Source organism: Psychrobacter sp. H8-1 (genome assembly GCF_904846575.1).
GTDB lineage: Bacteria > Pseudomonadota > Gammaproteobacteria > Pseudomonadales > Moraxellaceae > Psychrobacter > Psychrobacter fulvigenes.
This window is the reverse complement of record NZ_CAJHBG010000001.1, coordinates 1,326,447-1,441,789: the sequence shown is the minus strand read 5'-3', so window position 1 is coordinate 1,441,789 and position 115,343 is coordinate 1,326,447. Positions and strand designations below refer to the sequence as shown.

83 protein-coding genes and 2 pseudogenes (2 of these 85 cut by a window edge) are annotated in these 115,343 nt (G+C 43.9%); 36 read left to right on the top strand and 49 right to left on the bottom strand.

Annotation, left to right across the window (positions count from 1 at the left end; all coding sequences use genetic code 11):
- A protein-coding gene (locus JMY01_RS05990; RefSeq protein WP_201574720.1) for an SDR family NAD(P)-dependent oxidoreductase crosses the window boundary here: on the bottom strand, nt 1-191 show its beginning. 658 nt of this gene lie to the left of the window's left edge; only the first 191 of its 849 coding nucleotides appear in the window; the start codon lies at nt 189-191; its stop codon lies beyond the left edge, outside the window.
- Nucleotides 192-470: 279 nt separating this feature from the next.
- Here JMY01_RS05990 and JMY01_RS05985 point away from each other — a divergent pair, with 279 nt between their 5' ends.
- Nucleotides 471-1,367, top strand: coding sequence for a LysR family transcriptional regulator (locus JMY01_RS05985; RefSeq protein WP_201574719.1), 897 nt, complete (start codon nt 471-473; stop codon nt 1,365-1,367).
- Between the two features lie 121 nt (nt 1,368-1,488).
- Here JMY01_RS05985 and JMY01_RS05980 read toward each other — a convergent pair whose 3' ends face one another.
- The 4 genes from JMY01_RS05980 to JMY01_RS05965 all read right to left on the bottom strand — a co-directional run bounded on the left by JMY01_RS05980 (nt 1,489) and on the right by JMY01_RS05965 (nt 5,543).
- The gene (locus JMY01_RS05980; protein WP_201574718.1) at nt 1,489-2,346 is read right to left on the bottom strand and encodes an ABC transporter ATP-binding protein; all 858 of its coding nucleotides are present in this window, start codon (nt 2,344-2,346) and stop codon (nt 1,489-1,491) included.
- 15 nt (nt 2,347-2,361) lie between these two features.
- Complete coding sequence (locus JMY01_RS05975) at nt 2,362-3,348, bottom strand: iron ABC transporter permease (RefSeq protein ID WP_201574717.1); 987 nt, start codon at nt 3,346-3,348, stop codon at nt 2,362-2,364.
- Between the two features lie 48 nt (nt 3,349-3,396).
- Nucleotides 3,397-4,257: a hemin ABC transporter substrate-binding protein gene (locus JMY01_RS05970; RefSeq protein ID WP_265089847.1), complete on the bottom strand. Its 861-nt coding sequence runs from the start codon at nt 4,255-4,257 to the stop codon at nt 3,397-3,399.
- A gap of 152 nt (nt 4,258-4,409) precedes the next feature.
- On the bottom strand, nt 4,410-5,543 hold the full coding sequence (locus JMY01_RS05965) for a ChuX/HutX family heme-like substrate-binding protein (protein ID WP_227677718.1): 1,134 nt from the start codon (nt 5,541-5,543) through the stop codon (nt 4,410-4,412).
- Between the two features lie 448 nt (nt 5,544-5,991).
- Here JMY01_RS05965 and JMY01_RS05960 point away from each other — a divergent pair, with 448 nt between their 5' ends.
- Nucleotides 5,992-6,747 (top strand): TonB-dependent siderophore receptor, encoded by a 756-nt coding sequence (locus JMY01_RS05960; protein WP_227677716.1) that lies wholly within the window; start codon nt 5,992-5,994, stop codon nt 6,745-6,747.
- Here JMY01_RS05960 and JMY01_RS05955 read toward each other — a convergent pair.
- A pseudogene (locus tag JMY01_RS05955) lies at nt 6,676-7,378 on the bottom strand (IS1 family transposase). The gene JMY01_RS05960 and the pseudogene JMY01_RS05955 overlap by 72 nt on opposite strands.
- Here JMY01_RS05955 and JMY01_RS05950 point away from each other — a divergent pair.
- Together JMY01_RS05950 and JMY01_RS05945 are read left to right on the top strand one after the other, a co-directional pair.
- Nucleotides 7,340-8,986, top strand: coding sequence for a TonB-dependent siderophore receptor (locus tag JMY01_RS05950; RefSeq protein WP_227677714.1), 1,647 nt, complete (start codon nt 7,340-7,342; stop codon nt 8,984-8,986). The pseudogene JMY01_RS05955 and the gene JMY01_RS05950 sit on opposite strands and share 39 nt — an antisense overlap.
- 93 nt (nt 8,987-9,079) lie before the next feature.
- Nucleotides 9,080-10,333: an HmuY family protein gene (locus tag JMY01_RS05945; RefSeq protein ID WP_201574716.1), complete on the top strand. Its 1,254-nt coding sequence runs from the start codon at nt 9,080-9,082 to the stop codon at nt 10,331-10,333.
- Between the two features lie 290 nt (nt 10,334-10,623).
- Here JMY01_RS05945 and truC read toward each other — a convergent pair whose 3' ends face one another.
- From truC to JMY01_RS05930, 3 genes are all read right to left on the bottom strand, one after another.
- A complete protein-coding gene (gene truC, locus JMY01_RS05940; protein ID WP_201574715.1) occupies nt 10,624-11,382 on the bottom strand; it encodes a tRNA pseudouridine(65) synthase TruC in 759 nt (252 codons plus the stop codon).
- Between the two features lie 129 nt (nt 11,383-11,511).
- Entirely contained in the window at nt 11,512-11,790 is a 279-nt protein-coding gene (locus tag JMY01_RS05935; RefSeq protein ID WP_201574714.1) for a peptidylprolyl isomerase, read from the bottom strand.
- Nucleotides 11,791-12,068: 278 nt separating this feature from the next.
- Nucleotides 12,069-15,329: a hypothetical protein gene (locus tag JMY01_RS05930; protein WP_201574713.1), complete on the bottom strand. Its 3,261-nt coding sequence runs from the start codon at nt 15,327-15,329 to the stop codon at nt 12,069-12,071.
- A 514-nt stretch (nt 15,330-15,843) separates the two neighbouring features.
- Between JMY01_RS05930 and JMY01_RS05925 the strand changes: the two genes are divergently transcribed.
- Nucleotides 15,844-16,146: an IS630 transposase-related protein gene (locus JMY01_RS05925; RefSeq protein ID WP_201574712.1), complete on the top strand. Its 303-nt coding sequence runs from the start codon at nt 15,844-15,846 to the stop codon at nt 16,144-16,146.
- A 20-nt stretch (nt 16,147-16,166) separates the two neighbouring features.
- Nucleotides 16,167-16,691: an IS630 family transposase gene (locus tag JMY01_RS05920; RefSeq protein ID WP_201577285.1), complete on the top strand. Its 525-nt coding sequence runs from the start codon at nt 16,167-16,169 to the stop codon at nt 16,689-16,691.
- Here the strand turns inward: JMY01_RS05920 and JMY01_RS05915 are convergent.
- The 10 genes and pseudogenes from JMY01_RS05915 to JMY01_RS05870 form a co-directional block, all read right to left on the bottom strand.
- A complete protein-coding gene (locus JMY01_RS05915) occupies nt 16,678-22,401 on the bottom strand; it encodes a ribosomal protein L7/L12 (protein WP_227677712.1) in 5,724 nt (1,907 codons plus the stop codon). The genes JMY01_RS05920 and JMY01_RS05915 overlap by 14 nt on opposite strands.
- Nucleotides 22,402-22,755: 354 nt before the next feature.
- The gene (locus tag JMY01_RS05910) at nt 22,756-30,000 is read right to left on the bottom strand and encodes a SpvB/TcaC N-terminal domain-containing protein (RefSeq protein WP_201574711.1); all 7,245 of its coding nucleotides are present in this window, start codon (nt 29,998-30,000) and stop codon (nt 22,756-22,758) included.
- A gap of 584 nt (nt 30,001-30,584) precedes the next feature.
- Nucleotides 30,585-31,880: a gephyrin-like molybdotransferase Glp gene (gene glp / locus JMY01_RS05905; RefSeq protein ID WP_201574710.1), complete on the bottom strand. Its 1,296-nt coding sequence runs from the start codon at nt 31,878-31,880 to the stop codon at nt 30,585-30,587.
- Between the two features lie 67 nt (nt 31,881-31,947).
- A complete protein-coding gene (locus JMY01_RS05900) occupies nt 31,948-32,985 on the bottom strand; it encodes a peptidylprolyl isomerase (protein ID WP_201574709.1) in 1,038 nt (345 codons plus the stop codon).
- Between the two features lie 271 nt (nt 32,986-33,256).
- Nucleotides 33,257-34,405 (bottom strand): globin domain-containing protein, encoded by a 1,149-nt coding sequence (locus JMY01_RS05895; protein WP_227677709.1) that lies wholly within the window; start codon nt 34,403-34,405, stop codon nt 33,257-33,259.
- Nucleotides 34,406-34,668: 263 nt separating this feature from the next.
- A complete protein-coding gene (narI, locus tag JMY01_RS05890; RefSeq protein ID WP_201572866.1) occupies nt 34,669-35,394 on the bottom strand; it encodes a respiratory nitrate reductase subunit gamma in 726 nt (241 codons plus the stop codon).
- 11 nt (nt 35,395-35,405) lie between these two features.
- A complete protein-coding gene (gene narJ / locus JMY01_RS05885; protein ID WP_227677989.1) occupies nt 35,406-36,239 on the bottom strand; it encodes a nitrate reductase molybdenum cofactor assembly chaperone in 834 nt (277 codons plus the stop codon).
- 34 nt (nt 36,240-36,273) lie between these two features.
- Nucleotides 36,274-37,812 carry a nitrate reductase subunit beta gene (gene narH / locus JMY01_RS05880; RefSeq protein ID WP_201574707.1) on the bottom strand — a complete coding sequence of 513 codons (1,539 nt, stop codon included), beginning with the start codon at nt 37,810-37,812 and terminating at the stop codon, nt 36,274-36,276.
- 36 nt (nt 37,813-37,848) lie between these two features.
- A pseudogene (locus tag JMY01_RS05875) lies at nt 37,849-41,606 on the bottom strand (nitrate reductase subunit alpha).
- Between the two features lie 406 nt (nt 41,607-42,012).
- Nucleotides 42,013-43,392: a NarK family nitrate/nitrite MFS transporter gene (locus tag JMY01_RS05870; protein ID WP_201574706.1), complete on the bottom strand. Its 1,380-nt coding sequence runs from the start codon at nt 43,390-43,392 to the stop codon at nt 42,013-42,015.
- A 351-nt stretch (nt 43,393-43,743) separates the two neighbouring features.
- On the opposite strand from JMY01_RS05870, the gene JMY01_RS05865 reads away from it, so the two are divergent.
- Nucleotides 43,744-45,804, top strand: a complete 2,061-nt coding sequence (locus JMY01_RS05865; protein ID WP_201574705.1) for a histidine kinase — start codon at nt 43,744-43,746, stop codon at nt 45,802-45,804.
- A gap of 55 nt (nt 45,805-45,859) precedes the next feature.
- Nucleotides 45,860-46,519 carry a two-component system response regulator NarL gene (gene narL / locus JMY01_RS05860; protein ID WP_201574704.1) on the top strand — a complete coding sequence of 220 codons (660 nt, stop codon included), beginning with the start codon at nt 45,860-45,862 and terminating at the stop codon, nt 46,517-46,519.
- Nucleotides 46,520-46,945: 426 nt separating this feature from the next.
- On the opposite strand, the gene JMY01_RS05855 is transcribed toward narL, so the two are convergent.
- The gene (locus JMY01_RS05855; protein WP_201574703.1) at nt 46,946-48,427 is read right to left on the bottom strand and encodes an MFS transporter; all 1,482 of its coding nucleotides are present in this window, start codon (nt 48,425-48,427) and stop codon (nt 46,946-46,948) included.
- Nucleotides 48,428-48,738: 311 nt separating this feature from the next.
- Here JMY01_RS05855 and JMY01_RS05850 point away from each other — a divergent pair, with 311 nt between their 5' ends.
- From JMY01_RS05850 to JMY01_RS05825, 7 genes are all read left to right on the top strand, one after another.
- On the top strand, nt 48,739-49,125 hold the full coding sequence (locus tag JMY01_RS05850; RefSeq protein WP_201574702.1) for a DUF1971 domain-containing protein: 387 nt from the start codon (nt 48,739-48,741) through the stop codon (nt 49,123-49,125).
- Nucleotides 49,126-49,234: 109 nt separating this feature from the next.
- On the top strand, nt 49,235-50,005 hold the full coding sequence (locus JMY01_RS05845) for a YggS family pyridoxal phosphate-dependent enzyme (RefSeq protein ID WP_201574701.1): 771 nt from the start codon (nt 49,235-49,237) through the stop codon (nt 50,003-50,005).
- Nucleotides 50,006-50,241: 236 nt separating this feature from the next.
- Nucleotides 50,242-50,850 carry a TetR/AcrR family transcriptional regulator gene (locus JMY01_RS05840; RefSeq protein WP_201574700.1) on the top strand — a complete coding sequence of 203 codons (609 nt, stop codon included), beginning with the start codon at nt 50,242-50,244 and terminating at the stop codon, nt 50,848-50,850.
- Nucleotides 50,847-51,794: an efflux RND transporter periplasmic adaptor subunit gene (locus JMY01_RS05835; protein WP_265089846.1), complete on the top strand. Its 948-nt coding sequence runs from the start codon at nt 50,847-50,849 to the stop codon at nt 51,792-51,794. Before JMY01_RS05840 ends, JMY01_RS05835 begins: the two co-directional genes overlap by 4 nt.
- Nucleotides 51,784-51,999, top strand: coding sequence for a hypothetical protein (locus tag JMY01_RS14265; protein WP_265089845.1), 216 nt, complete (start codon nt 51,784-51,786; stop codon nt 51,997-51,999). The genes JMY01_RS05835 and JMY01_RS14265 overlap by 11 nt, the downstream gene beginning before the upstream one ends.
- The gene (locus tag JMY01_RS05830; RefSeq protein ID WP_201574699.1) at nt 51,996-53,210 is read left to right on the top strand and encodes an ABC transporter permease; all 1,215 of its coding nucleotides are present in this window, start codon (nt 51,996-51,998) and stop codon (nt 53,208-53,210) included. The genes JMY01_RS14265 and JMY01_RS05830 overlap by 4 nt, the downstream gene beginning before the upstream one ends.
- Nucleotides 53,129-53,722: a thiamine pyrophosphate-dependent enzyme gene (locus JMY01_RS05825; RefSeq protein WP_201574698.1), complete on the top strand. Its 594-nt coding sequence runs from the start codon at nt 53,129-53,131 to the stop codon at nt 53,720-53,722. Before JMY01_RS05830 ends, JMY01_RS05825 begins: the two co-directional genes overlap by 82 nt.
- A gap of 312 nt (nt 53,723-54,034) precedes the next feature.
- On the opposite strand, the gene tnpB is transcribed toward JMY01_RS05825, so the two are convergent.
- On the bottom strand, nt 54,035-55,183 hold the full coding sequence (gene tnpB, locus JMY01_RS05820; protein WP_201574697.1) for an IS200/IS605 family element RNA-guided endonuclease TnpB: 1,149 nt from the start codon (nt 55,181-55,183) through the stop codon (nt 54,035-54,037).
- A gap of 383 nt (nt 55,184-55,566) precedes the next feature.
- Here tnpB and JMY01_RS05815 point away from each other — a divergent pair, with 383 nt between their 5' ends.
- The 3 genes from JMY01_RS05815 to JMY01_RS05805 are packed head-to-tail and all read left to right on the top strand — an operon-like array spanning nt 55,567 to nt 58,045.
- Entirely contained in the window at nt 55,567-56,610 is a 1,044-nt protein-coding gene (locus tag JMY01_RS05815) for a cupin domain-containing protein (protein ID WP_201574696.1), read from the top strand.
- Nucleotides 56,611-56,662: 52 nt separating this feature from the next.
- Entirely contained in the window at nt 56,663-57,301 is a 639-nt protein-coding gene (gene maiA, locus JMY01_RS05810) for a maleylacetoacetate isomerase (protein ID WP_201574695.1), read from the top strand.
- Nucleotides 57,302-57,340: 39 nt separating this feature from the next.
- Nucleotides 57,341-58,045: a fumarylacetoacetate hydrolase family protein gene (locus tag JMY01_RS05805; RefSeq protein ID WP_201574694.1), complete on the top strand. Its 705-nt coding sequence runs from the start codon at nt 57,341-57,343 to the stop codon at nt 58,043-58,045.
- Between the two features lie 244 nt (nt 58,046-58,289).
- Here the strand turns inward: JMY01_RS05805 and JMY01_RS05800 are convergent, their stop codons facing one another.
- Nucleotides 58,290-59,147 carry an IclR family transcriptional regulator gene (locus JMY01_RS05800; RefSeq protein ID WP_227677708.1) on the bottom strand — a complete coding sequence of 286 codons (858 nt, stop codon included), beginning with the start codon at nt 59,145-59,147 and terminating at the stop codon, nt 58,290-58,292.
- Between the two features lie 338 nt (nt 59,148-59,485).
- On the opposite strand from JMY01_RS05800, the gene JMY01_RS05795 reads away from it, so the two are divergent.
- Both JMY01_RS05795 and JMY01_RS05790 read left to right on the top strand, forming a co-directional pair.
- Complete coding sequence (locus JMY01_RS05795) at nt 59,486-60,538, top strand: TRAP transporter substrate-binding protein (RefSeq protein ID WP_227677706.1); 1,053 nt, start codon at nt 59,486-59,488, stop codon at nt 60,536-60,538.
- Nucleotides 60,539-60,696: 158 nt separating this feature from the next.
- Nucleotides 60,697-61,563 (top strand): IclR family transcriptional regulator, encoded by an 867-nt coding sequence (locus JMY01_RS05790; protein WP_201574693.1) that lies wholly within the window; start codon nt 60,697-60,699, stop codon nt 61,561-61,563.
- Between the two features lie 24 nt (nt 61,564-61,587).
- Here JMY01_RS05790 and JMY01_RS05785 read toward each other — a convergent pair whose 3' ends face one another.
- From JMY01_RS05785 to JMY01_RS05730, 14 genes are all read right to left on the bottom strand, one after another.
- Nucleotides 61,588-62,907 carry an anaerobic sulfatase maturase gene (locus JMY01_RS05785; protein WP_201574692.1) on the bottom strand — a complete coding sequence of 440 codons (1,320 nt, stop codon included), beginning with the start codon at nt 62,905-62,907 and terminating at the stop codon, nt 61,588-61,590.
- Nucleotides 62,908-63,008: 101 nt separating this feature from the next.
- On the bottom strand, nt 63,009-64,691 hold the full coding sequence (locus tag JMY01_RS05780) for an arylsulfatase (protein ID WP_201574691.1): 1,683 nt from the start codon (nt 64,689-64,691) through the stop codon (nt 63,009-63,011).
- 92 nt (nt 64,692-64,783) lie between these two features.
- Complete coding sequence (locus JMY01_RS05775; protein ID WP_201573378.1) at nt 64,784-66,076, bottom strand: TRAP transporter large permease; 1,293 nt, start codon at nt 66,074-66,076, stop codon at nt 64,784-64,786.
- Nucleotides 66,073-66,195 carry a hypothetical protein gene (locus tag JMY01_RS14260; protein WP_265089827.1) on the bottom strand — a complete coding sequence of 41 codons (123 nt, stop codon included), beginning with the start codon at nt 66,193-66,195 and terminating at the stop codon, nt 66,073-66,075. Before JMY01_RS14260 ends, JMY01_RS05775 begins: the two co-directional genes overlap by 4 nt.
- A gap of 55 nt (nt 66,196-66,250) precedes the next feature.
- Nucleotides 66,251-66,601, bottom strand: a complete 351-nt coding sequence (locus JMY01_RS05770; protein ID WP_227677606.1) for a hypothetical protein — start codon at nt 66,599-66,601, stop codon at nt 66,251-66,253.
- 21 nt (nt 66,602-66,622) lie between these two features.
- Nucleotides 66,623-67,156 carry a TRAP transporter substrate-binding protein DctP gene (gene dctP, locus JMY01_RS14380; RefSeq protein ID WP_307781395.1) on the bottom strand — a complete coding sequence of 178 codons (534 nt, stop codon included), beginning with the start codon at nt 67,154-67,156 and terminating at the stop codon, nt 66,623-66,625.
- Complete coding sequence (locus JMY01_RS14375) at nt 67,153-67,707, bottom strand: hypothetical protein (RefSeq protein WP_307781394.1); 555 nt, start codon at nt 67,705-67,707, stop codon at nt 67,153-67,155. The genes dctP and JMY01_RS14375 overlap by 4 nt, the downstream gene beginning before the upstream one ends.
- Before the next feature lie 96 nt (nt 67,708-67,803).
- Complete coding sequence (locus JMY01_RS05760; protein WP_201574690.1) at nt 67,804-68,871, bottom strand: TRAP transporter substrate-binding protein; 1,068 nt, start codon at nt 68,869-68,871, stop codon at nt 67,804-67,806.
- A 54-nt stretch (nt 68,872-68,925) separates the two neighbouring features.
- Nucleotides 68,926-69,132 carry a hypothetical protein gene (locus JMY01_RS05755; RefSeq protein ID WP_201574689.1) on the bottom strand — a complete coding sequence of 69 codons (207 nt, stop codon included), beginning with the start codon at nt 69,130-69,132 and terminating at the stop codon, nt 68,926-68,928.
- Nucleotide 69,133: 1 nt separating this feature from the next.
- Entirely contained in the window at nt 69,134-70,873 is a 1,740-nt protein-coding gene (locus tag JMY01_RS05750) for an FAD-dependent monooxygenase (RefSeq protein WP_201574688.1), read from the bottom strand.
- Nucleotides 70,874-71,029: 156 nt separating this feature from the next.
- On the bottom strand, nt 71,030-71,605 hold the full coding sequence (locus JMY01_RS05745) for a VOC family protein (RefSeq protein ID WP_201574687.1): 576 nt from the start codon (nt 71,603-71,605) through the stop codon (nt 71,030-71,032).
- A gap of 138 nt (nt 71,606-71,743) precedes the next feature.
- Nucleotides 71,744-73,036: a fumarylacetoacetase gene (gene fahA, locus JMY01_RS05740; protein ID WP_201574686.1), complete on the bottom strand. Its 1,293-nt coding sequence runs from the start codon at nt 73,034-73,036 to the stop codon at nt 71,744-71,746.
- Nucleotides 73,037-73,386: 350 nt separating this feature from the next.
- A complete protein-coding gene (locus tag JMY01_RS05735) occupies nt 73,387-74,523 on the bottom strand; it encodes a M14-type cytosolic carboxypeptidase (RefSeq protein ID WP_201574685.1) in 1,137 nt (378 codons plus the stop codon).
- A 113-nt stretch (nt 74,524-74,636) separates the two neighbouring features.
- On the bottom strand, nt 74,637-75,989 hold the full coding sequence (locus tag JMY01_RS05730) for a rhodanese-like domain-containing protein (RefSeq protein WP_201574684.1): 1,353 nt from the start codon (nt 75,987-75,989) through the stop codon (nt 74,637-74,639).
- Nucleotides 75,990-76,516: 527 nt separating this feature from the next.
- On the opposite strand from JMY01_RS05730, the gene JMY01_RS05725 reads away from it, so the two are divergent.
- Both JMY01_RS05725 and JMY01_RS05720 read left to right on the top strand, forming a co-directional pair.
- A complete protein-coding gene (locus tag JMY01_RS05725; RefSeq protein WP_227677704.1) occupies nt 76,517-77,191 on the top strand; it encodes a hydrolase in 675 nt (224 codons plus the stop codon).
- Nucleotides 77,192-77,883: 692 nt separating this feature from the next.
- The gene (locus JMY01_RS05720) at nt 77,884-79,074 is read left to right on the top strand and encodes a hypothetical protein (RefSeq protein WP_201574683.1); all 1,191 of its coding nucleotides are present in this window, start codon (nt 77,884-77,886) and stop codon (nt 79,072-79,074) included.
- 133 nt (nt 79,075-79,207) lie between these two features.
- On the opposite strand, the gene JMY01_RS05715 is transcribed toward JMY01_RS05720, so the two are convergent.
- Nucleotides 79,208-80,722 (bottom strand): cell wall metabolism sensor histidine kinase WalK, encoded by a 1,515-nt coding sequence (locus JMY01_RS05715; protein ID WP_227677702.1) that lies wholly within the window; start codon nt 80,720-80,722, stop codon nt 79,208-79,210.
- A gap of 14 nt (nt 80,723-80,736) precedes the next feature.
- The gene (locus JMY01_RS05710) at nt 80,737-81,432 is read right to left on the bottom strand and encodes a response regulator transcription factor (RefSeq protein WP_201574681.1); all 696 of its coding nucleotides are present in this window, start codon (nt 81,430-81,432) and stop codon (nt 80,737-80,739) included.
- A 272-nt stretch (nt 81,433-81,704) separates the two neighbouring features.
- Between JMY01_RS05710 and JMY01_RS05705 the strand changes: the two genes are divergently transcribed.
- On the top strand, nt 81,705-82,286 hold the full coding sequence (locus JMY01_RS05705) for a Spy/CpxP family protein refolding chaperone (protein ID WP_201574680.1): 582 nt from the start codon (nt 81,705-81,707) through the stop codon (nt 82,284-82,286).
- Between the two features lie 151 nt (nt 82,287-82,437).
- Here JMY01_RS05705 and JMY01_RS05700 read toward each other — a convergent pair whose 3' ends face one another.
- Nucleotides 82,438-84,261, bottom strand: a complete 1,824-nt coding sequence (locus tag JMY01_RS05700; protein WP_201574679.1) for a hypothetical protein — start codon at nt 84,259-84,261, stop codon at nt 82,438-82,440.
- Between the two features lie 73 nt (nt 84,262-84,334).
- A complete protein-coding gene (locus JMY01_RS05695) occupies nt 84,335-86,404 on the bottom strand; it encodes a hypothetical protein (protein ID WP_201574678.1) in 2,070 nt (689 codons plus the stop codon).
- 178 nt (nt 86,405-86,582) lie between these two features.
- Here JMY01_RS05695 and JMY01_RS05690 point away from each other — a divergent pair, with 178 nt between their 5' ends.
- From JMY01_RS05690 to JMY01_RS05650, 9 genes are all read left to right on the top strand, one after another.
- A complete protein-coding gene (locus JMY01_RS05690) occupies nt 86,583-89,438 on the top strand; it encodes an alpha/beta fold hydrolase (protein WP_201574677.1) in 2,856 nt (951 codons plus the stop codon).
- A gap of 4 nt (nt 89,439-89,442) precedes the next feature.
- Nucleotides 89,443-90,645: a patatin-like phospholipase family protein gene (locus tag JMY01_RS05685; protein WP_201574676.1), complete on the top strand. Its 1,203-nt coding sequence runs from the start codon at nt 89,443-89,445 to the stop codon at nt 90,643-90,645.
- A 283-nt stretch (nt 90,646-90,928) separates the two neighbouring features.
- Nucleotides 90,929-92,794, top strand: coding sequence for a gamma-glutamyltransferase (ggt, locus tag JMY01_RS05680; RefSeq protein ID WP_201577280.1), 1,866 nt, complete (start codon nt 90,929-90,931; stop codon nt 92,792-92,794).
- A gap of 319 nt (nt 92,795-93,113) precedes the next feature.
- Nucleotides 93,114-96,794, top strand: a complete 3,681-nt coding sequence (gene dnaE, locus JMY01_RS05675) for a DNA polymerase III subunit alpha (protein WP_201574675.1) — start codon at nt 93,114-93,116, stop codon at nt 96,792-96,794.
- Between the two features lie 255 nt (nt 96,795-97,049).
- On the top strand, nt 97,050-97,454 hold the full coding sequence (locus tag JMY01_RS05670; protein ID WP_201574674.1) for an Hpt domain-containing protein: 405 nt from the start codon (nt 97,050-97,052) through the stop codon (nt 97,452-97,454).
- Entirely contained in the window at nt 97,454-98,308 is an 855-nt protein-coding gene (locus JMY01_RS05665) for an RNA methyltransferase (protein WP_201574673.1), read from the top strand. The genes JMY01_RS05670 and JMY01_RS05665 overlap by 1 nt, the downstream gene beginning before the upstream one ends.
- Before the next feature lie 218 nt (nt 98,309-98,526).
- Complete coding sequence (gene cysE, locus JMY01_RS05660; RefSeq protein WP_201574672.1) at nt 98,527-99,417, top strand: serine O-acetyltransferase; 891 nt, start codon at nt 98,527-98,529, stop codon at nt 99,415-99,417.
- Nucleotides 99,418-99,587: 170 nt separating this feature from the next.
- Nucleotides 99,588-100,034 (top strand): PACE efflux transporter, encoded by a 447-nt coding sequence (locus tag JMY01_RS05655; protein ID WP_201574671.1) that lies wholly within the window; start codon nt 99,588-99,590, stop codon nt 100,032-100,034.
- 166 nt (nt 100,035-100,200) lie between these two features.
- Complete coding sequence (locus JMY01_RS05650; protein WP_201574670.1) at nt 100,201-100,935, top strand: glucose 1-dehydrogenase; 735 nt, start codon at nt 100,201-100,203, stop codon at nt 100,933-100,935.
- A gap of 129 nt (nt 100,936-101,064) precedes the next feature.
- Here the strand turns inward: JMY01_RS05650 and JMY01_RS05645 are convergent, their stop codons facing one another.
- The 6 genes from JMY01_RS05645 to pheA form a co-directional block, all read right to left on the bottom strand.
- Nucleotides 101,065-101,631, bottom strand: coding sequence for a 2-amino-4-hydroxy-6-hydroxymethyldihydropteridine diphosphokinase (locus tag JMY01_RS05645; protein WP_201574669.1), 567 nt, complete (start codon nt 101,629-101,631; stop codon nt 101,065-101,067).
- Nucleotides 101,621-102,031 carry a dihydroneopterin aldolase gene (gene folB, locus JMY01_RS05640; RefSeq protein WP_201574668.1) on the bottom strand — a complete coding sequence of 137 codons (411 nt, stop codon included), beginning with the start codon at nt 102,029-102,031 and terminating at the stop codon, nt 101,621-101,623. The genes JMY01_RS05645 and folB overlap by 11 nt, the downstream gene beginning before the upstream one ends.
- Nucleotides 102,032-102,081: 50 nt before the next feature.
- Nucleotides 102,082-103,044: an EamA family transporter RarD gene (rarD, locus tag JMY01_RS05635; RefSeq protein ID WP_201574667.1), complete on the bottom strand. Its 963-nt coding sequence runs from the start codon at nt 103,042-103,044 to the stop codon at nt 102,082-102,084.
- Between the two features lie 250 nt (nt 103,045-103,294).
- Nucleotides 103,295-105,574 (bottom strand): bifunctional prephenate dehydrogenase/3-phosphoshikimate 1-carboxyvinyltransferase, encoded by a 2,280-nt coding sequence (locus JMY01_RS05630; RefSeq protein WP_227677987.1) that lies wholly within the window; start codon nt 105,572-105,574, stop codon nt 103,295-103,297.
- Between the two features lie 254 nt (nt 105,575-105,828).
- Nucleotides 105,829-106,977 carry a histidinol-phosphate transaminase gene (gene hisC / locus JMY01_RS05625; RefSeq protein ID WP_201574665.1) on the bottom strand — a complete coding sequence of 383 codons (1,149 nt, stop codon included), beginning with the start codon at nt 106,975-106,977 and terminating at the stop codon, nt 105,829-105,831.
- A gap of 189 nt (nt 106,978-107,166) precedes the next feature.
- The gene (pheA, locus tag JMY01_RS05620; protein WP_265089883.1) at nt 107,167-108,321 is read right to left on the bottom strand and encodes a prephenate dehydratase; all 1,155 of its coding nucleotides are present in this window, start codon (nt 108,319-108,321) and stop codon (nt 107,167-107,169) included.
- A 342-nt stretch (nt 108,322-108,663) separates the two neighbouring features.
- On the opposite strand from pheA, the gene JMY01_RS05615 reads away from it, so the two are divergent.
- Nucleotides 108,664-109,602: a transaldolase gene (locus JMY01_RS05615; protein ID WP_201574663.1), complete on the top strand. Its 939-nt coding sequence runs from the start codon at nt 108,664-108,666 to the stop codon at nt 109,600-109,602.
- Between the two features lie 121 nt (nt 109,603-109,723).
- On the opposite strand, the gene JMY01_RS05610 is transcribed toward JMY01_RS05615, so the two are convergent.
- Nucleotides 109,724-110,245, bottom strand: a complete 522-nt coding sequence (locus JMY01_RS05610) for an adenine phosphoribosyltransferase (RefSeq protein ID WP_374220363.1) — start codon at nt 110,243-110,245, stop codon at nt 109,724-109,726.
- Nucleotides 110,246-110,600: 355 nt separating this feature from the next.
- Here JMY01_RS05610 and JMY01_RS05605 point away from each other — a divergent pair, with 355 nt between their 5' ends.
- The gene (locus tag JMY01_RS05605) at nt 110,601-110,765 is read left to right on the top strand and encodes a rubredoxin (protein WP_201574662.1); all 165 of its coding nucleotides are present in this window, start codon (nt 110,601-110,603) and stop codon (nt 110,763-110,765) included.
- 13 nt (nt 110,766-110,778) lie between these two features.
- Nucleotides 110,779-111,828: an alpha/beta fold hydrolase gene (locus JMY01_RS05600; protein ID WP_374220346.1), complete on the top strand. Its 1,050-nt coding sequence runs from the start codon at nt 110,779-110,781 to the stop codon at nt 111,826-111,828.
- A 137-nt stretch (nt 111,829-111,965) separates the two neighbouring features.
- Here JMY01_RS05600 and JMY01_RS05595 read toward each other — a convergent pair whose 3' ends face one another.
- Nucleotides 111,966-112,994 (bottom strand): WG repeat-containing protein, encoded by a 1,029-nt coding sequence (locus JMY01_RS05595; RefSeq protein ID WP_201574661.1) that lies wholly within the window; start codon nt 112,992-112,994, stop codon nt 111,966-111,968.
- Nucleotides 112,995-113,252: 258 nt separating this feature from the next.
- On the opposite strand from JMY01_RS05595, the gene JMY01_RS05590 reads away from it, so the two are divergent.
- Entirely contained in the window at nt 113,253-114,185 is a 933-nt protein-coding gene (locus tag JMY01_RS05590; protein ID WP_201574660.1) for a DMT family transporter, read from the top strand.
- An 81-nt stretch (nt 114,186-114,266) separates the two neighbouring features.
- Here the strand turns inward: JMY01_RS05590 and JMY01_RS05585 are convergent, their stop codons facing one another.
- Nucleotides 114,267-115,343: the 3' portion of a solute carrier family 23 protein gene (locus JMY01_RS05585; protein ID WP_374220362.1), read on the bottom strand. The gene runs 243 nt beyond the window's last position; only the last 1,077 of its 1,320 coding nucleotides appear in the window; its start codon lies off the right edge, out of view — the gene reads right to left on this strand; its stop codon occupies nt 114,267-114,269.

Here is a 115,343-nt window from a genome sequence, read left to right as displayed (position 1 = left end):
TCAGCCACAAACCCGTCGATATTATCTACTGCTGCGCCTGTCGCTACCGCTTTGACTTCTGCAATGACACTGGCAAGTTTGTCGGCATTTCTACCATGCACATACACTTGATGCCCAGCTTCTGCCAGTTTTAAAGCCGTCAATTTGCCAATGCCATCAGTGCTGCCAGTAATTAAAATAGTCTTAGTCATGAGCTGTCCTTATTGTTTGAGTTGTTAGTTAAGCGACTGTTTAAATTTTGGATGTGTGTTCTATTTTATCCATCGTAATAGCGCCCATTGTAATGAAAGTGTTGTGATTCAAACAGTGGCTATACCCGAAAACACTTTCAATATTATTTTGAAAGTGGCTGATTTTTAAGCGGTTACTTAAGCTATTATTTGTTATATTTAAGACAATAAAATAACCAACCAAACCATTCTATTTAGTTTTAGATATTCCCATTTTAAATATCTCAACAAGATGAAATCATGAAAAATCTACAAGATTTACGTATTTTTATAGAGACAGCACGGATGGGCAGCTTGTCTGCATGTGCGCGTCATATGGACCTCTCGCCAGCAGTAGTAAGTGCCTCTATTAAACGCTTAGAAAATGATATCGATACCGTATTATTTATCCGCTCGACGCGCAAGCTACGCTTAACCAGCAAGGGTGAACAGTTTTTGCAACACTGTAAGGATGCACTGGGAATTTTGGATAATGCTTATGCGGGACTGCATGATAATGATGCTGAGCTAACCGGTACGATAAGGTTGTCAGCGCCTTCAGATTTAGGGCGCAACTGGGTGCTACCTTGGCTTGATACGTTTATGGATACTCATCCCAAAGTGAGTTTGCAGTTGCATGTCTCTGATGGTCATGTGGATTTATATGGACAGCAGATTGACTTGGCACTGCGTTATGGAATCCCGAAAGATTCTTCATTGGTAGCATTGCCCATCGTTTTGGACAATCGTCCCGTGCTTTGTGCCGCGCCAGAAAATTTAGCACAATATGGCGAACCAAAGACACCAAAAGATTTGACTGAGCATAATTGTCTCTGTGTTGGGCACAATGATAAATACTTTAGCCATTGGACGTTTGAGCGAGAAAGTAAGCAAATCAATGTCGCAGTATCGGGCAATCGACGTAGCAAAGATGGTGATGTAGTCAGACGCTGGGCAATATTGGGGCACGGCATAGCGCTAAAGTCACGTCTAGATGTCGCAGCTGATATAAAAACAGGCCGACTGCTTGAGATTGACTTAGATGGCTGGCAAGTTGCCCCCTATCTGCTCTATTTGATTTGTCCTGAAAGACGGTTAATTGATCCACTATTTAACGCAGTAAAGGAATATTTAATCGAATGTGTACAGCATATTTAGAGCGAGAAGCTGAAGCTAGCATTGAATACACCGCAAAATAAAGCTTATAAAGCTCAATTCTTACTCCTCAGGTAGGACAAAGAGCCTTTATAGAAAAACAATTTCGATCTCGTTATAAAATCTATACAAATACTGAACCATCCTCAGTTTGATGTACTTTGATATCAACACCATAAACATCACTTAATTGTGAACGTGTCATTACCTCAACTGGTGTTCCTTGCGCAACAATTTGTCCATCATTTAACAAAATTACCTCATCAGTATAGCGATGTGCATGGGTCAAATCGTGGAGGACAACCAATATACTTTTGCGCTGCTGTCGCACCAGATTGTGCAAGTAATGAAGTAAGAAGCGCTGATGGCGGATATCGAGATGATTGGTCGGTTCATCAAACATCATAATATCAGTATCTTGCATCAGCGCACGCACGATAGCCAAACGCTGTTTCTCACCACCTGATAAGGTTTGCACGCGAGCACTGGCCAAACTTAATAATTCAAAATCCTGTAGTAAGTGTTGCGCGCGCTCAACATGATTGCTATTTGGGCGCTGATACCAAGCAAGATTTGGTGAGACCCCTAATAGCGCATAATCCAGTACCGTAAGCGGCAGCTCAAAACGCTCATGTTGTCCAACCCAAGCGATATGGCCATGATTCATGACTTCGTTGATCGGCTGGCCGTAAATCAGAATATGGCCATCTGTTTTAAGCGCGGTTCCCGTATGCTGACCCAAGACCGTATGCAGCAACGTGCTTTTACCCGCGCCATTGGGTCCGATAAAGGCGACCAGTTTTTGGCTTGGCACGGTTAGTTTGTCTACCTTCAACAATGTTTTATGACCGTGCGAGATATGAATATCTTGCATCGATAGCAATTCGCCTGCATCACTACCCTTGATATTACTACTATTCATACGATTGTCTCGATTCACTGGCGATGTCTTTGATGTAGCGGTAAAAAATGAATGAAACATAAATACCTTCTTTGATTAACGGCGGCTACTACGCACAAACAGCCAAATAAAGAATGGACCGCCAAGTAACGCTAAAACGATGCCAACGGGAACATCCACTGGATAAGCAACATGCCGAGCTGTGCCATCAATGACGAGTAATAATATCGCCCCAAGCCAGCCAGACCAAACCATGAGGCGCATACGTCCGCCACCAAACAGAATAGCCAGCAGGTTTGGCACCATCATACCAATAAAACCAATGACACCTGCTAAAGACACCGCTGCCCCTGTCAATAACGCCGAAGCAATCACGACCAAACAACGAACCACACCCACCTTGATACCCAAGGACTTAGCAGCTGCCTCACCTAACATCAATCCATCTAACTGACGACCTAATGGCAACAAAATAGCCAGCCCCAAGACCATAGAAATAATTGAATAACGCAGTGGCACAAAGCCCGCTTCTGCCATACTTCCTGACAGCCAATTGGTCGCCGAGCGCAGCACCATGTCATCAGACATGAATAAAATCAGGCTAACCACAGCTGCACAAAAAGCGCTGATCACAAATCCCAATATCAGCAAGCCCATCTGACCGCCACCCAAAAACCGATGACAAGCAAGAATAAACAAGCATACCAATACGCTTCCGGTAAACGCAGCAAGCGGTATCCCAATGCCCCCAAACCCCAGTGCCAGAACCAAAACAACACCAAGCGCTGCGCCACCTGATGTACCAATTAAACTTGGGTCAGCTAAAGGGTTTTCAAATAAAGCCTGTAATGCTGCACCACTAACTGACAATGCCATACCAACCAACAATGCCGTCACCACACGCGGATAGCGTAGCTGCCAGATAGTATCGTCAAGATGGCTAGGGCTTGACCATTCGCCAAAGCCAATACCAAGCGCCAACCAAATTAGCAGCACAGATGCGACAGTAGCGGCAACATAATAGATGCTATGTTTGTATTTTCCAGTTTGTATAGGGATAGAAGCGGAAATCGTATTTGCCATGTGAGATATCGTTTTATTGAATATAAGGGAGGTTATTGCTTACTTAGGCTATCTTGCTACAGCGTTCAGCTTTTTTAAGACTTGCGGTGAGTTCAGACCATATCGTAAAAAGTCATCGGCTGGCCAAAAGTGTACGCCTCCATTTTTACCAGCAGCACTGGCCGCAACCTCTGGACGTTTACTAAATTGACTGACACCGCCAACCACTGCCTGATTGTGATCAGCAATAATGATGACATCAGGCTTGGCTGCCAGCCAGCCTTCACGCGACATAGGTTTCAACCCCGAAACGTTTGCCGCATTAATTCCACCAGCACGACGAATCAACTCATCGCCTACCGTGCCCTTACCTGCAACGATACGACCATCGTAACTTAGCAGATAGCGCTTACCAGTTTTTGCCATAGGGCTCATCTCTGCCTGCCAACGATTTGCAAGCTGCGACCCGGCAGATTTTTTATCAACGTAACTGCCGATAGATTTAATACTGCTTGCAAAGGTGCTGATTTCTTCTTTGGGCGCGACATTGACAGCTTTAACCTTTAAGCCGTTTAGCCGCTGATAAATACTTGCCGGCTGTACCATATAACTGCCGAGTACCAGATCTGGCTTAACGGCTAACACTGACTCGGCGGTGATATTACGATGCAGACCCACGGTTGGTACATTCTTTAACGCTGGATTGTTATTGGTCGCATCTTTGCCCACCAGCTTATTGGTCGCTCCTAGCGCCACAACCACATCGGCGACATCGGGACTCATAGCGACGATACGCTCATAAGCTTGAGCAGAAAGCGATGGCACTGCCAATGACCCAATGATGACAGCACTGCTGATCGTACGAGTGGCAAATTTTGTATTTATAACCAAGTTGTTCGTTAATATTATTTTTGATAATACAGAAGACATAATTATTCCTAATTTGCTAACCTAAAAGATGACACTATTGAAAGGAGCACTAACGTTCATTAAGGACTCAAAATAGCTCACATAACAGCTGTGGCTTAGCTGTTATGTAAATGTCAGTATCCTAAAAATTTTCTGATGTTTTTATGACGGTCTTACGTATTCTCGGCTTCAGCCAGTACCGCTGACGCTAGGGCTTCTGTATATGAATGCTCTTGTACCGTATTAGCAACGATCTGCTGCCATTCTTCAAGCTCAGGCGTACCTTCAATACGTTGCCCAAACACGCTAAAGATACTAACGCCGTGACGATCAAACCCTTCAATGCAAGTGACGATACCGTCTTTGGTTGGACGCTTAACGCTCCACACTTGCGCCAATGCCTTATCTTTGAGATGCAGTGTAAAATTATTATGGTCTTTGTCTAAAATATTAAACCAATCCCCTATGCGCTTCAGCGTCTGTACGGTGCCAGTCTGAATCTGTACGAGTCCTCTATTACCGACAAATATCATGATTGGGCATTTGGCATCACGCGCTTGCTCAAAAACCGATTCGATAGCGCTAATATCAAGCTGCTGCGTCATCTGTTCTGGTGCTTGACGGTAGCTACTAGCACGATCTATATCGAGATTTTTTAATAATGAATGAAACTGATGTACATCTGTCATTGCCAGCCAGCCTTGTTGTAGCTGTGTGCGCCCCGCCTCGCTCAGCGCCTTGTAACGCCAGTCATTTACCGGCTGTTGTGCCTCTAACGTTAGCGTCACATTACTCACCTTTTGCTGCTGCTCCTCAATCATCGCTTGCCATCGATTGATAGTTTCATCGCTTAACTCTCGCAGATAGACTTTATCGATAGCAGCACCCTGGCCGTTATAAAACTGAATACTATAAGATGGCTTACCCGTGCGACTGGTATCAGTTACCGCCAATATATGCTGCCACTGCCACATAAAGAATCGTAAATCTAGACCACCCACATTGAGTGCAAGACCCATTTTTTCGCCAAGCTTAAGGTTGTGATAAGGCGCGGTTTTTTCATGCACGGCCAGCTCATTTCTGACGATGCTTTCCATTTCACCAAACGTCTCAAACTGCTTTAAAACGGCTCTGCACTGATCACCAATATACTGGCTATAAGGTGATGCCAACATCAGCTCAAATTCGCTGACCCCCAATACAGCCGCCCCTTCTGTTGGAAACAGCATCGGCGTTTTTGCTTTTAACACTTGGTACTGTTTCCACAACTCAGTATTTTTTTTGCTTAAAGATAACGGGTGACTCATAGTGCGCTCCATAAAATAGTTGGTAATAAAAAACCAATCAGCATAGCTTCATTAATTTAAAAGATGAATATATTGAAATAGCGGTGATAGCTCATACAACAGGTACCTGAAACAGCATTTCTTATTGAAACTTCACTAAGAGACTGGCTATCAATACAATATTTTTCATAACTGCCGCTTACTGTTTCTGCTAAGCGATCTTGAACGGAAATTATTATGGCAATATTTTTCCATTTTGTAAACGATAATAATTATCATTTATATCTTGATAATCATTATCTTTTGAAATATTATAGCTAGGCTTTGTTACTTAAAGGAATGAATCAAGCAACAAAACCTTTAAGCATTAAAACGATAACTCGGTCGCTTCAGATTGCTTTTTTTGAAGCACAAAGTCTTTTGGCAGTGCGACTCTCTTACTTTTTACTTTTACGATGGTTGTTTATTTATGTCGATTTTAGCGTCTCAACTTCCTTTGATTCATACAAGATTACACCACACCCATCCGCCACAGTTGCGTCGTAGCAAATTAGCCATAAGTGTGACGTTAGCATTGTGTACTTTGGCGCCAGTTTCAGTCCAAGCAGCGCTGCCTCTTACAGAATCTAATATTAATATTGCAAGCGTTGCAGCCATGCCAAGCATACGTTTAGATCCTATCGTGGTAACGGCCACACGCTCTGAGCGTGCATTGAGTGATGCACCAGTTTCCCTACAAGTGCTCAGCCGCCAACAACTCGAGGACAACCATGCTCATACTTTAAAAGAAGCGCTGGCCCTCTTACCCAACGTTTACTTACGCGAAGTCCATGGCAAAACAGGTTACGAGGTCAGCATGCAAGGCTTTAGCGGTGATCAAGTATTAGTATTGATTGATGGTTTACCCATCACTGCCAGCACTGGCTCGACGGTAAACTTGAATCAATACATGAATATGGATATCGAGCAAATAGAAGTGGTGCAAGGAGCGGCGTCAGCGCAGTTTGGGAGCGCGGCCATGGGCGGTGTCATTAATATCATCACCAAACCCATTGGCACAGCGACAGGACATATCACCACCGAGATTGCCAGCAATGGTCAGCAAAACCCATCAGGTAAAAAATTAGGTGGTGTTCTAAAAAGTATGCTGGCATCAGACGTAGCCATAATTGACATAAAAGAACACCAGATCGAATACTTTAAAGTGATTATCAAGCTTTTTTGAGAAGCAACAAGTCTTTCTAACCGCCCGACGCAATCGGTGTCTAAGACGACAGTTATTGCCTTCAATCCCTATCGTATGCTGTTTACCAATTCGTTTGTTATCACTTTTAAAGGCGGTTATAAAACTGTCCCAGTTGTCCATACTGATAGAGCCATAGCTGACTGTAAGCTGCTTTAAACGTGCTCTTAACTTCTTAGCCGTTTTTAGGGGTCACGTTTGCCCCAGACATAAGCGACAATCTCATTAGTAGCACGGTCATAAGCGTAGATGAGCCACACTTTACGTTTCTTGCGATATACGTAAGTCCAGAACTCATCAACCTCTAAGCGTTCATAGTAGCGCTTCTAGGTACAATCTTGTAAATGGATGAGCCTATGGTGCTAAGCACTTTTCCAATACTAACCTTGGCTATAACTGCTATGTCTCTAACACCACAACCTCGGACAGTCATCAGTCGTATGATGTCTTCTATTCTAGAGTGACAGCCGTTATAGGTTATCGCATGATCGCCAATAAATTGGCGTTTACAGTCCTTACATTGATAGTTCTGCTTACCATAGCTTTTTATACCATTTTTCTTTAGACTAAGACTGTGACAGTCGGGGCAATTGATCTGTATTTGTGTCTTCATAACCTCAAATATATCATCTTGCTTCGGCTGTCACCCTCCTTTATTCCCTCAGCATACTTTTTAGAACACCACCAAAAATTAGATGCCAATAAGCGCTATGTAGAAGCCAGCGTGGAAGGCGGTTTAGATAAAAACCAGCGTTTTCATGCGCGTTTATCAGGCTCGTATCTGGATAATGATGGCTTGAGCTTAGACCATGAAGCATGGCCGAGATTAAAAGACGCCAGCGAGCAGTCACAAATCAGTGCCCGACTTAGCTACCGCCCGGACGGTAAAGGCATATCAAACAACAACAATAGTGATAACGATAGCCGAATGGTCAAAAACGCTCAATATTGGCTAGAAGCCAGCTACTATAAAGAAGACGATATTAGCCGTTTCAATTACTATGTCGCGCCGCGTTATTTGGCCCAGCAAAGAGATGAACACATTACTAAGCAGCGTTTTAGTGTTGGTGCGCGCGCTGATATCACGCCACATGCGGATAATCGCAGCAAAACTTATCGGTTGTCCGCACAAGCCCTGCATGAGGAATATCAAAGCGAATCCAATACTAAAACGCAGCAAACCATCACTAGCGCCCGTGATACAGACATCAGTACCACGCTGGCGCAAGCGCAGCTCGACCTACCTGAGCTATTGCTATCCGATAAGCACATTCACCTTATTCAAATTGGCGGTCAGGTTCAGCAAGACAAGTTAAGCCAAACGAAAAATAAATTTAGCGAGCTTATCAGCGATGACGTCAGCCGTGATGTCGGCGAGCTATATATACAAGATGATTGGCTGATTGGTGATAACTGGGAGGTGTTGAGCGGTATTCGCTATCAAAACGATGAAGACTTTGGTGGCCATATGGCGCCAAAGGTATCACTCAAATACAACCATTTGGATGCGAGCGGTCGCGACCATGTCTTTCGTAGCAGTATTGGCGGTGGTTATCGCGTGCCCAACCTAAAAGAACGCTACTACGTCTTTGACCATAGCAATTTGGGTTATAAAGTCATGGGTAATCCCGACTTGCAGCCTGAAACCTCAACCAGTTACCAAATCGGCTATCAAGGTCAGCTGAGCGATAGTGTTAATTTGACGGTTAATGGTTTTTATAATGAAGTGAACGATCTGATCCAAACCGACGAGGACAACGCTACCTTCGATGGTAACATCGCCATTTATAAATATATGAACGTTGATAGCGCTAAAACTTATGGTGGCGATATTGGTATTGACTGGCAAGTGGACGAGCGCGCGAAACTACAAGCCAGCTACGCTTACCTCAAGACGCATAACAATGTGACGGATACCGAACTGACCTATAAGCCCAATCACAAAGCCATGCTGGCACTAGACTATCAAATCAATGACAAATTACAGCTGATCCCACGCCTCAACTACGAATCCAAGCAGCTCGTCAGCACCAACGCACAGACGTACTCGCCGTCTTGGTGGACGCTCGATAGCAAGCTCAATTATGACGCCACCACAAACTTAAGCTTGTACGCGGCGATTAATAACATCTTTGATGTGCAGCGAGATGTCACCGATGCCAGCGACTATCGTCCCATTGATAATCGTGAGTGGTTACTTGGCGCCAGTTACCATTGGTAAGAAACCTTGTACTGACAATCACCCTAAAGCAGTTGTATTTACACTGCTATTTTTCACCTTTTATATAAAACGACAACCATCAAGGAAGCTGATATGACCCCAATTATCCCATTAGTGAATACCAAGCCGACCAAATTGGCATTATTTTTCAGTAGCAGCATTTTAGCACTCAGCATGACTGGTTGCGGGGGCGGCAGTGATGACTCGAATAGTAATGGCAGCGAAAATAGTGATAGTACACCGCCTACTAGCACAGCCAGCTTTAGCGAAACGGCAACTTGGCAAGTCACCAATCTAGCACCTAATACCGCGACCTGTTATGACTTTGATGCCAAAGCTGAAAGCTCGTGTGACGAAGATAAATGGGATATCAAGTTTGATAACCAAGCGCGTTCGGTCAAGCTTTGGTCAAATAGCGGTGATTCTGGCGCAGGTTTGGGTGGCGTCTTTGGCTTAATTGATTGGTCAGATCTGAGTCTTTATAACAATGCAACTCAAGACCCTGATACCAGTCGTGACATCACCATGCACTACAATGAAGACCGTAGTGGCGGTATATTTGATGCACAGCCTTGGTTTGAATACAACTTAAAAAGCAACCATCAGCTCTACCCGAACAATCGCGTCTATCTTGTCACTACAGACAATAGTAGCGCCATGACAGACAGCAGCGTCCAGCAGCCTATTTATGCCCTGCAAATCACCAACTACTATAATAATACAGGCGCCTCTGGCTACCCTACTCTTCGCTGGATTGATACGGCGCTACCGAATAAGGTACAGACGACAACCATCGATGCCTCGGACAATGATAGCTGGGTCTATTTTGATTTAAGCACAGGAAAAAGTAGCTCCGATAAAAACAGCGCTTGGCAAATTGGCTTTAAGCGTAATGATGTGATTTTAAACGGTGGGGATTCAGGCAGTGGTAAGATTGGCGGTTATCTTGCCGCCACACCAGCAGGATATTATGATGCAAAAGACAAGCCTATTGTCAGTCAATTTATCACCGATGGTAGTGCAGCGACCTTAGCCGACCTTACCAGCACAGCAGACTACGACAAGCCGCTAAGCGCCAGAAGCTGGGTCATTGACAGTAAAGGCTCGGATCTCAACCCTGCGTATACTGGCAACTATCCGAACCTAGATTTTGGTTGGTACACCTACAATGGCATGACCCATCAGCTAAACGCCAAACCGGTTGATAGTGCTCAAGGCGCGCTCATTAGATCTGCCGAAGGTAACAGCTATGCGCGTGTGCGTCTGGATAAGATCAATTATCCTGATAGTACGGCGACGACGGCGACCTCGTGGGAATTTAAACTAGACATTCAACCAGCGCCTTAATCTGGTGTTTTTACTGAAATCACAGATGATGATATTAATCCTGACTCAGTTGGTAATTGTCTTTACAGCTACAAAATATTAAGACGCCCCAGAAAACCCTTGTAAGCCGTATGCTACAGGGGCTTTTTACTGGGCGTCTATTGAGATAGCTACTGATATATTTTATATGCGTGCGAAAGATAGTTGGTTTTTCGTATTATGTGAACATGCTATTTAGAGAAATAGTCTCGCGAGTAAGTGAATGTTCAAATGATATGACCGTCTCAGATAACCCATAAATCTGACACTGCCTAACCTTCAACGCTATCTACCCAAGAAAACGCTTCCAAAATGCGCATCCACTGATCGTCTAATCCTGCTTTTAGCAATAATGGCTCACCAGTGACCGGATGACTAAACGCTAAACTCTGAGCATGCAGCAGCATACGCGTGCAACCATACTGACTACGAAAAAACCGATTGTGCTGTCCGTCTCCGTAGCTTGTATCACCCACGATGTGATGGAATACATGTCTCATGTGCCGACGCAGCTGATGCTTGCGCCCAGTCTTAGGTGTTAAGCGCACCAGACTATAGCGGCTGGTATCATGCTTTTTTGACACTGCAAATGGCAGCTCAACTTGTGCTAAGCTCTGCCAATGAGTCACTGCCTCTTTAGCGGGTTTGTCCAAGTCAGCAAACTTATCGGCGATAGCATCGGGCTTAAAGCTCAACGCATAATCAACGACTCCTTGCTCTGCCATATAGCCGCGCACCACGGCTAGATACTGCTTGGTAACCTTGTGTTCCGCAAAAGCCTCGGTAAGGCTGCGCGCCACAGCTGAGCTCTTGGCAAACAACAACACGCCCGATGTCGGCCTGTCTAACCTATGCACTGGAAATACATGGCACCCGACCGCATCACGGGTGAGTTGCAAAGCAAAGCGCGTCTCGCCTTTATCCAGCCAACTGCGATGCACCAAGAGACCGGCTTCTTTGTTAATCGCCACCAGAAACTCATCTTCATAGATAATGTCTATTTGGTTAGCGGTGCCACTTTCAATATCCATGTATTTTTTGCCCTTACTTTAGATAGTGTTGCTTTAAGCCCTATAACTATATATCTACTATCTTTTATATAAAACTTTTATCGTATCGTGCCAAGACACCGACAATAGCTCCGATTTCGATTTCAATGCTTACATTCTGTAAAGCACCTTAACCACATGCCAGCCAAATTTGGTTTTTACTAAATGTGGCGTGAATAGCTCGCCGTTAAAGCAGACTTTATCAAATGCCGGTACCATCTGACCTTTTGTAAACTCACCTAAGCTGCCGCCCTTTTTACCTGATGGGCAGGTTGAGTGCTTCTTGGCCAACACATCAAACTGCGCGCCTTTTTTGAGCTTGCCAATAATATCTTCAGCCACCTCTTTGTCTTTTACTAAAATGTGTAATGCGCTAGCGGTACGAGCCATAATGTAAACCTTTCATAAATTATCAATTATCGCGGCATTATATCACTACTTACTTTGGTTGCTGACCTAACTTGTATGCGCTACTTATTCAAAAGTCATTTTGGATACTGTCGTTATCAAGAAATACAGATAGAAGTAATATCTTTATAATCAATACATCCCTGTTTTCATAGTAGAGCAACCACCGCACCATAACGACATAGAAATTTAAAATTGATGAAAACCTTTATTTCACAGACTATCGTCTATTCTTGGTGAGCTTCAAATGAAAACGATACCTAAATAATGGAATACCCAGGTAGCTCACCCTCACAAGTTAAAACCAGCAAAATATCAATAATTTTCTCATCTTCAAATAGCTGCTTAACAATGGATTCATTAGGAAGTTCCAATAGCCACTTCCCTTCTGGTACTCTCCCACCTATGGCAGCCCAGTTTGTTCCATTAGCATTCGATCGAATCACTCCATCAGTCGGTAATGCAGCTACACCTCCTGAGGTATTGCCATCTTGGATGAAATCGAGCTTAGCTTTATCGAATTTAGCGGGTAGGTCATCTTCAGCAATAATATACATCAATACATTAGTAATACTTAACTCTTTAACGTTAGAGGGAAAGTCAGCCAATGTGGTTTCAAAACTCACGCTCATAGGAGTGTCCGTCTGCTCTGGGTTATGCAAGTCATACCACGCATCAGAGAACTCTTGGCTGAAGCTGAAAGCTCTATCGAAGCTAGTATATGTGTCCAGCTCTTGCTGTACTTGCTGCTGGTAATTCCTATCATACAAAGCCGTATATTCAATGGTAAGTAACACATCAGCAATGGTATTAAAGTCCATTGGATTTGAGGCTTTTGGTAAGCGGAATTCCCATCTAGTATCCACACCGTTGCCTTCAAAGGGAAATAGCATTTCAGGATTGGGATTTAATTCAAAGACACCTGATGCACCAATAGGGTTGGTAAAGGCTATCGACTCAGGATCACGGCGAATAGCAACAGTCTGGAATACATCACCTGCTATCACTACGCGAGATATACCACTAGAAGTCAATGTAGCACTGATACCCTGCACAGGTGGAACAAGCGCAATTACTGAGATTCTAACTTGTTTAATTAAGCGCAGATATTGCCCTGGAAAACGTCGGTCAAACACTTTGCCTGATGTATCGAAGTTTAAAATACCCGTTCGTTTAAATTGCTGGAAGGCAAAGGGATCAAGTTGTGATAATGAAAAACTAATACTGAGTTGTTGTTTGCGCTGGTCTGTGGTGAAAGCATATTGATCGAGCTTAGTGATATCTCTTAACAATCTCGCTGAGCCAGTTAATCCTCGTCTGTCTATACTAGAAGAGTCACCGCTTGCCGAATCATTACTATCATAATTGGGCAATTCATAATAGTCATCTTTAATGACACCGAATAAAGGCTCTTGCCGCTCAAACGCCAACTGTATTTCAGCCAATTTTGACATGGAAGCAGCCTGCTGCAGATAGTAGCGGAAGATACTCTGTAATACACCGCTCATCCAGTTATAAAGTTCTACATTAGCGAATTTCTCTTGTAAGAAAACAACGGTATCGCTGGCTTGTTCCGACTGAATTTCGGCTATAGCTTGTTCTTGCTCGGTAATCTGAACACGGTCATTGGCTAGTTTTATTTGTTGATTACCTATCTCCAAATCTTGTTCAGCCAGTTGATACTGTAGCTCGTATTCGCGATTACGTAGCGCAATGCTAATATTTAACGAAAGTTTTTGAATAGAAAGTTGTTTTGTAATCGCAAATTGATCTAAGACACCTTCAGCTATTGTCGTAAGAAGAGCTGAACTATAGAGTGCCGTTGTTGTCCCAAAATCTTCCCAACTAGCAGCAACTGATGCACCAATTTGAAAACCTTGTGTTGCATAACGTAAGGCACTAGCTGCACGCTGAATGTTAGATGCGCTCTCGTAGGCAGTAAGCAAATCTTCCTCTAAGGTAAGTTTATCTTCACTTGACCATTCAGCATACGTCTCAGCTAAAACAGAAGTTCGCTCTAGCTGCAACTCAGCTAAGCCGACGCCATTTTCTGACTCACGCACACGCAATTTTTGTAATTTTACGCTTTCTTTTGATATCTCAACATCCTGCCGCGCATCAAATAAACTATATTTTTCTTGGTCTAGCGACTGCAGAGTACTAAAGAATGAAGCTTCCGTTTGCTGTGCCAAGTTAGTTAATTGCTTCGCACGATCAACCAATACTGGATAACGGTATTGTGTTGGTCTGATTCTCGTCACGCCTGCCAGATTTATCTGCCCTCCAGCCCCCATACTTGGCAATGCACTCTCTACGTCTATCGGCGCTGAGTATGGCTCAAGCTCACGCTGCATTCCCGCAATATTCATACAATTACGGATTTTAAATAAATTAAGCTCTGCTCTTAGCAAGAGAAATTTAACTGTTGGGTTATTAGGGATACAAAACTCGTAAGACAAGCTCGGAGTATAACCAATTTCAATTTCGTTAAATTCAGCTATGTCAACCGTTTCAATTTCAACGCTAGTGTTGATAGTGGCGAGCGTGGGTACCAGTGTCATCGTGTTAGCTAGCGTCATTGATAAACTGGCATTAGATAATAATGATCGACTTATTATCTGTTTTTTCTCAGCCGATCTTTTCATTATGTCAATCAACGTATGTATAGCTGTACGTTCACCCAATGCTTTTTGTATTTTCTTTAACGCACTCAATAAACGCTCTTGTTCAGAAATATTGGAAGCTTTGAGAGCAGCTACTACCTGCTCAAGAGTAGTCTTTAATAAGTCTGTGTGATTGATTTCAGCCAGCTTTAACTTAAGATAATCATAATAAGGCTGTAAGGTAATATCTTCGGCTGTATACTTGTGTGATTCAATTAAAGCTAAGCATTTATTTTCAGGTTGAATAGGTAATTCTGATTGAATAAGATCAAGTGCTGATTGATAAAGCGATCTGGCTTTAGCAATACTTTCGCTAGTATCAAAAGTAAATTCAGCATCTGCATAATCAAGCAAACAACGAATAATTGATTGTACTGTGAAGTGGGTATAGGTATTTTTTCTGCTTTGAGCAAATGCATGAGGATTTAACTGTACTGGCCACCCACTATTCCTATTATAATTATGCCCAAACCGTTCTTCTTGCTGAAGAACCCATGAAATTTTACGATTGGTAGTAGACGTATAGTCAAATACCAGCCTATACCAATCTAGTGCTTCTTTATAGTGACCAGAGCGAGATAGTTGTTCCGCGATCCAAACAGGCAAGTAATAATACGCTTCATTCAAATATTTAACATTTGAATGATCATTAAGGATACTGTTTTCATGTATCCAGTCTCGTCTATACCCTTGATACTCAGTATTTACTTTAGTGCTAATTTGAATGGGCTTAGACTGCATTTTAGGAGCCATATTACGAATAAGTAATTGATATAATTGGCCGTCATCAAAGTCACTATATATAACGGCAAGTATTGGCGTAAAGTTATTTGTATCTATTGCAATGTTGTACACCATATTATAACTACTATTATGTCCTGAACTACCATTTTGTGTAGCTAACGAAATCTCCGTATAGTATTGAGAAAAAGTTAAGTAATTATTGTTTAGAGGAGAAGTAAGGTTTGACGCAAATTCATTTAGCTCTTCATCTGAGCTAGGAAGATCCTTAGCTTCGTAACCAGTTAACCAATTATTAAAGATATGAAGCTTAGTTAAATTAAATCTACTAGGAGCTAGACGTAACGCACCTATATTATCGTTTAGGTAATTATCATCACTTCTCCCTACCCCTTCCGACCACTCTTTATAATTTGTAAATAGGAGTCCTGTCTTTTCCTCCAGAGAGGATATTTCAAGCTGTAATTGCCAAGTCTTTCCAATATGTTCAAATACGTCTATATGGTTTACTTTTTTTGACGAATGAGAAAGTAGATATATATTTAAAGATTTCAGTGTTAGGTAAATATAGTCAATCCCACCTAAAAGTGTTATAAACTAACTATCAAATTCAATTGTTATTATAAAGACCATGACTTACTCACTAGATTTTCGCAAACAAGTACTAAAAAGCTTAGACGAGGGTATGACCTTTGCCGAGGCAGCTAAATTCTATAACCTCAGCCCAACCACCATACAAAACTGGAAGAGACGTGTTCATAGCAAAACAACCAGGCAAACCAAACCCTATAAAATACCAGATGATGTGCTACTTAATGATGTTCAAGAACATCCCGATGATTACCAGTATGAGCGAGCTCGTCGTCTAAACTGTAGTAAAACAGGCATTTATCATGCCCTAAAGCGACTTGGCACAGTCAAAAAAAGACCTTAGAACACCCAAAAGCCTGTCCGATCAAAAGAGCGATATACCACAGTAAGCTTGATAACTTTAAACAACAAGGCTATCCCATCGTCTATATGGATGAAAGCGGCTTTGAGCACGAGACCATTCGCTCTCATGGTTATGCACCGATTGGTAAACCCTGTATCGATAGTTACAACTGGCAAGGTAAAAAGCGAACCAACGTTATCGGTGCTCTATATGAAAAGATGCTGTTTGCCCTAGATTACTTTAAGCACAACATTAACAGCAGCATATTCTACGACTGGTGCAAACACAAGCTAATCCCAAGTCTTAAAACCAAATGCGTGATTGTCATGGATAATGCCAGATTTCATAAGAATAAACGCATTCAAAAGCTACTGAACAGGCACGGTCATCGTATTCTTTGGCTACCGCCGTACAGCCCTGATCTGAACCCTATCGAGAAAAAATGGGCTCAGGTAAAGTTTCTACGCCAAGGCTGGTTGGAAAATGACTTATCCAAGTTGTTTTATGATGTTTGTCCTAACCATAACAATTTTATTTTGAACTGACTATATCTAAATCTTCTATTTGATTTGGGAATATGCTTAAACCCATTGCTAAACTTGACGCATTTACACCATATACATACCCTAAAAGAAAATTAGGATCTTTATTAGATGGATCAACTATTTCAATATCTACCGAAATTAATAAACCATTTTTATATCGTAAAGCGGAAGTAATTTTTGATTTCTTCCCATTAAAACGATTTTTCCAGTAATTATAACCCTCAATAGGAGTAATTATTGTCCATTTTTCATTTACCCAAGTATTTTCATCTCCTAGAGTGTTTGAATATAGTACAGATGAGTAGACGGTATCGACCTCAGTTGCTTTTTCAGAAAAGAACACCTTAGGATCAGTTAAAGCCAAGCAACAAATAGTAGGTGGTTGAGGGTCATTATTTATACTGTCTTGTTGTACAAGAGCAAACGAAACGCTCCTAGTAGGAACATCTAATTCAACCAACTCACTCCATGTGCCTTTCTCAAGGTCATACAGTAGGGAACCCAGTTTGTCTTTTTCATTAACTACTATTCGTAAAACTACATATACTTTATTCTTATAAGCTGTTGCGCCTACTATATCAGTCACAGTAGCATCACCAACAGGTAATGCCTGCCATGACGACTGATATATTTGTGTTTTTGCATTACCTTCAGCTATAGCAATGATTCGGGCCTTTAAGTCCAAGTCAAATGTCGACCAGTAACAACGTTTAGTCTCATTATTAATACCAAAAAGATACTGTAGATTTTTATCTCTTTTTTTCGAAATACTGTGTGTAAAACATTTCTGTTTACTTTCTATCGAAGTATTGCCCCAACAAGTTGCCTTAACTTCTAGAGAGCTAATATCTTTAAGGTACTCATAATAAGCTTCGCTTATTTTACAAGCCTCTTCAGGAGAGAGTTGATTCGAGGTATCACTTGTTAACCGTCTAAATTCAGACGTTTGATCTTCTCGTAACGACGGATATAAAATCTGCTCAGGATAAAGAAATACGCCCATCGCCGCTTTCCAAGTGGCATAAGAGCTCATCCATTGCCATTCTTGTTCAAACTGCTTTGAGCTTAGTTTCAGCTCAACATCCGTGATATCAATCTTGCCTGACCTAATTGAGAATACTAAGGTTTGCAAGACTTCGAGTGCCATGCTGACACGTGTCGTCATCTGGCAGCCACTTTGTTGCAAGTCTATAAGAAAGCGCTTGGTGAGCTTTTCTGCTTTAATATTAAATGCATCATTGGTGTCATCAACAATCTCAATTAAGGCATCTCTTAATTCAGGAAGCGTTTGCTCTTCTACCTCAGAAACCATAGACTTAAGACTAGATGCAAGCACCTCTTGTTGATCAATTCTTGCTTTTAGCGTTCTATACCACTCGCGTTGTCTACGTGTATCAATACGCCATTTTTGTGCCTCTTGTTGCGTTGTGAATGTAGGACGCTGGGTAGGATATTTAAAAAACTCAGGGCTAAGTGAAAGCCTGCTCTTCTCTTCTTTTCTCCATGTGGCAAACTGTTTTATTTTCCAGATTTGCAAAAGAATGGCATACATATTTTCACGTGTACCAGCTAATACCTTCGATCCTTTTTCTATGCGCTTAGCGACATCCAACAAAAATAAATAGGCCTCTCTTACCAGCGATATTTGCTGTAGCCGGCTTGTGATAGAAACTCCTTTTTCTTCGAGTTGACTAAGTGCTATCAGGTCTTGATGAGAGATACCTAGATATTTTTCTTCACTAAATAAATCTTCTATAGCATCTGGCTTAATGACATCATCGGTAACATTGCCGCCTTGTTCTATACTGTCACGGATAGTATTTAGTTCTATATCAATTAGCTTTGTACGTGAGCGCCAAGTATCATAAGCAAAATTGCCAATGACAGGCTTAAGTAACACATCACCAGAGATCACATCAGGATCAATTAACGGTGGCGTACTCGCTTGCTTTAACGCTTGCTGCCATTGTTGTCTCTGTGATTGACTCGCTCGCCATTTTGGTAGACGCGCTTTGAGCAATTGCCAATATGGCAAGCTGGCTTCTTCTAGCAGCCAATCACTATATAAGAAATTAAACTTATAGGCGGAAACTAGAGCGGCAGATAAATTGTTTTGAATCGTATCTGACAATGTTTGATCTGCATCATTCAAAATCAAACTTGCGGATACTAATGATACAAAGCTTTCTTGATTTAGATTTAATGCTAATATTTGCGCTTTTGCCTCTGCCTGTTCAGTTTGATCTAGACTGTTCAGTTTGGTATTGATGTCTTCAATATCAGGTACTGAACCAAAAGCATCACTCATCACAGTATCTAATCGATCTACCATTTTTGATTTTAAAATATCAGCGTATTCTTTTTGTTTCTCATTTAACTGTATTCGGCGCTCGTCCCATAAGGTGCGTGCAGTAAGACCAAACTTACCGTCTGGTAACTCTTTAGGTTCAATATTTTCAGGATCAAGTAGTGGCTTTTCGCTTTCTAAAAATAGTGACCACTCACCCTGTTCCGGTTCTGTCAAAGAAGGCCAGAACGTAGTCATATTCAAGTTAATATTGGCTTCTTCTAATAGCCAGCTATCATAAGTAGCTCTTTTTACACTATTGACAAGTATGTTAGTGGCATTGTTTGTGTAGGCTTGCCATTCTTCCTCGTTATATTCTTTTCCTACTTTTACATCACTTGCGAACCTTGCGAGTTCAGCTAACGCCTCAACGCTTAACTGTCTTGCGCTAAGCCATTGAGTAAACGCTGCATCCTCGATAATCTTTGCATCGTTTGTCAATAGCGCTTGCTGAGCAATCAAATCATCAAGCGTCGTGGGCATAGCAATTTCTTCAATAGCAGTCGCTAGACCATTGGGTTTATTGGAATCAGAAATAACCTTGTCATGAATACGGGCAATCTGTTCATCAACCCACTCACGCCTCGTTTTCCAAATCTCAAAAGCAGTATTTAGCTCGTCAGGATGACGAAAATCATCAGGCCCAATCACATCAGGATCAATAATCGGTGTATTTTGTGACAACTGACTTTCAGGAAAATCCATTTCTTTCCATTGTTTTTTTAGATGCTCTAATCGCCAGTCATAAAGCTCGGGGCGTTTTTGCTCGGCTTTTAAAAATCTTAATGGATCAAGTAAGCGTACCCGTGGAATATCTATATCAATGTATGTTTCCATATAAGCTGGCAAACCAAAAATCCGCTCTAAATTATGCTCTGATAACGCATTAGCTAAAATTTGGTGGGCACCCGATTGCAGCTGTAATTCTTGCACATACTTAGAGTCAATACCTAGACGATTGGCAATGGCTTCGATATCGGCATCTGATGATGCTCTATCAAGGTCAAACTGGGAAGTGCCTATAGCTCTAAGCAGCGACTGGTAGGCTGCTTGACGATATCTGGCAACGCGTTCGTCTGTAATCACAAAATTCAATTGAGAGGTATCTATAGCAGCAAGGAGTACTTCGCAAGCAATTCTAACTTGTCTTAACTGGGTTTTTGTTGCTGCACAATTGATTGGCAGTTTGGATAGAGGTTGATGGAATGTATCTACTAGAAAGTCAAGATCAATGTTTTTGGTTCGGTTGTTGCTATCCGTAGTCTCTACATGCCTAATGACGTAGCCAAGCAAATCTGTTAGGTATGCACCTGGGCTTAGAGCCGATACACAGTCTTCACATTGGCAGCTTAAGGCTGAGTCTTGTTCAAGCTCTTCTGTTTCATCAGCATTACCTGTTATTCGATCAAGGTAAGCATTATTCAATTGAAAATCTAGATAGCGCGCTTGTGCGTGCTGTACTGTTGGTGCAACAATACCATTGTCACCTATTACTGATGCAAATTGTTCTACAGACATATCAGCAATAGCAGAAAAACTAGTAAAGCCTTTGTCTATTAACAATTGATTTTGCTTAATCTGTTCTGCAGGCTTTAAGTCAGTAGAGAGTAAAGACAAATCAACCTGTGCTTGTAACTGTTTTAGCTCATCACTTGCACGCAGTGTTTCTGGTAATTCTTTAATATTTTCAAGAGTGCCAAGCTTACGAAGCTCAGCAATATTAGTCAGTTTATTTTTTTCCAAAAAGGTAGTTAAGTCATCAGAAAAAGATATGGGCAATGCTGCTAGTTGTAACGCTTCTCCTGGCTCTACTGGAATAGGGACAGTTGTCTTTATTGTGACAGCTTCTTTTTGCTCTACTGGCAATTTTAATTCATGTTTATCAAGCTCATCACCATTAGGGGTTTTAATATTCAAAACCAATGAGAGCTTTGAAAGTGTTGACTCTGGAGGTAATGTATAAGTGAGTATAAATTCACCTCGAACATTAGTAGCACTACCCTCTATATCTATCACGCCATCTTGATCAATAATTTCAGCATGTACAAAGTAACCTACCAGTGGTTCAGCGCTTGCCTCATCTATTAGTATTCCTTTTGCTTGATGTGGTAGCCAATGGTTTTTTTCTTGTTGTACTTTTTCGTCACGTAAACGTTGCAGTTGACTTAATATTAAGTCAATTTGCTCTGCTAACCATGCTGGAATAATAATTTCTGCTATTGCCTGCTCTAGTGCGCCTTTTAGCTTTTTATCAGATTCTTCCAGCAAGGTGTTTAGATGCAAAGTAAGTCGTTCGGTATGGTCATCAGGTACTAATCCCAGTCCTATGCGCGCCCAACCATAAAAGGCTTCTGCTGGTATACTCGTTTCGCGGAAGAGTTTTGCACTTTGGGCTATAAAGTGAATGCTATTAGCACCAGCAGGAAACTCATCAGAGAATTCATTTATTTCAGTTTCATTTATCAGGAAGCTGATATCTTGAAGAGATAACTCAGCTAGTGTTGCACCATCCAATGTAGGTCTTAGTAATACTTCTAGACGCTCATATTCTGAGGCTTTAACAGCTGCCGATTTTTCTAGTTGCAGGTTAATTTCCATCTTTTTAGGACTGTTAAAAAATATGTCTGGCTCGCCTTCAATTTTTGCTTTTGAAGCCAGCTCGACACCCACTTCGTTAAACACTCGTAACAATAGATCGGCATTGTTTTTTTCACTACGAGAAAACTGCTCTTGTTTATAAGATATGGCATATTCGCCCGCTTTTGATGTCGATGCCCCCCCTAGATATTGCTCACTGCGCAAGTCCTTATCGTAAGCTCGAACTAGCACGCCGCTGGCAGGTTCTCCATTAGCAAGATTGACCTGACCTTTTACCAAGTAGTTATCATTTTTAGGGTCTTTTGACTTTAAGGATTCCAAGTTTACTTTGGCACCAACTGCTTCTAGAGTTTTTTTGTAGCGAGAAGCTTTTTCTAAAGTCAACTTATCGCCAATAACTCCAAGTTCATCCGTGATATTTTTAGACTCTTTCAACCCCAGCTTAGTAAGCTCTCTAATAGCTTTGATTACTTGAATTTTGTTGGTACCAGCGGATGTTAAAATAACACGAAATAATTCCTCGGTGGTTTCAGTTTCTATTTCTTCAACTTCGACTACTGCTCCCGCATTGCGGAGTTGTTTGGCATAGTCGTTTGCCGTTTCTTTGGAATATCTTTCACCAACCACACCACCAAAGTTAATTAAATTATTTATTTTTTCTAGATGATTATAGCCAACCATTTTTTCTAAAACATGCTTGATTGCAGCTTTAGTATCAGGAGTATCAAGCTGTGCGCTTTTGATAGTTATCTTATACGTTTTCATATTATGTATTCCTCTGAGTTCTTGGCGTTATATAGATATATTTTCGCTATGACTTCATTTGTACGAATACACCTATATGATATTTAATCTGTTTAATTGCTGATTTTCTAAATCCTTTTTCTATTATTACCTTATATTGGACTGGATAGAGTTTTTCATCTTGTTGCTTCTTATCATCGTATTGATTTCTTGACGAATAGGCGTTATAAGATTATTTTTTGGTTCGAGGATTTCCCAGCATTTCTTTTAAAATATCAGCAACAGAATTTTGTACCAATAATAGTATTTATTTGACAGTTATCTCCAATCAATTAGCTATGTTCCCATTCTTTTAGTTGTTTTTAATGACACTGATTAATTTTTCTTATTACTGAGACTATTAAATACTTTACTTTCCTGAGATTTAAGATTATTTATATTCTTTTCCAGTTTTGAAATTTCTGAAAAAGCCATTTCAAGAAGTGTGTCATCAAGTTCTCTTAAAAGCTTTTCTCGTCTATTTTCTTGCTCGGGAGAGATAAAATAAATCCTGCCTATGTACTCTTCTTTACGATCATTGAGGTCAGACAGGACTTCCATATTTTTCTGTATTTCTACGCTAATTCCAATTGCTTGCACCAAAGCCTTATGAGTCGAGGAAACCCCCTTCTCTTCTTTAGTGATAGATGTCTCACTTACAGGTCTATAAAAAGCAGGATCTCTGCTTTTGCCACTTAGTTTCTTTAGAGTGTGTTTGTTTATCAAAACACCACTTCTTGTACTTTCCGCATGAGCAAGCATTACGCTTTTCCCATCGTCCAAAATCTCTGTCACTATGGCTACATGCTTTCCCTTTCGAAGAAAAATGTCTCCTATTTGTGGCACCTCACTCTCACTTGCCTTAATTCTTGTCCATTTATCTTTCTCTGTAATAGTAAAAAGATTATACATTCCACCAGTTGCTAGGTTTCCTGTAATTAACCCTTCTGCTCTTAAAACTCGAGACACAAATTCTGAACAATCCATATATTTCATAGCCCAGCTTTCTGTACTTTCCTTCAAATCTTTAGCAGTAATCTCCTTCCCTTGCTCTTTTGCTACTTTTTTTGCGTGCGCATCGGTTTCTTGCAGATATCCACCATCTAAATCATTCACTATTTTTACAAGCTCAAGAGCCTTATTAACACGATCTTTCGGTCCTTTACCATCTGGATCTGTATATCTAAGAGGAGAGCTCTTTGTTAGAACGTATGGACTTATGTTTAAGTAGTTTTGATATTCTGGGTCTACACTTAAAAAGCTCATTAGACTGGCAGCATAATATCTAGCTCCATAGTATCCCAAGCCACTCTCCTCATCCCGCTCTTTGCCTGTAAACCGATATCTTTTCCGAGCGAAACTACCAAAACTCGTTTCTCCATAAGGATAATGCTCTTCCCGATTTATCAATTCTCCAGCATCATCCAGTACCAGATTGCTGCTTCCCAAATGATCGCCAAGATGAAACTGCACGGCTGGCCCAGCGTCGTTTTGATGTGCCTCACCTCTCCTTACTAATGCAATCCGCTGTTGATCATCCATCACATGCAAGACATTGTTTTCTTTTGGACTAGTGCTTGCATTATCCCAACGGAAATGTTCAAACAGCTCGCCAATGTAAACTCGGCTTTCCCAGCTACCGCCTTGTTTGCGTACTAGCTTCATAACACGCAGCCCTGAGGCATTATATAAATACTGAGCATGAACACTAGGCTCACTATTGCCTGTTTGTGTTCTAAATACCCTCATCTGATCACTGTGATTCCATTCAAAATGACGTGCGAAACCTTCAGTTAGCATGTTGCCATTATCATCATAAATATAAGAAAAATCGGTTCCGCTAAAGCTAACTTGCGTAAGTCGGTTATTATTTTCTTCAACTGTAAAGCCTCTGTTACTTACTACATGTCCTCTGTTTGTGACATGGGTATGCTTGAGCCATTGCATATTGCCCATTTTGTCGTACTGATAGGTTTGGGTGTAAGCACGGGTTTTTGTTACGTCGTTATGGTGAGGTAATTCAGGGCCGTCCGGGGTAGATTGCGACCTGTCACTTTCTCTCCCCGTTGCATAGGTTAGCCTTGATAAAGGATCATATTTAAACAGTCGATCTAGCGCATCCATGTCTTGTGGTGCATTAGGAATACCACATTCAGGGGAGCGATCTGCTATTTTAAGAATATTGCCGTTGAGATCATATTGATAGGCAAAGTCTTGCAATACTTTACCTGTTGGTTGATAACTTAAGCGATTGATGGCATGAGCATTTAAGTCAAACCGCACAGTACGTAAACGATTAAGACGGAAGGTATTATCATCATAGCTATAACGGGTTAGAACGCCATTACCATAGGCGATTAAGATACGTTGCCCTTTGGCATTGTAAGCAATGCGCTCTACATAAGTCTCATTATCCAGTGCCACACTTTCTAATGCGCCTGAGCGATTATAATGTGGAATTAGTTTGGCGCGTTTGCCTGTTACATCTTCTGGGTAGATGACTTCTATGGCACGGTTTAGTGCATCAAAGCGAGAACTACTAGTATATTGAAAAGGATTTAATAGATTGTTTGCGTGATCTTCTTCACTAATGCCTGCTGGTGCTTGCCAATTTACCTGAAAAGCTTTTATGTCCCAGTTATTATTGACAGCAACATCATAAGCGCTTAACAGATGCTGTTCAGCAATGACTTGTCGGGTGCTATCTAGTGGATTACCTTTAAAATCAAAACCTGACGTACTCACGCTACCAGCTTCATCATAGTGTTTGATTAATTGTCCTAAAGTATTATTTATCTTAGCGATATCAAAATCAGCTACATTATCATCCCCATAGTGGTTACGCTGCCGTAGGGTGACGTTTTCGTTTATACCATTACGCGCCCAAAAGTATTTAGGCCGTAGCAGTACATCATAGTTTTGTAAAGTCAGTGCGCCTTTGCTATCTCTGCGCTCCACTTGCAGCCCCATAACATCAGTAATTATTATACGCCTACCAGCGTCTATGCTGTCGATGCGTAACGGCGATGATTCTGGTATCAGTGAATAACTGTATTTAAAGGCAAGTCGACCTAGCGCATCGGTGACCTCTAATAAATTACCCAAGATGTCGTAACGCGTTTTTGTAATAAGTAAGTCATTTGGATCATTACTGCTTTTTAGTCGTTCTACGGCTTTGATCGTTCTACCCAGCGGATCAATTTCAATATGGGCTGGTGTATCCCAATGATCTTGATAGCTTTGACTGTCGTTGAAATGGGTTCGCCCTGCATTATCATTGGCATCATAGGTGTAAGCTTGCCAAGGTGTTGGTTTAAATACTTCAGGGTCATTAATGTCTTTAGGAATACCGTAAATAACCCGTTGTTCAGAGCCATCTGGATTTTGGGTGCGAATAACTTGACCTCTGGGGTCGTAAAACATTTTAGCAGCTTTGCCGTGTTTGTCATTTTGAGCTTGATTTTCATCTCTATCTAAATAATCCCAGCCAGTGTGATAAAACGGTTCGTATTGCTCAACAACTGCACCTTTATTATTGAAGGTTTGCCAGCCATTAACGATGACATTGGGTTGTTGTTTGTCGCTGTTCTCTATGCCTGTTATTGTTTTTCTTGTTAGTTGTTCATCGGCTTGGTCTGCAGGCAAACTACTATGACCAAAATGTTCATCGCCAAAACGAGTCTCAGCAGCCTGTATACGAGTCTGTATTTGCCGACCTAAACCATCACTGTATTCACGCGTCTGGATAAAACGTTCAGGGTATTGTTCTTCTTCGTTATCGAAAAAATCAGTAATTTCTGATTCTGTCATTTCTGCTAGATTTGCTGACGCTCTTTTGTGGTTCTCTTCATCAATTAACTGCCATGCATGCTCTATACGCTGAAGGGTATGAACATAAATAGGTTGTGGGTTTTCACCCTGTTTTTGACTATTGATAATCGCATTAAAATCGTAGCGATAAAGCATGCTGGGTTGTTCTGGTCTATCGCCGATATTTTCCCCTGCTTTGCCATTGATCTGGGTGCTTTGCAACATTCCCAAAGGCGAGTAACTCGCACTACTTTGGTTGCCGTTAGCATCGGTCATTTTTGCGACTTGTAGGGTACGATAGTTATATTCAGCAGTGACTTGTAGCCCGATAGGATTTACCGCTATTTCGGGCAGGAAGGCGTATTTGTCATAGCTTATCGTGGATTCGCTGCCATAGGGATCTATGCTTGATATCGCCATACCCCTATTATTGACGGCCTGACGATTACCTGTTGCATAGTAACCTTGGATATAGGGTGCAGTTAATTCATCAGCGAAGCCATATCCTAGTGGTGTAATAATTAGATTTGGGCGTGTGTCATCACTAGCGCTTTTTATAAGTAGGGTATTAATAAACTCTTGAGGATATTCATCATTCCAATTGGGTTGCCCATCTTTGGTAAAGTATTTAGGAATTTCATTATTGTAAATTTTATTAAGGATTTCTTCGGTTAAGACTAATGTTTCGTTCCGCGCAGGAACACCATGATCACCAATTTTGCCTAGTGGTAAACCTGTATATTTATTACCATCATAAAAACTTAGGGAATGACCGATTAGCTGTTTGTTAATTTGATTGCTTTCAACGGCTTGTTTAATTTGCAATATTGTTTGCGGTATTTTTATGAGTAGCTCATAGCTTTTGGCTTCCGCAGGACGATCTACGATATAGACTTGCTCATCATCACGTTGAGCAAATAATGTTTGGCTAGCAGTAGCAAGATAATTTACTACACTGCTAAATCGATCTCGCCATTCTTTTGGGCAGGCAATTTGCCAGCTTTTTTGCGGTTGACCATAATCATCGTAATCGCTAGTAAAGCTAAATTGAGTCATCGGTTCATCACCGCGTTCCCACTGTGTGGTTCGACTGACCACTGAAAAAGGGAAGAATATACGTTGTCTACTGAACACATTTTGCTTAGGAACAGCTATTTCTTTAAGCTCAAAGGCAGATTCTGAAACGGTGTAGGGAATGGTTTCTCTTACATTGCCATCCAGTGCATAAGTTTCTGAGCGTAACAAGGTTCCTCGTAATGTACGTATAGCATCGCGTCTCTCTTGAGGTTGTAAGGTTTTTAAAAAGCTCTGTTGATCGTATAATCCATCTAGTTGTCCAGAATCTCCTGCCCAATATTCGTGTTGATAGTTTGAAGTACTCCACTCGCCATCTTTTTTACGCACAGGGCCTTGGTGAAACCAGCTACGTATTTCTGTGGGTGCTGAAAAATAGCTATAATCAATATCAAGAAAAGCTAATTCACTGTCGCTTGTGTATTTGTGATAATTATCAAAACTTTCGGTATCCCGTTGGTCAACGCGGCCAAAGCCACGGAACTCTCTCTCTTTACCATCCCAATATCCATGGTGATAACTGTATTCAGTGGTCAGTTTGCCTTGGGAGATAAGATCAATTGACTCCACCTTACTCACCACCTGGACAGGGAACGGTAAGGTGCTTTGCCAACGGGTATTAGAGCTTTTTTCATCTGCAAGATAGAAACGAATAGAAGACTCATAGTACACACGAGTTAAGGCACCGAGCCGATTATCCATCTCATTGAGCAGATAAGGTTTTACACCGCCCGTGAAGTCAAGAAAATAATAATGATGGCGTGCTCTGCTTTTGTTATCTGTCCACAATAGGCCACTAACACCACTCCCATACAAATCAACTAATCTAATTGCTGCAGGACTAGTGACAGGTGGTGTGCCATTAATGACTATTGGTTCACTCCAACCTTTTCCCGCCTGATTAAGCCAAAGTGTTACTTTACTATGATCTATATAAATTAGATCTGCATTACCACTACCGTCAATGTCGCCAAGATATATACGTTGCGAATCGTAACCATAGGGCAACCGAGGGCTGTTATGCATATGCACACGCTTGCCCCATTGTCCATAACCTTGATATGGCCAGTATTCGATATTGCCATCATGAATCATTACAATATCGGTTAATCCATCACCAGACATATCAGCCCACTTAACGCGTGGATCAGCGAAATTGACATTGGGGAAGTGTTTTAGCGCTTTGCGCGAAACTTGCTGAGTGCTTGACCAGCCTTTATCAGAATCGTTATAGAACAGCTCAAAACGGCTGCCGCTCCGAAGAGCATCGGTAATGCCATTACCATTAAGATCAATCAGTTTTACTTGCGGATCTTGTAAGCTAAAGGAAGGGGCTGTGCGATAGGGTTGGAACGAGCGACGATCCCATAATGCACCGGCTTCACTAGAGAAATAGCCATTCATTTGGTTATTACAGACCATCAAATCAGGTCTACCGTCACCATTAGCATCCAACACCTGAACACCCGCAGTAGAAAGGCTTAGGGCGGTAGGGGCTTCTTTCATTTGGCGTGGCATATCAAAGTTGCCATTGCCTAGATTACGCCAATAACGGATTACCCCTTTTGTTTCAAGTATATCCGGTAAGCCATTGCCAAACAGATCGATCAACTCTAGATCAGGATCAGTCAAAGACTGTGTGGGAAGGTTCTTGCTATCTAACGGACTAAACTTGCGCTGTTCTGGCTCAAAAGTGCTGTAACTAAATTGAGGTGCAGGTAAGGTTTCTGTTTTACCATTGTCATGACCTACGACTTCGATTTGATGAAGGTAAGAAAGACCATTTTGCGGAGGTTTTATATTTTGGGCTTGTTGTTGTTCTAAACTTAACTGATCTATGTAATTGAGATGGTAACTGCGTGTTAATTGTTTTGATGTAAGTTTATCTTGAGGTAGTGCATCGGGATTACTGTAAATTTCTATCGAAGTACAACGTTTAGCGGTGCGAACTTCGAAGCCTGCCCGATGATCTGATGAGGGGTAGATATTTTTTTGTTCTGGTAAGTCTTCATAATTGAAACGAATGGTTAAGAGAAATTTTGAAATTTTATTATTAACCTCTTCTCCATAGTTTAGGTAAAGAATCTCATGCAAATAGCTTTGAGTATAGTCTTCATCAGAATCAACAAAATATTTATAGCGTATTTGATTACCAAACGTGTCTTCAGTTTTGGTTAACTTCCATGCAAAAATATTATCATTATTTTGTGGGTCTGATATAACCGTGGAATCAGACTTTCTGGATTTTTGATTTCCATAATAACTGGTTAACCCTTCTTTGCTACGCACCTGCCAATAATCGTTGTTTGCATCTAAATATCTAAAAATTTTGGCAAACAGCCCTTCAGTGCGAGGTTTATATTGAGTAATACCCTTGTCTTTTTGTATTGGAACAAGATCTTCAGCGCCTGACAAAATAAAAGTATCTTCACCCAAATAACGAGGAATACCTTTGCTTGTTTTTCTGCTAACACCTGGAATAGCTAGCTCCCATCCCAAACCGAAAGGACTGATGCCATTACCAGTGCTGTAAACAAGGCTTAGTTGAGGCTGAAAACCGTTTCGACCAGGAGGGACACTAATAGGTACTGAGAAGTTACCCGTTCCTGTGAACAAGTCTGGTGAGAATGTTTCTCCCAAGCCAGCAATGGCTCCTCCACCTTTTGGCAATGATATGTTTGAACTTATACCAGACATTATTAAGTCTCCTTTAAACTAGAGATTAACTTATCTTATATTTAATATACCCCTTTTTTTATCATATGTGTAAAAATTATAAACAATTGTTATTTTTTATGCCATATTTAGGTTGAGTCGTGACTGCCAAAGCTCATGCTTATATGACCTTGTTCAGTATTAACTTCAATACGTCCGCACTAGTGAAGATTGCTATCCTAAATTGAGTATATTTGGATAACTCGATAGTAGAGCGTTAAGAACTGATAATTCTGAAAGAATGCTAGCAATAGAGCAGCACCAACTCCCTGAACTACTACGCAATATTTTCTCGATAATACGTTAATAGAGAGTTTCTTTAGTACGCTAAAATGTAAGACTATTTATATTGAGAAGCCTATAACCATTAAATACTTACAACAATAGTTTTATGAGTGTTTCCACTCCACTACTATAATCATGACTCGGACACAGCCTAAACTAAAAGAACCGACCTCTGTAAACTATAGAGATCGGTTCTTAAAGCAAACTCAAACTATCTAGGATTTGAGGTTCAATTGAAAACTGCGCCTCTTAGAACCTAGACATATCGTTAAATCAAGCGATTAAATATGTAACCATGGAAATGGCTGCACAGTCACTGTGCTGCCTGATGTGACATTACCACTCTCTTGAGCCAATACTATAAAACAGTTAGCGCGGCTAAGCTGTTTTATCCGATGCGACTGCTGGCTGAAACAGCACTCAACTTGGTAGCTACCATCTTCAGCCTTTGACAGTATTCCTCTTTGAAAGTCCGTACGGCCGACGGACTTTGTGATGTCATTGGTGAGTGTTGCCGCCAGAGTCAGCTGCATGGGTTGCTCTTGTATAGCAGCGCCAGACACTCTCCATAACGCTGGAATCACAAATTGTAGAGCGCCTACTACCGTTGATAACGGATTACCGGGTAAACCAAAGTATAAAACAGGCACCTCAACTTTTTGGCTCAGCTCACCAAACACGAAAGGTTTGCCGGGTTTCATCGCTACTTTATAATGATTTATTTGGCCCAACTGCTCCACTACCGTGGTCAAATAATCATAATCTCCGACCGAGACACCAGCGGTTGAGATTAATACATCGCATTTCTGCATGGCCTTGGTCACCACTTTGGTGATTTGATCTTTGTCATCAGCAATGATGCCATAGTCATTAATGACGATTGGCAATGGCGCTAACAAGCTTTTGAGCGTTGGTGTGTTTGAGTTATATATTTGTGCTGAGCTTTTTAGCTTATCACCAAGCGCGACCAATTCATCGCCAGTCGCTAGCAGCCCTACTGTTAGCGGCTTGAACACTTTTACTTTGCTGATACCAAGGTTGGCAAGTAAGCTGATATCAGCTGGGTTGATACGCTTACCTTGCTGTAGCACCAGTTCGTTCTGCTGTATCTCTTCTCCTTGCTTACGGATGTTCGCATCTGTCTCTGCCGCCTTTGACAAAATAATGTCATAAGGCTCGGTTTTATCGATATTGTCTTTGATATAAGCAAAATTGGTGTTTTCTTGCATGACAACCGTATCGCAGCTATCTGGTACGACAGCTCCAGTGAAGATACGGATGCCTTGGCCTGCTTTGAGGGTTCCGGTATAAGGATCGCCTGCTTGTGACTCTCCAACGATCTCAATGATACCGCCTTTTGGCAGATCAGTTTTATGGGCAATGGCATAGCCATCCATTGCAGATATATTCTCTCTGGGCACAGGAAATGATGAAATAATGTATTCGGCCAATATCTGGTTAAGGCTGTCTGACAAATTAGAAGTACTCACTGGCCTTTTAGCTATTGGAAAGTCATTTTGATTATAGCTATTTACTCGCTGCATGATTGCAGACCGTAACTGTTCAACAGTAATCATAAACGTATACTCTTTTGATTGACCATCAGCAAACGTACCTCAAAAGAGATACGCTCATATAAACTCCCTACCCACGGAATACATTTTCTTGCTCAAGCGTCATCTCAATACCTTCTATGTCTGCTTCATCTGCTAAGGCAAACAGATAATCGCACAGTGACTGATGAAAGGCTTGTTGACTGAGCTTGTTGTGTATGGCTGGGCTGACTTGCTCGTAAGTCATTTGTATTCCTGGTTTTTTATCCAGTACATCGACGACGTGAAAACCATATCTACTTTCGATGGGACTAGGCGCAAGCCCTGTATCCAACTTAAACAAAGTACCTTCAAACTCTGGCACGGTTTGTCCTTTACTCACAATCCCTAATTCGCCGCCTTGTTCTTTTGAAGGACAAGCAGAGTATTGCTGTGCCAATTGAATAAACTCAGCATTTGGGTTTGAGTCGTTTTTAATCTGTTCAATAAATTCGTAAGCGCTCTTTTTGAGCTTTAGTCTCTCATCACCATCTTCGGGTGGACAGGCTAATAATATATGGCGAACCGTCATAATAGGGTCTGTTTTGAAGTCAGCCATATTTTGCTGATAGTAGCGCTCGCACGTTGCCATATCAGGTATCGTTGCTTGAACATTTTTGTCTATTAGCGCAGAGATCGCCTGCTCTTCATCTTTGTCCCATGCAGCCTCGCCAAGGCTTGGCTCATCCAGCACAGCCAGTCTTAATAACTCACGCACCACCAGTGCTTGAGTCGCCAAAAACACCGCGTCTTCTTTATTGGCGGCTGGGTGATACTGCAGCTCTTGCGCGATAGCCGTTCTATTGATCATGACGCCATTGACGAAGACAGAAGGCAGCTCATCTCGGCTAGAAGCAATGAGATTCTTATGATTGCTACGCTCTTCTACCATCGCTTTTTCGATGAATTCTTGATCAGAGTGCGGCTTTTTGAGATCCGCCAGTGTCGGCATGATACGCACGATATCATCACCATTACTCATGGGAATATTGTCGGCTGTAGTAGAAGTATGAGCGGCATGGTTATGAGAGTTATTACCGTTGATACTGCTATTTGTATGGTCTGCTGGATTATAGGTACTGACGGTCATGGCTGATACTCCACTAAAAGTGCGTGTAATAAATAAGAATATGATAGAAATATAAAAATACTATTAAGACTTTGATTGACGATAAATGTATAAAATAAAGCAGCACTTAAAACCTTAATAGTCATGCAACTTAGCTTTTTTAATAAGCCAGCTGTTTAATAAGCTCTCTCAGTGCCGCTTTATTGTTATTATTCACTGACAGGTTGTCAGTACTAAATACTAAGACAGCTCCAAGCTCATCTTAGGGCCAAACGGCTCATAATGGACGCTATCAAGACCGTGATCCAATCTCATCAAGCCATCGATAATGCTTTCCATAAACGGCATCGAACCACAGACATATATATCGGCAGGCATTGGTAAGTTCGCTAGCCAAGTCATCCATCCAGTATTTGCCCTGATTCAAAAAAAAAACATGCTTCTCTAACGTGGTTGCAGATTCTAAGAGCTGATTTACCTGACTATCAAAGGCATGATGCTGTTCGTTTTGGCACGCATAAACCCAAATGATAGGTCGTTGTGGGTTGGCAGCCACTTGCGCTTCTAACATCGATAAAATAGGCGTTACCCCGACCCCAGCGCTGATAAATACTATCGGAATCTCGTTTTGTTTGACCAGATCTTGATTGAGGGCAAAGTCGCCAGCAGGTGCGGATAATAAAACCGTGTCGCCCACTTCCAAATCGTCATGTAAGTGGTTAGAGACTAAGCCGTGGTGTTCATTACGGTTGTCGCGTCTGACCGCAAACTGAATGCCTTTATCCGTATTGGTTGAGCATAAAGAATAATGACGCAATGCTGTATGGTCACTGTCCTTTGGATCTGTTTTTACCGTGATGTATTGACCTGCTGTTAAAGTGAGTTTACTCAGGTCGATATTTTGGGTATTTTCTGCATCAGTATCCGCCGGTACTACGGTAAAGGCCGCAATATCAGTGGCGACAGCGACTTTTTCAGTGACTGTGAAAGGGACAAACCCTTGCCACATCTCCTGCTTATACATGCCCTTTTCTAGCTGAATAAAGACGTCCGCTATTTCATCATAAGCTTCGGTCCAAGCATCGATGATGTCGTCATTAGCCGCTTCTCCTAGCACTTGTTTGATAGCGCCAAGTAGATGTTTGCCAACGATAGGATAATGCTCTGGCAAGATTTGTAGGGCACGATGTTTATGACTGATTTGGGTGACTTGCGGCAATAAAGTCGCAAGGTTTTCTAGATGCTTGGCAGCCGCTAACACCGTCATCGCCAAGGCAGTCTGTTGACGACCTAGCTTTTGATTGGTCTCATTAAATATGTCTAACAGCTCAGGATGCTCGTCAAACATGTTTTGATAAAACACGGTGGTAATCGCCGTCCCGTGCTCTTCAAGTACAGGTACCGTTGCTTTTACGATTTCTATGGTTTTTGGTGAGGCCATTATGTCTCTCTTAGTGAATCATCACATTGATAAGTTAGGGAATCTTTATTAAATATTTAAGTTCAGGGCTTAGGTTAAAGTACGACTACCGCTAGCAACCTTGATTGGAATTTTTAGACAGTCATTAAACTTTCATAAGTTGAACAATCAGAATATTACCATAAGATTCATTTTAAATGAACCTTATGGTATCCCCCTCAGAACTTCAATGCTGTATCACAGTTGTGACTATTTCTATTACCAGTGTTTCTGTCACTATTGTCTTACTGTGATTTCTTTTGTCTAACGATCTGATAGCGGCGACCAAAGTACCAAACTGGCGCACTAATGATATGAATCAGTCGTGTGAATGGGAAAATCATGATAAGGGTAATACCTAGGACTATATGCAGCTGATAAATCAAGTCCGCTTGTTCGATACGTGCTGCTGCATGCCATGGTCTTAAGATAGTAATATCCTGTGCCCAACCCGCTAAGTTCATCATCGTATAACCATCTAAATGCTGCACAGAAGTAAAGATGGATATCAAACCTAAGTTCAGCTGCACAAATAACAGTACCAGTACCATCTTGTCCGAAAAAGACGAGGTATTAGAGATACGATCGTCAGTGAAGCGTCGCCACAGTAGCATCGCCAATCCAATCCAGCAGAACACGCCTGCGATACCACCGACCACGACTGCTAATATTTGTTTGTTCCCTGCACTGATGAATCTGTCATACAAAAAGTGCGGGGTTAACATACCGAATAGATGTCCCAAAAGCACCACAATGATACCAACATGGAACAGGTTACTTGCCCAGCGCATGTTTTTGGTTCTTAGCATCTGGGTAGAGCCTGTCTTCCACGAATACTGAGATAAATCAAAACGTACCCAAGTACCAACAATAGCGATAGCCAATGCAATATAGGGATAGACGCCAAAAAGGAATATCTGCAGCCAATTTAGATTGGCTAAAGACTGTACACCAGGATCTGCAATATTCATGTCCTTTCTCCTTATGATTGTTTGACCGGCTGGTTGGTTTTAAAATCGACCCAATGCACAGGGGCATCAACCATATTTGCTGCAGACTTATTAACGCCAGCTTTCGCAGCAAGATTTTGGGTACTCGTCTGTGAGGGGCAGCGCTCTTCTTGTTGCGCATCTAAGAAGGTGACGACTTCTTCTTCCCATTCTTTATCTAAGGCATCAAAGCTGTCATCACGCTTCTCTTTACTGACTTTTTCTTGATACTCCTCCACCACATCGAGCGGCTTGCCAGCAATCTGCAGTAGCGCATTGAAGCAGCCCTGATAGACACTGCCGCGATCGACAAGCCTTGCCGCCAATAAAGCAATGATATGACTCACATCAGCAATATCCATACGAATCTGAATATCATCGTTAATGACGGTCGCCTGATAGGCCAAAAACTCTAAATATAAAGGCAGATAATCTGGTAGCTCTTTGATACTAATGTCAAACCCAGCATCGGAGTATTGATTCATCAAATCGACCATGGCTTGCCCGCGGTCGCGAGACTCACCATGGACATGCTCAAACAACCAAAGCGATAAAGAACGACCACGCTCAAACAGACCATCATAGCGCGCTTGCGCTTCAAGAGAGCCTGTCTCTATTAAGTCTTCAATCAAGTCGATGATCTGCGTGCGCACGTCTGGGCTAATCAAAGTCGATGTCGCCACAATCTGTGCACAATCAGCGAGCGTGTCGCCAGTAAACAGCTCATTACTTGGATAGTCTATGAGTAAGCTCAACACCTTTAATAGCTTAAGCTCCGAGGGTCCGATAGTAGCAGGAGCAGTAGGCTCGTTTACTACGCTGTTCATAGACTGAGGATTATGTAACTGAGTAGCTTGCATCTTACGACTCCCACTTTTGTACAGTGTCAATAAAATCACGACGGTTGGCTTTGCGTTGTCCAAACATACTGTTGTCAGAATGCCCCGAACAGCCTTCACCGAAGCTAAAACCACAGCCATTACGCTCTGCAAAGGCATCACTTAACGCTTCTTCACGATGCGCCGTTGGGATGACAAAACGGTCTTCATAGTTGGCAATCGCCAGATAACGGTACATCTCTTCAACTTGCAGCTTGGTCAGACCAACATCATCTAAGATGCTTTGAACTTCTTGCTTTTCGACCAGTTGCATACGCTTGTAGCTACGCATGGCAAGTAGACGCTTTAGTGCCAAACGTACTGGCTCTTCATCGCCTGCTGTGAGCATATTGGCAAGATAACGCAGTGGAATACGTAAGCTGTCTACATCTGGAATCAAGCCGTCCATACCGACTTTGCCAGCTTCGGCCGCATTCTGAATCGGTGACAATGGCGGTACATACCAAACCATTGGCAAGGTGCGATATTCAGGATGTAGCGGCAGTGCCAGTTTCCAGTCCATCGCTAGCTTGTAGACAGGTGAGCGCTGGGCTGAATCAATCACCGACTGCGGCACGCCGTCTTTTAACGCTTGTGCGATCACGACAGGGTCATTCGGATCTAAAAACACATCCAACTGCGCCTGATAGAGATCCTGCTCATTTGGAGTACTGGCTGCTTCGGCGATTTTGTCCGCATCATAGAGCAGCACGCCTAGATAGCGGATACGACCGACACAAGTCTCAGAACAGACGGTTGGCAGGCCAGCTTCAATACGTGGGTAACAAAAAGTACATTTTTCCGACTTGCCCGACTTCCAGTTGTAGTAGATCTTTTTGTACGGGCAGCCTGAGATACACATACGCCAGCCGCGACATTTGTCTTGGTCAATCAGTACGATGCCGTCTTCTTCACGCTTATAGATCGCCCCACTAGGGCATGACGCCACACAGGTAGGGTTCAAGCAATGCTCGCAAAGACGAGGCAGATACATCATAAATGTGTTTTCGTACTGCCCATAAATATCCGCTTGGATATCATCAAAGTTCTTATCTTTACGGCGCTTTTCAAACTCCGACCCTAGGATTTCTTCCCAGTTCGGACCCCACTCAATCTTTTGCATACGCTTGCCGGTGATCGCAGAGCGTGGGCGCGCGATAGGCTGGTGGTTACTGATAGGCGCGGTATGTAGATGCTGATAGTCAAAATCAAACGGCTCATAATAGTCATCAATCTCTGGCAAGTCAGGGTTGGCAAAGATATTTGCCAACACTCTGAATTTACCACCGATGCGCGGGTTTATGCTGCCATTGGCATTACGTATCCAACCGCCCTTCCATTTGGTTTGGTTTTCCCACTCTTTGGGATAGCCGATACCTGGCTTGGATTCAACGTTGTTGAACCACGCATATTCCATGCCTTCACGGCTGGTCCAAACGTTTTTGCAGGTGACTGAGCAGGTGTGACAACCGATACATTTATCAAGGTTTAGCACCATGCCTACTTGTGAACGAATTTTCATGGATCTGTGCTCCGAATATTAGTAGAGAAAATGCCTTTACCCATCAATGCTGGTTGGCAATGGACGTGGTAATGCGTTATCTGGCTTGTCTTCTAACCAGTCGATTTTTGACATCTTACGGATCACGACAAACTCATCACGGTTACAACCCACGGTGCCATAGTAGTTAAAGCCATAAGACTGCTGCGCGTAGCTACCAATCATATGGGTCGGCTTGAGGATAGTACGTGTCACCGAGTTATGGATACCGCCGCGAGTGCCTGTCTGCTCAGAGCCTGGAATGTTGACCAGCTTTTCTTGTGCGTGGTACATCATCACCATGCCTTCTTTGACCCGCTGACTGACGACGGCTCGAGCGGTGATAGCACCGTTGGCATTGAACAGCTCAATCCAGTCGTTATCGACGATGCCTGCTTTTGGGCATCGACTTCTGACATCCAAACACAAGGGCCACCGCGACTGAGCGTCAACATTAATAGGTTTTCGGAGTAAGTACTGTGGATGCCCCATTTTTGGTGCGGCGTTAAGAAGTTCAGTACGATCTCTTTATTACCATTAGGCTTGACGTTTTCGACAATATCAGTGGTTTTGGTATCAATTGGTGGACGATACTGCTGCATCTGCTCACCGAATGCCTGCATCCAAGGGTGATCTTGATAAAACTGTTGGCGGCCAGTAATCGTACGCCAAGGGATCAGCTCATGGACGTTGGTATAACCCGCGTTATAGCTCACCTCATCAGACTCAATACCTGACCACGTTGGGCTAGAGATAATCTTGCGTGGCTGCGCGACGATGTCTTTAAAGCGAATCTTCACATGCTCGCTAGATACCGCAAGATGGGTATGGTCGCGACCTGTAAACTCAGACAGTGCTGCCCACCCTTTGACTGCGACATGACCATTGGTCTCAGGAGCCAGCATCAAGATAGTCTCAGAGGCATGAACGGCGGTGCTAATCTGCGGGCGTCCTTCAGAAACACCAGGATCAGTGACACGGTAGTTAAGGTCGCCTAACTGCTTGACCTCAGTTTTCATATCCCAATTCAAACCTTTTGAGCCATTGCCTAGTTTTTCTAAGGCAGGGCCAAGCGAGGTGAACTTTTTATAAGTGCTCGGATAGTCACGTTCAATGACCTTGATCATTGGACAGTTTTTACCAGGTACTGGTTTTTCACCCGCTGTTTTCCAGTCGGTACCACCAAACGGCTGTGCAAGCTCGCCTGGGGTGTCATGTTGCATCGGAAGGGTGACGACATCCGTCTCAACCCCTAAGTGACCTTTTGAGACTTCAGAGAAGCTCTTGGCGATGCCTTTATAAATCTCCCAATCCGTTTTGGATTCCCATGCAGGGTCTGTCGCTGCGGTTAATGGGTGAATAAACGGATGCATGTCTGAGGTATTCATGTCATCTTTTTCGTACCATGTTGCCGTTGGCAGTACGATGTCAGAGTACAGACAGGTCGATGACATACGGAAGTCTAAGGTGACAACTAAGTCCAGCTTGCCGGTTGGGCCTTTTTCTACCCAATCCACTTCTTTTGGTTGCAAGTGACCTGCAGGGTTCTCATCATTCAATAGGCCGTTTTTGGTGCCCAAGAAATAATGCAGCATATACTCATGACCTTTACCCGATGAGCCCAATAGGTTTGAGCGCCAGATAAACATATTACGAGGGAAGTTCGCAGGGTTGTCTGGTGACTCACAAGCGAAGCGTAAGCTGCCTTCATGTAGCGAGTCCACTACATACTCTTCTACATCCTTGCCACTTTTCTTCGCTTCAGCAGCGATGGTCAGTGGGTTACGGTTCAGCTGCGGCGCCGATGGCAACCAACCTGCACGCTCTGCTTGAATGTTATAATCAAGCATATGCTCAGGGAAGAACTTTTTGTCAACGAGTGGCGATAGTATGTCGTGGGCAGAGATACTCTCATGACGCCACTGTGAGCTGTGATTATAGAAAAAGCTCGTACCATTCATATGACGTGGCGGACGATGCCAATCAAGCGCAAATGCTAATGGCAACCAGCCCGTCTGTGGACGCAGTTTTTCTTGGCCAACATAATGCGCCCAGCCGCCACCTGACTTGCCGATACAGCCGCACAGCATCAGCATGTTGATGACACCGCGATAGTTCATATCGAGGTGATACCAATGGTTCATGCCCGCGCCAATAATGATCATGGATTTGCCATGCGTCTTATGGGCGTTTTCAGCGAACTCACGCGCGACTTGGATGATGCGCTCACGGCTAACACCTGTGATCACTTCTTGCCATGCAGGGGTACCTGGCACGGTAGCATCATTGTAGTCATCAGTGACATGCTCGCCACCAACGCCATTATCGACCCCAAGGTTGGCAACCGTTAAGTCAAATACGGTCGCGACGATAGCGGTCGTGCCATCAGCCAGTTGTATGGTTTTACAAGGAACCGTTTTTTGTTGAATTGGCTCGCCTGGTACTGAAGTGAAGTGCGGATGATCGACATGACCAAAGTAGTCAAAGCCGACTACGCAAGTCTCGCCGCTGTCTTTTAGCGTGAGCGTCAGATCAATCTCTGCACCTGTGGTACCGTTCTTACTTTCTAGGTTCCACTTGCCCTTCTCTCCCCAGCGATAACCGATAGAGCCAAGTGGCGATACGAGCTCACCATCATGGTTGAGCCCGATGGTTTTCCATTCTGGGTTATTTTCTTGACCCAAATCTTCCACCAAGTCAGAAGCACGTAGATAGCGACCAGCACGGCGCGCGCCTTCTTCACCCTCTAACAAGACCAAAATAGGTAGATCGGTATAGCGCTTAGCATAATCTAAGAAATAGTCGCTTGGCTGCTTGAGATAAAACTCTTTGATAATGACGTGACAAAACGCTTGCGCAACAGCCGCATCAGTACCTTGCTTTGGGTTTAGCCATAAGTCGGTAAGCTTAGACACTTCCGCGTAGTCAGGCGTGATAGAGACTGTCTTAGTACCTTTATAGCGCACTTCGGTGAAGAAATGCGCATCTGGCGTACGCGTTTGCGGAACGTTAGAGCCCCAAGCAATGATGTAGTCAGAGTTGTACCAATCGGCTGATTCTGGCACGTCTGTTTGCTCGCCCCAAACCATTGGCGAGGCTGGTGGCAAGTCGCAATACCAGTCATAAAAAGACAAGCAAGTACCACCGATAAGCGACAGATAACGACTACCAGCTGCATAGCTCACCATCGACATCGCAGGAATAGGAGAAAACCCAATAATACGGTCAGGACCAAAAGTCTTGGCGGTATAGACGTTACTAGCAGCGATGATTTCATTCACCTCAGCCCACGTCGAACGGATAAAGCCGCCCAGACCGCGCTTAGACTTATATTGCTCTGCTTTGACAGGATCTTCGACGATACTGCCCCATGCATCTACAGGATCTGGATATTGCCCTTTGGCTTCGCGCCATAGTTTCAATAACGGCTTACGAACTTTTGGGTACTTGACGCGGTTGGCAGAGTACATATACCAGCTATAGCTTGCGCCGCGAGGACAGCCACGTGGCTCATGGTTTGGCAGGTCTGGACGGGTTTCTGGATAGTCTGTTTGCTGAGTTTCCCAAGTAACTAGGCCGTTTTTGACATAGATCTTCCATGAGCAAGAGCCAGTACAGTTGACACCATGCGTCGAGCGCACCACCTTGTCATACTGCCAGCGGCTGCGATAGGAGTTTTCCCACTCACGAGACTCATCACGCGTCTCGCCATGCCCATCGGCGAACTCTCCTTTTTTGCGTTTAAAAAAGCGGAATTGGTCGAGTAAATGACTCATTTTGCTATCCTCTATTTTGTGACCTAGGGTGTATTTAGAGCTGGGCGTATAAAGACGAATGCAGAGTCTCTACTGTGTGCCGAAAAGCTGTAAATATTGCTTTAATTAATGCTGCTTTGTTTAATACTGTTTCGATATCATCATTCTAAATAAGCGGCGATAGTCTTACTATCATCTAACATGAGCAGAGCACTACCCCCTAAGTAGTAGTCAAAAATATACTTTTGGTAAAAACACTCCAGTCAAAAACCCAACCAAATATATTGAAAACATCCAATAGCGCTCGTTTTTGACAGCTAAGCACCTCGCAAACAAACAAAAAAAGTGCGACTCACCTCAGCAAGTAGCACTTTTGAAACTTTTAAGCAGGATGTTTTGGACTATACACTCTTTTAGAATAATGGCTTTAGCATGGAATCTCAGCGTTACCGCGGCTGTAATACCACCAAGTCAAAACGATACAGAGAATATAAAAGACGATTAATGCGATGAACGTCCCATTCACCCCTAAGCCTGAGCCAAACATCTTCGGCACAAAGAATGCACCATACGCAGCAATGGCAGCGGTAAAGCCAACCACAGCAGCAGACTCTTTTCGTATCTCGACAAACAGCTCTTCAGTACCAACCTTACTAGGCTTAAGCCGCTCTAAAAAAGTCTTAAAAATAACAGGTATCATACTAAAGGTAGAGCCGTTACCAATGCCTGTGGTAATGAACAGCACCATAAAGGAGATGAAATAACCACTAAAGCTGCCTGCATGGCTTTCACTAGGTAAGAAGTACATCACCGACATGACTGCTAATACCATGACGATATAGTTCCAAAAGGTCACTCTAGCGCCGCCCACTTTATCAGCGATCCAACCACCTAATGGACGAAACAACGCGCCTACTAACGGGCCTAAAAAGGCAAATTTCAGCGCATTAATTTCAGGAAAAGAGCTTTTGATCAGCATCGGGAATGCCGCTGAAAACCCAATAAACGAGCCAAAAGTAGCCATATAAAGGATACACATGATCCAGTTGTGCTTACGCTTAAAGATAACTGACTGGTCTTTAAAAGACGCTTTGGCAGATGAGATATCATTCATCATGAACCATGCAGCGACAGATATAAACACGATAAATGGCACCCAAATAAAGCCAGCATTTTGTAGATAAAGCTCTTTTCCCGCTGCCGTTACTTGAGGCGCGCCGCCCAATGCACCAAATATGCCAAGGCCAATGACTACAGGCACCACAAACTGCATGACTGACACGCCTAGGTTACCAAGTCCGGCGTTGAGACCAAGTGCTGTGCCTTGTTTGGCTTTAGGATAAAAGAAGGAGATGTTGGACATCGACGATGAGAAGTTAGCGCCACCCAAGCCGCATAACAGCGCAATAATGGCAAAGACACTAAAGGGGGTTTCGGGGTTTTGTACCGCAAAACCCATCCATAATGCTGGGATTAATAACGAGGCCGTGGATATCGCTGTCCAACGTCTGCCACCAAATATCGGCACCATAAAAGAGTAAAATATGCGCAGCGTCGCGCCTGTCAATCCAGGCAGCGCCGCTAGCCAAAACAGTTGACCATCATCAAACGCAAAGCCAATCTCTGGTAGGTTTACAATGACTGCACTCCATACCATCCACACGGCAAAGGCAAGTAACAGTGCAGGTATCGAGACCCACAAGTTGCGATTGGCGACTTTGTTACCACCTCCTTCCCAAAACTCTTCTACTTCAGGCCGCCAATCAGTAATGAGCTTGCCGCCTTTTACATTGTATTTACTGCCCATGTTATTCCTCACTTAGTATCGTCTATGCTTGGTTATGATTGGTATTTTTATATCATCAACTTATCATGCTAAGCAGCTATAAAAACGCAGTGACCATCGGGGGCTTATCCTGATAAGCTACGTATTACGATTGCCTCTTCGCTTTATGACTCATTGATGTCTTAGAGCAATGACTTACGGTACTTTGTTTTCATTATTATGAGTATTAATACATAGTGGTATACTGATGGCTTAAAGAGGTATATTGATGACGGACTCCGCATCGATAGGAGTACATTTAAATTCATACTCTCAAGTACTGAAAGCTGCTTTCTCTCAAAACCCGTCCTATTGATAGGTGTATCTTAATTAATGATGAACCGAATATTACGACACTCACTACCAGTGCGTGCTTGGGCTGCGGTCTTTGCCATCTCTGCCTTGTGCCTGCTTTCGGCGTTGAGTAGTGGCATGCTGGCATGGGTATCACAAGCAGATGCGCAAGCCATCAACAGCGCAGGCTCGATACGCATGGCGACGTATCGCATCAACTTTCAACTGGCAAATGATTTTGATGATGACTATATTGCAGGTTTGGATATGGGTCTTGCAGCTGATGATAGCGCGAGTCGAAACCAAGGCTCCACTCAAGGTAATAATAACAATAGCAATCAAAACTATAGCGACCAAAGCAAGTCTGCCATCGTCCTATCTTTGGTTGAAGATATGGAAAACAGGCTGGCAAGCTTGCGTGAATATCAGTTAAATTATGCCAACCAACATGACGTCATCAATAACCAGTTTGAAAGTATTGAATCGCAGTGGCTAAGCAATTTAAAACCTGCTTTGTTGGCGCAAGATAAGCAAGGTTTTTATATTTTTTCCTCTCAATATATTGAAGATGTGGACAGCTTTGTCAGTGAGTTGCAGCATAGGAACGAGCAGCGCCAGACTTGGCAGCAGTCGCTGCAAGTCGCGTCGATTATCCTGACTATCATCATTTTGTTGATTGGTATGCATAAGCTGCGCAGAAATGTATTGATACCAGTACAACAGCTAATCCAAGCCAACCGTCAGTTTAGACAAGGTAAGCACGATACCAGAGTGTCTATCACAGGCTATGGAGAGTTCAATGCATTGGGAGAGTCTTTCAATGATATGGCTGGCACCATTGAGACTTATCAGCACTCACTTAAGAGTGAGGTAAACACAAAAACTCAGCACTTAGTCAAAGCCAACGAAGTGCTATCGCTATTTTATGACTTCTCTAAGCATCTAACGACCAGCAAAGTAAGCCTACATAAGCTGGATAGCCTCATCACCGACTTCGGTAATATTTTTCCGCATTTGGACTTCACCTTATGTCTACAAAACAGCACCTTACACAATAAAGACTCTATCGCTCTCCACGATGACAAAATGAAAGAGCTATGTAGCAAGCTCAACTGTGACAACTGCTCAATCAAAGAAGACATCTACACCCAAACTTACCCGATCACTCATCTGAATGATGAGTTTGGCGAGTTAAAGGTGAGACCTAAGTCTATCTTGCTGATGGGCAGCTCTACGTCAGGTGTTAATAAGTCAGAGGATGATAAAAAGTCTGTATCGCCCTCACAGCGCATTAAAACCATAGAGATTGATAGTACTTATCTAGATACGGAGAATAGCGAGCTTATCGTCGCGCTCACTAACCTGATCAGCACCGCCCTATCTCTGCGTAAACAAAGACAGCAGGAGCATCAGCTCATTTTATTTGAAGAGCGTTCTACTATCGCAAGAGAGCTACATGACTCTCTGGCGCAGTCGTTGTCTTATCTCAAAATTCAAGTCAGTGTCCTAGAAAGACACCTAAGGAATGTCTCTGACCAAGAGTGCGCGACCAATATCTCGCAGCATATCGAGCAAATAAAAACAGGTCTTAATTCAGCTTATCAACAGCTAAGAGACCTGCTAGTCACTTTCCGTCTGACCATTGATAGTGATAACTTCGATGACGCCCTGCACGAGGCTGCCAACGAGTTCGCTGCGAAGGGCAACTTTGAGGTTGTCGTCAATAACAAAGTGATGACGCTCAACTTAAATGCCAATGAGCAGGTGAACTTGATTCAAATCACACGAGAAGCGCTGTCAAATATCAGCAGACATGCTCAAGCCACAAACGTCGCCATCGAGCTGGGTTATGATGAGACAAACGAGCACATTGTTATGCAGATCATCGATGACGGCATTGGTATCTCAGGTAGCGTTGATCAGTCTCAGCATCATGGCTTAATGATTATGCAAGAGCGCGCCCGCCATTTAGGAGGGAATGTGACTTTATCGGACAACGAGCCTACTGGCACGATAGTCACTACCCTCTTTACCCCTAATTTTTTTAATGACTACACGACTCTACAAACCACTGGTAGTGCCAACAAAGAATCCATTTAAAGGTTCAGAGATTGAAAGCACTTAATTTGTATGAGTTTTAATTTGTGAGTATTTTATGAGTACTAAAGTTTATACCGCCACCTCTCCTGCCAAGCTTTTATTGGTAGACGACCATCCTATGCTACGCCGAGGTATTGCAGAGCTGTTGGGGCTGGAGAATGACGTAAAAGTCGTTGGTGAGGCAAATAACGGCATGGAAGCATTGGAATTTTTGGAAAACAATGACGTAGACCTGGTTATCCTCGATCATAAAATGCCGATATTGACGGGACTAGAGACGCTCAGAGAAATCAAGGCCAGAGGTATCGATGTAAAAACTCTCTTATTTACTGTCTCTGACAGTGGTGAGGATGTACAAGAGGCGCTAAAGCTAGGAGTAGATGGTTATCTATTAAAGGACATGGAGCCAGAGCTAATCATCGTCGATATCAGAAAGGTGCTGCGAGGAGAGCTGGTCATCAGTCCAAATCTGGCATCGATACTGGCGCAAACCATGCGCAAGCCGAGCATTGATGATATCGCGGGCAATCTGACCGCCAGAGAGCTGCAAGTTATCCAAATGATCGCTGAGGGTCTCAGCAACAAAATGATTGCCAATAAGCTCGATATCGCAGAGTCCACGGTAAAGGTACATGTCAAACATATCCTTAACAAAACTGGACTGCGTACCCGTGTAGAAGCTGCGGTATGGACGGTAAATCATTTGTCTAAATAGATGCCTTAAAACATTGTGGCCGTTTGTATAAGTCACCCCACTCTCAACTTAGCATGAACTATCGTAGGCTGTGGCTTTAGCCCAGCATAGTAACTTTGCAAAAGCAAGCTCTCGTAGGGTGGGTTAGTTTTATTAAATTCTCGTAGAGAACGAAGATGAAACGTAACCCGCCGATGTTATATTGGCGAATGTTATCTAAACTACTTGGCGGGTTACGCTGCCGCTAACCCACCCTACAAAATAAGTTGAGAGTGGCGTATAAGTCATAAAAAAACCACCCAGTTTATTCATCACTAGGTGGTTTTTTATATTTTAAATTAACGTCTCAAGTCCAACTAGGACGTGTCATCATTTAGATGGCGAGGCTTAAAATAAGATAAATTGCGGTCAAATATTTATAAGTGCTAATTGGTGACACGCCCTAGATTATCGAGCTTCTTCAGCCGCAATCTGACGATCCACTGATGACATTTTGTATTCATCACCAAAGGCATCTTCAGGCTCTTCTAACCAGAAGTAACAAACCAACCAAGCGATGAAAGCACCGACTGCGATAATCAAAAAGAACTGATTTGGCTCTACAAAGGTATAAATAAACAAGTAGAACACTGCGCCAACGTTGCCATAAGCACCCGCCATACCAGATATCTGACCTGTCAGACGGCGCTTGATTGAGGGAATAATACCAAAGGTTGCGCCCTCAGCCCCTTGTACAAATACCGAGCACAAGATAGTGAACACAACGGCGATAAATAGCGGCCACTCGGCATTGAGCAGCCCCATAAGCCCAAACCCGATACCGATGCCGAACATATATATGAGCATGACCAGACGGCGGTTGCCGACCTTGTCAGAGATATAGCCACCCAATGGACGCGCCCATAAGTTTACAAAGGCAAAGGTTGAGGCGACCAATCCTGCTGCGGTAGGGTCAAGCTTCCATGTCGCAGCAAAGAACATCGGCAGCATAGAGACCACGGCAAGCTCTGCACCAAAGTTGGCAAAATAACTGACGTTGAGCGCAGCCACTGACTTAAAGGGGTACTTATCATCTTCAGGTATACCTGCTTTTAGCATTGGTACGTTGACACTAATCGCCTTATAAATCTGATACGCAACCACAGCAGCGATGACAATATAAAGTATCCAAGCCCCTGTCTCACTCAAAAACCCCATGTCTTGAGTACGATAGACCAAGACCCCTAATACACCATATAAAGGAATGGTAAACAAACAATACAACCATAGATCACGCCAGCTAGATACTTCTAAAGCCCCTGACTTACGTGATTTCTTATGAGTACCCTCTGTCGGACCATCTGTGATTAAAAACCAATAAGCGACGCCGTATAGCGCCATCAATAGCCCAGATAAAGCAATCGCCCAGCGCCACCCATCATCACCACCAAAGAACTGTAGCGCCACAGTCGGGATAGTAATCGCCGCTGCCGCAGACCCAAAGTTTCCCCAGCCCGCATAGAAGCCTTCTGCAAAGCCAATATCTTTTGGCTTAAACCATAGCGCTGTCATATGGATACCGACGACGAAACCTGCACCGACGATAGACATAAATAAGCGCGCAACAAACAGCTGCATGGCTGATGTACCAAAAGCGAAAAACCAGGTCGGTATCGCCATCACCACCATCAATATCGAAAACACTCTTCTAGGTCCGAAACGATCCAATGCCATTCCCACCACCACACGACCTGGAATGGTCAAAGCCACGTTGGCAATTAAGAAAAGCTTGATATGATCTGGTGTCAAATAGCTCTCGGTCTGTAGCATAGACGTCGCAAGCGGCGCCATGTTGAACCAGACATAAAACGTCAGAAAAAAAGCGATCCACGTGTAGTGAAGCGCTCTTATCTCACGGCGTTCCAACTCAAGTAGCTCTTTTGCATGCATAACAAATGTCCTCCAAAAAAACTTGATAGTTCTAATGGAGACAATGTAACAATAATGTATCCACTTCACTATCGAGCAAAAGCGGTACGTACTCTACATTTAGTACTACTAAATGAGCATCAAAAGATAATACCAATTGGTGCTGTACCCATTAGCTAATCATGGGATGATAAAACAGCAAAAACACCTTAGCTCTAAAGCACGGAAGGTGCTATATTTAATAATAATTATCATTATTATTTACATTGCTTGCTAAATACGACATCAAGATGCTCAAAAGACATCTATAACCAACACATCAAGGAGTTACCATGAACCAACCAACCATCATCCCAAGCCACTGGAAAATCAAACGCTCTACACACTTTTTTACTAAGGATAAAGTTCCTAAAGCCCTACTGACTCATCACAACACTGCCGAAGGTGTGTTCGGCCAAATCTGTGTGATGCAAGGGGTGGTTACTTTTTATGGGTTTGCCAATGAAGCAGCGACCGAACCTGAGCAAACCATAGTCATTCAAGCAGGACAGTTTGCTGTCAGTCCGCCGCAGTATTGGCATCGGGTAGAATTAAGCGATGACGCTCAATTTAATATTAACTTTTGGACAGAAGGCGATACAGGCAATAAGTCACTGTTTAATAGCTCGACCATCCATAGCAAACCTATTGAGGCGCTATTTGACAAACCCGAAAACTAAAGAGGCATCACCTTTGCACATTAAACAAATGCACATTAAACAAATACCTCAGATGGCTATTAGCTATCCAATTCATGAGTGATTTCCAACACACTAACTAGGTGAGCGGATGATGACAAAACCTTTGTACCAAAAAGCAAAAAGTATCAAAGCATTGTCTGCAAACTTTGCTGATATCGAAAAACGCATTCAACAAGCCTGTCAACGCGCAAATAGAGAGTCAGGCTCTGTACGTCTTTTACCAGTCACCAAGACAGTTGATGAAGACATCATAAGAATGGCGTTCACGCTTGGCTATGACTACTTTGGCGAAAACAAAGTACAAGAAGCTGTAGAAAAACAGGAGTCGATGAATGATTTACCTATTAATTGGTCTGTCATCGGTCACCTTCAAACCAACAAAATCAAGTATGTGGCTAGATTTGCTACAGAGTTTCAAGCACTTGATAGTTTAAAAGTGGCTAAAAGACTCAATGAGCGCTTACAGCTTGAAGATAGACACATGGAAGTACTGATACAAGTGAATACGTCAGATGAAGCAAGCAAATACGGGCTGCATCCTACTGAAGTTGCTGATTTTATTGAACAAATCAAGTCACTTGATAGATTAAGAGTCAAAGGCCTTATGACCTTGGCACTCTTGTCTAACAATGCAGAAAAAGTGAGAGACTGCTTTATCTTATTACGAAATATCAGAGATGGCCTGCTAGACACCCTACCCGCTAATATGAGTATGCAAGAGCTCTCTATGGGTATGTCTGGTGACTTTGAAATAGCTATTGAAGAAGGGGCGACTATTGTTCGAGTAGGTCAAGCAATCTTTGGTGCTAGAGCCTTGCCAGACAGCCATTATTGGCCAGAAAGTGATGTGAACGATTAGATCCTTTTGCAGTGTTTAATTTCCCCGATGAAGCTGATACAACCAGTGAACATAAGATACTGAAATAACCACCTCCTACTAGCGATAACCATACGCTCAAAGCCTATTTTTAAATAATCTTTCAAAGAGCCCGTCTAACAATTAACCTAGATTTAGTATGGATTTTGACTTATTCCTTGCTTAAAGGGCGCTTTGTAAATAAGATAGTAATTGATTACTATCTTTTAGGAGCGTCCGTGAGTCCTTATCCAAAGCATCTACCTGCCGATGAACGTCGTGCCGTCACTGTCGAGTCCGTCGTAGAGCTCGCCAGTTTACAAAATCCTAGCAAAATTACGACTGCGGCTATCGCCAAACACATGAACTTAACTCAGGGAGCACTGTTTCGACACTTCCCAAACAAAGACGCCATTTGGCAAGCGGTCATGGAGTGGGTAGTAGAGCGCCTGCTCACCAAAATTGATCGATCCACCCAAGGAATCGAGTCGCCCTTAGCTGCCATGGAGGCGATGTTCATGAGTCATATCGAATTTGTGTCTGAGCATCCAGGAGTACCAAGAATCATTTTTGGTGAGCTCCAACGTACCGAATCAACAACAGCCAAGCGCATGGTACAAACCTTGATTCAGCGCTATAGCGAACGTTTGTACCCTCTCATTGAAAAAGCTAAAGATAGTGGTGAGTTGCCACAATCCCTCGACAGCGAAGCAGCGGCGACACTGTTCATTGGCACGATTCAGGGTTTGGTGATGCAATCGATGCTGGCAGACGATGTGAAACGCATGCAGCACGATGCACCGCGAGTTTTTGCGATTTATCGGCGCGGTATAAGGAGTACGCAATGAAGAAACTGCCCCTGCAAGGCCGTACTTTAGCACTGCTGGCTGTCATCATTCCGTTGCTGGCGCTCTTTATTTATGTCGGCCTACGCTCAGGGCCGCTCGCTCCAGTCTCTGTAACGGTGGCAAAGGTGGAGTCAGGCGTTATCTCGCCTTCGCTGTTCGGCATCGGTACGGTGGAAGCACGCTACACCTACAAGATAGGGCCGACATTTGCGGGTCGCGTAAAAAGCTTGGATGTGCATGTAGGCGAACAAGTGCAGGCAGGACAAGTACTCAGTGAGATGGAGCCTATCGATCTCGATGATAGAATTCGCTCGCAGGAGTCTGTATTAAAACGGGCGCAGGCAGCATTGGTGGAGGCAGAAGCTCGCAAAGTCTTTGCAGAGCAACAACTACAGCGCTATGCGCAACTGCTTGACGTGCAAGCGGTCAGTGAGGAAAGCGTCACTGTAAAACGACAGGACTTACAGGTCGCTGATGCAGCCTTATCCGTCGCCAAAGCCGACATTGCCCGAGCACGCTCTGACGGTGAAGGGCTCATCGCGCAGAAAAGTAATCTGCGCTTAATCACCCCTGTTGCTGGTATCGTCGCTGTGCGTGATGCCGATCCTGGCACGACCATCGTTGCAGGGCAAGCCGTGGTAGAGGTAATTGTTCCCAAAAGCTTATGGATCAATGTGCGTTTCGATCAAATCAGTGCCTCAGGTTTGGCAGGAGGTTTGCCAGCACATATCGCTCTGCGTTCACGCAGCGATCAGGTGTTGCAAGGAACAGTGCTGCGTGTGGAGCCGATAGCCGATGTGGTCACCGAAGAGATGCTGGCTAAAGTGACGTTTGATAATCAGCCACAACCTCTACCTTCATTGGGCGAGTTGGCCGAAGTGACGGTTGACTTGCCAGCGCTGGCCAGCCGTTCCACTAATACCCAACGCTGCTGTGCAACGTGACGGCGATAAAGTTGGTGTGTGGCAGATTGTAGATGGTGATTTAAGTTTCGCGCCAGTCAAGTTCGGTACATCCGATCTCAATGGCTTCGTGCAAGTGCTTGAGGGGCTCGAAGATGGCGACCAAGTCGTGATTTATAGCCAAAAGCAACTAAAGGCGAACAGTCGTATCAAGGTGGTCGACCAAATCCCAGGAGTGTCACCATGATAAGCTTAGCAGGCCGTGATATTCTCCATGCTTGGGGGAAGTTTGTCTTCACAGGCATCGGTCTAGGCTTGCTGATTGGCGTCACCCTCGTCATGGCGGGCGTGTACCGAGGCATGGTGGATGATGGCAAGGCCTTGCTCGATAATAGCGGCGCTGACCTTTGGGTAGTACAAAAAGATACGCTGGGGCCTTATGCAGAAGCGTCTAGCATCAATGATGATGTATATCGCTCTATCCTTAGCATGCCGGGCGTCGCTCAAGCAGCGAACGTGACCTACCTAACCACCCAAGTACATAAAGGCGAAAGCGACGTACGTGCCATGGTGGTTGGCATCGCTCCTAGCGAGTCGGGCGCCACACCAGGATGGCCGCCCTATCTCGTCTCTGGCCGCCAGATCACGCGCGGTCACTATGAGGCGGTGGCTGATATCGCCACTGGTTTTAAACTGGGAGATCATATATCCATTCGCCGCAATAACTACACCGTCGTAGGTCTGACAAGGCGCATGGTCTCATCTAGCGGGGATCCGATGGTATTCATTCCGCTCAAGGATGCTCAGGAAGCTCAATTCCTCAAAAACAATGACGCCATTTGGCAAAGTCGGCGGCGTACCGAAGCCAATCCTGCCTTCAATCGACCCAGCGTACCAGGCCTGCTAGATGCCGTCATTGCCTCACAGAGCACCAATGCCTCCGTCAATGCCGTATTAGTCACCCTAAAACCCGGTTATGAGCAGGACGCGGCAGCCGAAACCATCGAGCGCTGGAAACGTATGACAGTCTATACGCGAGCACAGATGGAAGAGATTCTCGTTGGCAAGCTAATCGCCACCTCAGCCAAGCAAATCGGTATGTTTTTAGTCATTTTAGCCATCGTTAGCGCGGCAATTGTCGCCTTTATCATCTATTCACTAACGATGGATAAAATCCGCGAAATTGCAGTATTAAAGCTTATCGGTACCCGCAATCGAACGATTGCGGCGATGATTATGCAGCAAGCACTCGCCTTAGGCGTGATTGGCTTTGTGGTCGGTAAAATCACCGCCACTTTTGCAGCGCCACTGTTTCCCAAATATGTACTGCTCACGCCAATAGATTCTGTGATTGGGTTTTTTGCTGTACTCGTCATTTGCGTACTGGCCAGTATCATCGCCATTCGTATGGCACTCAAGGTCGATCCGGCCGAAGCGATAGCGACAATGCGCCAATAACCAAATCCATTCGCCCTCAGGCTCCACAAGTCAGTGCAGCAACGCCAATACCCATCGAGTATACCATTCAACGTTTTTTGCCCATTACCCAAACAGGTGGCTTTTATACCATGGCCAGTGGCGGACTAGGTTATGGCCTGCCTGCCGCGGTTGGCGTAGCGCTCGCTACCAGTAAACGGGTCATATGCTTGGTGGGTGATGGCTCGTCAATGTACTCAATTCAGGCACTGTGGACGGCGGTGCAATCAAACTTGCCCCTCACTGTGATTGTGCTCAATAACTTTGGCTACGGGGCAATGCGCTCATTTAGCAAGATTACAGGAAGCGAAGCCATTCCAGGGATTGACTTACCTGCTATTGACTTTGTAAAGCTGGCAGAGGGTATGGGTTGTCCTGCCGCTCGCGTGAGTCAGCATGAACAATTAGCCGAGGCGATGAGAACAGCCTTAGCCGCATCTGGCAGCTATTTGTTAGAAATCATTGTCGATCCAGATACTGGGGCGATTTATTAGAGTTTATTAAGACTTATCTTTTGATAAGCCTTTTTTCAAGGGAGTAGCAAAGAGCAATTACTATCAACCTCCTCGCAAACTTTCTTTTTATTACTATTTATTATCTAATTACTGTTATTTGTAAATAAAAGTAACCGCAATTATGCTATTAATAATAGATTATTCTACATTACGTAATTCACTATAAATAGCGTAACTTCACAATGCATAACTTTCTAAGAAATGAACTACCCACTACCTAAAGAGGTAGGGATTTCTTAGGTAATACCCCTACTTGATACAATGTTTTGTATCAGCGGTTAGGCAAATTGACTAAGCTAACCCCGTCGTACCGACGGTTTTGAGTGTTGCCAGCTTCAATCCTTCGTTTAGGATATTGATACTGGCGTTGATGTCTCTATCATTGTCCTGCAAGCAACTTGGGCAATTCCATGTCTTCACCTGTAATGGTAGCTCAGCTTTAGTCAGCACATGAGCGCACCCTGAGCAGGTTTTAGAAGATGGATACCATCTGTCTATTTTCACCAGCGTTTTGCCGTACCAGTCCGCTTTATAAGCCAGCATGGTAGTAAAGGCTGACCATGAGCTGTCTGCTATGGCTTTAGCTAACTTTTTATTCTTAACCATGCCTTTGACGTTCAAATCCTCAACAGCAATCACATCGTGGTTTTTGATGAGATTGAATGAGAGCTTATGCAGAAAGTCTTTTCGGCAATTCGTGATACGCTCGTAGACTTTGGCGACTTTAATTCTTTGCTTTTGATAGTTGCGACTGTCTGATAATTTGCGATTGGCGGCTTTAGCAACCTCTCGTCGTTTGGCTAAAATTTTTTGTTCTCGCGTAAGCTGAGCTTGTAGCTTTGCTAGAAACTTAGGATTAGCCACTTTTGTGCCGTCTGATAAGACGATGAAGTCTGTCAATCCTAAATCAATGCCGATATTAGATTTGGTCTTAGGTAACTCGTCAATTACTGTTTCAACCAATAGGCTGATGTGGTATTTGCCCGATGGGGTGCGACTGATGGTGGCTGATTTAATCAGTCCATTTATACTATCAGGGAATTTAGCCTTAATATGACCAATCTTAGGCAGTTTGACAGTATCATCAGTTATCGCTACTGTGCCTTTTTGGTTGTTGGTGGTGTAGCTGTCACGCTGACCTTTCTTCTTGAACTTAGGGAAGCCTGAGCCTTTGAAGAATTTGTTATAAGCCGCCCTAAGATTCTGTTGGACATTAGCCAGTGCCAAGCTATCGACTTCTTTAAGCCAGTCAAATTCTTTTTTATATTGAGCAGGAGTATTTTTTAATTCGGTCTTGGTTTTTTTATAGTGCTCAATCTTATCATTAAGCATTTTATTCCAAATAAAGCGTGTGCAGCCGAATGATTTGGCAAAGAATATTTGCTGTTCTTCATTGGGGTACAGCCTGACTTTATGGGCTTTTAGGATTTGCTTGGTCATAAGGAGCTTGTTGTTAATTGGCGTTATAATTATTAATTATAATACCATAGGGAGTAAGGGTAGTTATCAATAACGCATTCACCCCACTACCTTAGAAGTAGAGGAATACTGCGCTGAGATGTTAAAAAGCGGCTTTTCGTCAATATATTGACGAAAAGCGACTTAAATATTAAATAAATAACCTCTAATATATTAACCATTACGTAAACTATGTTTTTTTATTAAAATAATAAAGGGATATTATTCTTTCATTACTGCTCTGCTGAGCGCCTTCACAATCTATCATTGACGTTTTATACTAAAATTCAACGCTCATGCTTAAGACAAGCAAGTTAAAGCATGAAGCCACTCTCAACGTACTTAAACAATGTCTGGAGTCAATCATGGAACGACTTGGTACTTTAGAAGACCTCCCTAAAGAATATGTTGAGGCACTCACTGCAAAAAACTTGGTGCCTTTATGGCCAAGTTTGCGAGATGTCCTCCCCCCTTACACCCCAAAGCCTAAGACTCAAGCCATCGCTTGGAAGTATCAAGATATTCGTCCTTTGCTTATGCAGGCAGGCGAGCTCACGCCCATTGAAAAGGCCGAGCGCCGAGTATTGGTGTTGGCTAATCCTGGACATACCCTAGAAAACATGTGCGCCAGCTCTATCATGTATCTAGGTATGCAGCTTTTGTTGCCCGGTGAATGGGCACCCAGTCATCGTCACACACCTAATGCCGTACGTCTGATCGTGGAAGGCAATGGTGCTTATACCAGCGTCGATGGCGAAAAGTGCGAGATGGAGCGAGGTGACCTTATTTTGACCCCGAGCGGCATGTGGCATGAGCACTCGCATGATGGTGATTCAGAAGTGGTATGGTTAGATGTTCTGGATTTGCCTTTGGTTTATTATTCAGAAACCAGCTACGTTGAAGAAGGCGAAAAAGTAAAGGGTCATCCTGATTCACATCCGAAGATTTATGGCCCTGGCATTGTCGCGACTGAAAACTTCCAACGTAATGACACCATTGAATATCCTATCCTACGCTACCCTTGGGTGGATACTAAGAAGTCGCTAGAGTCCATTGCTGAGAATAAAGACGTAGATATGGTGCAAGTGACTTATGTCAATCCAGAAACTGGCCAAGATGCACAAAAAATCATCGGCTTTAGCGCTATTATGCTGCGTCCTAACGAAGTGTTGCGTTTACCTAGACGCTCATGCGCCATGATATTTCATGTGATAGAAGGTGATATCATCGTGGATGTCGATGACGTCAGACATGGGCTGATAGATTCTGATACCAGCTGCGCCCCTTGCTTTGCCAATATCACTTTGACCAATATCAAGGACACACCGGCTTTTGTTTTTGTGGCAGATGAATCCCCTTTTCAAAAGAAACTCGGCCTTTACTCCGAACGCCCAAGAACTGACGTATAAACCTTTCGACATTTTAATAACAAAACTTTAATAACAACAAGGAATGATGATAATGAAACTATATGGCTACTTTCGTAGCGGTACCTCGCACCGTGTTCGCATTGCATTAAATTTAAAAGGACTAGATTATGAGTCAATTTCAGTCAATTTAGCCAAAGACCAACAGTTAGAGCCTGAGTTTAAAGCGTTAAACCCACAAGGTCTCGTACCTGTCCTGCAAACCAACGACCTACAACTGTTTCAGAGCCCTGCCATTTTAGAATGGCTAGAGGAGACTTATGCTGATACACCGCTGCTGCCTAAAGACAGTGCTGGACGTATGCGTGTCCGGGCGCTGAGTGCCATGATAGGCTGTGACATTCACCCCATCAACAACCGCCGTATTTTGCAGTATTTGCGTAATGAGCTTTCTGTCGAAGAAGAACAAGTCAAGCTGTGGTGTCAGCGCTGGATAAACGATGGGTTTACGGCGTTAGAAAAGCTGCTTGCTGAAGATAAAGAACGCGGTGATTTTTGCTATGGTAACAGTCCTACGCTTGTAGAGTGTTATTTGATACCACAAGTATACTCGGCACGGCGCTTTGGGGTAGACATGAGCGCTTATCCTATCATTGAAGCCATTGACAAGCATTGCCATACCTTACAAGCCTTTATCGATGCAGAACCCAGCAATCAGGAAGATGCTTTGTAATACTGTTTTTGAAAATTAAATATTAACAAGGAGTGTTTTATGTCGTATGTGATTGAACCTTTTGAGCACGTTGGTCTAAATGTTAAAGGCACAGAAGATAAGTTCCCAGTGCGCCGCGTCTACTGCGTGGGTCGCAACTATGCCGCCCATGCCCGCGAAATGGGCTTTGACCCAGATCGTAACCCGCCATTCTTTTTTTGTAAGCCTAATGATCCCGAGTCTGTCGTACCAGTAGCAAAAGACGGTACTATCGACTTGCCTTATCCGCCGCTTACTGAAAACTATCATTATGAAGTTGAGCTGATAGTGGCTATCGGTAAAGACGCCAAAAACATCTCAGTTGAGGATGCCAAAAACGTCATCTTTGGTTATGCTGTCGGTCTTGATATGACCCGCCGTGATTTGCAAATGACCATGCGTGAGCAAGGTCGTCCATGGGAAGTGGGCAAGGCATTTGACTACTCTGCACCTATCGGTGAGCTGACCCCTATCGATGGCACCAATGAGTTAACCGCTGGTAATATCGAGCTTTCAGTGAATGGTGAGACCAAGCAGCAAAGTGATATCACCCATCTGATTTGGAAAACTGCAGAAGTCATCTCGCGTTTGTCTGAGTTGTTTGAATTAAAAGCTGGGGACTTGATCATGACGGGTACGCCAGAAGGCGTTGGCCCTGTGGTCAAAGGCGACACCATGGTCGCAAGTGTGGAAGGTCTTGGCAGTATCACCGTCAATGTCATCTAAGCACTGACTTAAGCACTCGCCTAAGATAGAGTGATGATTTCACTGAGCCAGATACCCATACACCCATGGATATCTGGTTTTTAATTAGAGTCTTTTAGAAATCGTCAGCAGTAACTATAGTCAAGGAATTTTAAAATCGCTACAAGGCGACCGACCGCAGATAGTACACTAAGTACATCTAGGGCGGGTAACACCGTAGCGGTTTAAAAGTGCTCCGACTATATCTTTAACACCAGTCATGTTATCAAGGTCTGATATAAGACTGTGATATCGACAACATCTGATTGATGATACTTTTTTTCTTGCTATACGGCAGTTGTTCCGCTGTTCCAATAACGGTAATTGAGTGCCCTAGCTGTCTATTATTAGAGACTGCTAGGGCGTCTGAATCATCTAAAGCATACTGCATATCAATCGGTATACTAAAAGCGTTAATGCCTCTCATCATATCCCCAGTCACGCATGAGTAGCCTTGCTCTCTAATCTCATGCAATGATTGTTCATACTGCTGCCATTGTTTTTCTATTTCTTGTGTTCGAGTTTCTACCTGCGTACCCTCTTCCTCAAAAACTGTAGACACTGACGCCTTTATGGTGCTTTGTAGTTCTGCTAGTACCAACGGCTTAATAGTATCAAGCGGCTGATAACTCGCTAGCAATTGACCCGTTGCCGAGGTCACTAAGGGCATGCGCGAGCCTACCCGCGTGATGATGCTAATCGGCGTATCAGGCTCAATAGCCTTGATTACAATTGGCCCTTCATTAAACCATTTGGCGATTTGCACCCCGCAATAAAGACTGTCTTTAATATCAGTGGCTATTTTGATCAGCTGTTCCATGACATTATTTTGATTAAGTCCTGCCTGCCTCAAAGCATCTACGCGTATGCCTAAAGCATAGCTACCATCACCAAGCTGCTCGACGTATTTTTTACGGATAAGACTCACTAAATATCGATGCATCTTGGCAGGATGCATTTGCATAGACAAAGCGATATTTTTGAGTTTCATCGGCTCTCTTTGGTCTATCAATACATCCAATATCGATAGACCAATCTCCATTGATTGAACACCCTTACTTCTCTTATCAGAATTTGACATCATAAACTCATATTTTGTTAATTTTTGTAATTAATAAATAACGCTATAAAGCAACATTTTACATACTACGTAAATGGCTTTATGGCTGAAAGATCTTTTTAACTATTATCATTTCATGGCCAGTTTATTATCATTTCATGGCCAGTTTATAGCAGTTGTTATCAAAGCTTTTGCCTGAGGCCCTATTATCTTATCAAGTAATTGATTATGTATTACGTAATATTTATGGTTCAAACGATAATTTTTGCTAAATAATTGGCAATTTCCCCAATCCTTACCCTTCGATATATACTAAAGATCATCTCAAAAACACTATAAATCACTCTCCAAGGAAGGAATCAATGATGTATAAGCTGAATAAAAAACTGTCCGCTACTATAGCCATGGCAAGCTTATTGGCATTGTCTGCTTGCTCTAATCAAGAAGCTGCAACCAATAGCGATGAGGTCATAACGCTTAGGTTCTCGCACTTTATGACACTCAACGACTCCATGAATAAAGAAGCTTTCGAGCCTTGGGCAAGACAAGTTGAAGAGGACTCGAATGGGCGCATCAAAGTTGAAATTTATCCTTCAGCAACTCTCAGCAAACCTGATGTCACCTATGACGCCGCTGCAAAAGGCACTATCGACATAGGTGTGCAGCCGCATGGCTATACCAGTGGCCGCTTCCCTGTTAGCCAAATTGCAGAGTTGCCTGGCGTTTCTGAGTCAGGTGAGCAGTTGAGCTGTGTGCTGCATACGCTATATGATGATGGCGTCATCTCAAACGAATATGCCGACACTCATCTGCTCTTTATGATGGGGTCAGGGCCACATGGCATACATACTGTTGATACCCCCATCCGTACGCCAGCAGACTTAAAGGGTATGCGCATTCGACGTACGTCATCTGTAGCAGCCGATATGCTAGAGTCAGTGGGAGCCGTTACTGTCGGTATGCCTGCCAGTGATACTTATACCTCCTTGCAGCGCGGCGTTATCGACGGGGTAAGCCTACCATGGCAACCTATTCAAGCTTTTCGCTTGGACGAGCTGGTCAACTCGCACACCTATATTCCATTTTATAACGCTGCCTTTGTAGTTACGATGAACAAAGACAAATATGAAAGCCTGCCTGATGATCTAAAAAAAGTCATTGATGATAATTCAGGGGCACAAATGGGTATAAAAGCCTCACAAATCTTTGATCGGGTCAATGCTGAGGTAAGGCAAGCCGCTGTTGATAAAGGCGATACTATGGTGGAGATTCCAGATCCGCTCAATGATCCCGCTTGGAAAGCGCCACTCGAAGCTGGCATGCAAAAATATCTAAGCAGTGTAAATGTAGAGGGAGTTGATACTCAAGAAGTCTATGAAAAAGCCAAAGCAGCCGGTGCGGCTTGCAAGGTTTAATAAAACTGGGAGTATATGTCTAGAGCCACTGCTTAATGACCAATGATAGCTATCTTTTACTCTGTAAATATTAAATATAACGTATACTATGACATCATCAGTAATCAATACACTTTATATTCGATGTGATTTATTCAGTTATTTTTAGAAGGCTAGCCATGTCATCAGCACAAACTGCCACAAGTAAAAACCAAGGCGGCATACAGTCACTTGAGATTGGTCTGTCCATACTCGATGTACTTATCGAGCATAACGAGCCGATGATGCTAAAAGACATTGCTCAAGCAATGCAGATGCATCCTGCCAAAATGCATCGATATTTAGTGAGTCTTATCCGTAAAAAATATGCTCGTCAACTTGATGATGGTCGTTATAAAGTCGGAGAGCGAGTGAACGCCCTAGCATATACAGGTTTCAATCAAAACAACACTTTCGAGCGACTGAAGCTTATTGCCAATGAAATCAAAGACCTACTCAACTGCGGTGTGCAAATCGCCAAATGGTTTAATGAAGGGCCAGTAGTCATCCATTTGGTTGAGCCTGACAGCCCTATTAGTATCATCACCCGTATAGGCTCACGCATGCCATTAACCACCTCTGCTACTGGCAGGCTATTTGCCAGTTATCAGCCTGAAAACATGATCAAACCCTTAGTATCTACCGAATGGCAAAACAGAGCCGATAGCTCCTCTTCTATTCCTGAGCATAAAGATGATCTGGCTACAAACTGGCAGGACTTCACGCAATTACAAACAGATATTCGCAAACAAGGTTATGCAGCCGTCACTGGTGTCCTTTTTATGGGTATCAATGCCATTAGCATCCCTGTTTTTTTGTCACAAACTGCCAAACCTACTGATACTCTCAATATTAACGCATCTGATGATGGTACCCTGCCAGAAAGCCACACGTCACTAGAGTATGCTGTTACCGTTATCGGTACGACTGAACAACTCCCAGCAAGTAAACAGCATCAAATCGCCAATAAAATAATAGCGATCGCTGAGCGTTATCAGATGATTTAAACAACGTATAAGAAAAGCTATTTTCTAATGCCAGCCTAATTTGCTCTTAACGAGTAATAGGTCTGAGCTCACTTGAGCATAATACATTTTTAACCCAGCACAGAGGTAGCTTAGCCCCACTTCACCATCGGGGGCTTTGATAAAACGGTGTTTAGGACAATCGCCCCAACACAGTGTTAAAAAATCACACTGTTTACAATACTCAGGCAAAGTGCTTTGTTTAAGATAGCCGAACTGCGTTTGCTTTTTGCTAAAAGCTAAGTCTCCTTGATGAGTATGATGAATATTGCCTAGCTTGTATTCAGGATAAACAAAGTGATCACAGCAATACAAATCACCATTGTGCTCCAATGCTAGAGCCTTGCCACAAATAGCAGCAGTAGTACATTTTTGGGCGCCTTTATTAAGGATCTGCGAAAGGGTATTTTCGAAATGATCAACAAATACACGACCGATATCCGCCTCTATCCATTCCTGCCAAACTATGGTCAAAAACTCACCCCATCCTTCAGGCGTGACCGACCATTCAGTGACCACTTCATGCATCGCTGTTAAATCAGAGGTATCTTGCAGCTCATCTATTTGCTTTAACGAATCAGGCTGCCAATGCAAGGGAGCCACTTGCTTAAAATCAAGCGGCTCCACCCCAGCCAAAAACTGAATCATACGCGGCTCAACTTCATCACGCAAAAACCGATAGACAGCCAAAGGCTCTTTAGCATTTGCATCATTAATGACGCACAGTGCATTGAAAGGGATATCGTACGTTTTTAGGCGCTTAATAGCTGCCATAACCAGATCATGCGTCGGTTTGTCATTATTGGTACGGCGGTAACGATCGTGTAAGTGCTTTGGCCCGTCGATGGATATGCCCACTAAAAAGTTATTGGCTGCTAAAAACTGACACCACTTATCATCCAATAGCAGGCCATTGGTTTGGATATCGTTGAGAATAACCATCTCATCAGGACAATATTGCTTTTGTAATTCAACCACTCTTGCGAAGAAGTCTAGCCCCATCAAGGTTGGCTCTCCGCCTTGCCAAGTGAACACCACTTCTTCGGCACCAAACTGTGCCTCAATGTACTGTCTAATATGCTGATCCAGTGTCGCTTCAGGCATGCGTGGATGCTTAGGTTGATTGAGTAGATCTTGTTTGTGTAGATAAAAGCAATAGTCACAGTTGATATTGCAAGCAGAGCCACTTGGCTTGAGCATGGTATGAAACCGATAAGCGACCTGCTCATTATCAGCGATTCTAAGTTTAGGATATATGCTTGGGTTATTTGAGGCATTTGGATTTATAGATTTTGGATTTATAGGTACGGTAGGAATACGGTTCATAAGTCAGGCTCTTTAAAATCCAAATACACCTATCACAATACATGACTTTATCATTGATTATGATAGGTATAATTTTCGGGTTTGCTATCAGATAACTATGTTTATTTGCTAGTAGGCGATACTTCAACCACACCAACCTTTTTCGCATAGTCATTATAATTTGCAATCATGCTATCTAGGATTTTTGGATATTGCTCAGCGATATTAGTGGTTTCACCAGGATCTTGAGCTAGATTATAAAGCTGCCATTGTTGTGTTGGTACGGCATCATCATCCAATCCAGCAAACCTATGCGTGTTAGCAAGTGCTTTGAAGTCTCCAAAGCGCACCATTTTAGCACCATTCATTTCCAGCACTTTGGGTTCATAAGGTCCTTGCGCACCCAGTTGAGGCTGCGTAAGCGCAGGCATCAATGTCTCACCATCTAAGGAAGCTTTGCCTTTAGGCGTGGTTTTTGCTACTCCAGCAATATCCAAAATAGTCGGGGCTAAATCTGTTAAGTTACTGTATTTATCAGATACTTTGGACTTAGGAATATTAGGGCCGCTGGCTATCAAAGGAGAACGCACGCCTCCTTCTGAGGTGTAGCCTTTGAAGAGGGAAAACGGCATATTAGACGCTTGTGCCCAGCCTGTTCCTGTTGATACATAGCTGTCAAAGTTACCCATGTTTGCAAGCGAGTTATCATGATCATTATTGACCCAGTCTTTCCAGCGTCCTGCGGTCTCACGATATTTCCCCGCAGCACCATTGTCAGAGAAGAAGAAAATATAAGTATTATCCAGCTCACCCTTTTCTTTAAGATCATCAATCACTCTACCGATATTGGCATCCATGTTATCGACCATGGCGGCATAGATCTGCATGCGTTTGATCTCTTTTTGTCTATCCTCCTCACTAAAGCTGTCCCATGATGGATAACCCACCATAGTAGGTTGTTTGGCAGATTCAGGAATAAAATTTAGTTTTTTGGCATTTTTAAAGCGTTGCTCAGCCAAAGCACGTGGCCCATCTTGATAGTGACCATCATACTTTTTTATATCTTCGAGCGGTGCTTGCAAAGGCGAATGCGGGGCGGTGAACTGTAGATAGGCAAAGAACGGTTTATTGTCTGGACGCTGATTTAGAGATTTCATCAAGTAATCTGCAAAAGTCGTCGATGAGTAGAAGTCATCGGGTAACTCAACCAATTCACCGTTTAACCGATATGGCTGATCGCCATCAGGACCGTCTGGATAATTATCACGTTTATAATGATTACCATCACCTTTTAGATAGACAAAAGAGTCATCAAAGCCCCAGTTAGTAGGTGCGTTTTCAGGTTTGGTGCCGAGATGCCACTTACCAGATATCACCGTATAATAGCCTGCTTGCTGCAAGCGCTGCGCAATGGATAAAGCTTTGTCATTAAGATGCCCCACGTAATCAGGGTCCTTGTTTTGCTCAGGTGTATTAAATACAAATAAATTACCCAAGCCGACTTCATGCGGATCTGAACCCGTTAAGAATGCTGCTCGAGAAGGCGCAGAGTAAGGCGTTACGGAAAAGTCAGTAAAGCTCACACCATTTTCTGCGAGCATTTGTAAATTAGGGGTTTCAATCTCACCGCCATAAGGAGAGATATCTGAAAACCCTAAGTCATCGGCCATGATGACCAAGACATTAGGCGGTTTTTGATTTTCAGTATTAGAGGCAGTATCTGCCACTGTGGCAGCATGTGTGACTGACATCCCTGTCAGCATCATACCTGAACCTATAATCAGCTTATTATTGAAAGCGGTCATTATCTATATCCTTATATTATTTTCAAACACTGTTAAACACTGTGTTGTTAGCAGTATGTTTCAATAAAACCATACTGCTAACTGACTCACCCCTACGCCCCAAGCAGTCCCAACGAAATCACCGGGAAAGCCAACAAGATAGCAAGCCTAACAAAGTCAGAGACAATAAAGGGCGCCACCCCCTTAAACATATCCGACAGCTTGATATGCGGTGCCACCGCCTTAATCACAAAGATATTCATCCCCATCGGCGGCGTAATCAGTCCAAGCTCTACCGTAAGTACCGCAATGATACCAAACCAGATCGGATCAAAGCCCAATGCTAGGATGATAGGGAACACCACCGGAATGGTGATCACCAGCATCGCCAAGGCATCCATAAACAGACCGAGCAAGAAGTACATCAGCAAGATAGCAAGCAGAACAATCATCGGACTGACGGCCAGTCCTCCAATCCAGGTGGCTAACGAATAAGACAGACGCGAGACTGAGATGAAATATCCTAAGGCTTCTGCACCCAGTAGCATAAAGAACACCACGGCAGACAGTGCTAGGGTTTCAATCAGTGACTGCTTCAGTCCTTTTAGGCGCATGCCTTTGGCGGCGGCATAAGCCCATGAGGCAAAGGCGCCGACTGCTGCGCCTTCGGTTGGGGTAAACAAACCAAAGAAGATACCGGCAATGATGACGACGAAGATAAAGCCAAAGGGGATGAGTCCGGTTAGGGACAGCAGTTTGTCTTTCCAGGGTGTCTTCTCGCCGCGCGGGGCGAGATGTGGTTTCCAGCGTACCATGATCATGACGGTCAATGAGTACATGACCATGCCAAGGATGCCTGGTAGGAAGCCGGCGATGAACATGTCACCGACTGACTGTTCGGTTAGGATGGCGTAGACCAGTAAGGCGATGCTGGGCGGAATCATGATGCCAAGGGTGCCACCAGCGGCTAAGATGCCACAGGCAAAGCCGGGTTGGTAGCCGTATTTCTCCATTTGCGGTAAGGCGACACGGGTCATGGTTGAGGCGGTGGCAAGGGAGGAGCCTGAGATGGAGGCAAAGATGCCTGAGGAGCCAATGCCTGCAATACCTAGGCTGCCTCTGACGCCACCAAAGATGGTGCGGGTGGATTCAAAGAGTTTACCTGCCATGCCTGAGTGGGTGGCAAAGACGCCCATTAAGATGAATAGTGGGATGGCGCTGAAGTCATACTTTGCTAAGACGTCGACTGGGAGGTCTTTGAGCATTTGTAGGGCCCCGTCTGGGGAGGTGACGGCGCCAAAGCCGACGAGGCCAACGCCGAGCATGGCAAGGGCGACGGGTACTCTGACGACGACCAGTATGATCATGACGATTAAGCCGATGGCTCCGATAATTTCTGGGCTCATGCGCCTGCCTCCTCGGCGTCAAAGAATTCGCCTGTTTTAAAGATGTTGATGGATTCGATCAATGAGCGGATGGCTAGTAGTAGGCTGAGTACTGCGCTGAGCACGTAGATGGGCATCATGGAGATTCTAAGGTCTTGGGTGACTTTGCCAAATTCTATGGCGTCTAGGGCGCTTTCATATAGTCCCCAGGTGAAGACGAGTCCGATAAGGAAGAAGCCCATCATGAAGACGCCCATCATGGTAGCCTTTGAGGGCTTTGGACATTTTTTGGGTGAAGACGTCGACGATGATTTGTGAGCGTTCAACAAAAGCGGCAAAGGCGGCCAGTAGGGCGAAGAGCATGAAGTAGGAGACGATCTCGACGCTGCCTTTGACGGTGAAGCCCATTTCTCCGCCGGTGAGTTTGAAGATGTAGCGGGCGCCGACGTCAAGGATGGTGACGAGGACGATGATCACTAGGCTGATGCCGCCGATAAGTTGGCACAGCCTGGAGATGAGGGTGCTGAGTTTGACCAAGTATGCCATGTTGACATTGCCTCTGATTAATTAGATTGCACAAGCAGCACTAGCAGCCTTGGCTTTTTCGTAGACACCATCAGCATCTAAACCTAGAGCATTGACATCATCAAGATACTTTTGTGTCCCTTCCAATAACGGGCCTCTCCAATTAGGATCGTTCAACGGATCTGGGATATCAATCATCGTATCGCCTTTGGCACGTGCGGCAGCCATGACTTCAGCATTACTATCATCAAATATCTTAGCGATTCGAGTAGACATCTCTACCCCTGAGTTGTCATCAATGACCTTTTTTAGGTCGTCAGGTAAACTGTTGTATTTGTCCTTATTCATGGACACGACAAGGGTTGAGTTATAAAAAGGAATGTTGGTATGAGTGTTGAGTAACTCATCGAGACGAAACGCTTGAATAGGTTGCCAAGTAACGGCCATTCCATCAATGACGCCGCGTTGCAATGAGGTATAAACATCACCAATCGGCATGCCAATAGGAGCGGCATCTAGAGCATCGATAACATGGCTGGCAACCACCGAGGGCTGACGAATACGCATGCCTTTCATATCTGCTGGCGTACGGATGGGGTATCAACAGTATGCAAAGCACCCTGCCCAGTACCCATCAAAGACAGCAAATGGACATCTGCATATTCATCAGAGATGATGCCATCGTCATAAAGCTTGTATAGGATGCAGGTCTGCTGCTGTCCGGTATTAGATATACCAGGCAACTCTACCACTTGCGTCAATGGAAAACGTCCAGCGGTATAGCCTTGCACCTGCATGCCGATATCAATAGTGCCTTTAGCAGAGGCGTCATAGGTAGCGCCCGCCTCACTAAGAGTGGATGACGGATAGATTTCAACTTTCAAACGACCATTTGAGTCCTCTTCGATTTTTTTTGCCCAAGGCTCAAACCCTTCAGTATTGATGTTGTCAGTGGCATTCAGGAAGTGTGAGAACCTAAGAATGGTGACCTCATCCGACTCACCTTTGGCAGAAGTGGATTGCTCGTTGTTAGAACAACCTGATAAGGCAACTCCAGACAGGGCAATCGCAGTAGCTAAAGTGACTCTGGTCCCGAGCCTAGTCTTACAAAGCTTAATTTTCATCATAGAATCCTTTCTTGATGGTTAAGTTTGAATGGTTAGATACCTATAGTGATTAGGTAACAACCATTTATTGACAACTATCCGCCCACTGCTAGTAAGTTAGACTTTGCAGCCAACGGCAGCGGCTTTTGCTTGCTCATATACGGCTTCGCCGTCCAAACCAAGCTCTGCTAACTCATCAAGATATCTTTGAGTACCCTCTAGTAATGGACCTTTCCAATCAGGATCATTTAGTGGGTCTGGGATATCGATCATCGTATCGCCCTTCTCTCGAGCGGCAGCCATCGCGGCGTCGTTACTGTCATCGAATATCTTAGCGATACGATTGGACATCACTAGACCTGAATTGTCATCGATGACTTTTTTCAGATCATCAGGCAGGCTGTTGTATTTATCCTTATTCATGGTCACTACAAAGGTCGAGTTATAAAAAGGAATGTTTGTATGATGGTTGAGCAATTCATCGAGACGGAATGCTTGAATAGGCTGCCAAGTAAAGGCGAGTCCATCAATGACACCGCGCTGCAATGAGGTATAGGTATCACTAGCCGGCATCCCTACAGGCGCTGCACCAATCGTATCGATAACATGGCTAGCAACCACTGATGGTTGACGAATACGCAAACCTTTCATATCTGCTGGCGTACGAATCGGCTTGTCAACGGTATGTAGCGCGCCCTGTCCTGAGCCCATTAAGGAGAGTAGATGAGTGTCTTCATATTCGCTAGAGATGGCACCACTGTTATACAGCTCATATAAGATACAAGTTTGCTGCTCTGCTGTATTGGATATACCGGGCAGCTCAACTACCTGAGTTAAAGGAAAACGCCCAGCAGTATAACCCTGTACTTGCATACCAATATCTACCGTCCCTTTGGCAGCAGCATCGTAAGTGGCACCTGGTTTGCTCAAGGTCGCAGAAGGATAAATCTCAACCTTAATACGGCCATTTGATTCTTCTTCAATCTTTCGTGCCCAAGGCTCAAACCCTTCGGTATTTATGTTGTCGTTAGCGGTCATAAAATGAGAAAACCTGAGGGTTGTGACTTCATCTGTGCCACCATCGGCTGATGCTGCTTGCTCATTATTAGAACATGCAGATAATGTCAATCCAGATACAGCCATTACAGTGGCCATAGCTATTGAGGTAGATAGTTTGGTCTTCATTATAGAATCCTTTCTCAGTGGTTAAGTTTTAGTAGTGATAAAGCGGATGTCGTATTAATCCTCAAACACTGATGCTTGATGGATCATTGCAATAAAGTCTTCTTTGTCATTTAAGGCATTGGCATTTAATAAAGCCAGCTTTACCAAAAACAGCTCTCGTTTATGTTTAGGCGCTGAATCAATTGCATTTGCTAGAACGTCATAAATCTCCTCTAAGTTTTCAATAGCTAAATTATTCTTAGTAACCTCTAAGCTACTCATATCAACCTCCTTGTGTATTGACTTTAACAGCTTGTTTTGGCTGTAAAAAAGGGGTCAAAGCTTCCGTAATTGCATGGGCTGCCCGTGCTACATGGTCATCGTAATTCAACCAGCGACCAGCAATATGATGATCTGGGCGTACAAAGTAAACGCTGCCCTCTTGTGCAAAATACCTCTCGGTTTGCACTTGCTCATCTATTTGATAGGTAACATCAGCACCTTGAACTTGCCGCTGTGTAGCCGATAAGACAATGATCTTGATAGGAATGCCTAGGTTTTTTAAGGTGTTAATCTCTTGCTTTAAATCACTGCTGATAGCGTCATTGGTAAAAACCAGCACAGAAAACCCGCCAGTAAGATCATCGTATAGATACGTACCGTTAGAAGTTTTTAAGTTTGGAAACAGCTCACCATTAGCAGTTAAAGCATTCATGGAAGCATTGTCATCATTTTGACTGTTTAGCGGCGATGAATGATAAGCGTGAGGTCTAGAAGTGCGCCAATGATATAAAGGACGGACAAAGTCATGCTCTAGTGATAGTGACAATACCGCATCGCGCAAAACTTGGTAGCCATGGCTAGGCGGTGACATAAAGCGCGTTGACTTACCCGCTTCAGCACAGATTTCTTTGGCTGCCTGTACCCTATCTGCGCTATAGCTATGCAACAAATCTTGATTGCCCCAGCCGTTGATGACGCCTGCCAGCTTCCAACTCACATCCAAAGCATCTTGAAAGCCTGTATTGGCTCCGCGTACGCCAAATATCGGTAACAAATGAGCAGCGTCGCCGACAAATATGATGCGGTTATGCACAAAATCAGGGAGAGTCAACGCGCGCGCTGAATATACCGTACTCCAATCAAGCTTCCAATCTAAGTGATCTTTACCAATCATTTTGAGTTGATCGGTGACCGCTTTTTTGAGATTCTCAGGTTTTAATGCTTCTTCAGGAGTCACAGTAGGATCGAGCTGATAATCAAAGCGCCAGATATCATCAGGCTCACGATGCATCAATATGGTATTGTTTGGATTCCAATCTGGTGAGAAAAAGGCAAGACGCTCAGTTGGGTAATCAAGCTTGATACGAATGTCGGCAATAACGAACCTGCCTTCGTAACTGTCACCTTCCATTTTTAGATTTAAATGCGAGCGAATAAAAGAGCGGCCACCATCGGCAGCAACCACCCAGTTTGAAGTATGTTGATATTCGCCCTCTGGCGTTTGTAGACTCAAGGTGACGTGGTCTTTGTGATCGTCAAGATCGACGACCTTATTGCCCCACCTGACTTCAATATCGTCATGCTGTTCAATTTGCTCTAACAGATAGCTTTCTAGATAGTTTTGCTGCAAGTTGCTAAGCGGCGGAAACTGATCGTTTTCGTCAACAGCATGCGCCATGCGAAAGACCGTTTTACCTTTATAGATGGATTTTCCATGTGTCCAAGGCAGTGCCTTTTGCATGACTGCATCAGCCGCGCCTGCTGCATTGAGTATTTCTAGACTACGCTTGGTATAGACCAGCGCACGACTGCCCTCAGCCAACTGTTGCTCATCGGTGATTAATATGACTTTTACGCCATACTTTGCCAACATAATTGCCGTAGTCATGCCCATGAGACCACCACCAACTAGGGTAACGGTCTGGTCATCAGATTGAGTATCTTGTTGACTGTGATAATAAGGATAGACTTGATAGTCAAAATACAATGACTGTCTCGGCAATTGCGTTGGGAAGTGCATGTTTAAAATCCTTTTTAAACGCGTGCAGTAGTCTCCGATATACTACTAATTAGACTCATTAAGCTCAAGCCATTCATTCGTCCATGATTGTTTAGCCATATCACTTAGATACAGTCACTTAGACATAGTTAATCAAATACAGTTACTCAGATGCAGTTACTCACCTGCAGGCACTTGCTTTTTGGCTTCAGCCAACTCGTCGGCATGCAAAAACTGCGTATGGGCTGGCGCACGCTTAGTACGTGACCACTCCTCAAGCATGTCGTATTTCATCTCTTCAGTAATCATAGAGACTTTTTCTTCTGAAGCAACGTCATCATAGGTCAGCTCTAAACGATGACCATTAGGATCAAAGAAATAGATAGAATGGAAGATACCGTGATTGGTGACACCGACAATATCGATACCAGCAGATTCTAGCTGCTCTTTAGCAGCCATTAATGCGTCACGATCTTTTACTTTGAGCGCCAAGTGCTGTACCCAGTTTGGGGTATTGGGATCAAAGCCCATTTCGGGCTGATTGGGCACTTCAAAAAATGCCAATACATTACCGTTACCAGCATCTAAAAAGATGTGCATATAAGGATCAAAAGCATGGGTTGAGGGCACATGGTCTTCAGCAAATGCCAAGATAAAATCCATGTTTAAGTGTTTTTTGTACCACTCAACGGTCTCTTTAGCATCTTTGCAGCGGTAAGCCACATGGTGGATTTTTTCTATTTTAAAGCTCATATCAATATCCTTTTGATAGGGCGTAAAACCTTGGGTTAATTCTAAAATTACTATAACGGACAGCTCTCTAGCCTAAATCACGAAGCTATCTTGATGAACAGTAGTCGCCAATGGTCTTACGCCTATTTTTATGAAAATTTATGCGTCAAAATTAAAATCTAACGCAGGCAGAACCTTGCCGCGCACTTCACCAAAGCCGACACGAATGCCGTCTTTTTCGCTATAGCCTTTCATAATGACGGTATCACCATCTTCGATAAAGGTACGGGTTTCACCGCCTTCAAGCGTTACAGGCTTAGTGGCGTTCCAAGCAATCTCAAGCATAGATCCATAAGATTCTGGCGTAGGTCCTGAGATGGTGCCTGACCCCATCATATCGCCTACTTCTACTTTACAGCCTGCAATAGTATGGTGCGTCAGCTGCTGTGCCATCGACCAGTACATATATTTAAAGTTGGTCTCGCCAACGACAGTAGCGGTATCTGCACTTTCAGGAAGTATCGCTACTGACAGATTGATATCGAAGCTGCTTTCAGGTTTTTTCTCGCGTAGATAAGCCAGAGGCTGTGGGTCTTGAGTAGGCAGCTCAGCTTTGAAAGGTGCTAGCGCATCCATAGTGACAATCCAAGGAGAAATCTCGGAAGCGAAGGTTTTGGCATTAAACGGACCTAATGGCACATACTCCCACTTCTGAATATCACGGGCTGACCAATCATTAAATAGCACCATACCAAAGATGTGATCCCAAGCATTTTCAATCGCAATAGGCTCACCGATCTTGTTAGGTTTACCAACAATAAAAGCCATCTCCAGCTCAAAATCAAGACGCTTACAAGCTGAGAAAATAGGACGCTCGCTATCATTCGGCTTGAGCTGACCAGATGGACGTACGATGTCTGCTTCACCACTGACAAAGACAGTGCTGGCACGACCATTGTACCCAACAGGCATCTCAGTCCAGTTAGGCAACAAAGCGTTATTGGGATCACGGAACATAGTACCGACGTTGGTAGCATGCTCTTTAGAAGAGTAAAAATCGGTATAACCAGGAACATGAACCGGTAGGTGCATGGTGACATCCGCTTGCTTAAATAACGCTGCGCTTTGTAGCTCTTGGTTATCACGCAATGTCTCGTTATCAGCAGACAGCAATGTTTGAATGGTGCTACGTGCCTGAGTCCAATTATCTCGACCAGATTCGATAAAAGCGTTTAAGGTCGGCTGGTCAAAGTAGCTGCCACCTTCAAGCTTTAGCAATCCTTTTTCCTCAAGCACAGAGAGATCTACAACGTGATCACCAATGGCAACACCAGCTCGGCGCTTGCCCTCAGCAGTGTCGCTAAAAACACCATAAGGTAGGTTATGAATAGAAAAGTCAGAATCGCTAGCGATATCGATAAATGATGTGAGATTTTTGTCAATCATTGACATAGATGGCTCCTTGCGGTGATGTTAGTTTATTTCTACCAGTGAGTTTACGTATAAGATAACGCATTTCTTATAATGTAATTTACATTTGTTCATTTTGCAAGTAGTTTCTATATTTTATGAGCAAGTAAGAGGTCTAATAACATCGAAGCATCTTTCCCCTAACTTGTATAGCTACTACTAGTGAAATGAATAACTGCTACTAGACTATATCGATTTCTTGAGTTGACCACACTTAGTGTTAATAGGTAGTATTGTTATTTGTTAATAGGAGATTTTGTTAAATACAACATAAAACAAAAAAAGAGTTACCAGATAAATCCAGTAACTCTTTTATTATTACCATCTTTCTATCAATAACGTAAGGTATCAACCACTGCTAACATGGCTATTAACGAGGCCTCCCCTAATTTAACAGAACGTTCTGGTGACCAGCCCGTATCCATATCAGGTAGATTATCATTATCTTTGAATGGCATCTCTAAAGTATTGGCTAGGCAATCAAAGCGTTCAGCCACCCAATTAGTGGCCACCGTCATATTTGCTGTACCTGGCGCATCAATGTCATAACCAAATTCAGACTGAAAATCAGCACTGGCTAGCTTTAGTACGTCTGAAAATCTATCACGTAGATTTGCAAGGCGGTCATTATAACTAGGCGTCCCTTGAGAGCCGGCAAGGAACACATAAGGCAATGCTTCATCACCGTGCACATCATAAAACAGGTCAACGCCCGTCTCTTCCATTTTATTGATCACATGAAACACTTCAGGGCTTTTCTCTAAACTTGGATTTAACCATTCGCGGTTTAGGTTAGTACCGACAGCGTTGGTACGCAGGTGTCCGCGCACACTACCATCAGGGTTCATATTTGGCACAATATAGAAGTTCGCTTTCTCTAATAACAACTTAGCCGTGGCGTTATCGCTGTCTAATAAGCTATATAATAATCCCTCGATTAACCATTCAGCCATCGTCTCACCAGGATGCTGACGCGCAGTGATCCAAATATTGCGCTTATTCGCAGCACTATTACTATCACCAATTTTAACCAAGGTTAAGTCGCGCTTATCAAGCGTTTCTCCTAGATGCTCTAAAGAGACTAGCGGATGCATTTGTACAGCAGCCAATAAATCTTGATGACGCTCATAACTATAAGGGGCAAAATACGCAATTTGTATGCTTTCACATTCTAGCTCTGCCACGATGGTCAACTTACCATCTTTATAAGTGGTTGGCAGACGAAACCAATACTCCCGATCGTATGAGGCAACCGCTTGGTAACCCTCCCAGCCTTTAACGTAGGACGCCTCCCCTGCATTAATAATATTGAGAATATACTGCTCGCCAACCTGACCTGTTAGACGAAAGTTAAACCACTGGAAAAACGCTTCACCAACATCTGGACGAATAGCCAATTGAATGTCTTTTTTGTCTTTTAAACTGATAACATCAATATTACCTGCATCGAAATTAGCAGTAATATGCATAACCTTTCCTTAATTTGTTTTTATCGTTGTGTTTCTTAAATTATGTTGAAGTATAAGAAAGTATAAGACTTATCTTACCCCAAAGTGGCCATACCGTTTCCATGAGCTCAGAATCAATCATGCTGTGCATTCCAAGCACTTATTCCTCCAAGATAGATGTCTAGCTTATCAAACCCTCGACTAGTGAGCCATCCTGCTGCCACCGTTGACCGTTCGCCACTAGCGCACATTAAAGTGTAGTGGCGGTTTTTGTCAAGTTCACGCCAGCGCTCATTAAGATGCCCGACATAGATATGCTGCGACTCTGCGATCGCATCAGATGCGCGCTCGTCGGTGTCACGGACATCAAGTAATGTCCAATTGTCAGCATCGCCTGCGAGACGACTTTTAACCTCAGCCGTGTCAATCATTGGAGTTTTTTGCATCTCCTCACCTTTTTTAGCAGCAGAGACTATCCCAACATAACCACCCTCGACATTATCGAAGGCGATTCTCATTAAGTGCTTCATAGCGATGGCAAGCTGCTCTTCATCAGAGGCAATTAGCGCTAAGCTCTCCCCTTCATGGATATACCATCCAGCAAAAGCAGAAATCATGTCTACAGGCAAGCTCATTGAGCCAGGCAGGTGACCGGAAGCATAAGCCATCGGTTCACGGATATCAATGAGATGATCAGCATTGCAGTTTTTGAGCTGTTGAAGCGATAGATTGCGCGGGCGAATAACAGATGGAGGCGCTTCACTGCCTTCCATATTGAGTCGCTCCATTAAGCGAAAGTATGGCGGCTGATAATGGTTTTCGCTGACTTTGAAATGAATAAATTCATCGCGATCCATAATCTGTAAGCGTGGGTTGTTCAACCTTTCGTGACCAACTGTAGAGAACTCACGTTCTGCCATACCTGAGCCGCAAACAGAACCAGCACCGTGAGCAGGATAAATAATCGCCTGATCTCCCAAAGCTAGTATTTTTTGTAGCGAGTCATAAAGCAGACCTGCGACCTCCTCACGCCTGTCAGGATAAAAGTCAGTACGACCAACATCACCAACAAACAAAGCATCACCGGTAAAAACCCCAACAGCTTCTTCTGGATAAGCAGCGTCGAATAAAGCATATGCTAAATGATCGTCGGTATGTCCAGGCGTCTCTAACACGCGAATCTCAAGTTGACCAATGCTAAAGCAGTCGCCGTCGTACACTGTTTGAGCATAGACGATGGGCTGCTCTGGATTTGGTCCATGTAGTACGCTTGCTCCCGTCATCTCTGCCAATATCGGCGCACCAGAAACCAAGTCTTCGTTGCGGTGCGTCTCAAAGATATGAGTGATCTCAAGTCCTGCCGCGCGGGCTTTGTCTACGTAGATGGCACAGTCGCGGCGTGGATCAATCACCGCCGCTTTCCCGCCTGACCCCACTAGATAAGACGGGTGCGAAAGCCCAGGTGTTATAATTTTCTCTAACAACATAATCGCCTCCTTTTTTGGAATAATAATCGAGCGAATATTCACAGCAGTAGAATGCTCACAGTCAACAGATCTTCACAGTGCTCTATTAATTTCTAAAAATTAGCATAGACCAGCAATGACTATCAATCGATAACAACATATATATACATAGCCGTTGTTAGATGGTTTCATTGTATTACTGGACTTCACTGACGACCAACTTATGAGCCACAGATAGACTACTACTAGTAGTAGAATCTAGAAAAACAATAGACAATATTCTGAGATAACCTATCAACGCTCTTACCTGTTAATAGCTTATCTTTCAATAACTTATCATCCACAATTTACGAAATATGAACAAAAGACATACTAGCTTGCTAATGTAAAATTAATATTGAATACTAATATTCTGTTAAGAATTATTTACTAGTGTGTAGCGCTTATTGAGGCTTTCTTAAGTATCCAATGTTCGCTATTATGAATGATTCTTGTATCCCAACAACACTAGATCCCTTAAACCATAATCAAAAAATCAAAGGAAGATAATGATGTCTAATTTTAATGTTGACCAAGTAAAAGCCGAAGGTAGTGACAAGCTCATCACCCCTGACAATACTGTTTTTATGTTCATTGACCAACAACCGCAGATGTATTTCGGTCTACAAAGCCATGATGCAAATGCTGTCATGAATGCCATCCAAGGCTTAGCCAAAACCGCAAAAATTTGGGACATCCCTTCAATTCTAACGACGTTGACCACTGATGATTTCACCGGTGAAATTCCTCAGCAGCAAAAAAGAGTATTTGAAGACCATACTCCAATTGACAGAACTGGTCTCAATGCTTGGGAAGATCAGCGCGTCGTTGATGAAGTCAAAAAAACAGGTCGCAAAAAGATCATCATATCAGGTCTGTGGACTGAAATCTGTGTCCTATTACCAGCCATATCGGCCGCAGATCAGGGCTATGATGTTTATGTGGTTACCGATGCATGTGGCGGCGCGAGTAAGGAAGCCCACGACATGGCAATCATCCGTATGGTAGAGGCAGGCGTTACACCTGTGACTTGGATTCAGGTCTTGTGTGAATTACAACGCGACTGGGCACGTGAAGAGACTTATGATGATGTCATGAATATCGTTAAAGAGTACGGCGGCGCTTACGGTGTTGGTGTACAGTACTACTACAATCCACCAAAAAACATCGTCAACAATGTGTAACTTACAAACTTTGAGCGTAGAGAATTAAAAATTGAGAGTTTGGATCAATAAAAATAATTAGCTCTAAAACTATCTCTCAGTTTGAAAGATTGAATACAAAAACGCCATGCTTGAAGTATGGCGTTTTTTAAATGCTGTTGCTTATGCAATCACAGTAATGGCCTCAGGCTGTTCGAGTCTTGACTGGTTGACTGTATTTAGACGTGACTTCGCTTACCTCAGCACACCCTAGTCATAAGTGAATAAAATAGAGGGTAACACTGAACATTTATGCTGTATTTTCAGCCCATGCATTTTGATAAAAACAAGATACAATCAAACAAAAGTTTTTTATTATTTATTTGAATTATTACAAATATTATGGATTTATTATTATACCGTCATAAACCTACCCTTCATCATTTAATATAATATCCTTCACACAAAGTCATACTTACCTATCTATAACCGTTCATACATCAATAGACACCTCTCTTCAGGTAGCAGTAGTAGTCATATTGCAATCAAATAACGTTATCACTACAATAGTGTAACATCCTTACAAAACAGATTTAAAAAAATAAAATTCTAAACTAAACTTCAGTTGTCCACTATTTGTTAGTGTGCTTATTAACTCATTCATATATGTAATGACAAAATAAAAGCTAACAACAGACCAAAGTTATTACTTATATTAAAATAAGGTGAAAAAAATGAGTTATACATCTTCAGTAAAAGTTAAAGACAGCCTACCTTCTGATTCAGCGAAAGAGATTTACGGATTAGCAGATTTATATAGAGGTGAAACAGAAAGCGCTAGAAAAATTGCCTCAGCAGTTGTTGAAGGGCTCATAGATTTCAATTTATTTAGAATGGGTTTGCCAAAATCTTTAGGTGGCTGGGAGGACAATCCTGTAGAAACCTTAAAAGTATATGAGACGCTAGCCAGTGCTGACGCATCAGTTGCCTGGGTAGTTTGGAATAACCATATGTCCTGTACTCTTGGACGCTATTTAGACGAGACTAGTATGAAAGAGGTGTTTAACAATCCCTCTCATGTTTATGCAAACTCAGCACGCCCTGAAGGAGTAGCCACCATTGTACCTGGAGGTTATAGCGTATCTGGTCAATGGACCATCGTATCTGGATGCGAGTTGGCAGATTGGTTTGTTTTACGATGTCTGATTAGCTCACCTGAGTCCCCTGTAACTCTTGACGATCTTGGCCCTGGAGCAAACCTAAAGCTTTTCTTTATCCCAAAAGAAGAAGTTGAGATAGTTGATACATGGAATGTCGGCGGATTAAACGGCACAGGAAGTCATGATGTCGTTGTTAATGATGTCTTCGTAAAAGAAGAGTATGCCGTGAACTTTGGTGGCCAAGCGGGGATCGATAACGCCTATAGCCGTTTACCCGTTGGTTGCATTAATGCTGCTGGTTGCGCTGCAATGGCTTTAGGTGTTTTAAAAGCAACGATGGATGATTTGACTAAAATATGCGTCGAAAATGTGACCCCCGGAAAAAATCCAGATATACGTGACCGTGCCGCAGTGCAAACTACCATAGCAAAAAGTAAGACGTTGCTAGCCTCTAGGCGCTCACAATTACATGATAGTGTTACAGCTCTATGGGAAGTTTCACAGAATAACGATAACTTCACCGACGTGCAGCTTGCCGATGTCTGGGCGGCAGCTTGTGAAGCAGCAAGAGAAGCAAGAGCGATGACTTCTGAGATTTATTCTGTTGCAGGCATCTCTTCTGTATACAAAATCTTTAAGATTGAAAAAAGACATAGAGATATTCATGCAATACTACAACATGGTATTATTCAGCCACACTGGTTGAGTCAAGCAGGTATGGCTTATGTTGGACTAAAACCAACTGCGCCAATGTTTAGAACTTAAACATATTCTCTCTTCCGTTATTCAGTAAAACAATTCTTATTTATCTCCCTAATACATCCAACATCATGCGCAGAATAAGATGTTGGATGCTTATAACCTAACTTTAATTGATCATCATGTTTTTTACCTACTATCAAGTCGGTAAAATCATCTTCACCACCAATCCTTGAATACCATCTTGTCTATTATCGACACTGATCTGACCGTTATGCGCCATGACCACCGCATGGACGATCGCCAATCCCAGCCCATAGCCACCTGTTTCACGATGACGCGCAGAATCAAGTCGCACAAACGGCTGAAAAATACGCTCTAAATCCTTATCCACTATCCCGCCGCCCTCGTCTGTTACGCTGATTTGAATAGCAGGTATCTTGTTATCCATCTGTACTTTTATCATCTCTACCGTCACTATTGAGTCAGCTGCAGTATGCATAAAAGCATTGCGAATGACGTTCTCAAGCGCACTATGCAACTGCTCTTGATTGCCTTGCACTGCCCAAGGAGTGTCTGGAGCAGTGGTTGATGAATCTCCTAATAAAGAGAGTGAAGCGTCAGGTGTCTGCCATTGCCAGCGCACGTTTTTATGTTGAAACTCAAAGCAGACGTCTTTGCCAATCTCACTAATAATCTCAGAGAGATCTACCGCTTCGCTTTCTAAGTTGTCGATCGTGTATTGCTGCATTTGTAGAGATTGAATATGAATGATGTGTTCAATCAGCTCGTTCATCCGCGCAGACTCCTTATCGATGCGATCTAAATAGCGACTGGCATACGGCGCAAAGTCTCGAGTCAGCTCAGTCGCAACGTCGAGACGAGCAAGTGGCGAGCGTAGCTCATGCGAGATATCACTTAACATCTGCTTGCGTGCCAGCTCACTATCAGCCAGTCGCGTTGACAGCGTTGCCACATCTTTTGCAAGCAACCCTAGCTCATCATCCCCAAGCTTAGATAGATTTGGATTGGCCTGATAGTTTCCATCAATCAGTTGCCGCACAGTATGCTGCACATTGCGCATACGCCCAATCATCGTACGGCTCAGCCAAAAGCTGACCAAAGTACTGAATAAAATGATCAGGATGAGTCGCACTATAAAGTTACCGCGTTGCAGCGCTACAACTTCAGAAAATGGTAGGTTTGGACGTATTTGTAAGATAACGCTCGTGCCATCTGGCAAAGTCACCACAGTATCTGCCAGCTCAGGACGATCATTGATATTAATCATCGTATTTGCCATGTCAGTATCGTTTATAGCAGCCTCAGGACTCATAGGGGTTTGAGGTAGCCTAGTCGCTGCAGAAGGCATCGATGGCATTCTTTGTCTATGCTGCTGCATGCGACCATATCTGGGAAAAAGGACCACTCCTTGTTCATCATATATGCTTATCTGCTGCATAAAACGACGGTCTTGCTGGTACAACTGTCTAACCAGAGGTATCTCACCGACTTCTAATGCGGCCACTAGTAACTCACGTTTGGCTAATAACTGCTCAACCTGCAATTCCATTCGAGCATTTAGCGCCCTCTCATTGAGCCAACGCTCGATTAAAACCGATGAGATAGCAGTAAATATTATCGTCAACAATAGGCTGAAAAACAGTCGCCAAAATAGCGTCATTCGACCTTTAAACATAGGTGGCTTTTTCATTGATGCGTCCATCATTACAGTACCAGCTGATAGCCTTTACCACGAATCGCTTTGATAGGCTCATCATGAAAAGGTTGTAGTTTTTTGCGCAGGCGCGAGACATGCACATCAAGGCTACGATCAAATGGCTGCAACTCGCGCTGCAAGACATTCTCTGACAACGATGACTTACTCACCACTTCCCCTTTTTGTCTTAATAAAGCCACTAATAAATCAAACTCGGTGCCGGTGACATGTAAATCTATCCCATCTATCTGGCAGAGACGTTGGGTTTGATCAAGGTGCAAGCGGCTATCTGGTAGCAGTGTATGCTCTGAGTGCACAGCGTTGGTACGTTTGATAACGGCATTGATGCGTGCCAGCAGCTCGCGTGGGTTGCACGGTTTGGTAATATAATCATCAGCACCAAGCTCTAAGCCGATAATCCGATCAATCTCCTCGCCCTTTGCCGTCAGCATAATGACTGGAATATCACTGATGGTCGGCAGTTGCCGTAGCACACTTAACCCATCAATTTTTGGCATCATGATATCGAGCACCAATAAGTCATAAGCTGAACTGGCAGAAGCATCATTGCTCACCGCTTTGAGCTGCTGTAAGACTGCCTCTCCATCATGGACACAGTCGCATTGAACACCATGATTATGCAGATATTCTTGTAACAACTGAGTCAACTCTTCATCATCATCGCCTAGCAATATTCTTGCCATGCCCATCTCCTCACAGGTTAATAGTGTTATTACCCATAATATCAGGCAAGTACCTATCAATGCGCTATCTGCGCCACAAACGTTACCTTTCTTAATACTTCATAAATGTTCGCAACCTTTAACTGTCGTAAGATAGGTTCTATCAGCAGCAGGTGCTACGTTTAAGTTAAATACTATATTTGCGTAGTACTGGTCAGATTTACTCATGGCCCTGTCGAAACTAAAATTTTGAAAAAACCTATTCATTAACCAAGTCAAACAAAGGATTTATTATGAAAAAATTATTAATGGGCTCAGCATTAGCACTCTCTAGCGTATTTGCCGTAAGCGCTTGTACCAGTGTCGGGGCAACGACGGATACGTCACCCACCACCAACGTGCAAAAAAACTATAAAGCAGGTATGAAACAAGGCATGCACAAAGGCGACATGAAAAACCCAATGTCACAACTCAACCTGACAGCAGCACAGCAAACAAAAATAGCTGCTATTAGACAAAACAACCGTGGCGACCGTATGCAAAATCATAGCGCAGTTATGGATATATTAACTGCCGAGCAGCGGGCGCAGCTTGAAACATTAAAGTCGCAAAGACAAGCCGAAGGGCGTCGTGGCTCAAATCAAAAAGGGCGTAAGAACAGCCCACTATCAGAGCTCAATCTAACAGCAGCGCAGCAGGCAAAAATACAAGCCATCAGACAAAGCAACTCTGGTAATCGTATGCAAAATCATAGTGCGATCATGGAAGTCCTAACGGCTGAGCAACGCACCAAGCTTGAAGCGTTAAAAGCAGAAAGACAAGCAAAAGGACGCCAAGGATCTAACAAAGGTCAAGGTAAGCTCGTAAATCAATAAGACTAACACGCAGTTAACTGTCAAATTGATACATATATCGCTCATCTAGATCTCAGCTAATAAAAAAGCGCATCGAATAATCGGTGCGCTTTGTTGCTTTCAATGATGACACAGTTTTATCAAGCTTAACTTATGTAGCTTTAACCAACCTTTAATCAATCGAACCAAACCGCTCTTCCAACAGCGGCATGACACTAAACATCATCTTACCCATCGTAGTACCCTTGCCATCACGATAGTACTGGATAAGCTCGCTACCATATTTGCGCAAGTCAATACTATTACTCGCGTTCGGGATCTGCACATCGGCTGCTAAATTAGGGAATGCCATATCCTGCGTGCGCAAAGGCGAATACTGCTGCAGAATATCGATGACGATACCTTTATCTGACTTGTTGCGTACTGACTGAGTCTGGCTTGGAAATTCGCTGCGTATATGCTGCCATTTAATCTGCCCACGTTTATCGAGACCGTACAGCTCTTGTATGGCTAAGTCCTCGCTTAGACTGCCTTTTGGAATGACATCTGTCGGGCTACTGCCGTTATCAATCATGCTTTTTATCAACGCTAGCGCCTGTTGTACCATGGCTTTACTGGTCAATTGAGTGTTTTTAGAATCAGTGATATTTTCTGCCTGCTCATGCATACCCTTATCTTTAATCAGCTCAGGATACTGCTTGGTAATACGATCGTAAAAGAGGCGCATATAATCTTGATAAAACTGCTCATAATCCTCCGTGCTTTGGACACGGCTAATCACTTGAGTACTCGCTAGCATTGCTGGCAGTTGATGCTCAGGCATTTTGGGAGTAAGCGAGGCTAAGGTATTAGGCGCTACATAATTGAACTGGTTAACAGGAGCGCGCTCATAAGTAAGATCTAACGCTTCAAAATGGGCTTTTATCACCTCGCCACCAAAACCTTTGGGCAGCGTACCATCATCCATGGCTATTTTTAGCCACTTATTTCTCCACTTAGTACCCAGCTTATCGTCTAACAGCTCTGAATTTAGCATAGCAAAGTTATCTGCCCATAGATAAATATTGCCATTTTTAAAATCGATATAGATAGGCTGATTGATACTGCTTTGATGATTACGTACTTGATATTGCACACTGGCGAGCATGGTAGCCTTGCCAGCCATGGGCTGATAAAACCCTTGCGCATTAATAGACAACGGCTTTAGTAAATAAGCATCCAACAGCTGAGCTTTTTTGATATCTTGTGGCGTTGATTTGTCGTCATAATTGTCAAACAGCTGCTGATAATAGGGTGAAACGGTATTTTCTTCGACGTTGCTGCTCTTAATGGCGTTACTCTTAATGGTTCTTGTCTCAACAAGACTATCTCCTTCACCTCCATATTCTTCCTCTATGGCAGTCAGCAATTTACGATTACTATCTTCGTTAGCTTCGTTAGCATTATCGCTGTTTTGTGACGTATGATCAGAGCCGTAACCGTAATCAGAACTGTCATCATAGTCAGCGTTATAGCGACTATTGTACTTATTGTCTTCCCATGCTTGATAAGCATCTGAACATGCCAGATAAGATTGTTTGATGGCGCTACGCTGAGCATCATACTCTGTCGCTAATACTTCCTTATCTTGTGCTTCAGCTTGCTCTAATAATGCAGCATAGGCCTTGTCATGAGTATCTTCACAGTGCGCTTCGACATAATCTGACACGGCCAGTTGCTGACTATCCACATCGGTGAATTGCTGATCATTACTGACTTCAAGATTGCTATGGTAGCTAAAAGACTGGCGGCGCTGTTTTTGTAATGCGCTTGCCAATGCTGTTTTGGCAGCCGCTGGTGTCTGCTTTGTAGCCAGCGTATTGCTTTGAGCCAGACTGGTCGATTGGCAGCCAGTAGCTAATATAGCCCCAGACAAAACGCTACCAATCAATAAAACCTTATGTTTTGTAATCGTAAAATGCAAAGGTGACGTTACAGAGCGAGAGTCGGTTTTCATGTTTATTCCTTAAAATCATTATCCTGAATATGAGCAAATAGTGTTAATTAATATCGAAGTTGCTGCTTAGACATCAAAATTTATTTTCTTCAGCGACGTCATACTCAAGATCATCCTCAGCATCGGTAATATTATATGGTGTGTCGTAATCGCTCATGTAGCTGTCATCGTTATAATCATAGTCATAACGCGCATAACGTGCCGCTCTCAGTCTCTCTTTGTGTTGGCGTTGTTTTGCAATCCAAGCATTACCATCGATAGCAGGCGTAGCATTCGCGCCAAAAGACTCTACTAATAAGGGGGTTAACGCATGTTTATTGAAGCTGGCTTTATCGTAGCGTATTTGGTTAACGACTGTCGTTGTAGAGCCCATCAAATCCCCACCGATGTTCATGCGCTGCTGCTTGGCAAGGAGACGATCTGAGCTGTCCAAGTAATAATAATTAATCTGGTTAAACGAGATAGGAGCAATGGCTTCGATGAGCTGTAATAGTGCGCCCACATCGGCACTTTGATAGCCTTTATTGTACAGCTGCAACTTATCAAGCGCAGTTTTAAGTTTTGCACCATCAGGATATTTCTCTGGATTGGTATCGACATACTCTTGTAAAGATTGCGTCATGTATTTGAGCACTTTGCCAATCATCTCACCAGTTTGTTGGCTACCAAAATATACCTTTACCGCTTTAGAAGCGCCTACCTGCTTGGCAAATTGATCACCGCGTATGTCTACCGCGCTAAAGTGCTCTGGTGCCAGCTCTGACATACTGTCCTGTAAGGCGGCAATGGCGGCATCATAGATCACTGCTGAGGGTAGCTGCGAGGCAATGCTCTCAGGTAAGCCAAAATTTACGGTATGCGAGGTCATCTGCGCAGGCAGTGGTGTATTATCAGGGTTGGCAAGCGCCACAATAGGCATGATTGCCGAAGGGTCAACAGTGATGCTACTGTTAGCAAAATCAAAGGCCAAAGGTATCTGCACCGATGAGCTAATCGTCGGTGTGACATAGTCATAGCTATAGACACTTTGTAGTTGCTTTTGCTTAGGCTTGTATTGGCTGACACTGTTAAAAGTCAAATTTTGATACTGATAGGCATTCGATGCTGCTACCTGCTCTGGGGTGCGATGGATCATGCTAAGTAGTTGACCTACCATGCCCAATGATGATGAAGGTGGAAACTCATTTTCTGCGCTAGCAGTCTCTTTTTGCTGCTTAGCCGTTTGCATGGCTTCGTAGTTTTTTAACAGTTTTCTGGGCTGCAAATCTGACATTTTTGAGAGCAAACTATTATCTGCATCACGACTATAATCATCTTCTAGGCTATCTCCATACCGATCATAACCATACTCATCGTAGCCATCAGGATCATAACCTTCTTCGTCATAGCCGTACCAGTCATAGCCGTCTCTATCATAGCCATTCTGATCGAAACCGTCCTCATCATAGCCATATTCATCGTATTCTATAGCAGCCGATTCGTATGCCTCCTCTTCTACGACGACCACTTCATCCGCGGCATCAACATAAGCGTCATAGTCATAAGCTTCCTCTGCTTCTGCTGCGGCTTCTTCTACAGCATCATACTCGCCGTATTCATCATAGCCTTCATAGTCCGAATCATAGTTGTCTGAGGCTGCCTCTTTATAAGCATAGGTTTCAATAATCGTTCTGAGTAAACTGCTAGAGCCCGCATCGATACTGTCTGGATGAATAAAAGGCACCGCTTGATAATTGGCTTGTGCCACTGCCACATGCTCTGTGGCTAAGTGCTGACGAATAGCGGTCAGCAGGCGCAATTTGGCTTGATTTTCAGTATTGGGATATTGGCTTTGGTCAAATAACTGCGCATAATGTTCGGACTTCGCATTTAAGCTTGCGTTAAACGCTCGGCCTTGTGCTTGGCTTTGCGCAGTATTTGCGCTATTAAAATCAATTAAGGATCCTGACACGCTAGCAGACTGAGATACGGTCGGATTTGATTGACAGCCTGATAGCACCATAGAAGCGCTACCTAGCAATAGCGCGCATCCTGCTAAAGATGGCCATTTATGCCTATGGTTTGTATCATTTATGGATAAACGATTAGATACTGAATGAGCACTGTACTTTTGATCATGGTTGCTAACGTGGTGTGATGGCATAAAGATCCCATTATTTAGACGGATGGACATTTGTAGATAAGCTATGGTTATTATTTATAACACAAAAGATTACAAATTAGTAAGTAATGAGTTGCCTCTAATTAAAAAACTGCTTTGACGAGGATATGATAAGATTCATATTACCTTTAAAACCATTACCTGAGCCAAGCTAATCACCATGTCCGTCTATCAATTAAAGACTCAATTTCAAGATAAGCTGCGCCCTATCAGTGACCAATTGGTAGATATGGGTGTGACTGCCAATCAAGTCACCATTAGTGCCATCGTACTAAGTGCTAGCACGGCTTACGTCATTGCGACGCTTGATACACAATCAAGTACTGTCAATAACGCAACAGATAAGGATTTAAAAGAGTCAAAGTCTGCAAAACCATCCATATATAAAAGCCAGAAACATAACAGCCATCAAGTTTGGTGGCTATTACCTATTTCCTTGTTTGTACGCATGGCGTTAAATGCTATAGACGGCATGATGGCACGCGAGCACAACCAAGCCTCTAGGCTTGGCGCTGTGCTCAATGAAGTGGGTGATATCGTCTCAGATGACCTTCTTATAGCCAGCTTAGCGCCACATCTGCCCACACAAAGTCGCCATGGCAGCCATCACCTAGGACTCATTATTGCTCTAAGCACGCTTACTGAACTGATTGCCATTGCCGCCAATATAACGACAAAACAACGCGCGAATCACGGACCTTTGGGTAAAAGTGACCGAGCATTAGAATTGGGTATTATCGGGGCAGTCATAGGCTCTGGCATTACGCAGCGTTATCCAAATAGCGGCTATATGCATACCATCCGTCCATTATTGTGGCTCAATGAGCTACTACTATTAAAAACTACTGCCAATCGCTTAACTTTTATTGCTAGCCATTATTTTGCGCAATGGCATCCTGCACCAGCTCTAAAATCAGTTACCAAGCAAACCTCCCTAAATATTGACAGGCTAATAACAATATCAACATCTAACACCAAGCCTGATATAAAATCTCGCATACCTATTAATATCAACAACACTCATAAAAACACCACTGCATCTGCTTTGCAACCGCATAGCTTACAAGGACGTATCAATATGCAACCATCCAACACCAAATCAAATGCTCATAAAAATACAAACATAACCAAATCAAACGCTAGTACCACCTCTAAAACTTCGGCTAATGGTAAAGCCATGCCTATGATCGCTGAGCAAAGCTGCTTTAATGCTTATGATGGCACAGCGATTTATTATCGTTATTGGTTGACCATGCCATTGGCGGATATTGCAGACCACGCCAAGCCAAATAAAAAGCGACAAGTCATTCTATTGCACCGTGGTCATGAGCATTCAGGGCGCTTAACTGAGCTGGCTGAACGCTTTGTGCAAGCAGGCTATCAAGTATTTGCTTGGGATGCGCGCGGCAATGGACGCTCTGGCGGTATCAAAGACCACGCCGATAGTGTCACCGAGCTTGAGCGTGACCTCAATGATTTTGTGAACTTAGTCATCAGGCAGACGGGTATCGCGATTGAAGATACATTGATAGTCGCTAGTAGCATCGGCGCGGTATTAGCTGCTGCTTGGGTACACGACTATGCGCCAACCATCCGCGGTATGATACTGGGCACGCCAGCGCTGAGTATTCGCCTATATATACCCTTGGCAATACCTGCCTTGAAGGTTGCCCGCAAGTTTGGCCTTATGTCACGCGTCTCAAGCTATGTCAAAGCCCAAGTGCTCACCCATGATAAAGAAGCACAAGCCGCCTACAACGCCGATCCATTGATATCAGGTTCTATCTCTAGCGACTTATTGATAGATACCCATGCCACTGGTCAAAGGCTACTAGATGATGCCAGCGCTATCACCACACCTACCTTTATACTGTGCGCAGGTAAAGACTACGTCGTGGACAAGCAAGCTGAGCGCACCTTTTATGAGCAGCTGAGCTCGCAGAATAAACGTTGGCAGCTATATCCTGACAGTTTTCACGCCATTTTTCATGAGACCCATAAAGCGGATGTTTTTACGGATTGTATTGATTTCGCAGACAGTCTATTTGCACAGCCTGTTACGACGCCAGACTTAACCTATGCGCATATGGGCAGCGCCAGTAAAGATAAAGTCGACCGCCTAGCGATCAAACCATTTAATCCAAGCTTTGCCTTGACTCGCTTTGCCATGCAAAAATTCGGTCACGTCAGCGATGCTATTGCTACTGGGCTTGAACACGGATTTGACTCTGGCAGCTCCTTAGACAAAGTTTATGCCAACACGCCTAAAGGTAAAAACGCCTTTGGTAAAGCCGTTGATAAGTTTTATCTGAGCAACATTGGCTGGCAAGGGATTCGTATTCGCCGTCAGCATATATTAGAGCTAGCGCGCATGGCTATCCATAGTAAGCAGGATAAACAGCATGAGCAGCCAGCAATAGCAAAATCTGCTGAACAGGCAGTACGGGTTCTAGATATCGCCAGTGGTAATGGTTATTACGTGTTTGACTTGCTTGCTGAATACGAGCAATTAAACGCCGAGCTTAGAGATTATGATGCGCATAATGTGCAAGTGCTCAGTGACAAGGCCGCAAGGCTTGGCTTTGATGAGCGCGTTATCGCTGTGAAGAAAGATGCTTTTGACGCAGATAGTTATCGTGACAATTATTTAAAAAATAGCGATTCAAGAAATAGCGTTGAAAACAATAGCATTGAAAACAACAGCTTTGATATCGCCATTGCCTCTGGTGTCTTTGAGTTATTCTCAGATAATGATTTAGTGAGTACTGCTTTAAAGGGTATAAACGACAGTTTGGCGCCGGGAGGTTATTTGCTTTATACCAATCAGCCTTGGCATCCTGAGCAAGAATTCATCAGTAAAACCCTCAACAACCATCGTGGCAGCAGCTGGGTGATGCGCTGTCGCTCACAAGCAGAGATGGATCAACTGGTCACGCAAGCAGGCTTTAAAAAGCTAGACATGCGCATTGACCGCTTCGGTATTTTTACCGTCTCCCTCGCTATTAAAGCCACTTGATAAAATGACAGATTCCTTTCTTCATCCTTATGCGCGCGTTCAGCTGTTTTCTGGTGGTGGCGCGCGCTTTGGTTACTACCTTGGTAGTTATGCGGCATTATGCGCTCATGACTTAAAGCCTGACCTGATACTCGCGACCTGTGGTGGTAGTCTATCTGCGCTATTGATAGACATCACCTCAGACCCACAGCAGCTTAAAGCATTAGCAGAGAGTAAGACCTTATATCAGGTGGTGCAATCTATTCAGGCACGCCAACATTACCGCTCATCAGTAGATCTATTTGCAAAAATCAGTAGTACATCAAAACCGCGCTACTTTTACCATGCTTTAAAGCGTTGGGGTCTTATGCAAAGATCTGCGCTGCTCGGCACTATCCACAGCCGTGAGACATCTGACGATCTGTTATCAGAATTGAATCGCCTTGCTATGTTCGAAATCGATAATGATGACTATTGGCTTGATGAGCTTATCAAGCTAAAAGGGCCTTCAATCTCAACTAACGCCCTAGCTAATTTCAAACCTACAGTACCAGATATCGCCATCGTTGCCAGCCGAATAGCGCAGAGCGATATCGACCTACAACCTAAGCAGCAAGCCGTCGCTCGACTACAAGAGTTACTGTTCACCCCGCATAAGCTAGCCTGTCACTTAGAGCAATTATCCTTACACTGCCCTACCCATCATTATGCACCGCAGCGCATTCTCAAAAACACTCATGTCGTTGACCATTGGGATATCAAGCAAGCTGTGAGAGCCTCGATGGCTGATATGTATTATCTGCGGCCAACCCATATCCCAAGCTTAGGCTGGTGTCTTGGTGGCGTGATTAACTTGACGCCCATTGAGCTGGCAGCGCAGTTTGGCAACACTGTATTTGCTGAACACAAATCTCCTTACGATAAGGTACTGGCCGCGCCAGCCATCAAACGTATCTTTGGTTTTGATCCAAACAAGCGCTTAGCAGAAATGCTGGCTTATCCAAGTAATTTATCTAGGACTGCGTCTAACAACGAACGTATTCACTGGTTACCTTTTGCCGACAATGGCAAGGCATTATCGGGTCAGCATGTACGCAAGCGTTTAAACATCTTAAACGGGCGCATAGACTTGATTCATGCAGATTACGATGGCTTCGTACAGCAAATGCAAGCGCAGTGGCAATACGGCTATGAGCGTACGCGTGATTATTTAAAAACCCAACATTAGGTTTTACCTCGAGACTTACTAATCCTATATCCAACAAAGAAAAAATAAAGGGCAAAAGTTGATAAATAGCTTTCTACGATCTGTTATTTTCGTTACTATCTAGGTTAATATTTAAGCTAATATATAAATAAGTATCTAACTTAACACTCTTTAAGACTAGCCTGCTCACTCTTTCACTCGTAAAAAGGAATTTGCGATGCCATATCCATTTTTTCATGCTAATCACGATGCTGCTTACCGTAGGATTAAACCCTCCAAAGTCACCGCCCTAGTTATTAGCAGTATGTTATTGCTGTCTACCTCTGTTCACGCGCTTGAATCAGATGCAAATAGTGCACCTGAAAACAATACCATTAATAACAGCTCACTGAATCTGGATGCGATAAATCTCGCTATCATGACGGATTCGCCCATGGTTTTGACTGAAAACCGGCGTGTGACCCTTGCAGCGCCAAATAGTGCGCTTAGCCCTAGCGTTAGTACCGTTGCAAAAACTGATCAAGCCATTTACTCAGCTGATGCCATTCATCACCCAGTCTGGGCAAAAAGTGGCATGGTCGCCTCTCAAGAAGCGCTAGCGTCAGATATTGGTTTGAAGATTCTAAAAGACGGTGGCAATGCCGTTGATGCTGGCGTCGCTGTTGGCTTTGCTTTGGCCGTGACCCTGCCGCGCGCGGGCAACATTGGCGGCGGCGGTTTTATGATGATTTATGATGCCGAGCAAGGCAAGACAGTAGCGCTCGATTATCGTGAAAAAGCGCCAAGCAGCGCCTCGCGTGATATCTATCTCGATGAGGAAGGCAATGCGGTAAGTGACTTATCTCGCTATCATGGCTTAGCCGTAGGCGTACCGGGAACAGTCGCAGGGCTATTAAAAGCCTTAGAAGATCATGGCACCATGAGCCGCGGGCAAGTGATGGCGCCAGCGATTGCACTGGCTGAAGATGGTATAGAAGTCACTGCTGGCTTGTCGGAGTCGCTCACCGCATTAACCGATCGCCTGCAAAAATGGCCAAGTACCAAAAAGGTGTTTTTTAAACCTGACGGCAGTGCCTATCAGCCTGGTGAACGCCTAAAACAGACAGAGCTTGCGCGCTCACTAAAGTTGATTGCGGCACAAGGTGCTGATGGCTTTTATAAAGGAGAAACAGCGCGTAAGCTTGTCAAAGCTGTCAATGAAGCAGGTGGCAATATGAGCTTGCAGGATTTGGCTGACTATCAAGCCATCGCTCGCGAGCCAGTCAAAGGGGACTATCGTGGTTATGAGATTGTCTCTATGCCGCCGCCCTCCTCTGGCGGAATCCACATCGTGCAGATTTTAAATATCTTGGAAGGCTTTCCGCTGGGTGACCACGGGCAAAATAGCGCCCAAACCATTCACTTGATGGCGGAAGCCATGCAGTTGGCTTATGCCGATCGAGCTGAGTATTTGGGGGATTCGGACTTCATCGATGTGCCTGCCAGCGGTCTCACCTCTCAAGCGTATGCCGATAAGCTGCGAACTTTAATTAATCCAAACCAAGCCACGCCAGCAGCCACAATTAAAGCCAACAATCCACTACCTTACGAGAGCGACCAAACCACGCATTTCTCTATCGTTGATAAAGACGGCAATGCGATAGCCAATACTTATACGCTGAACTTCTCTTACGGCACGGGCCTTGTCGCTGAAGGTACCGGCATTTTACTTAATAACGAGATGGATGACTTTTCTGCCAAGCCTGGCACAGCCAACGCCTATGGTTTAACTGGCGGTGAGGCAAATGCAGTAGAAGCAAATAAACGCCCGCTGTCCTCGATGAGTCCGACGTTGGTATTTAAAGACAGCAAGCCTTATATCGTGACTGGTAGCCCAGGCGGTAGCCGTATTATTACCACCGTCACTCAAATTATCTCCAATGTCATCGACCATGATATGAATATCGCTGAGGCCACTCATGCGCCGCGTATCCATGACCAGTGGCTGCCTGATGAGATTCGCACTGAAAAGGCGTTAAATATTGATACGGTTAAAAAACTTGAATCTATGGGGCATACCGTCAGTCCAAAAGCGACAATGGGCTCAACGCAGTCGATTATGATTACGCCAAACGGTGTCTATGGTTCTTCTGACCCGCGTATCGTTGATGCGGCGGTGGTTGGGTATTGAACCAGAAAGACTTCAATGCCGAAAACCATCACTCCCAAAAACCCTTCTATGCCTCAGCGTATAGAAGGGTTTTTGACGTAACTTTCACGAGCTTTCAATATCACTCAAACCACTTAGTCCAGTATCTAAGAGAGATTAAACCATCCGAACCAGTGGCTGTCTGTGACAAACAATGCTATTATTAACGACCTAATTTAAAACGCCTAAATACGACCAGCAACGTCTTATTTACCTCAAATCAGCAATCTAAATCATTGATAATAATAAATTATTTCTTAGTAGCTTATTCTCCCTTTGATCGTATCAGTAAGAGTCCTCTATGGCATTTGTACACCTTGGCATCCACAGCGAATATTCAATCACCGATTCTATCGTGCGCATAAAGCCGTTAATTAAGGCGGCGGCAGCAGACAATCAACGTGCACTTGCGCTGACCGACCTATCCAACCTTTATGGCACCGTGAAGTTTTATCGTGCCTGCCTAGGCGCTGGTATCAAGCCGATTATCGGTAGCGAAGTCATCATGGATAATGAGGACACGCGTCTGGTGCTACTGGCGATGAACAATGAGGGCTATCAAAACATCACCCGCATTGTCTCACTTGGCTACACTGAAGGACGGGCAGACCCTGACAATCATGGCACCCCAGTCGTCAAGCGCTGTCATATTCTTGAGCATGCCGCTGGTGTGATTGTCTTATTTACGGAAAAGTCAGACGTCGGTCAAGCCCTTGTCAGCTCTATGCCAGAAAAAGCCGATGAGCTTATTTTAGAGTGGCAAGCACAGTTTGACGATCGCTTATACTTCGCCATCAAACGTACCAGTCGTTCTGGCGAAGATGCTTTTATCAAGGCTGCCATTCATGCAGGCGCTAAGCACAGTCTACCTATTATCGCGCACAATGATGTGCGTTTCTTAGAGCAAGAGGACTTTGACGCTCACGAAGCTAGGGTTTGTATCGCAGGGTCTTATGTACTGGCTGACCCAAATCGTCCTCGTCTGTATTCTGATGAGCAATATCTAAAGACGCAAGCGCAAATGGAGCAACTGTTTGCTGATATTCCTCAGGTTGTTGACAATACTTTACGGCTCGCTACTCGCTGCAACGTGACGCTGACACTGGGTATCAATGTATTACCTGAATTCCCCGTACCTGAAGGTGAAACCATTGAGTCGTTTTTTCGAGCAGAATCTCAGCGCGGGCTAGACAATCGCTTAGACAAGCTATTTCCTGTGGAGGCGCGCGATGATAGTTGGAGCGACTTTCGCAAACAGTATGATGAACGCCTAGAGTATGAGCTTGAAGTGATCTTATCCATGGGTTTCCCTGGTTACTTCCTAATCGTTATGGATTTTATCCGCTGGGCAAAAGCCAATGGCGTGCCAGTTGGGCCAGGTCGTGGTTCTGGTGCGGGCTCGTTAGTCGCTTATGCGCTAAACATCACCGATCTAGACCCTATTCATTATGATCTCTTATTTGAGCGCTTCTTGAACCCTGAGCGTGTCTCCATGCCCGACTTTGATATTGACTTTTGTATTGAAGGTCGTGATCGGGTCATTGAGTATGTCGCGCAAACTTACGGCCGCGAAGCAGTGTCGCAGATTATTACCTTTGGTACCATGGCGGCAAAAGCAGTGGTACGAGATGTGGCACGAGTACAAAGCAAATCTTACTTTTTGGCCAACAATCTCTCTAAACTGATTCCTAAAACCCCTGGTATCACTCTCAGTCAAGCGCTTGAACAAGAGCCGCAGCTCAAAGATTTGGTTTCGAACCCTGACAACATGGATTATGAAGACGCCATTGAGATTTGGGAGATGGCGATTAAATTAGAGGGCGTGTGCCGAAACGTTGGTAAACACGCTGGTGGTGTATTGATTGCTCCACATAGGATTACCGATTTTAGTGCTATTTATTGTGATGATGAAGGCCACCGAGTCAGTCAGTTCGATAAAGATGACGTCGAAGACGTGGGGCTGGTAAAATTTGACTTTTTGGGTCTACGTAACCTAACGGTTATTAATGCTGCCGTTGAAAACATCAATAAACGCCGCGCTAGAGAAGGCAAAGAGGCGCTAGTGCTAGAAGACCTGCCACTAGATGACAAAAACGCTTATAAACTACTGCAAGAAGCCAAGACCACCGCTGTCTTCCAGCTTGAAAGTACAGGCATGAAAAAGTATCTGGCCAAATTACAACCAACCAATATCGAAGACGTCATCGCGATGTGTGCGCTGTATCGTCCAGGTCCGCTTGATGCCGGTATGGTAGAGATGTATATCGATCGCAAACATGGCCGCGAAGAAGTCATCTATGACCACCCAAATCTTGAGCCTATTTTAGAAAACACCAACGGCGTTATTGTCTATCAAGAGCAGGTCATGCAAATATCACAGGTCATGGCAGGTTATAGCTTAGGCGGTGCTGACATGCTGCGCCGTGCAATGGGTAAAAAGAAACCCGAAGAGATGGCCAAGCAGCGTGATATCTTTGTGACTGGTGCCACCGCGCAAGGTATCGATGAAGCGACCTCTGGCGGCGTCTTTGATCTGATGGAAAAGTTCGCAGGTTATGGTTTTAACAGATCGCATTCTGCCGCTTATGGAGTCTTGGCCTATCAAACTGCTTACCTAAAACAATACTACCCTGCTGAATTTATGGCAGCAGTACTCACTTCTGACATGAACAACACCGACAACGTGGTGTTCTTTATCAATGACTGCCGTGAGAATTTTGACCTCACCGTTGTAAACCCTTCTGTTAACCGCAGTGAGTGGCATTTCGTTTCAGACACACCGACCAATATTATCTACGGGCTTGGCGCGATCAAAGGCGTGGGTGAAGGCGCTGTTGAATCCATTGTTTCAGCACGTCGCCGCGACGGACCTTTTATCGATCTTTACGACTTTTGTCGCCGTGTGGATATCAAAAAGGTCAATAAACGCACGCTTGAAGCCTTGGTCAGCGCAGGCTGTTTTGATGATTTTGCCGCTACCTTAAGACCTGACTTGCCAAGCGACGAAGCCTACGAGATACGTGGCGCGCTGATGAGTCAGCTACCCAGTGCCGTGCAAGCGGCAGAGCAAGACCGTCAGAACCGCGAGATCGGTATGATGGACTTATTTAGCGAGATGGACGGCGTAGTAGCGGCACCGCCATTGGTGATGACACCAGAGCTCATTTGGGGAGACAAACATCGCCTAAAAGCTGAAAAAAACACCTTGGGATTATACTTAACTGGACATCCCATCGACGAATACCGTGATGAGCTGAAACGCTATACCTCAGGTGCGCGTCTTGATGGCTTAACAGATACTGGCTATAACGGCAGCTGTTACTTTGCTGGCCTTATTATTGATATGGCAAACTTTGGTAACCGTCACGTCATTACCTTAGATGATGGCACTTCACGACTGGAAGTCAGCTGCTATGCTGAGCGTTTTAACCGCGTAAAAGATCAGCTAAAAGTCGATGAGGTGGTCATCATTAAAGGCAGTATTCGTGAACGTGATGGTCGTATCTTTGCACGTCTTGATAACGCAATGAGCATGGTTGACGCTCGCCTGCGCTGGCTAAAAAAAATCAGCGTCAAAGTCCATGGCAGTGATATCAACTTACTGACACATATGCAGCCATTACTCAAGTCAGCGCAAGCTCATCTGATACCGCCGCCGCGCCTGGCTTATGATAACGAGCAGGACGAGCAAGACACAGGTAGTAGCCATTCCTATGATCCAACCATGGGTGGCAACTTATATGATGAAGAAGGCAATGACTTATTGGCACTAGACCAAGGTATGAGCTCTGACGCGGCATTTGTGAATTCAGAAGCTGTCATCAATGACAATTGCATCCCGCTTGGATTGAGCGTTTACGAAGATTATGGTATTGCCAACGTAACCCTTTCTGAACACTGGCGTGTCTATCCCAATGACGATAACTTGCAACAGCTAAAGAGCATGATTGACGAAGAAGACCTATACTTTCATTATAGTTAGTATCTATCTTTACGCTTTATTGATAGTGCAAAATTGATAATGCAAACTTATACCATTTCCAAAAATTAGAGTAACGCGGAAAACTTGCGCAAGTACTACACCTAGTAGGCTGAGCAAGTTTGACAAAGTGAATTGCACTTTTTGGGTTTGGTATTACCTCACAATTAGCTTAGGGCGTGTCAGGCATCAAAGCATTTATAACTTTACTATTATAAACCAATGGATCACACGTCCTAAATTATCGGATACTCGATTATGACCAAAGCTAGCGTTAATGATAGTGACAACAACACTGTCAATAATAACAACCATACTGTCGATGGTGAAATCATCAACTCTGAGCAGTTTGAAGACATGCGTGACCTTCTCGAAGAAGACTTTATAGAATTGGTGCAAACTTACCTCACTGATAGTAAGCAGCGTATTATCACTTTACGTGCGGCTCAAGCGGCCAATGACAATGCCGTTGGGTTTGATGCAGCTCACGGTCTCAAAGGTGCCAGTGCTAATTTAGGTGCGTCACAGCTGGTGGCCCTCAGTGATCAATTAGAATTCCACTGCCGTGAACAAACTATCAGCCAACAAGCTGACCTTATAGAAAACCTATCAATGGCATTACAACGTGCCGAACAAGAGATTAATCAACGATTGAGTCAATAATGAGCACTTCTCCTTCATCTTCAGTACCTCCTCAAACCTCTCTATCAGCGCTCAACGTTGAGGACTATCTCACTTGCCTACAAGTTGTCATGGTTAACACTACCCTGCCTGCCAATATTGGCTCAGCAGCACGGGCCATGCATACCATGGGCTTATCACGATTGACAGTAGTGGATCCCAAGCTACCGATTGATGACACCAGTGAGTCTCATGCGGCAGGTGGTATTGAGGTATTATCGTCAGCTACCATTGTACCGACGTTAGAGACTGCCATTGATGACTGTCAATTAGTCTTTGCGGCCAGTAGTCGCAGCCGTCACTTGCCGCGGCCTGTCGTTACGCCAACCCAAGCGGCAAAAATCATGTTTGACTTTATTGATGCTCAAAGCGCTCATCTCACAGACCAGCCAAACATCGCCATATTATTTGGTCGTGAGGATCGCGGTCTGACCAACGAAGAGCTCGCTTATGCTGACTACCATATTCAGATTGACGCCAATCCAGCTTACCCAGTACTGAATGTGGCATCAGCCGTACAGGTGATTGCCAGCTTTATCTTTGCTTATGCTCAAGCACATTTAAAAGACTCTGACGAGAATAATAAAGATACAATCTCTCACCCTATGTTGGATGTGCATTTGCGCCAGCAATGGGATGAGCCGGCTATCACTCATCAGCAGCTGCAACAACTGACCCAGCGTACGACTGAACTTATGATTCAGCGCGGCTTAGCAGATAGCGATCATCTAAAATCATTGCCATCAAGACTGTCTCGACTTGGCTCTCGCGTGCAGCTTGATCAAAAAGAGTATCAGCTATTGAGCGCACTGATTGCTAAGCTATTAAAAAGCTAAAGGTAAACAAAAACCTCATCAATTAAAAACAAACCGATGTTGATTGGTGGTTTTTATGGGGTTTTATAGGCCAGCGCTATATTTTGTCACACAAAACTGTTATAACTTTAATAACACGGATGCAAAAATATACTGATAAGCTTGCTAGATAGATTTATCTTTTTATATTGACAAACTTTCACTGACGAAATTCTACTAAAGAATAGATAGGACTTTTTATGTCATTGCCAACCACCTTATTCAAATCGATCGCCAATATCAAACAAGACCTGAAAGAAGATATTGAAGCGGTATTCAATCGTGATCCAGCAGCTCGCAACAGTCTAGAGGTGCTATTAACCTACCCTGGCATTCATGCTCTGATTCTGCATCGCGGCGCGCACTGTCTATGGAAAAATGACCAAAAGTTCGCCGCTCGTGCAATATCTTACGGTTCTCGAATCATGACAGGCATTGAGATTCATCCTGCTGCCAAGATTGGTAAGCGTTTCTTTATTGATCACGGTGTGGGTGTGGTGATTGGTGAGACGGCAGAGATTGGTAATGACGTGACCTTATATCATGGTGTGACTCTTGGCGGCGTCTCCTGGAATAACGGCAAGCGCCATCCAACTCTAGAAGATGGCGTGATTGTAGGTGCGGGTGCAAAAGTTCTAGGCCCATTCACGGTCGGTAAAAATGCCAAAATTGGTTCAAATGCTGTAGTCGTCAAACCTGTACCTGCCGGCGCGACGATGGTCGGTAGCGCCGCTCGCATGATTTCAGAGCATCACGATGAAAAAGGCAATCCAATTACTCCCAAAGTAGAGGGCAGCAAGCAAAAGGATTCCGCTGCCGAAAAGCAAGCGCAAGACACTGTACGCAGCGCACGTGAGACAGCCTTTCAAGCTTATGGTATTGACCCCTCTTCACAAGACCCTGTCGCTGAAGCTTTTGCTAAAATGCTCGAGCATATTCAGCAGTCAGAAAATCGTTTGGATCAACTACAAGCTGCCATGTGCAAACTTGATCCTGATTTCTGCCGAAAGGAATATGACAAACTATGTCTAGAAGACTTAGATGTGATTGATAGAGATGAATTGGATGTTGTAAGCACTGAGCAAAAGTAAGTTAAGTGCTATTCGAGATATAGTAGAGTATATAAATTACAGTAGAGCGCGTGAGTATTTCGATCGTGCCAATGAATGCTCTAATCTTATGCTTATCTCTAGCTAATAGCTATAATAGACATACAACACATCCTAAGCTAACAGCTCAATGAAGCGCATTGGAGTTTTGGTTGATTACATTAAGCCCCATCAAACGTCGCTTGGTATATGTCTTTTTTTTCGAAATACTTGCCATCACTTTGACAACCTTTATTCTTATAGTATTAAGCGGTAGCGACGCGCAAGAGTCTCTACCGCTCGCTATCATCATCGCTATCGTTGCTGTTGTTTGGAATTTCGTCTACAACACGCTCTTTGAGTACTGGGAGAGACGCCATCAAATCAAAGCTCGTACTTTTAAGATACGTAGTGTGCATGCGATATTCTTTGAAGGTGGACTTACTTTAGTCTGTTTACCGCTTTATATGTTGTGGTATGGGGTTGGAATATGGACAGCCTTGACGATGGAAGTTTCTCTTGTCATCGCTTTCTTAATATTTACTTTTGTTTTTACGCTTATTTTTGACCATATATTCACCTTACCACAGCAAACCAAAGCCGTTGATTGCCCTACTTAATAAAGTATACAGCCACTCTTCTAATGACTCGTTTTCAAATACACTCAATGAAATTACCTATCTAAGACAAGTCTTTAAGGTTCGCAACTGAAAGGCCCTTACTTATAAACTATACTTGTTGACTGATATAAAACCTCAACCATAACTAAAAAAATTAGGAGACATCATGGCTCGTTTACAAGATAAAGTCATCATCATCACTGGCGCGGCTCAAGGTATGGGCGAAACTCATGCACGCTTGTGTCTGGCAGAAGGCGCTAAAATCGTATTGACTGATATCAATAGCGATAAAGGCGAAGCCTTGGCAAAAGAGCTTGGGGATAATGCCTTATTTATCAAGCATGATGTCACTAATGAGGACGACTGGGCACAGGTAGTGCAGCAAACTGAAGACAAGTTTGGTCAAATCGATGTGCTGGTCAATAATGCCGGTATTACCACCCATAAATCAATCTTAGATACCTCAGTAGAGGATTACCGCAAGATTCTTGAGATTAATCAGGTCTCGGTCTTTTTGGGCATGAAAGCAGTCATTCCATCCATGAAAGGTGCCAAGCAAGGCTCTATTATCAATATCTCATCGATTAATGGCTTGGTTGGCGGCGCTATCGGTTATACCGATTCGAAATTTGCCGTGCGCGGTATGACCAAAGCGGCAGCGCTAGAGTGCGCCCCGCATGGCATTCGCGTCAACTCCATTCATCCCGGCGTTATTGCCACGCCCATGATTATGCAGGGCGATACCAAAGATGCCGTTGAGGCTTTTGCTAAGAGTATTCCTATGAAACGTGTGGCACAGCCAGAAGAAGTCAGCGGCATGGTGCTATTCTTGGCATCAGACGACTCTAGTTATTCAACGGGTTCAGAGTTTATCATTGATGGTGGCTTGACCGCGCAGTAAGACTTTGAGAGCGAAACCATTTGAGTTTGATAAAAGCTGGGCATTTTTCCCAGCTTTTATTTTGTGATTTTTTTGATAAAAACTTCATTTTCGCTTACTTTTGATGACTTCCAACTATACCTGCTCAATTTATTCTTTTAAAAACCCATTCAAAATTAACTCCTCAATCCCTACTCTCTCATGCTCCTTAAATGGATATCGATCTGCCATGATAATCCATGTAGCCCGCGTAGTATCTGGTGTTTTAAATGCCTTTTCTATGCTTAGGCTATTTTTATCAAGAGCCGTCTTTATCAACAAAATATCGATATCCATCGTGACTTTTTTGATTGCCGTCTGCGCTTCCGTTACACGCTGCCTGTTGCAATCACTTTCAAACTTTTTAAAGGTTTGTTGCAACTGCTGTAATTTCATTGGTGATGTTAGAGAAATATAGACACATTGATTGGTATAGTCGGGCTTTGGCTGCTCCAAAGTTGCCGTAAAATCAGGGTTTTGAAAGGCCGTAGATAGCTGTATCTGACCAAGCATAGCCAGACTTTCACGTACGCGCGGCAAGTAGTAATCCGCTTGATAATTACTGCCCAGAGCCAATAGCACGGCTGTCACTGGCTGTGCTTGTAACATGTCAGGCGCACAGACTGTTAACGTTTCAAGGTTTAAGTCCGTCAGCGCGTTATGCACCTTATGCATCATCGCCCTTGTTTGCAACTGGCTTGTCACCAATGGCTTTTGAATAACGAGTGATTTGCACGCCAACGCCATCCGCTTGGGTAATAGCAGTCGGCTTGGCTATGCTTAATGTCACTTTATGACAAGCATAGTCGGTAAGCAGCATAGCAGCGACCTTCTCTGCTAAATGCTCAAGCAACTGCGCTTGCACTTCTTGGCACAAACGACTGACGTCATCACAGACCGCTTTGTAGTTCAGTGCATCATTCACATCGTCTGAAGCAGCAGCACGGCTAATGTCTGTCTCAAGCGCAATATCAATCAGTAGCGGCTGAGTAATGGCGCGCTCCCACGCGTAAACCCCAATCACTGCTTCTACTTTCAAGCCTTTTACAAATACCACATCAGATTCGGTATGAAACATGCGCTCATCCTTGTTTGCTTAGTTTTTAATTTGGGTTTTTAGCTCAAGTTCTATTTAATTTGCTGCAAAGCCTCTTCACGCAGACGCGCCGCTTTTAGCACTTTACTTGGGCGATGGCGCCACAAGTCAATGCTGAATAATAACAGACCGAGCCAAATCAAACCAAATACGGCCAAACGGTTAATATCAAAAGGTTCTTTATAATAAAACACGGCTAAGAAGAAAATAAAGGTTGGGGTTAAATAATTCATAAAACTTAGAATACTATAGGCAACCAGTTTTGTAGACTTATTAAACAATAATAAGGGAATCAGCGTAATAGGACCTGCCAACATTAATAGCCAGATGTTTGATGTAAACCAAAAACTAATCTGGCTACTGACCACCTCTGCCTGCCAAAACCACCAAATACATATCGGTACCAACATCGTTGTTTCAACGAACATCGCATCAACAGCGGTCAATGGCGTTTGTCGCTGTATGGTGCCATAAGTGCTAAAACTAAAGGCCAATATCAATGATATCCATGGCAAACTACCGAGCATAACCACCTGAATCACCACAGATAAGAGCGCAAAACCAATCGCCACCCATTGCAGCGTCCGCAAGCGTTCTTTAAACAAAATCATCGATAGCGCCACACCGACCAAGGGACCGATAAAATAGCCCAAACTGGCTTCTAGTATCTGGTCATGATTGACTGCCCAAACATAGGTGAGCCAATTGGTCGCGATGATCAAGCCAGATACAAAAGTCAATGCTATCCATTTAGGATGCTCTTTGAGCGTTGCAATCCATTGCCAGCGTTTGGTGACGACCAACACGACCAACAAACATAAAAACGTCCATATAATTCGGTGTCCAATAATTTCAGTCGCATCGTAAGCAGCTAATTGCTTGAAATATAATGGAAAAGCGCCCCAAATCGAAAAAGCGATGAGCGCAGTGATGATGCCGCGCCTGGTCGTTTGAATCGGAACAACTGGTTTTTTGAGAACATTTTGGGTAGTCATAAGACAAAACAACTTAATTTGGAGCAAAGCGCGCGCCTGACTATTTTGATAAACACTGAAAACGATAGGCAAGAACGCAGGGTTACTAAATAGGGTATAAAAACAAAAAGCAATGCGTTCATACCAAATGAGGTATCAACACATTGCTCACGATCACAACCTTTAGCAACAAGACTTTAAGGCTGGCAATGAATCGCGTTACACTTAAAAACCACTATTATTATGAATCAAGCTACTACTAAACTTCATATTAAGCATCGCCCGTATCGACTTCGATAGACATGCCGATTTGATTGGCAAGCTCTGCGAAACCTGGGAAACTGGTATTAACTGTCTCAACACCTTCAATGATAATCTGCTCAGACGCTCTTAGGCTAGCAACTGCAAAGCTCATGGCAATACGATGATCATGATGTGAAGTAATATGACCGCCACCAAAGACAGGTTGGCTATTATTTACTGCACCGTTTTGACCTTCAGCGCCCTTGCCTTCAATAATCAAACCATCTTCGGTAACCGTACAATCAATGCCTAACGTTTGCAGACCATCTGCCATGACAGCAATGCGATCTGACTCTTTGACACGCAGCTCTTTTGCACCAGTTAACACTGTGCGTCCCTGCGCACAGCTGGCAGCAATAAACAAGACTGGGAATTCATCAATTGCTAGTGGCACGAGATACTCTGGAATTTCAATACCGACCAAGTTTGAGCCACGAATGGTAATGTCTGCGACTGGTTCGCCGCCAACGTGCGTCTCATTACTCAGGCTAATATCGGCTTGCATCAGCTTTAGAATATCGATGATCCCAGTACGGGTCGGGTTAATACCGACTTGCGTTAGGGTCAGCTCGCTACCTTGACTGATAGCAGCGGCAACCATAAAGAACGCCGCAGAGGAGATATCTGCAGGGACAGCAATATTACCACCTGTAAGCGTGCCGCCGCCTTCTACACTGATCCGATTACCCTCTACAGTGACTGGATATCCAAAGGCCGATAGCATACGCTCAGTATGGTCACGGCTAACCTCAGGCTGAGTCACTGTCGTTGTCCCCTCTGCCCATAACCCTGCTAATAGCAAGCAAGACTTGACCTGTGCAGACGCGACTGGCATATCATATTCCACACCTTGCAGTGGCTTACCGACAGAGCTACGGCCAGCGATACTAAGAGGCGCGGTACCGCTATGTCCTGTACTTTGAATAACGGCACCCATGGCCCGCAGTGGTGCCGCCACACGCTCCATTGGGCGCTTGTTTAAGCTGGTATCGCCTGTCAGCACACTATCAAACGTCTGTGCGGCTAAGATACCCGCTAGCAAGCGCATACTGGTACCTGAGTTGCCCATATACAGCGGTGTTTTGCTTGGCTTTAAACCATTCATACCGACGCCGTGAATGGTTAATTCTCCATTATTGGGGCCTTCAATGGTCACGCCCATGTCACGGAACGCTTGCAAGGTTGCCAGCGCATCCTCACCTTCCAAAAACCCAGTGACATGGGTCACGCCTGTCGCAAGGCTACCAAGCATGATACTGCGATGAGAAATGGATTTGTCACCAGGAATGGCAATGGTGCCTGTGACGGTGTTACTGGGAGAAATAAGGTAAGAAGCTGACATGGCAGAGGTATCCGTATAAGGGGTGCTGGCTAACATATGGCCAAAATGTCGCCGTGCGGCTTGCGCGCGGCCCAAAAGTCCCATCAGGGCGGTTGAATCTTTATCAATGATAAGTTGGCGCATTTTTTGTAAATATACGCTGTACTCATCAAGGGCGCTAACAATCGCGCTTTCGTTGGCAAAAAATATATCATGCCACATTTTAGGATCGCTGGCAGCGATGCGGGTAAAGTCTCTAAACCCGCCGGCAGCGTAGCGAAACATATCTAAATTATCATCATGGCTCGCTAACTGCTCAACCAGATTAAAAGCAAGCAAATGCGGCAAATGACTGGTATGCGCCAGTATGGCATCATGATGCTCAGCAGACATAGCCATCACCGACGCGCCTACCGACTCCCATAGCTGACGTAAACTAACAATCGCAGTAGCGCTGGTCGTTGGTAACTCACAAATAATAACGCTGTGATTGACAAACAATTCGGCACGCCTGGCATGATACCCTGAATTTTCGGCACCAGCAATCGGATGCGCAGGCACAAAACCTGTCGGTAGTGATTCGAAAACGGCCTTAGCAGCATCCACGATATTGACCTTGGTACTACAGACATCAGTAATAATACAATCACTGGCAAGCTGGCCGCTCTCCATGGCGTTCTTAATATCAGCAAACACCATTTTTGCCGCTTGTACTGGCACCGCAATGACAATCAAATCACTGCCACTGACCACATCACTCAAGACTGAACTACCTGCATCCAGCAAGCCCTGCTGCATGGCCTCCGCTATGCTAGGTGCATGCCTGTCCACTGCCACCAGTCGCGTAGTTAAACCTTTATCTTTAATCGCTTGCGCAAGGCTTGCACCGATTAGACCTAGACCAATGACACAAACTTGTCTAAAGATGACCGACTCATTGGCTAAGGAAACAGGCTTATTTGCAGCTGTAAGTGGTTGTAGGGGTTTATTATTCTGGTTGTTTTTTTGAAGACTCACGGCTTTTCTCATTGAACAAACCAGTCTTAACCTACTTAAAGGTATCTATAGGCTAAAACTGGTGTCAGGTGTATTAGGGCGTGTTCTCAATTCAATTGATGGACATCTAAATGAGCTAAAAATGAGGACACACCCTAATTAAAAAATTATTTTTGATGGAGCAACTATACTTGATCGTCTAGCAAAATGGAGCGTAAAGTATCTATCAAACGCAGATTATCTTCTGCCACACCTACAGTGATACGTAGCCAGTTTTTTAGACCATAAGCGATTAGTGGACGCACGATAACGCCCTGCTCTAATAGCGCTTTATTGACTGTAATGGCGCTCACATCTTCCATCTCAACTTCTATTTCTACCATAATAAAGTTGGCATGCGATTTTACAAAACCCAAGCCTAGCGCATCAAACTGCTTTTCTAACCAGCGCATTTGTTCTTTATTTGACTCTCGAGAGTTTGCAATAAAGTCTTGATCGCCAAGGGCAGCCTCAGCAGCCGCGAGTCCAACACGGCTAACATTAAAAGGCTGACGGATGCGATTCAGTAGCTCTGCGACTCGTGCCGAGCTCAGCGCATAACCAACACGCAAACCTGCCAGCCCATACGCTTTAGAAAAAGTACGCACGATGACCACATTATCATACGTATCTAAAAGTGCACGGTTGTTGCTATCAGGGCTGTACTCTATATAGGCTTCATCCAAAACCACCAGTACTGAGGGCGGCAAACCAGCCACAAATTGATGCAATTCATCTTGCTTGAGCTGGGTACCAGTTGGGTTGTTTGGATTGGCAATAAAGACCATCTTGGTATTTGGGTTATCCAGAACGGCCTGAGACATCGCTTTTAAATCATGCCCATAGCGCTGCGCCGGCACTTCTATGCCTGTCGCCCCTTGCATTTTAGCCAACATAGAATACACCACAAAGGCATACTGGCTATAGACAATGGCGTCATCAGAGCCCACAAAACTACGGGCTAAAATATCAAGCAAATCATTGGAGCCATTACCCAAAGTGATGCGCTCTATGTCTATATCGTTGAAGTCTGCGAGTGCTTGCTTGAGGTAGTAGCCATTGCCGTCTGGATAGCGTGCCAACTGGCCCAACTGCTCAGTAATGGCCAGCGTCACTTGTGGTGAGCAGCCTAGCGGGTTTTCATTACTGGCAAGCTTGACTACATCAGAGATGCCATATTCGCGGGTCAACTCTTCAACCGGCTTCCCCGTTTGATAAGGTGCCAACTCTAAGATACTGTCATAGGCAGGCGCTAACGGCAACAAACTCGACTCTGACGATTTGGTAGACTGCATGGTTGATCCTTAGATGTGATGGCGCATTTGTTATTTAGTAATATCCATAAGCGGTTTGGCGAGTAGCTTGGCCACCCCAATGTTATATAGTCAGTTCAAAATAAAAGAGCGTCAAGGCAACCGAGCGCAGATGCACTTGTAATACCTCAAGCGTGATTAACGCTATCACTCTTTTATAGTGGATTTTAACTATAGCACTGCTTTTGGATATGAACCTAGTATACGCAAATCTTTCACCAACGGACGGATATCCGCAATAGCCGCACTCACATTTGGATCGTTGATATGACCATTCATATCAATAAAGAATACATACGCCCACTTATTGGGACGTTCAGGACGCGTCTCAATACTGGTCATCGATACTCCATGATAGGATAACGGCTTCAGAATTTCGATAAGTGCCCCTGCTTTGTCGTGAGCTGACACCACGATAGAGGTTTTATCTTGACCTGATGGGGCAATCGCTTCATGACCAATGACCAAGAATCGCGTGGTATTACTAGGGTTGTCTTCGATATTAGTATATAACTTATGCAGACCGTACTCTGCAGCGGCGACATCACCTGCAATGGCGGCTGAATGCCATTCATTTTTGAGACGACGAGCGGCTTCACCGTTGCTCGATACAGCCACACGCTCCACATTCGGGAAGTTTACATCAAGCCAATGGCGACACTGAGCCAGTGACTGCTGGTGCGAGTAAATACGGCTGAGTCCATCGACCTTGGTATGCTCAGCGACCAAGAAGTTTTGATGAATGGGTAGCTCAACTTCACCGATTATTTTTAATGTAGAAGATAAGAATCCATCCAACGTATGATTGACCACCCCTTCTGAAGAGTTCTCGACTGGCACCACACCATACATAGCCGTACCCGCCTCCACTTCACGGAACACATCAGTGATGGTAGTCAGTGGGACAGTATCCGCAGCTTTACCAAAGTGTTTGAGCGCAGCAGCATGCGTAAAGGTGCCGACAGGGCCCAAGAACGCGATGCGTTGCGGCGCTTCTAGGTCCAAACAGACTGACATGATTTCACGGAACAGACGCGCCATTTTTTCATCAGCGATAGGCCCAGTATTACGTGCCATGACGGCTTTTAGAACTTGCGCTTCACGCTCAGGACGATAAAAAATAGGATCGTGATCTGCAACCTTATCACTCTTGGCGGCATGGTCTTTTTTGACAACAGCCACTTGCTGAGCCAGCTTGGCACGATTATTGATTAAGTTTTGAATCTCGCAATCCACTGCATCAATATTTTGACGCAAACGATTTAAAAACTCTTGGTCAGTTGAGATGTCATTGGCGTCTGCAGCCGCTGGGTTTAGATTATCCATATTTTTCTCTGATGACTGCTCACTCATTGCCACATATCCTTTTCAAACGTATTATTTATTACTATGATGAGATTGACCGCTCATACTATAGCAAAAACTGCGTACAGTGCCCATGCGTAAACCAAGCTAATTGCAGCAAAATCTTTATATAGGGTATTCCTAATGATGATTAGGTGATGCTTTTAGAGGATATCCCCTTAATATCGCCGCTCAAAGCCCACTATCCCCTAAAACTAGCGACAAAATTATGTTAAAGTCCATTACTGAATAATAGATTGTTAAATACTAGCAGCATCGCTATCAGCGAATAGCCACCGTTAATTGTTTTCATAAGGATGTATGATGAGCGCTTTACAACAGCTTCGCACCATGACCACCATTGTCGCCGATACTGGTGACCTTAGCGCCATCGCGCGCTTAAAACCGATTGATGCGACCACCAATCCAAGCCTGATTACCAAAGCACTCGTCCATCCCGACAATCAGGCCATGCTGTCAGAGACCATGAGTCGCCACAAAGGTGATGTCGATGCTGTCATTGATGCGCTGACCATCCAAATCGGCTGTAACATTCTAGAGGTGATCGAAGGCCGTGTCTCAACTGAAGTTGATGCTAGGCTGTCTTATGATACACAGGCGACGATTGATAAAGCCTTGGAGTTTATGGAAGCTTATGAAAAAGCAGGGGTTGACCCAAAGCGGGTACTGATAAAAATCGCCGCAACTTGGCAAGGCATCGAAGCAGCACGCTATCTTGAAACCCAAGGTATTCATTGCAATTTGACTTTGCTATTCGGTCAGCATCAAGCCATTGCCTGTGCTGATGCGGGTGTCACCCTAATCTCACCGTTTGTAGGTCGTATTTTAGATTGGCAAAAGCGTCAGCAGAGCCGTCAGAATGTACCTACCTCTGATGATATGGGCGTACAATCCGTGAAGCTTATTTATCAATACTACAAACAGCATGGCTATGATACGCAAGTCATGGGCGCAAGCTTTCGCTCAACTGAGCAGATATTGGCGCTGGCAGGCTGTGATCTATTGACCATCGCGCCAAACCTCATTGACGAGCTGGCAGCAATGGACAGTTCTGTCACCCATCAGCTGTCGGCTGATATGGCCATGCAAATGGATAAGATGAACCGTGTGAGCTTAACCCGTGAGGAGTTTAATGACGCGTATCAGCAGGATAAGGTGACGCAAGACCTCCTTCCAAAAGGTATTGATGGCTTTATCCGTGCGCGTGAGGATTTAATCAAAGCTTTGGCAGAGATTCGCTAAAGTTAGCCATCAAATCTAGCACCGCCGTTTCTCTCACTTCAGGCTTCTATCAGCTCACCACCTCACAAAAAAGCGCCCTAACCAAATCGTTAGCGCGCTTTTTATTTTGTATGATTGACTTTTAAGCTCTTAACACGGTATAAACTGGCACAGGAAACTCACCATGTAGGCCAACCAAATCTAGTAATACTAAAGCGCCTACTACCGTATGCTCAGCAGATTTACACAGCTCATAAGCAGTGGTCAATGTACCACCAGTCGCTAAGATATCATCGACTAAAAGTACACGCTCAGGGGGTAAATTATTTTGCATCTCAAGCGTGTCTTTACCGTATTCTAACGCGTAGGCTTTGTTAGCAACAGGTGGCGGCAGCTTGCCTGGCTTACGTAGCAAAATCATACCTTTGCCCAGACGACCTGCGAGCAAGCTTGCAAAGACAAACCCACGTGCTTCAACTGCACCTAGGCAGTCAACATCATCCATCAAGCCATCAGGTAATGCCGCTAATAGCGCATCAATAACGTCATTGATATGACTGCGCAGTAAAGGCGTAATATCATAAAAATCAATACCAGCTTTCGGAAAATCTGGTACGGTACGTATAATCTGCCAAAATGGATGGTCAGTATTGAGCGCGTTCAACGCTTCAGTTTCGATATTGGCTGGATTGGCATTGACTGGATTGTCTGACGGTGTAGCGGCAATAGCGCTCATAATGACCCTTTACTAGATAATAATATAACAGCGATAACCAAGGTAAATAATGCAGATATTAACGGCGCTATCATAGCATAAATGGCGTTATCTGGGTGCACATAGCCATAAATACAGCGCACATTAATTATAATAAACTTTTAATATTTACTTGATAAGCACTTACTTACCTCAATATACAAGTGTAAACTTAACGGCGTAAAGTATCGTTATATGATAAACTACGTGCGTTTTTGCAGGCTGCTAATGAGCGATAAAATTAGTAAAATTGATAGGACTATGTATGAAACGTTATGAATGTATTGTTTGTGGCTGGATTTACGATGAAGAGCTTGGTTGCCCCGAAGAAGGCATCGCTCCTGGCACCAAATGGGATGATGTACCAGACGATTGGATTTGCCCTGAGTGCGGTGTGGGTAAATTAGATTTTGAGATGTTAGAGATCTAATATAGGAGATCTCATGAAAGATTCAAACGATCAACAGCCGTTAAGTCAGCCCAATCAGGCTACTGACGGCGACCTACCTGAAGTAGCCATTAATTACCCGACGCCTGAGTGGCATCAGTTCGGTGAGCACTACTGGCGTCAATCTGATTTGAGTGAGCACTTACATCAAGCCATGATCGATATCGGTGATGGTATTGAATTGTGCGTTGAAGCCGGTGGCAACCCAAATAACCCGCCATTACTGATGGTCATGGGGCTGGGCTCACAGATGATATTTTGGCCAGACGATTTTATTAAACGTCTGATTGATGCTGGGTTTTTTGTGATTCGCTTTGACAATCGTGATATTGGTCTGTCTTCTAAAGTACGCATCGACGGCCTACCACGTGTCAGTCAGCTAAAAATGATGCTACGCCTGCAGACAGGGCTGTCTAATAAAGGTCAGCAGGTCGCTTACAATCTAACAGACATGGCTGAAGATACGGTACGGCTGATTAAAGCGCTGCACCTTGGCAGTACGCATCTACTTGGTGCTTCAATGGGCGGCATGATTGCCCAGATCGTGGCAGCACGTTACCCAAGCTTGGTACAGCGCATGGCTTTGCTATTTACCACCACCAATCGCGGGTTTTTACGGCCACCAAAACCAAGGCAGCTATATACCCTAATCAACCGTCCCGAGAGCCACTCTGAGCGCGATATTGTGCGCCATAGTGTCTGGTTTATGAAGACAGTAGGCACACCTGGGCATGTCAATGTCCGTACGGTGCGTGAGATTGCCAAACTACGCTATCAGCGTAACTTTCATCCACTCGGTACAGTACAGCAGCTAAATGCTATCTTAGCATCAGGCTCTATCAGCCGCTTTGCTAAGCAAGTCAAAGCGCCAACCATCGTGATTCATGGTAGTGCTGATGGATTACTGCCTCCATCACAGGGACGCGTGGTTGCAAAGACCATTCCTAATGCCAAGTTTCATCTTATTGAGGGGATGGCGCACGATATTCCTGCGTACTATCAGCCTTACTTGGTTGATTTGATTCGTAAGCACTTACTGGATTAAGCCACCTTTAAAACCCACTGTTTTAAATTTAGCCCACCAAAAAGAGGTCGCAGCGCATAGATTGTATATGCACTGCGACCTCTTTTTTAATACTCGTCACAACTGACCTAATCACAAATGATCTAGTCACAAATGATCTAGTCACAGCTCACGTTAGTGCCTTCTTTATTGATACAAAGCTTCCTGCCATTCTGTAGATTACCTACCCAAGCTTTGCCGTCTGTAAAGACAAATGAGGCTGCTCCATTATAGTTATCTTCAGCTTGTACACCATTGTTTTCAAAACGGAAGGGAACAACCAACTCGCCGCCTAAATTAACAAACCCCCACTTACTATCGACACGTACCCCAGCCATACCTTCAGAGAATGGCCGTACCTCATCGAATGAATAAGTAATCATGGTGACATTATTTTCATCAACAAAACCCCAACGTCCATCTTGCTGATGCGGTTGTAGAGTCGTAAATAGCGCTGGTCTGGCCGGTATCATGGACTCATTGTTTGGAGCTTGTAAGATGCCATCGTGGTCGTTCTTGCTATTTGGATCAGTGGTCGGATTGCCACTTTTGTCCAGCCAGCTGACTGCTTTGTTTTTACGTACCCGCGCCACACCGCCTTTATAGTCATCAATGCCACTGATCGTCGAGGAGAAGGAGACGATGGTTTGATTGCTTGTGTTGATAACCCCATAACTACCATTTCTTTTGACCACGATGCGCCCCTCGGATACTGGCCGCGCCCAACTCTGCCCTTCTTTGATCATATCGTACATTGTCGGCACGACTTCACGGCCTTGCATATTAAGGTAACCCACGCGCCCATTACGCAGTACAGGTAGCAAACCCTCTGAGATTTTATTGGCATCCACTTGCTGGTAGCGTGATAAATCCACCACTCTTTTGCCTTTACTATCAATAATAGCGACAGGCGCACCAAAGTCTTTGATGGCTAGAAAGTGACCACGACTAGAGGTACAAGAGACGTTTTTATAATAGCTCTTTGGTATCTTACAACTGGCTGCCTGAGCACTAGGCACTAAAAACATCGTGCTTAATAAGACACCAACGGCGAGGTATAAGCGTTGATTGGTCAGTCGCTGTGGCTTTATGAGCTGCGACGTTGATAATTGCGACATTGATAATTGCGGCATAGATCGTTGAGACATAATCAAACCTGAGTTATGGATATGAGTGTGATACTAAGGTATGTGATTAGCATACTGCTTTTATTTTGAGCTGGCTATAACATTTAGCTTTCTAATAGCTAAATTCTATACAGCTCCTAATGTTTACAATTGTACCTTTTTATTATTTGCTGAGCTTCAATGGCTAGTGATAGCATACTCCATAGACTGTTGGCAGTCTTCTAGCAACTACTCTCCCTTTCTCTGTCATTGTACGTTTTATCGCGGTAAGGACATCTTATGGCTATCGCATCTTCCCGTTCTGCTTTGATCGGTTTGATTATTGGTTGTATTATTTTTGGTTTGGGCAGTCTAATAGTGGCTCATGTTGATATTGGCGGTTGGGCGATGTCTTTTTGGCGACTGGCGATCTCAGGGGTAATATTTACCTTTCTGGCCAAGATGACAGGACAACGGATGCCGCGTGCTCGTCGCGCTATTGTCTACGGATTGCTATCAGGTGTGTTTTTAGGTTTGGATCTGGCGTTATGGCATGAGAGTATTTATGCCGTTGGCCCTGGCATTTCCACCTTACTAAACAGCTTGCAGATCTTCTTTTTAGCGGCTATTGGCTTTTTGATCTTTAATGAGCGCCAGTCAATCCTGCAACTGATTAGCTTGTTTTTAGCGATGTTTGGCGTGGCAATGATTGGTAGTCCTGAGTTTGCGCATAACTCTGACGCCACTTGGGGTTTTATCGCTGGTATTGTCTCTGGGGGTATGCTGGCGGCTTCTATGACTTTTATCCGCAAAACTCATGATACTGAGCCAACCCCTATATTTGTATTGATGCAGCTGGTCAGTATCGGCGGTGGGCTTGCTATGGTAGTGCCAATGTTTATTTTTGACATGGGTAATATACTACCAAATACTTGGTCTGAGCTTGGTTGGGTGCTGGTATATGGGGCAGTGATGCAATGTCTGGCGTGGGGGTTAATCGCCTACTCTATTCCAAAGTTGTCACTGGCGTTGACAGGCTTATTGCTCTTGACTGAGCCGATTGCTGCTTTGATTATTGATTATAGCTGGCTAGATAAACCCATTAACTCACTTCAATGGGCAGGCGCGCTGCTGACTATGTTTGCCATTTATTTAGGCTCGCTAAAGCCAAAGCCGCGTGCGCTGCGTCGCTATCGGTTCTTTGCCCGCTTTTATCGGCGTAAATACAAATAAAATCTCTTTAATAAAAAAGCAGTTAGTTAACAACCAACTGCTTTAAAAGAGACTGCTTTTATTTAGTCAAAAGCAAATAGCTCAGTCCTTTTGACGGTTAAACAGAGCATTCAGTACAATAGCTGTCAAAGTTGCCGTACCGATACCGCCCAAATCAAAACCACCTAAATGCAAGCTGAAGTTGCCCGTACCCATGATGACAGTGACAGCAGCAATGATTAGATTGCTGTTTTTACTAAAATCAATGTGGTTGTCTATCCAGATTTTTGCACCAGCAATAGCAATCAAACCAAAGACTACGATAGAAGCACCGCCCAATAATGCTGCTGGAATGGTTTGGATAATGGCGCCAAACTTTGGTGACAAACCAAGCAAGATAGCAACCAGCCCTGCCACCACAAAAATAGTAGTGCTATAGACCTTGGTCACTGCCATGACGCCGATATTTTCGGCATAAGTAGTCACACCCGTCCCGCCAAAACCTGCTGAAAACGTCGTCGCCACACCATCAGCAAAGAACGCTCGGCCCATATAAGGGGTAACGCGTGCTTTGGTCATTCCTTCTACCGCTTTAAAATGCCCGAGGTTTTCGGCAACGAGAATAAAAGCCACAGGTGCAATCAAGATAATCGCACTCATCTCAAAACGCGGTGTATGAATACTTGGCAGGCCAAACCATGAGGCAGCAGCCACGCTACTAAAGTCGATGGCTGTCCCAAACCCTAATACATTGGTCATGACAAAATAGGCTATATAGGATAGTACCAAACCAACTAGGAGTAACAAACGCCTGAGCATACCACGGGTAAATACCGCCACACCACTGATTAACAGTACAGTCAAGGCTGCCATCCATGCATCAAACTGATTGGCTGACACCCCTTGAATGGTCACAGGTGCCAAGTTCAGACCGATAATCATCACAATAGCGCCAGTCACAATCGGTGGCATCAGGCGCTCTATCCAACCTGTGCCTGTCTTCATGACCAGCAGCCCTATCAAGGCATAGATGATACCGCACACCATTATACCGCCTAATGCAACATCTAGATTACTATTAAAGCCTACCCCAGCATAAGCAGTCACGGCAATCACGGGGCCAATAAACGCAAAGCTTGAGCCCAAGTAGCTAGGCATGCGGCCACCTGTTATCAAAAA

Coding starts and splice junctions, on each gene's coding strand:
- JMY01_RS05650 (WP_201574670.1), top strand. CDS start 100,201: ATGGCTCGTTTACAAGATAAAGTCATCATCATCACTGGCGCGGCTCAA.
- JMY01_RS05935 (WP_201574714.1), bottom strand. CDS start 11,790: ATGGCTCGTACCGCTAGCGCATTACACATTTTAGTAAAAGACAAAGAG.
- narJ (WP_227677989.1), bottom strand. CDS start 36,239: ATGAACAGCGTAGTAAACGAGCCTACTGCTCCTGCTACTATCGGACCC.
- JMY01_RS05730 (WP_201574684.1), bottom strand. CDS start 75,989: ATGTTGTTAGAGAAAATTATAACACCTGGGCTTTCGCACCCGTCTTAT.
- dctP (WP_307781395.1), bottom strand. CDS start 67,156: ATGAAAGGCATGCGTATTCGTCAGCCCTCGGTGGTTGCCAGCCATGTT.
- JMY01_RS05750 (WP_201574688.1), bottom strand. CDS start 70,873: ATGCACTTCCCAACGCAATTGCCGAGACAGTCATTGTATTTTGACTAT.
- JMY01_RS05615 (WP_201574663.1), top strand. CDS start 108,664: ATGAGCGCTTTACAACAGCTTCGCACCATGACCACCATTGTCGCCGAT.
- rarD (WP_201574667.1), bottom strand. CDS start 103,044: ATGACTACCCAAAATGTTCTCAAAAAACCAGTTGTTCCGATTCAAACG.
- JMY01_RS05670 (WP_201574674.1), top strand. CDS start 97,050: ATGACCAAAGCTAGCGTTAATGATAGTGACAACAACACTGTCAATAAT.
- pheA (WP_265089883.1), bottom strand. CDS start 108,321: ATGGATAATCTAAACCCAGCGGCTGCAGACGCCAATGACATCTCAACT.
- JMY01_RS05815 (WP_201574696.1), top strand. CDS start 55,567: ATGGAACGACTTGGTACTTTAGAAGACCTCCCTAAAGAATATGTTGAG.
- narH (WP_201574707.1), bottom strand. CDS start 37,812: ATGAAAATTCGTTCACAAGTAGGCATGGTGCTAAACCTTGATAAATGT.
- JMY01_RS05965 (WP_227677718.1), bottom strand. CDS start 5,543: ATGAGTCACCCGTTATCTTTAAGCAAAAAAAATACTGAGTTGTGGAAA.
- JMY01_RS05775 (WP_201573378.1), bottom strand. CDS start 66,076: ATGAGCCCAGAAATTATCGGAGCCATCGGCTTAATCGTCATGATCATA.
- narI (WP_201572866.1), bottom strand. CDS start 35,394: ATGAATATTGCAGATCCTGGTGTACAGTCTTTAGCCAATCTAAATTGG.
- JMY01_RS05805 (WP_201574694.1), top strand. CDS start 57,341: ATGTCGTATGTGATTGAACCTTTTGAGCACGTTGGTCTAAATGTTAAA.
- JMY01_RS05715 (WP_227677702.1), bottom strand. CDS start 80,722: ATGAAAAAGCCACCTATGTTTAAAGGTCGAATGACGCTATTTTGGCGA.
- JMY01_RS05855 (WP_201574703.1), bottom strand. CDS start 48,427: ATGCATGCAAAAGAGCTACTTGAGTTGGAACGCCGTGAGATAAGAGCG.
- JMY01_RS05985 (WP_201574719.1), top strand. CDS start 471: ATGAAAAATCTACAAGATTTACGTATTTTTATAGAGACAGCACGGATG.
- tnpB (WP_201574697.1), bottom strand. CDS start 55,183: ATGACCAAGCAAATCCTAAAAGCCCATAAAGTCAGGCTGTACCCCAAT.
- JMY01_RS05770 (WP_227677606.1), bottom strand. CDS start 66,601: ATGGCATACTTGGTCAAACTCAGCACCCTCATCTCCAGGCTGTGCCAA.
- JMY01_RS05725 (WP_227677704.1), top strand. CDS start 76,517: ATGATGTCTAATTTTAATGTTGACCAAGTAAAAGCCGAAGGTAGTGAC.
- JMY01_RS05930 (WP_201574713.1), bottom strand. CDS start 15,329: ATGGTGTACAACATTGCAATAGATACAAATAACTTTACGCCAATACTT.
- JMY01_RS05960 (WP_227677716.1), top strand. CDS start 5,992: ATGTCGATTTTAGCGTCTCAACTTCCTTTGATTCATACAAGATTACAC.
- JMY01_RS05830 (WP_201574699.1), top strand. CDS start 51,996: ATGATAAGCTTAGCAGGCCGTGATATTCTCCATGCTTGGGGGAAGTTT.
- JMY01_RS05900 (WP_201574709.1), bottom strand. CDS start 32,985: ATGACCGTCAGTACCTATAATCCAGCAGACCATACAAATAGCAGTATC.
- JMY01_RS05695 (WP_201574678.1), bottom strand. CDS start 86,404: ATGCCATCACACCACGTTAGCAACCATGATCAAAAGTACAGTGCTCAT.
- JMY01_RS14375 (WP_307781394.1), bottom strand. CDS start 67,707: ATGATGAAAATTAAGCTTTGTAAGACTAGGCTCGGGACCAGAGTCACT.
- JMY01_RS05790 (WP_201574693.1), top strand. CDS start 60,697: ATGTCATCAGCACAAACTGCCACAAGTAAAAACCAAGGCGGCATACAG.
- dnaE (WP_201574675.1), top strand. CDS start 93,114: ATGGCATTTGTACACCTTGGCATCCACAGCGAATATTCAATCACCGAT.
- JMY01_RS05845 (WP_201574701.1), top strand. CDS start 49,235: ATGATGACAAAACCTTTGTACCAAAAAGCAAAAAGTATCAAAGCATTG.
- JMY01_RS05755 (WP_201574689.1), bottom strand. CDS start 69,132: ATGAGTAGCTTAGAGGTTACTAAGAATAATTTAGCTATTGAAAACTTA.
- JMY01_RS05975 (WP_201574717.1), bottom strand. CDS start 3,348: ATGGCAAATACGATTTCCGCTTCTATCCCTATACAAACTGGAAAATAC.
- JMY01_RS05605 (WP_201574662.1), top strand. CDS start 110,601: ATGAAACGTTATGAATGTATTGTTTGTGGCTGGATTTACGATGAAGAG.
- ggt (WP_201577280.1), top strand. CDS start 90,929: ATGTTATTGCTGTCTACCTCTGTTCACGCGCTTGAATCAGATGCAAAT.
- truC (WP_201574715.1), bottom strand. CDS start 11,382: ATGGATATTGAAAGTGGCACCGCTAACCAAATAGACATTATCTATGAA.
- JMY01_RS05835 (WP_265089846.1), top strand. CDS start 50,847: ATGAAGAAACTGCCCCTGCAAGGCCGTACTTTAGCACTGCTGGCTGTC.
- JMY01_RS05785 (WP_201574692.1), bottom strand. CDS start 62,907: ATGAACCGTATTCCTACCGTACCTATAAATCCAAAATCTATAAATCCA.
- JMY01_RS05800 (WP_227677708.1), bottom strand. CDS start 59,147: ATGATGTCAAATTCTGATAAGAGAAGTAAGGGTGTTCAATCAATGGAG.
- JMY01_RS05720 (WP_201574683.1), top strand. CDS start 77,884: ATGAGTTATACATCTTCAGTAAAAGTTAAAGACAGCCTACCTTCTGAT.
- JMY01_RS05780 (WP_201574691.1), bottom strand. CDS start 64,691: ATGACCGCTTTCAATAATAAGCTGATTATAGGTTCAGGTATGATGCTG.
- JMY01_RS05600 (WP_374220346.1), top strand. CDS start 110,779: ATGAAAGATTCAAACGATCAACAGCCGTTAAGTCAGCCCAATCAGGCT.
- JMY01_RS05645 (WP_201574669.1), bottom strand. CDS start 101,631: ATGATGCATAAGGTGCATAACGCGCTGACGGACTTAAACCTTGAAACG.
- JMY01_RS05745 (WP_201574687.1), bottom strand. CDS start 71,605: ATGAGCTTTAAAATAGAAAAAATCCACCATGTGGCTTACCGCTGCAAA.
- JMY01_RS05595 (WP_201574661.1), bottom strand. CDS start 112,994: ATGTCTCAACGATCTATGCCGCAATTATCAATGTCGCAATTATCAACG.
- JMY01_RS05945 (WP_201574716.1), top strand. CDS start 9,080: ATGACCCCAATTATCCCATTAGTGAATACCAAGCCGACCAAATTGGCA.
- JMY01_RS05925 (WP_201574712.1), top strand. CDS start 15,844: ATGACTTACTCACTAGATTTTCGCAAACAAGTACTAAAAAGCTTAGAC.
- JMY01_RS05870 (WP_201574706.1), bottom strand. CDS start 43,392: ATGGGCAGTAAATACAATGTAAAAGGCGGCAAGCTCATTACTGATTGG.
- hisC (WP_201574665.1), bottom strand. CDS start 106,977: ATGCAGTCTACCAAATCGTCAGAGTCGAGTTTGTTGCCGTTAGCGCCT.
- narL (WP_201574704.1), top strand. CDS start 45,860: ATGAGTACTAAAGTTTATACCGCCACCTCTCCTGCCAAGCTTTTATTG.
- JMY01_RS05850 (WP_201574702.1), top strand. CDS start 48,739: ATGAACCAACCAACCATCATCCCAAGCCACTGGAAAATCAAACGCTCT.
- JMY01_RS05700 (WP_201574679.1), bottom strand. CDS start 84,261: ATGAAAACCGACTCTCGCTCTGTAACGTCACCTTTGCATTTTACGATT.
- JMY01_RS05710 (WP_201574681.1), bottom strand. CDS start 81,432: ATGGCAAGAATATTGCTAGGCGATGATGATGAAGAGTTGACTCAGTTG.
- JMY01_RS05910 (WP_201574711.1), bottom strand. CDS start 30,000: ATGTCTGGTATAAGTTCAAACATATCATTGCCAAAAGGTGGAGGAGCC.
- JMY01_RS05795 (WP_227677706.1), top strand. CDS start 59,486: ATGATGTATAAGCTGAATAAAAAACTGTCCGCTACTATAGCCATGGCA.
- cysE (WP_201574672.1), top strand. CDS start 98,527: ATGTCATTGCCAACCACCTTATTCAAATCGATCGCCAATATCAAACAA.
- JMY01_RS05665 (WP_201574673.1), top strand. CDS start 97,454: ATGAGCACTTCTCCTTCATCTTCAGTACCTCCTCAAACCTCTCTATCA.
- JMY01_RS05915 (WP_227677712.1), bottom strand. CDS start 22,401: ATGAAAACGTATAAGATAACTATCAAAAGCGCACAGCTTGATACTCCT.
- JMY01_RS05705 (WP_201574680.1), top strand. CDS start 81,705: ATGAAAAAATTATTAATGGGCTCAGCATTAGCACTCTCTAGCGTATTT.
- JMY01_RS05760 (WP_201574690.1), bottom strand. CDS start 68,871: ATGAAGACCAAACTATCTACCTCAATAGCTATGGCCACTGTAATGGCT.
- glp (WP_201574710.1), bottom strand. CDS start 31,880: ATGATTACTGTTGAACAGTTACGGTCTGCAATCATGCAGCGAGTAAAT.
- folB (WP_201574668.1), bottom strand. CDS start 102,031: ATGTTTCATACCGAATCTGATGTGGTATTTGTAAAAGGCTTGAAAGTA.
- maiA (WP_201574695.1), top strand. CDS start 56,663: ATGAAACTATATGGCTACTTTCGTAGCGGTACCTCGCACCGTGTTCGC.
- JMY01_RS05980 (WP_201574718.1), bottom strand. CDS start 2,346: ATGTTTCATTCATTTTTTACCGCTACATCAAAGACATCGCCAGTGAAT.
- JMY01_RS14260 (WP_265089827.1), bottom strand. CDS start 66,195: ATGATGCCCATCTACGTGCTCAGCGCAGTACTCAGCCTACTACTAGCC.
- JMY01_RS05895 (WP_227677709.1), bottom strand. CDS start 34,405: ATGGCCTCACCAAAAACCATAGAAATCGTAAAAGCAACGGTACCTGTA.
- fahA (WP_201574686.1), bottom strand. CDS start 73,036: ATGTCAATGATTGACAAAAATCTCACATCATTTATCGATATCGCTAGC.
- JMY01_RS05685 (WP_201574676.1), top strand. CDS start 89,443: ATGACAGATTCCTTTCTTCATCCTTATGCGCGCGTTCAGCTGTTTTCT.
- JMY01_RS05590 (WP_201574660.1), top strand. CDS start 113,253: ATGGCTATCGCATCTTCCCGTTCTGCTTTGATCGGTTTGATTATTGGT.
- JMY01_RS05735 (WP_201574685.1), bottom strand. CDS start 74,523: ATGCATATTACTGCTAATTTCGATGCAGGTAATATTGATGTTATCAGT.
- JMY01_RS05690 (WP_201574677.1), top strand. CDS start 86,583: ATGTCCGTCTATCAATTAAAGACTCAATTTCAAGATAAGCTGCGCCCT.
- JMY01_RS05970 (WP_265089847.1), bottom strand. CDS start 4,257: ATGTCTTCTGTATTATCAAAAATAATATTAACGAACAACTTGGTTATA.
- JMY01_RS05865 (WP_201574705.1), top strand. CDS start 43,744: ATGATGAACCGAATATTACGACACTCACTACCAGTGCGTGCTTGGGCT.